Annotated in this window: 67 protein-coding genes, 2 tRNA genes, 1 pseudogene and 1 riboswitch; of the genes and pseudogenes, 31 read left to right on the top strand and 39 right to left on the bottom strand. The window is 71.4% G+C overall.

The window, feature by feature from the left end; genetic code table 11:
- The 8 genes and pseudogenes from BCF74_RS11885 to pepN form a co-directional block, all read right to left on the bottom strand.
- Window positions 1–430 (bottom strand): annotated as a pseudogene (locus BCF74_RS11885) (hypothetical protein); the annotation flags it as partial.
- Between the two features lie 217 nt (window positions 431–647).
- The gene (locus tag BCF74_RS11880) at window positions 648–2,051 is read right to left on the bottom strand and encodes an MFS transporter (RefSeq protein ID WP_106298169.1); all 1,404 of its coding nucleotides are present in this window, start codon (window positions 2,049–2,051) and stop codon (window positions 648–650) included.
- Window positions 2,048–2,854, bottom strand: a complete 807-nt coding sequence (locus tag BCF74_RS11875) for an enoyl-CoA hydratase family protein (RefSeq protein WP_106298168.1) — start codon at window positions 2,852–2,854, stop codon at window positions 2,048–2,050. Before BCF74_RS11875 ends, BCF74_RS11880 begins: the two co-directional genes overlap by 4 nt.
- Before the next feature lie 10 nt (window positions 2,855–2,864).
- Window positions 2,865–3,677 (bottom strand): glycerophosphodiester phosphodiesterase family protein, encoded by an 813-nt coding sequence (locus BCF74_RS11870; protein ID WP_106298167.1) that lies wholly within the window; start codon window positions 3,675–3,677, stop codon window positions 2,865–2,867.
- Between the two features lie 19 nt (window positions 3,678–3,696).
- A complete protein-coding gene (locus BCF74_RS11865) occupies window positions 3,697–5,535 on the bottom strand; it encodes a glycoside hydrolase family 13 protein (protein ID WP_106298166.1) in 1,839 nt (612 codons plus the stop codon).
- Between the two features lie 202 nt (window positions 5,536–5,737).
- Window positions 5,738–6,109 (bottom strand): globin, encoded by a 372-nt coding sequence (locus BCF74_RS11855; protein ID WP_106298165.1) that lies wholly within the window; start codon window positions 6,107–6,109, stop codon window positions 5,738–5,740.
- A complete protein-coding gene (locus BCF74_RS11850; RefSeq protein WP_106298164.1) occupies window positions 6,106–7,104 on the bottom strand; it encodes a mechanosensitive ion channel family protein in 999 nt (332 codons plus the stop codon). Before BCF74_RS11850 ends, BCF74_RS11855 begins: the two co-directional genes overlap by 4 nt.
- Window positions 7,101–9,686 (bottom strand): aminopeptidase N, encoded by a 2,586-nt coding sequence (gene pepN, locus BCF74_RS11845; protein ID WP_106298163.1) that lies wholly within the window; start codon window positions 9,684–9,686, stop codon window positions 7,101–7,103. Before pepN ends, BCF74_RS11850 begins: the two co-directional genes overlap by 4 nt.
- Window positions 9,687–9,837: 151 nt before the next feature.
- Here pepN and BCF74_RS11840 point away from each other — a divergent pair, with 151 nt between their 5' ends.
- The 3 genes from BCF74_RS11840 (at window position 9,838) to BCF74_RS11830 (ending at window position 12,206) form a co-directional block, all read left to right on the top strand.
- The gene (locus tag BCF74_RS11840; protein ID WP_106298162.1) at window positions 9,838–10,449 is read left to right on the top strand and encodes a mycothiol-dependent nitroreductase Rv2466c family protein; all 612 of its coding nucleotides are present in this window, start codon (window positions 9,838–9,840) and stop codon (window positions 10,447–10,449) included.
- 60 nt (window positions 10,450–10,509) lie between these two features.
- Entirely contained in the window at window positions 10,510–10,977 is a 468-nt protein-coding gene (locus BCF74_RS11835) for a ribose-5-phosphate isomerase (protein ID WP_106298161.1), read from the top strand.
- Window positions 10,978–11,093: 116 nt separating this feature from the next.
- Complete coding sequence (locus tag BCF74_RS11830) at window positions 11,094–12,206, top strand: PP2C family protein-serine/threonine phosphatase (protein ID WP_106298160.1); 1,113 nt, start codon at window positions 11,094–11,096, stop codon at window positions 12,204–12,206.
- A 235-nt stretch (window positions 12,207–12,441) separates the two neighbouring features.
- Here the strand turns inward: BCF74_RS11830 and BCF74_RS11825 are convergent, their stop codons facing one another.
- From BCF74_RS11825 to BCF74_RS11810, 4 genes are read right to left on the bottom strand one after another with little or no spacing between them, the layout of a single operon-like run.
- Window positions 12,442–13,050, bottom strand: coding sequence for a GTP-binding protein (locus tag BCF74_RS11825; RefSeq protein WP_106298159.1), 609 nt, complete (start codon window positions 13,048–13,050; stop codon window positions 12,442–12,444).
- Entirely contained in the window at window positions 13,031–13,477 is a 447-nt protein-coding gene (locus BCF74_RS11820; RefSeq protein ID WP_106298158.1) for a DUF742 domain-containing protein, read from the bottom strand. The genes BCF74_RS11825 and BCF74_RS11820 overlap by 20 nt, the downstream gene beginning before the upstream one ends.
- Before the next feature lie 11 nt (window positions 13,478–13,488).
- Complete coding sequence (locus BCF74_RS11815; protein ID WP_106298157.1) at window positions 13,489–13,932, bottom strand: roadblock/LC7 domain-containing protein; 444 nt, start codon at window positions 13,930–13,932, stop codon at window positions 13,489–13,491.
- The gene (locus tag BCF74_RS11810; protein ID WP_106298156.1) at window positions 13,929–17,006 is read right to left on the bottom strand and encodes a sensor histidine kinase; all 3,078 of its coding nucleotides are present in this window, start codon (window positions 17,004–17,006) and stop codon (window positions 13,929–13,931) included. The genes BCF74_RS11815 and BCF74_RS11810 overlap by 4 nt, the downstream gene beginning before the upstream one ends.
- Before the next feature lie 237 nt (window positions 17,007–17,243).
- On the opposite strand from BCF74_RS11810, the gene trmB reads away from it, so the two are divergent.
- Complete coding sequence (gene trmB, locus BCF74_RS11805; RefSeq protein WP_245889323.1) at window positions 17,244–17,930, top strand: tRNA (guanosine(46)-N7)-methyltransferase TrmB; 687 nt, start codon at window positions 17,244–17,246, stop codon at window positions 17,928–17,930.
- A 14-nt stretch (window positions 17,931–17,944) separates the two neighbouring features.
- On the opposite strand, the gene BCF74_RS11800 is transcribed toward trmB, so the two are convergent.
- Window positions 17,945–18,018: transfer RNA gene (locus BCF74_RS11800), tRNA-Gly, on the bottom strand.
- A gap of 138 nt (window positions 18,019–18,156) precedes the next feature.
- Between BCF74_RS11800 and BCF74_RS11795 the strand changes: the two genes are divergently transcribed.
- A tRNA-Pro gene (locus BCF74_RS11795) sits at window positions 18,157–18,230 on the top strand.
- Window positions 18,231–18,475: 245 nt separating this feature from the next.
- On the opposite strand, the gene BCF74_RS17930 is transcribed toward BCF74_RS11795, so the two are convergent.
- On the bottom strand, window positions 18,476–18,928 hold the full coding sequence (locus tag BCF74_RS17930; RefSeq protein ID WP_342747573.1) for a hypothetical protein: 453 nt from the start codon (window positions 18,926–18,928) through the stop codon (window positions 18,476–18,478).
- On the opposite strand from BCF74_RS17930, the gene BCF74_RS11790 reads away from it, so the two are divergent.
- Window positions 18,885–19,856: a TrkH family potassium uptake protein gene (locus BCF74_RS11790; protein WP_342747572.1), complete on the top strand. Its 972-nt coding sequence runs from the start codon at window positions 18,885–18,887 to the stop codon at window positions 19,854–19,856. The two genes, BCF74_RS17930 and BCF74_RS11790, sit on opposite strands and share 44 nt — an antisense overlap.
- Window positions 19,849–20,514 (top strand): potassium channel family protein, encoded by a 666-nt coding sequence (locus tag BCF74_RS11785; RefSeq protein ID WP_218279259.1) that lies wholly within the window; start codon window positions 19,849–19,851, stop codon window positions 20,512–20,514. Before BCF74_RS11790 ends, BCF74_RS11785 begins: the two co-directional genes overlap by 8 nt.
- Window positions 20,515–20,611: 97 nt before the next feature.
- On the opposite strand, the gene BCF74_RS11780 is transcribed toward BCF74_RS11785, so the two are convergent.
- Window positions 20,612–21,559: a zinc metalloprotease gene (locus tag BCF74_RS11780; RefSeq protein ID WP_106298155.1), complete on the bottom strand. Its 948-nt coding sequence runs from the start codon at window positions 21,557–21,559 to the stop codon at window positions 20,612–20,614.
- A gap of 293 nt (window positions 21,560–21,852) precedes the next feature.
- Here BCF74_RS11780 and tig point away from each other — a divergent pair, with 293 nt between their 5' ends.
- The 3 genes from tig (at window position 21,853) to BCF74_RS11765 (ending at window position 25,561) form a co-directional block, all read left to right on the top strand.
- Entirely contained in the window at window positions 21,853–23,226 is a 1,374-nt protein-coding gene (tig, locus tag BCF74_RS11775; RefSeq protein WP_106298154.1) for a trigger factor, read from the top strand.
- A 217-nt stretch (window positions 23,227–23,443) separates the two neighbouring features.
- The gene (locus BCF74_RS11770) at window positions 23,444–23,911 is read left to right on the top strand and encodes an SRPBCC family protein (RefSeq protein ID WP_106298153.1); all 468 of its coding nucleotides are present in this window, start codon (window positions 23,444–23,446) and stop codon (window positions 23,909–23,911) included.
- Window positions 23,912–24,070: 159 nt separating this feature from the next.
- Window positions 24,071–25,561: a Gfo/Idh/MocA family protein gene (locus tag BCF74_RS11765; RefSeq protein WP_106298152.1), complete on the top strand. Its 1,491-nt coding sequence runs from the start codon at window positions 24,071–24,073 to the stop codon at window positions 25,559–25,561.
- 43 nt (window positions 25,562–25,604) lie between these two features.
- On the opposite strand, the gene BCF74_RS11760 is transcribed toward BCF74_RS11765, so the two are convergent.
- Window positions 25,605–26,690: a LacI family DNA-binding transcriptional regulator gene (locus BCF74_RS11760; protein WP_245889322.1), complete on the bottom strand. Its 1,086-nt coding sequence runs from the start codon at window positions 26,688–26,690 to the stop codon at window positions 25,605–25,607.
- A 58-nt stretch (window positions 26,691–26,748) separates the two neighbouring features.
- Here BCF74_RS11760 and BCF74_RS11755 point away from each other — a divergent pair, with 58 nt between their 5' ends.
- The 3 genes from BCF74_RS11755 (at window position 26,749) to BCF74_RS11745 (ending at window position 29,601) form a co-directional block, all read left to right on the top strand.
- Window positions 26,749–28,056: an MFS transporter gene (locus BCF74_RS11755; protein WP_245889321.1), complete on the top strand. Its 1,308-nt coding sequence runs from the start codon at window positions 26,749–26,751 to the stop codon at window positions 28,054–28,056.
- A 232-nt stretch (window positions 28,057–28,288) separates the two neighbouring features.
- Entirely contained in the window at window positions 28,289–28,912 is a 624-nt protein-coding gene (locus BCF74_RS11750; RefSeq protein WP_106298150.1) for an ATP-dependent Clp protease proteolytic subunit, read from the top strand.
- A gap of 29 nt (window positions 28,913–28,941) precedes the next feature.
- Window positions 28,942–29,601: an ATP-dependent Clp protease proteolytic subunit gene (locus BCF74_RS11745; RefSeq protein WP_106298149.1), complete on the top strand. Its 660-nt coding sequence runs from the start codon at window positions 28,942–28,944 to the stop codon at window positions 29,599–29,601.
- 206 nt (window positions 29,602–29,807) lie between these two features.
- Here the strand turns inward: BCF74_RS11745 and BCF74_RS11740 are convergent, their stop codons facing one another.
- A complete protein-coding gene (locus tag BCF74_RS11740) occupies window positions 29,808–30,845 on the bottom strand; it encodes a TerC family protein (RefSeq protein ID WP_170070230.1) in 1,038 nt (345 codons plus the stop codon).
- A 349-nt stretch (window positions 30,846–31,194) separates the two neighbouring features.
- Here BCF74_RS11740 and clpX point away from each other — a divergent pair, with 349 nt between their 5' ends.
- Window positions 31,195–32,469: an ATP-dependent Clp protease ATP-binding subunit ClpX gene (gene clpX / locus BCF74_RS11735; RefSeq protein WP_106298148.1), complete on the top strand. Its 1,275-nt coding sequence runs from the start codon at window positions 31,195–31,197 to the stop codon at window positions 32,467–32,469.
- A 67-nt stretch (window positions 32,470–32,536) separates the two neighbouring features.
- Here the strand turns inward: clpX and BCF74_RS11730 are convergent, their stop codons facing one another.
- From BCF74_RS11730 to BCF74_RS11720, 3 genes are all read right to left on the bottom strand, one after another.
- The gene (locus tag BCF74_RS11730; protein ID WP_106298147.1) at window positions 32,537–32,767 is read right to left on the bottom strand and encodes a helix-turn-helix domain-containing protein; all 231 of its coding nucleotides are present in this window, start codon (window positions 32,765–32,767) and stop codon (window positions 32,537–32,539) included.
- Complete coding sequence (locus BCF74_RS11725) at window positions 32,764–33,507, bottom strand: hypothetical protein (RefSeq protein WP_106298146.1); 744 nt, start codon at window positions 33,505–33,507, stop codon at window positions 32,764–32,766. Before BCF74_RS11725 ends, BCF74_RS11730 begins: the two co-directional genes overlap by 4 nt.
- Window positions 33,508–33,664: 157 nt before the next feature.
- Window positions 33,665–35,005 (bottom strand): ROK family transcriptional regulator, encoded by a 1,341-nt coding sequence (locus BCF74_RS11720; RefSeq protein ID WP_106298145.1) that lies wholly within the window; start codon window positions 35,003–35,005, stop codon window positions 33,665–33,667.
- Window positions 35,006–35,074: 69 nt separating this feature from the next.
- Here BCF74_RS11720 and BCF74_RS11715 point away from each other — a divergent pair, with 69 nt between their 5' ends.
- Complete coding sequence (locus tag BCF74_RS11715) at window positions 35,075–37,414, top strand: alpha-N-acetylglucosaminidase (RefSeq protein ID WP_106298144.1); 2,340 nt, start codon at window positions 35,075–35,077, stop codon at window positions 37,412–37,414.
- A gap of 115 nt (window positions 37,415–37,529) precedes the next feature.
- Here the strand turns inward: BCF74_RS11715 and BCF74_RS11710 are convergent, their stop codons facing one another.
- The 5 genes from BCF74_RS11710 to BCF74_RS11690 are packed head-to-tail and all read right to left on the bottom strand — an operon-like array spanning window position 37,530 to window position 41,819.
- Window positions 37,530–38,078 (bottom strand): hypothetical protein, encoded by a 549-nt coding sequence (locus BCF74_RS11710; protein WP_106298143.1) that lies wholly within the window; start codon window positions 38,076–38,078, stop codon window positions 37,530–37,532.
- A complete protein-coding gene (locus tag BCF74_RS11705; RefSeq protein ID WP_106298142.1) occupies window positions 38,075–39,565 on the bottom strand; it encodes a DUF58 domain-containing protein in 1,491 nt (496 codons plus the stop codon). Before BCF74_RS11705 ends, BCF74_RS11710 begins: the two co-directional genes overlap by 4 nt.
- Entirely contained in the window at window positions 39,562–40,662 is a 1,101-nt protein-coding gene (locus BCF74_RS11700; protein WP_106298141.1) for an AAA family ATPase, read from the bottom strand. The genes BCF74_RS11705 and BCF74_RS11700 overlap by 4 nt, the downstream gene beginning before the upstream one ends.
- Window positions 40,663–41,112, bottom strand: coding sequence for a hypothetical protein (locus tag BCF74_RS11695; protein ID WP_106298140.1), 450 nt, complete (start codon window positions 41,110–41,112; stop codon window positions 40,663–40,665).
- Window positions 41,109–41,819 carry a DUF4129 domain-containing protein gene (locus BCF74_RS11690; RefSeq protein ID WP_106298139.1) on the bottom strand — a complete coding sequence of 237 codons (711 nt, stop codon included), beginning with the start codon at window positions 41,817–41,819 and terminating at the stop codon, window positions 41,109–41,111. The genes BCF74_RS11695 and BCF74_RS11690 overlap by 4 nt, the downstream gene beginning before the upstream one ends.
- Before the next feature lie 76 nt (window positions 41,820–41,895).
- Here BCF74_RS11690 and BCF74_RS11685 point away from each other — a divergent pair, with 76 nt between their 5' ends.
- Window positions 41,896–42,603: a hypothetical protein gene (locus BCF74_RS11685; protein ID WP_245889320.1), complete on the top strand. Its 708-nt coding sequence runs from the start codon at window positions 41,896–41,898 to the stop codon at window positions 42,601–42,603.
- A 6-nt stretch (window positions 42,604–42,609) separates the two neighbouring features.
- Here BCF74_RS11685 and valS read toward each other — a convergent pair whose 3' ends face one another.
- The 4 genes from valS to eccD form a co-directional block, all read right to left on the bottom strand.
- The gene (valS, locus tag BCF74_RS11680) at window positions 42,610–45,309 is read right to left on the bottom strand and encodes a valine--tRNA ligase (RefSeq protein WP_106298138.1); all 2,700 of its coding nucleotides are present in this window, start codon (window positions 45,307–45,309) and stop codon (window positions 42,610–42,612) included.
- A gap of 82 nt (window positions 45,310–45,391) precedes the next feature.
- Window positions 45,392–46,672: a S8 family serine peptidase gene (locus BCF74_RS11675; RefSeq protein ID WP_170070229.1), complete on the bottom strand. Its 1,281-nt coding sequence runs from the start codon at window positions 46,670–46,672 to the stop codon at window positions 45,392–45,394.
- Window positions 46,669–48,009 carry a type VII secretion protein EccB gene (gene eccB / locus BCF74_RS11670; protein ID WP_106298136.1) on the bottom strand — a complete coding sequence of 447 codons (1,341 nt, stop codon included), beginning with the start codon at window positions 48,007–48,009 and terminating at the stop codon, window positions 46,669–46,671. Before eccB ends, BCF74_RS11675 begins: the two co-directional genes overlap by 4 nt.
- A gap of 9 nt (window positions 48,010–48,018) precedes the next feature.
- Window positions 48,019–49,365 carry a type VII secretion integral membrane protein EccD gene (eccD, locus tag BCF74_RS11665; RefSeq protein WP_170070228.1) on the bottom strand — a complete coding sequence of 449 codons (1,347 nt, stop codon included), beginning with the start codon at window positions 49,363–49,365 and terminating at the stop codon, window positions 48,019–48,021.
- 234 nt (window positions 49,366–49,599) lie between these two features.
- Between eccD and BCF74_RS17370 the strand changes: the two genes are divergently transcribed.
- From BCF74_RS17370 to BCF74_RS17895, 5 genes are all read left to right on the top strand, one after another.
- Window positions 49,600–49,920 carry a WXG100 family type VII secretion target gene (locus BCF74_RS17370; protein WP_170070227.1) on the top strand — a complete coding sequence of 107 codons (321 nt, stop codon included), beginning with the start codon at window positions 49,600–49,602 and terminating at the stop codon, window positions 49,918–49,920.
- A complete protein-coding gene (locus BCF74_RS11655) occupies window positions 49,920–50,216 on the top strand; it encodes a WXG100 family type VII secretion target (RefSeq protein WP_106298133.1) in 297 nt (98 codons plus the stop codon). The genes BCF74_RS17370 and BCF74_RS11655 overlap by 1 nt, the downstream gene beginning before the upstream one ends.
- Before the next feature lie 128 nt (window positions 50,217–50,344).
- Entirely contained in the window at window positions 50,345–50,950 is a 606-nt protein-coding gene (locus BCF74_RS11650; RefSeq protein ID WP_106298132.1) for a RodZ family helix-turn-helix domain-containing protein, read from the top strand.
- A complete protein-coding gene (locus BCF74_RS11645; RefSeq protein WP_106298131.1) occupies window positions 50,947–52,410 on the top strand; it encodes a S8 family peptidase in 1,464 nt (487 codons plus the stop codon). The genes BCF74_RS11650 and BCF74_RS11645 overlap by 4 nt, the downstream gene beginning before the upstream one ends.
- A complete protein-coding gene (locus BCF74_RS17895) occupies window positions 52,407–54,029 on the top strand; it encodes a hypothetical protein (RefSeq protein WP_106298130.1) in 1,623 nt (540 codons plus the stop codon). The genes BCF74_RS11645 and BCF74_RS17895 overlap by 4 nt, the downstream gene beginning before the upstream one ends.
- Window positions 54,030–54,222: 193 nt before the next feature.
- Here the strand turns inward: BCF74_RS17895 and BCF74_RS11635 are convergent, their stop codons facing one another.
- Window positions 54,223–55,881 (bottom strand): hypothetical protein, encoded by a 1,659-nt coding sequence (locus BCF74_RS11635; protein ID WP_106298129.1) that lies wholly within the window; start codon window positions 55,879–55,881, stop codon window positions 54,223–54,225.
- A 135-nt stretch (window positions 55,882–56,016) separates the two neighbouring features.
- On the opposite strand from BCF74_RS11635, the gene eccCa reads away from it, so the two are divergent.
- Window positions 56,017–59,985, top strand: coding sequence for a type VII secretion protein EccCa (gene eccCa / locus BCF74_RS11630; RefSeq protein WP_106298128.1), 3,969 nt, complete (start codon window positions 56,017–56,019; stop codon window positions 59,983–59,985).
- A 226-nt stretch (window positions 59,986–60,211) separates the two neighbouring features.
- On the opposite strand, the gene BCF74_RS17100 is transcribed toward eccCa, so the two are convergent.
- A complete protein-coding gene (locus tag BCF74_RS17100; RefSeq protein ID WP_146132947.1) occupies window positions 60,212–60,970 on the bottom strand; it encodes a hypothetical protein in 759 nt (252 codons plus the stop codon).
- A 115-nt stretch (window positions 60,971–61,085) separates the two neighbouring features.
- Here BCF74_RS17100 and BCF74_RS11625 point away from each other — a divergent pair, with 115 nt between their 5' ends.
- On the top strand, window positions 61,086–61,850 hold the full coding sequence (locus BCF74_RS11625; protein ID WP_106298171.1) for a lysophospholipid acyltransferase family protein: 765 nt from the start codon (window positions 61,086–61,088) through the stop codon (window positions 61,848–61,850).
- 217 nt (window positions 61,851–62,067) lie between these two features.
- Here the strand turns inward: BCF74_RS11625 and BCF74_RS11620 are convergent, their stop codons facing one another.
- The 5 genes from BCF74_RS11620 to BCF74_RS17740 are packed head-to-tail and all read right to left on the bottom strand — an operon-like array spanning window position 62,068 to window position 67,368.
- A complete protein-coding gene (locus BCF74_RS11620) occupies window positions 62,068–62,604 on the bottom strand; it encodes an NUDIX hydrolase family protein (RefSeq protein WP_106298127.1) in 537 nt (178 codons plus the stop codon).
- Window positions 62,605–62,634: 30 nt separating this feature from the next.
- Entirely contained in the window at window positions 62,635–63,537 is a 903-nt protein-coding gene (locus BCF74_RS11615; protein ID WP_106298126.1) for an ECF transporter S component, read from the bottom strand.
- The gene (locus tag BCF74_RS11610) at window positions 63,534–65,357 is read right to left on the bottom strand and encodes an ABC transporter ATP-binding protein (RefSeq protein WP_106298125.1); all 1,824 of its coding nucleotides are present in this window, start codon (window positions 65,355–65,357) and stop codon (window positions 63,534–63,536) included. Before BCF74_RS11610 ends, BCF74_RS11615 begins: the two co-directional genes overlap by 4 nt.
- Window positions 65,354–66,709 carry an energy-coupling factor transporter transmembrane component T gene (locus BCF74_RS17745; RefSeq protein ID WP_245889319.1) on the bottom strand — a complete coding sequence of 452 codons (1,356 nt, stop codon included), beginning with the start codon at window positions 66,707–66,709 and terminating at the stop codon, window positions 65,354–65,356. The genes BCF74_RS11610 and BCF74_RS17745 overlap by 4 nt, the downstream gene beginning before the upstream one ends.
- Entirely contained in the window at window positions 66,706–67,368 is a 663-nt protein-coding gene (locus tag BCF74_RS17740; RefSeq protein ID WP_245889318.1) for a hypothetical protein, read from the bottom strand. The genes BCF74_RS17745 and BCF74_RS17740 overlap by 4 nt, the downstream gene beginning before the upstream one ends.
- Window positions 67,369–67,483: 115 nt before the next feature.
- Window positions 67,484–67,556, bottom strand: a riboswitch (cobalamin riboswitch).
- A 369-nt stretch (window positions 67,557–67,925) separates the two neighbouring features.
- Between BCF74_RS17740 and ileS the strand changes: the two genes are divergently transcribed.
- Genes ileS through BCF74_RS11590 form a run of 3 tightly spaced genes read left to right on the top strand, consistent with a single transcriptional unit; the run spans window position 67,926 to window position 73,751 of the window.
- A complete protein-coding gene (ileS, locus tag BCF74_RS11600) occupies window positions 67,926–71,339 on the top strand; it encodes an isoleucine--tRNA ligase (RefSeq protein ID WP_106298123.1) in 3,414 nt (1,137 codons plus the stop codon).
- 46 nt (window positions 71,340–71,385) lie between these two features.
- The gene (locus BCF74_RS11595; protein ID WP_106298122.1) at window positions 71,386–72,300 is read left to right on the top strand and encodes a sterol desaturase family protein; all 915 of its coding nucleotides are present in this window, start codon (window positions 71,386–71,388) and stop codon (window positions 72,298–72,300) included.
- A 59-nt stretch (window positions 72,301–72,359) separates the two neighbouring features.
- Window positions 72,360–73,751: a bifunctional folylpolyglutamate synthase/dihydrofolate synthase gene (locus BCF74_RS11590; RefSeq protein ID WP_170070226.1), complete on the top strand. Its 1,392-nt coding sequence runs from the start codon at window positions 72,360–72,362 to the stop codon at window positions 73,749–73,751.
- Between the two features lie 204 nt (window positions 73,752–73,955).
- Here BCF74_RS11590 and BCF74_RS11585 read toward each other — a convergent pair whose 3' ends face one another.
- Window positions 73,956–75,587 (bottom strand): MFS transporter, encoded by a 1,632-nt coding sequence (locus tag BCF74_RS11585; protein ID WP_106298120.1) that lies wholly within the window; start codon window positions 75,585–75,587, stop codon window positions 73,956–73,958.
- 97 nt (window positions 75,588–75,684) lie between these two features.
- On the opposite strand from BCF74_RS11585, the gene BCF74_RS11580 reads away from it, so the two are divergent.
- The gene (locus BCF74_RS11580; protein ID WP_106298119.1) at window positions 75,685–76,659 is read left to right on the top strand and encodes a helix-turn-helix transcriptional regulator; all 975 of its coding nucleotides are present in this window, start codon (window positions 75,685–75,687) and stop codon (window positions 76,657–76,659) included.
- Window positions 76,660–76,851: 192 nt separating this feature from the next.
- Here the strand turns inward: BCF74_RS11580 and BCF74_RS11575 are convergent, their stop codons facing one another.
- Complete coding sequence (locus BCF74_RS11575; RefSeq protein ID WP_245889317.1) at window positions 76,852–77,430, bottom strand: cation efflux transmembrane domain-containing protein; 579 nt, start codon at window positions 77,428–77,430, stop codon at window positions 76,852–76,854.
- A 261-nt stretch (window positions 77,431–77,691) separates the two neighbouring features.
- On the opposite strand from BCF74_RS11575, the gene BCF74_RS11570 reads away from it, so the two are divergent.
- The 3 genes from BCF74_RS11570 to ndk are packed head-to-tail and all read left to right on the top strand — an operon-like array spanning window position 77,692 to window position 78,902.
- Window positions 77,692–77,958: a hypothetical protein gene (locus BCF74_RS11570; protein ID WP_106298118.1), complete on the top strand. Its 267-nt coding sequence runs from the start codon at window positions 77,692–77,694 to the stop codon at window positions 77,956–77,958.
- Complete coding sequence (locus BCF74_RS11565; RefSeq protein ID WP_106298117.1) at window positions 77,955–78,428, top strand: DUF4233 domain-containing protein; 474 nt, start codon at window positions 77,955–77,957, stop codon at window positions 78,426–78,428. Before BCF74_RS11570 ends, BCF74_RS11565 begins: the two co-directional genes overlap by 4 nt.
- A 51-nt stretch (window positions 78,429–78,479) precedes the next feature.
- On the top strand, window positions 78,480–78,902 hold the full coding sequence (gene ndk, locus BCF74_RS11560; RefSeq protein ID WP_106298116.1) for a nucleoside-diphosphate kinase: 423 nt from the start codon (window positions 78,480–78,482) through the stop codon (window positions 78,900–78,902).
- A gap of 239 nt (window positions 78,903–79,141) precedes the next feature.
- On the opposite strand, the gene BCF74_RS11555 is transcribed toward ndk, so the two are convergent.
- Entirely contained in the window at window positions 79,142–80,056 is a 915-nt protein-coding gene (locus BCF74_RS11555) for an ArsR/SmtB family transcription factor (RefSeq protein WP_106298115.1), read from the bottom strand.
- 58 nt (window positions 80,057–80,114) lie between these two features.
- On the opposite strand from BCF74_RS11555, the gene BCF74_RS11550 reads away from it, so the two are divergent.
- Window positions 80,115–81,305 carry an MFS transporter gene (locus tag BCF74_RS11550; protein ID WP_218279258.1) on the top strand — a complete coding sequence of 397 codons (1,191 nt, stop codon included), beginning with the start codon at window positions 80,115–80,117 and terminating at the stop codon, window positions 81,303–81,305.
- The last annotated feature ends 329 nt before the right edge of the window (window positions 81,306–81,634 follow it).

The raw sequence follows: 81,634 nt of genomic DNA, 5'->3' as shown, positions 1-81,634 counted from the left end.
CCTCGGGGTTGAGGTGCGGCTTCATCAGTCGCATCTCGCCGATGGTGACCTTGGCGGTGCCGATGCTGACCCGTCCGGTGGTGACCGCGTCACGCAGCACGTGGTGGCGAGGGTCGCGGCACGCTTCGGCGACGTCGACGAGGCGGGAGGCGCCGGCGACGGCATACCGGCGGTGGTGGGTGCGGACCCAGTCTCGTGCGGAGAGCGGCGGGGAGCTGGAGGCGGGTTCGCCGCGGTCGAGGGCTTCGACGGTGATGGCGACCTCGGCCGCTTCGCCGTGGGCGGAGAGGTCCCCGAGGGCCTCGAGGGTCTCGCCGAGCTGGTCGCCGGTGGCGTGGAACAGCACCGACGGAAGCACGGTCAACGCCTCGCGGGCAGCACGCAGCCGGTCCACGCACTCGGCGTAGCTCAGCTGCGGCGTTTCGGTCATGACAGCAACGCTAGAACCCGGCACTGACAGTCTCCCCGGACCGGATTCCGCTGTCGCGCAGCGCTATTCGTGCGCCGGTATGCCGCTCGCCTCACGAGTCACAGCCGTCACGTGAGTTGCGCATCGTGCGGGAAAGTTCGCCGAGAAGTGGATGGTCATGCATCGCAACACCGGGATGAACGGGGATGACCGCCCAAGCACGTGCGGCCGGCTGGCGTCAGGAGCGGATGCGGCTTCCGGATGCGATCACGAGCGCCGCCACGGCCGCCGTCCCGAGCCACATCGCGACGAAGACCGGCACATCCTGACCGGCCGCCGTGTGCAGGGCCGCGAAGACCGCGCCTGTTGCCGCGATCCCGATGACCGACCCGAGGACGTCGGACAGCTGCAATGACGACGACGCCGAGCCGTGGTCGCGCGGCGGCGTCAGGGACAACGCGAGCACCGAGAGCGAGGCCGTCCCGAGGCCCATCCCGAGGCCGCAGAACGACAACGGCACGACGACCCACCACGGCCACCAGCCGAACGCAGTCACCGCGACGACCCCGAGAAGCCCGAGCGCGAGTGACAGCCCGCCGAGGACGACGAGCCGGTCCCGCCGACCGGCATACCGGTCACGGCCCTGGATCCACGACCCGACCGACCAGCCGAGCGAACCGACCGCGAGCACCGCACCGGCCTGGGTGAGGGTCATCCCGCGTTCGCCGGTGAGCATGAGTGGGATGTACGTCAGCGTCCCGAAGAACGCGCACGGCAGGAAGAACCGGCTGAGCATCACCGACGGCAGGCCGCGCCGCATGGCGAACGTCCCGGCGGGCAGCAGCATCGGCGCGACGACGGCCACACCGACGAGGCCGACGAGTGCCGTCACGGTCTTGGGGGACCAGGCGATCTCGAGCTCGTGCGTGCCCCACTGCAGCAGTCCCGCCGAGACCGCGATCGCGAGACCGAGCCACGCCGCGCGACGGTGCTCGCGGTGGTCTCGGCTGGACGCCTCGACCCCGGCGTCGGCGGCCGCGATCTGGCCGCGTCGCGTCACGACCGCCACGAGCGCGACCGCGACCGGCAGCACGACCGCCCAGAACACCAGCCGCCACGACACCGCACTTGTCAGCCACCCGGCGATCACGGGACCGAGCAGCGAGGGCAGCACCCACGCCGCCGAGACGACGCTGAACACCTTGGGCCGCAACGCTTCCGGATAGGCGCGCCCCACCACGACGAACGCCGCGACGAACGTCAGACCGGCCCCGAGCCCGGCGACCGCCCGCCCGAACAGGAACGGACCGAAGGACCCGGCCGAGCCGCATACGGCACACCCCACGGCGAACAGCACCTGTCCCACGAAGAGCGACGGCAGCGATCCCGAGCGGTCGGTCCACACCCCCGACAGAACGATCCCGAGCAGCTGGGTCGTGAGCATGACCGAGAACGCCAACCCGTAGGAGCGGACCGCGTCGAGCTCGCGGGCCACCTCGGGCATGGCGGTCGAGACGGCCATGCCCTCGAAGGCGATGACGGTGATGAGCGCGACGAGGCCGAGCGTCAGCGGGCGGAAGGTTGGGCCGAACAGACCTTCCGTATGCCGGCCGGTGGCCTCTGCGGGATCGGTCGCCGTCACTGCGCGTCGGCGGCCCAGCGCGGCGGACGGCGCTGGAGGAACGCGGTCATGCCTTCGAGCGCCTCGTCGGAGGCGAAGAGGCTCGCGGACTGGGCCGCGACCCGCTCGCGCTGGTCGTCGAAGCGGGCGACGAGGTCGTGGTTGACGAGGGCCTTGGACTCGCGCAGCCCCTGCGGCGAGCCCTGCCCGAGCTCGGCGACGAGCGCGGCGAGCGCGCCCGCGACGTCGTCCGGCGCCGACGTCACGAGCCCGATCCGGGCCGCCTCGGCCGCGTCGAACTTCTCCCCGGTGAGGAAGTAGCGCGACGCCGCCCGCGGCTCGACTCGGGGCAGCACCGTGAGCGAGATGACCGACGCCGCCAGCCCCAGCCGCGACTCGGTGAGCGCAAAGGTCGACGACGGCCCGGCGAGGACGATGTCGCACGCCGCGACGAGGCCCATGCCCCCGGCGCGGACGTGCCCGTCGATGCGGCCGATGACCGGCTTGGGGTGGGCGACGATCGACCGGAGCAGGTCCGCGAGCTGCTCCGCTCGCGCGCGCACTGGGTCGTCGCCGGTGCTGCTCGACGCCTCGCTGAGGTCGGCGCCGGCGCAGAACGTGCCGCCGGTGTGGGTGAGCACGACGGCGCGCACGGAGTCGTCCTCCGCCGCCGCGGCCAGGGCCTCCGACAGCTGCGTCACGAGCAGGTCGGAGAGGGCGTTGCGGTTGTGCGGCGAGTCGAGGGTGACGGTCGCGATGCCGCCCTGCGTGCTCGTGGTGACCCGTCGCTCGGGCGTGCTCGTCTCCCCAGTGGTGCCGGTCATGCCCTCGAGACTACCCAGCGGCCAGGGGGTGTCCGCGCTCGGCAAGGACGTCACGCAGCGTCGCGATGTGGTCGGTGACGATGCCGTCGACGCCGAGGTCGAGGAGGCGGTTCATCTCCTCGGCGCTCTCGTCGCTCCATGGGTGGAACCAGACGTGCACCTGCTTGCCGAGCCGGTGGGCGGCGGCGAGCAGTCCCGGTGTCACGAGCCGGATCTCGCGCCCGCGCAGCCGGTGCAGCACCGGGATCTGCAGGACGGGCGCCGGCGTGTGCAGCCACCGCGACACGAGCCCGGGCGCATAGCGCAGCACTCCCGTCCCGACCTGCCCGGCCGCCGTCGCGAGGCGAGGTCCGAGGGCCCGCCGCGCCGCCCGCACCCGACGCTCGCTGAACGACCCGATGCACACCCGCTCGACGGCGTCGTGGGCGCGGATCACCTCGACGGTCGGCTCCAGGGCCGCCCACGCCTTGATGTCGATGTTGAGCCGGGCGTCGGGGAACTCCTCGAGCAGCTCGGTCAGCAACGGCACCGCGTCGGTGCCGTTGATGCGCGCCTCGCGCACCACGGCATACGGCAGCTCGGCGACGGCACCGCGACCGGTGGTGACGCGGTCGAGGCGACTGTCGTGGAAGGCGACGAGCTCACCGTCGGCGGTGGCGTGGACGTCGGTCTCGAGGTACCGGTACCCCATCGCCACCGCGCGCCGGAACGCGCCGAGGGTGTTCTCGAGACCGACGTTCGGACCGTATGCCGCGCCGCCGCGATGTGCCATCGCGATCGGGTCGTCGTGGTCGAAGTAGGCGAAGTCCGCGGCGCGCGCCATGGTGGGTTGCCGCGCCCGCTCAGATGCGCGCCCAGACGGCGGTGTCGGTCGGGACCGCCCCGTCGTCCGTGAGGTCGCCGGAGCGGTGGGTCACCTCGGCACCGGCCGGCAGCTCGACCGGCTCGGAACCGAGGTTGACGACGACGAGCGTCTCTCGGTCGCCGTCCTGCGAGCCGTTGACGAACGCGACGACGTCCGGGGAGGACCCGACGAGGGCATGCCAGCGGAACGAGCCGAGCCCCAGCCGGCCGTCTCGGCGCGCGGCGAGCAAGGACCGGTAGAGCTCGAGCGTGGACCCCTCGACACCCTTCTGCACGTCCACCGCATACCGCGCATAGGACTCCGGCTGCGGCAGCCACGTCGCATCGCCCGGACCGAAGCCCAGCGAGGGCGCGTCGGCCTTCCACGGGATCGGGACGCGGCAGCCGTCGCGACCGATCTCCTTGCCCTGGGTGCGGTGGAACGTCGGGTCCTGGCGGAACTCGTCGGGCATGTCCGTCGACTCCGGCAGCCCGAGCTCCTCGCCCTGGTAGATGTAGGCCGACCCCGGCAGGGCGAGCATCATCATCGTCGCGGCACGGGCGCGGCGCAGGCCGAGCTCGGCGTCCGGCTGCGGGTTGTCCGCGCCGATGCCGTTGGGACGGGGGAGGGACTGGTCGAGGCCGAGGCGCGAGGCGTGCCGGACGACGTCGTGGTTCGAGAGCACCCACGTCGTCGGGGCGCCGACCGCGTCGTTGTTCTTGTACGACTGCTCGATCACCGCGCGCAGGGCGTCGGCGTGCCAGTGCGTGTCGAGGAAGTCGAAGTTGAACGCCTGGTGCATCTCGTCCGGGCGGACGTAGCGGGCGAGGCGCTCGGCGGGCTTGACCCACGCCTCGGCGCAGAGGATGCGCTCCGGCGACGGCTGGTCGTCGAGGATCGAGCGCCAGCGCCGGTAGATCTCGTGCACGCCCTCCTGGTCCCACATCGGCGGGCGGGCGCCGAGGCCGGTGTCGTGGATGCGCTGCGGCTCCTCCTCCTCGTGTGGGACCGGCTCGTGTGCGGGGGCGTCACCACTGGGCCGGTTCTCCCGATCCTCCGGCGGCAGGGCGGCGGCCTCGCTCGAGTCGGTGGCGTCGAGCATCTGCAGTGGGCCGTCCCAGTCGGGCAGGCCCTCCTCCTTGACGAGGCCGTGCGCGACGTCGACGCGGAACCCGTCGACGCCGCGGTCGCACCAGAACTTCAGGATCTCGACGAACTCGTCGCCGACCTCGGGGTTGTTCCAGTCGTAGTCGGGCTGCGTCGTGTCGAAGATGTGGAGGTACCACTCGCCGGGCGACCCGTCGGCTTCTGTGACGCGGGTCCAGCCCTCGCCGCCGAAGACGGACGGCCAGTTGTTCGGCGGCTCCTCGCCGTCCGTGCCCCGACCCTTGCGGAAGATGTAGCGCCCGCGCTCGGGGCTGCCCGGCTCACTGGCCAGCGCGGCCCGGAACCACTCGTGCTCGCTCGAGGAGTGGTTCGGCACGAGGTCGACGAGGACCTTGATCCCCAGGTCGTGCGCCGTGGAGATGAGCGCGTCGGCGTCGCCGAGCGAGCCGAAGACGGGGTCGATGTCGCGGTAGTTCGCGACGTCGTAGCCGGCGTCGTTCATCGGCGAGACGTAGAACGGCGACAGCCAGACCGCGTCGACCCCGAGGTCGCGCAGGTAGGGCAGGCGCGCCGTGATCCCCGGCAGGTCGCCGACGCCGTCGCCGTCGGAGTCCGCCCACGAGCGCGGGTAGATCTGGTAGATCACCGCGTCGCGCCACCAGGGGGCGTCGCTCGCGTCGGCGGGGTGCAGGGTGCTGGTGTCCGGTGTGGTCTGGGTCACCCGCCCCATCGTTCCGTATGCCGTCCGCTCACCCAACCCCCACCCGTCGCCCGAGTGTCCGGCTGGGTCCGTCAGGCGAAGGGGTTGAGCCAGGACACCGCCGAGAACCGGGCGAAGTCGCTGTCAGCGGACACAACGGGCACGCCGTTCTCGAGGGCAAGTGCCGCGACTGGGCGTCGGGGACGAGGTTTCGGGCGCTCGGTCCGGGTCGTCAGTCCGGGGTGTTGACCATCATGAGCGCGGCGCGGGCGAAGTAGTCGCGCATGACCTCGGCGTGCGCCTCGGGCAGGTCGAGTGTCTCCATTGCGGCGAGCATGTGCCGCATCCAGCGGTCGCGCATGTCGAGCGTCACCGGGAAGGGCGCGTGCCGCATCCGCAGCCGCGGGTGACCGCGCTCCTCGCCGTAGGTCTTCGGGCCGCCGAAGTACTGCTCGAGGAACATCCGCAGTCGGCGCTCGGCCGGCTCGAGGTCCTCCTCGGGGTAGAGCGCGCGCAGCGGCGGGTCGCTCTTCACCCCGACGTAGAACTCGTGGACGAGGCGCTCGAAGGTCTCGGCGCCACCGACCTCGTCGTAGAAGCTCACGATCGTCCTCCCGTGCTGCCCCCGCCGGTCCCCGTACCCCCAGCGCCTGGACCGCCACCTGCCGGGCCGTAGGGGCGTGCCCCGAACTCGCCGTAGGGAGCGATCGGCGGTGCCTTGACGCCCGCTGCGTCGAGGGCGGTCTTGATCCGCTGGCGCAGCTCGCGCTGCACCTCGAACTTCGCGCCGGGTGATGCCTCGGCGAAGACGCGGATCGTCATGGCCTGACCGGTGATCGACTCGACGCCGGCGACGGTCGGGGTGTCGAGCAGCCGCCCGTCCCAGTCCTCGTCCTTGGCCATGGCGTCGACGGCCTGCGTGATCACCGAGGTCACGTGGGCGACGTTCTCGTCGTACGCGACGGGGACGTCGACGGTGATCGTCGCGCGGTGCTGGCTGAGGTTGCCGATGCGAATGATCTCGCCGTTGCGGATGTACCAGGTGACGCCGTTGGCGTCGCGCAGCTTGGTCACCCGGAGCGTGACCTCCTCGACGGTGCCGATGGCCTCACCGGTGTCGATGACGTCTCCGACGCCGTACTGGTCCTCGATGATCATGAAGATCCCGGAGAGGAAGTCCTTGACGAGGCTCTGCGCACCGAAGCCCAGCGCGACACCGCCGACACCGGCCGACGCCAGCAGCGGCCCGAGCGGGATGCCGATGAGCGCCATGATCGTCAGCACGGCGATGAGCGTCACGACGAACGTGACGATGCTCTGCAGCAGCGACCCCAGGGTCGCCATCCGCTGCTCCCGGCGCGCGTTCGCCAGCCCCGTCGCCTCCGCGAGGAGCCGGCCGGCGCGTGAGCCGTCGGCACTGCGGGCGTCCGCCGTCTTGTCGGTCATCGTGCGCACGGTGCGCGAGATGAGCCGGTGCAGCAGCCACCGCACGACGACCGCGAGGACGACCGTGAGGAGGATGCGCAGCCCGTCGGTGAGCAGCCAGTCCTGCAGCCGTTCGACGGTCACGATGGTGCGGGCGATGTCGGCGTCGTTCATTCGCAGGCGTCACGCTCCTGGGCCGCGAGGGCGCGGGTGATCGGGTCGCGGTTCTCGGCGACGAGCCGGCGCAGCGCGTCGGGTGCGTCGGGGTTCGTGTCGAGCCAGGCCTGCGTCGCGTCGCGCAGCTCGGCGCTCGCGAGCCCGCGCGGGTAGAACCCGGTGACGATCGACTCGACGAGCGCCATCGAACCTTTCGACTCCTGCAGCGACGCGAGCACGTCGTGGTAGCGACCGACGAACGGCTCGAGCGCTGCGACGTCGCCGAGCCGGCCGAAGCCGAGGGCGTAGGCGTCGACCATCGAGTTCGACAGCCCGCTCTCGGTGACCGCGGCGCTCCACGCCGCCTCCTTGGCCTCCGTGGTCGGCACCGACGCGCGGGCCCGGGCGGCTCGCTCGCGGCCGGTCGCCGTGGGGTCGCGTTCGAGCTCGGCGTCGATCTCGCCGTCCTGCAGGGCGTTCGCGCCGGCGAGCCCGGTGAGCAGGGTCCAGCGCATGTCCGTGTCGAGCGCGAGGCCGTCGAGGGTCTCGGTGCCCTCGAGCAGGCCGCGCAGGTATGCCGTGTCGTCACCGGTCGTCGTGAAGCCGGCCGCCGCGGTGACCGCCTGGAGCTGGGCGTCGCTGCCGGGCTCGGCCGTGCGGGCCACCTCCCACAGTCGCTCGAGGGTCGCGCGGCGCGTCGTGTCGCGGTGCTCCGGTGCGACGTAGAGGTTCACCGCCGTCGCGAGCTGGGCGTAGAGGGTGCGCAGCAGCGTGGAGTCGGACTCGCCGGGCAGCACCTCGAGGACGAGGTCGACGAAGGTCCGCGCTCCCATCTCCGCGTCGCGCGTCATGTCCCACGCGGACGCGAGGACGAGCGACTTCGGCAGTGAGCTCTCGAAGCCCCGCACGTGCTTCAGCGCCGTTGCCAGAGAACGCTGGTCGAGCCGGATCTTGGCGTAGGTGAGGTCGTCGTCGTTGACGAGCAGCAGGTCGGGCTGCTCGCGGCCGAGGAGCTCGGGCACCTCGGTGCGTTCACCGGTGAGGTCGAGCTCGATGCGGTCGGTGCGCTCGAGGCGCGAGGCGCCGTCAGCACCGGAACCCAGGCCCTCCTCGGAACCGGAACGGACGGCATACAGGCCGATCGCGAGACGGTGCGGGCGGATCGTCTCGAAGCCCTCGGCATACGACTGCTCGATCGCCGCGGACGAGATGAGCCCGCGGTCGTCGACCTCGATGACGGGGCGCAGGGTGTTGACGCCGGCGGTCTCGAGCCACGCCGTGCTCCACGCGCGCAGGTCGCGCCCGGACGTCGCCTCGAGCTCGTCGAGGAGGTCGTCGAGGGTGGTGTTGGACCACTGGTGCTTGGCGAAGTACGCCCGCAGCCCGTCACGGAACGGCTCACGCCCGACATACGCGACGAGCTGCTTGAGGACGGAGGCGCCCTTGGCGTAGGTGATGCCGTCGAAGTTGACCTCGACGTCCTCGAGGTCGCGGATCGGCGCGACGATCGGGTGGGTCGAGGACAGCTGGTCCTGGCGGTAGGCCCAGTCCTTCTCGTGCGTGCAGAACGTCGTCCACGCCTCGGTCCACTCGGTGGCCTCGGCCTGGCACGTCGTCGACGCCCACTCGGCGAACGACTCGTTGAGCCACAGGTCGTTCCACCACTTCATCGTCACGAGGTTGCCGAACCACATGTGCGCCAGCTCGTGCAGGACGGTGAGGGCGCGACGCTCGACGATGGCGTCGGTGACCTTGGAGCGGAAGACGTAGACCTCGTTGAAGGTCACGCAGCCGACGTTCTCCATCGCGCCCATGTTGTACTCCGGCGTGAAGACCTGGTCGTACTTCTCGAACGGGTACGGCTGGTCGAACTCGGCCTCGAAGAACTCGAAACCGCGCTTCGTCAGGTCGAAGAGGTTGTCCGCGTCCAAGAACTGCGTCAGCGACTTGCGGCAGAAGATGCCGAGCGGGATCTCGCCCTTGCGGGAGGTGAGGCTGTCGCGGACGACGTCGTAGGGGCCGGCAACGAGCGCGGTGATGTAGCTCGAGATCGGCTCGGTCGCGGTGAACCTCCACGTCGAGACGCCGTCGCGGTCGGTCGGCTGCGGCTGCGGCGTGGGGGAGTTCGACAGCACCTGCCAGTGGCTCGGCGCCGTCACCGTGAAGGTGAACCGGGCCTTGAGGTCGGGCTGCTCGAACACGGGGTACATCCGGCGGCTGTCCGGCACCTCGAACTGGCTGTAGAGGTAGACCTCGTCGTCGACCGGGTCGACGAACCGGTGCAGCCCCTCGCCGGTGTTCATGTACGTCCCGGTGGCCTCGATGCGCAGCTCGTTGGTCTCGGCCAGCCCGTCGATGGCGATCCGGGCTCCGTCGTATGCCGGCTCGCGCGCCTCGCCGTTGAGCGTCACCGACTCGACCGACTCACCGAGGAAGTCGACGAACGTCGCCGACCCGGGGGTGGCGGTGAAGCGGATCGTGCTCGTCGTCGCGAAGGTCTTCTCCGACGTGGTGAGGTCGAGCTCGACGTCGTAGGAGTCGACGGTGACGAGCGCGGCGCGCTCCTCGGCCTCGACACGGGTGAGGTTCTTCCCGGGCACAGGGATCTCCTGATCTGGCGTGTGGTCTGGCGGGGTTCGCCGTGGCCGCGGCGTCGCGAGGCGCGCCCTCGGCCGGCTCCTCGCCATCCTCGCACGCGCCGCCGACGGTGCTGCCCGCCCCGGGGCAGAAGGGGAGTGGCACGATGAGCGCATGAGCGACACGCGCCACTCCGCCGACTTCTGGTTCGACCCGCTGTGCCCGTGGGCGTGGATGACCTCGCGCTGGATGGGTGAGGTCGAGCAGGTCCGCCCCGTCGACGTCACGTGGCACCCGTTCAGCCTCGCCGTCCTCAACGAGGGACGTGACCTGCCCGACGACTACCGCGCGATGCTCGACCGCGGCTGGGGTCCGGCCCGCGTCGTCACGGCCGCCCGCGAGCTGCACGGGCAGGAGGCCGTCAAGCCGCTCTACGACGCCATCGGCACGGCGATCCACCCCGGCGGCACCAAGGACTACGCCGAGGCCATCCGGATCGGGCTCGAGGGGGCCGGGCTGCCTGCCGACCTCGCGCGGTTCGCCGACACCGACGAGTACGACGAGCAGATGCGGGCCTCGACGCAGCAGGCGCTCGACCTCGTCGGTGACGACGTCGGCACGCCCGTCGTCGCCGTCGACGGTGTCGCGTTCTTCGGCCCCGTCGTCACCCCCGCCCCCAAGGGCGAGGCGGCCGGCAAGCTCTGGGACGGCTGCGTCCTCGTCGCGAACACGCCCGGGTTCTACGAGCTCAAGCGCACCCGCGACGCCGACCCGCAGTTCGACTGAGCCCGACCCCTCCGGCGTTCCCGACCCTCGCTTCGACCCACCACGGAAGGCACCCCCACGATGCGCGTCCACATCGGCGGCGACCACGCGGCATACGACCTGCAGCAGGACCTCATCGGCTTCCTCGAGGAGGAGGGGCATGAGGTGACCAACCACGGCCCCTTCGAGCTCGACCCGCAGGACGACTACCCGGTCTTCGTCCTGCGCGCGGCGCGCGCGGTCGCGGAGGAGCCCGGATCGCTCGGCATCGTCCTCGGCGGCTCCGGCAACGGCGAGCAGATGGCCGCGAACAAGGTCGAGGGCGTCCGGGCCGCGCTGTGCTACAACGACGAGCTCGCCCAGCTCGCGCGCGAGCACAACGACGCGCAGGTCATCTCCATCGGCGGCCGGATGAACACCGTGGAGGAGGCGCGCTCGATGGTGCGCATCTTCCTCAGCACCGCGTTCTCCGGCGAGGAGCGCCACCAGCGGCGTATCGACATGGTCAGCGCGTACGAGCGGGACGGCAGCCTGCCCGACCTGCCCTGAGGCCTCCGCACCGGCGCTGACCAGCCCGGATGGCCCAGCGCCGCGGGTCTTCCGCGTGGGCTACTGGTGAGTTACTGTGACCCCGCAGTGCTGCCCAGGAACAGGAGACACAGCTGGTGGCCACGGACCTCAGCGTCCTGTCGCGCAGGGATCCCACGACGCTCACCCGACGGCTCGGCCCGGTGGTGGCCTCCGCCGGACCGCGCCGTGACCGGCTGGTCTTCTCGCTGCTCGTCCTGCTGGCGTTCGTCTTCGTCCTCGCCGTCGTGGCCTGGCCGACACGGGTGCCCCTCGTCGCGCTCGCGCCGTTCATCCTGCTGAGTGGGCTCTACCTGCCGCACCGGCACCTCGTCGCGCTCTACATCATCATCGTCGTCGGCCTGTGCACCGCGGCCCCGCGGCTGCCGATGGGCGTCACCGCCGTCACCCTCACCGCGGCGTCACTGTGCGCGCTCATGGTGATGATGGTCATCGTCGCGTCGTCGCGAGTGCGGGTCGGGTCGACGGGCTTCCACGGCGAGAACCTCTTCGTCGACCTGCGGGACCGCATCGCCCGCGCGGCGACGCTGCCCGGCCTGCCGAGCGGGTGGACCGCGGAGAGCGAGGTGCACTCCGCCTACGGCGAGGGCTTCTCCGGGGACTTCATGGTCGCCGACCGCACCCACGACGGGCGCCACCTCGAGGTCGCCCTCGTCGACGTCAGCGGCAAGGGCCGCGAGGCGGGGACCCGCTCGATGCTCCTGTGCGGTGCCCTCGGCGCCCTCCTCGGCTCGCTGCCGCCGCGCGAGTTCCTCGACGCGGCGAACACCTACCTCGTCCGGCAGGGCTGGGAGGAGGGCTTCGCCACCGCGGTGCACGTCGACATCAACCTCGACACCGGCGAGTTCTCCGTCGGCAACGCCGGGCATCCGTCGGCGGCGCACTACGACGTCGGCAGCGGCACGTGGGAGGTCCTCGAGGGCGGTCGGGGCCCGGTCCTCGGGATCATGCACGGCGTCTCGTTCACGCGCACCCACGGCACTCTCGACATGGGCGACGCGCTGATGATCTACTCCGACGGCATCATCGAGTCCCGCGGGCACGACCTCACCGAGGGCACCGACCGCATGCTGGGTGCCGCCTCCGACGCCATCGTCCGCGCGAGCGGGTCGGTCGCCGAGGCCGTCGTGTCCTCGGCCCGCTCCGGCGAGGACGACGACCGGGCCGTCTTCGTCATCACCCGCCGCTGAGCTGAGCCGGGGGCACCCCGGCATACGGTGGGCACAGAGGTGCGCGGCCGGCACTGGTGAGCGGCGCGGACGGCATACGCCTGCCCGAGCGGTGCGCGGCCGGCATACGGCGGCACAGTGGCGCGCGGCCGGCATACGGCTGCGCAAGACGGCTCGCGAGCCGCGCCGTCGTTCGTCGGCCGGATCGAACCGGCCCACGAAGCACGCGACGGCTCGCGAGCCGGAACGCGTCTTGTCAGCTCGCGCCCATCGACGGCTGACGCTGCCCGCCGACGAGCTGCTCGAGGGCGTACTCGGTGACGCGGATGAGCGCCGCCTTCGCCGACTCGCGCTCGCGGGCGTCGATCGCCATGACGGGCGTGTGCGGCGGCAGGGCGAGAGCGTCCCGCACCTCCTCGAGGGGGTAGCGACGGGCGCCGTCGAACTCGTTGACCGCGACGATGAACGGCAGGCCCTTGGCCTCGAAGTAGTCGACCGCCGCGAAGGCCTCGTCCAGCCGATCGGTGTCGACGAGGATGACTGCCCCGATGGCGCCACGGACGAGGTCGTCCCACATGAACCAGAAGCGGCGCTGACCCGGCGTCCCGAAGAGATAGAGGACGAGGTCGTCACCGAGCGTGATCCTGCCGAAGTCCATCGCGACGGTCGTCGACGACTTGTTCGGAGTGTTCGTGAGGTCGTCGACGCCGACCGACTCCTTGGTGACGAGCGCCTCGGTGCGCAGCGGCAGGATCTCCGAGACCGTCCCGACGAGCGTCGTCTTGCCGACCCCGAAGCCACCGGCGACGACGATCTTCGTCGACGCGGCGCCGGCGGAGGCCGACCTAGATGGCGCGAAGTCCACGGAGGGTCCTTTCGATGAGGCTCCGGCGCTCGCCGACACTCGAGGCGTCGGTGAGGGTGGCGGAGGAGACTGTGACGAAGCCCTGCTCGACGAGGTCGCCGAGGAGCACCCGGACGACGCCGATGGGTAGACCGACCTGCGCCGACACCTCGGCGACGGAGGTGCGCTCGTCGCAGGCGGCGACGATCGCGGCGACCTGGTCCTGCCCGGTCCAGTCGTGGTCGTCGGCACGGGGGAGGCTTTCGACGAGAGCCTCGACGGGCAGGTCGACCGAGCTGTGGGTGCGTCCGGAGGTCAGGGCGTACGGGCGAACGATGCCAGCGAGGGGGGTGTGCTCGTCCTCGTGGTCGTCGGGGCGTCCGGGTCGGACGGGTCGGTCGAGCCCGTCGGATCGGTCGGGTCGCGGTCGGGGAGAGTTGTCGGCCATGGCGGCATCCGTCAGCCGTGGCCGAGGCCGCGTGCCTCGGCCTGGATCATCGGGCCCACCCGCTGGACGAGGAGGGCCATCTCGTAGCCGACCTGTCCGAGGTCGGCGTCAGCGGCGGTGAGGACTGCGAGGTGCGAGCCGTCACCGACGCTCATGAGGAGGAGGTAGCCGCGCTCCATCTCGACGACGGTCTGGAGCACCGCGCCACCATCGAAGAGCTGGGCCGCACCGGTCGCGAGGCTGGCCAGTCCGGACGAGACGGCAGCCATCTGCTCCGCGCGGTCGGCGGGCAGGCGCGAGCTCCCGGCGACGAGGAGTCCGTCGGCGGAGACGAGGATCGCGTGGGTCGCGCCCGCGACGTCGTCGACGAACCGGGAGACGACCCAGTCGAGGTTGCGTCCCGTCGTCGTTCCGGTGGCAGTGGCCCCGTTGTAGGTACCCGAGTACTCGGTCATGAGCGGTCCCGCTCCTCGTCTCTCGTCGGCTGCGTCGTCGGGTCGGCCGGTCCGGTCGCCCCGACGGTGGTGACCATGGCGTCGTCGTCAGGTGCGGCGTCCGTCGCCACACCGGCCCCGTTGCCGGCCGGTTCGCCGGTCGACCCCGAGCTGTCGGTGCTCCCCTCCAGGCGGCCACGGCGGACGCCGGCGAGGTGGCGGTTGAGGTGGGCCCGGATGGCCTCGGGGTCGCGAGCGGTTGCCGCGTGCCGCCCGACACCCGTCTGGCCGGGCACGAGGCTCGAGCCGGGGCGGCGCACGGGGAGCCCGCTGGCGGACGTGCCGGCGGAGCTGTCGACCTCCTTGGCCGCGACCCGCTCGGCCGCGAGCCACCCCTCGTCGATCGACTCGCTCGCCCAGGGCAGCTCGTCGTCGTTCTCGGTGAGCCAGCTCGACTGGAGATCCGTGAAGATGGGGGTCTCGGCGAGCGGGGTCGGCTGGCTGGGGTCGTGAGGATCGGCCGCCGGGAAGTCCGCCTCCGACCAGGTGCGCTCGTCGTCGGCCCCCGTGTCGGGGGCAGGGGCCGGGGCCGGCTGGGTCGACGCCGGAGCGTTCGGCCGCGTCAGTGAGTCCTCGCCGGCCTTGGCGGCCTTGGCGGCCTTGGTGGCCTCGGCGCCCTCGGCCTCACGGGCCCGGAGCGCACCCAGCGCGCCGAACCCATCACGCCGCGGCAGGGCAGGCAGCGAGCCGTCGCCCCGACCGGCGTCGGAGGGGGTCTCCGCGGAGGTGTCGGTGGGCGCGGCCGGCTTGCGGACGGCCCACGCTGGTCGGGCCGGACCCGCTGGGCTCGCGTCGGTGCCGAAGGGCGCGGCCCCCGCGCCGGTGGCCCCGGGGCGCCGCCGGGGCAGGCCGGACTCGGAGCCGGCCGCGACGTCGTCCGTCTGCGTGGACTGCGGCCCGGTGTCGTCGAGTGGTCCCGAGTCGGCGCGGGTCTCAGCCCCGTCGACAGCCGGCGGTGTGCCCACGACCGGGGGCAGCATGGTCGGGGTGATGCGGGGCATGGGCCCGGTGATGGGGTTCACCCGGGTGGCCAGCTCGGAACGGAGGGTGGACAGCTGGCCGGGTACGGCGGTGAGGCGCGGTCGACCTGTCGGGGAGCCGGCGGGCGCCCCGGTTGCCTCGGGCGAGCCGGGGTCGGCCGACGGCTGCAGGACCGTCACGTCGTCGCCGTCGGTCGCCCCGGTCGACGGTTCCGGAGCGGCCTGCGTCGGGTTGAGCAACGCCGACGGCAGCATGACGGACGCGATCGTCCCGCTTCCGTCGGGGTTGGCCCTCAGGTGGACCGTGACGCCGTGGCGGGCGGCGAGCTGGCCCACGACGTAGAGGCCCATCCGGCGCGCTGTCTCGGTGGTGACCTCCCCGCCGGTGACGAGCGAGGCGTTCGTGGCCGACATGTCCTCGGGGGTCATGCCGAGGCCCTGGTCGACGATCTCGACGAGGGTGCCGCCATCGACGCCGCGGAGGGTGAGCACGTTGACCCGGCTCTCCGGCGGCGAGTAGGCGAGCGCGTTGTCGATGAGCTCGGCGAAGAGGTGGACGAGGTCCGGCGCCGCCTCGGCAGGGATGACGAGGTCGGTGACCGAGAGCCGCACGCGCTGGTAGTCCTGCACCTCCGAGATCGCGGCGCGCACGACGTCGCCGAGCGGGAGGTCGGCTCCGGCGATGGTGCGCGACGGCGCGCCGGCGAGGACGAGCAGGCTGTCTCCGTTCCGGCGGATCCGGGCCGCGAGGTGGTCGAGGCGGAAGAGGCTCTCGAGTCGGCGCGGGTCGTCCTCCTCGCGCTCGAGGTTCTCGATGACGCCGAGCTGCTGGTTGACGAGCGAGGTGCTGCGCCGCGAGAGCGTCTCGAACATCGCCCGGACCTGTTCACGCAGCCGGGCCTGCTCGGTGGCGAGGTGGATGGCTTCGCTGTGCAGGGTGTCGACGGCACGGGCGAGCTGACCGGTCTCCTCACCGGTGTGGACCGGGAGTGGCTCGACCGGTGCGGGGACCTTGCCGGCGCGGATGTCGGTGAGCGCCGCCGGCAGCTGGACCTGCGCGATGTCCAGCGCGCCCTCGCGCACACGGCGGATCGGGTCGAGCAGCATCCTCGCGACGGCGAGCGCGAGCCCGACGGCGACGGCGAGCAGGCCGAGGGTGAAGATCGAGTCGCGGATCGCCGTGGCCCGCGCGTCCGCAGCCCGATCCGACATCGTCTCGACGACGTCGCCCGTGACGCGGTCCGCAAGGTTGGTGTAGACGCTGGACGCGTCCTGCGCGCGGGGGAGAGCGGAGGTGCCCGCGGCGACCTCCGGGGCCGCCGTGAGCCGCAGCTCGTTGCCGGACGCGAGGGCGTCGACGAAGCTGTTCGTCGCGCCGAGGCTGCCCTCGAGTGCGGTGATGGCGGTGGCCTCCTCGCCGATGGCGTTGCCGAGGGCGAGGGCATCGACCTTCTGCAGGCCGTCGCGGGACGTTGTGAGGAGCCGCTGCTCGGTGAGCGCCACCTGGCCCGCGAGGATGTCGCGGATCGTCGTCAGCCGGGTGTCCGAGGTCTCACCGGTGAGGTTGCTGAGGACCGGGCCGACGAGCGTCACGAGCTCGCCGAACTGCGACGACACCGTGGCGGCCGGGGCGTCGGCGGGCGAGTCGCGCAGCCCCTGGGCGGCGGCGAGCGCCTGAGTGAGCGCCGTCGTCTGCTCCTCGCCGATGCCGGAGTCGCCGATCGCCGAGCGCAGGTCCACCGCGGCCGCGTCGAATGCCGTGCGGGTGCGTTGCACCGCCCCCGGGTCGGCCCCCCGGCCGGCCACGACCATGGCGGACGTGCTGTCGACGAGGCGGACCGTGGGCTGGAGCACTCCGACCCGGGACTTGAGCTGGGCGAAGTTCGCGGCGTCCTGGGCGGCGCCGACGACGCGCATCCCCCCGAACGTCGCGGCGAGCAGCATGGGGATGGCGAGCGCCAGCGCCAGCTTGCGGCGGAGCGACCACTCACTGATGTCGAACCACGGGACGTCCTCGGACGTCGCGCCGCTCTCGGCGTTCTCCGTGTCGCTCACGTGGGTTCCTCGATTCCGTGTCGTGCTCCCTGCCGCCACCCGAGCCTCGTCACGCCATCCCTTGCGGCCGCGTCGGGGCGAGCCGGACACGGTCGGTGGGTGGGCATGGCGAAGCGCGCGCGGCGTACCACACTCGTCGGGGGACCGTAGCAGGACACGCCGCTGTCCAGTGCAGGGTTGGCGGAACCCCCTCCGAACGGGTCAGGAGGGCACGGCCGGACCCGTTAGCCTCGTGCGGTGTCCGACGCGCACCCGACCCTCGACCACACGCCCCGCGAGGGCGTGCGGACCTTCACCCCCCGGTGGCGCAACTCGCCGCTCACGGCCGAGCGGATGGAGCGGCTGCTCCCGCACCATGCGATCCCGGAGTCGGGTGACCTCGATCCCGAGGCCTGGTTCGGCCGCGCCGCCCCCGTCGTGCTCGAGATCGGCTCCGGTCACGGAGCCGCCGCCCTCGCCTACGCGCTCACGCACCCCGAGCACGACGTCCTCACCGTCGAGGTCCACGTCCCGGGCGTCGCCCGCATGCTCGCCGCCGCCGAGCCGCACGCCGTGACGAACCTCTGGGTCCACCCCGGTGACGCGATGCCGCTGCTCACGAACCGCATCCCGACCGGCTCGCTGCACGCGGTGCACCTCTTCTTCCCCGACCCGTGGCCGAAGGCCCGGCACGCGAAGCGTCGGTTCATACAGCAGCACACGCTCACCCTCCTCGCCGACCGGCTCGAGCGCGGTGGCGTGCTGCGGATCGCGACCGACCACGACGTGTATGCCGCCCACGTGCGCGAGCAGGTCGCGTACCACGGGGGGTGGCGTGTCGTCGAGGGGGAGCGGCCGGCGTGGCGTCCGCAGGACGGCTTCGAGGCGAAGGGTCGGCGCGCGGGTCGCACGGTCACCGAGCTCTTGCTTGTGCGGCAGGACTGACCGCGGCTGCTGCGTGGAGCGGGTGACGAGAATCGAACTCGCGTAATCAGTTTGGAAGACTGAGGCTCTACCATTGAGCTACACCCGCGCGCTCCTGCCTGCCGCAGTCGAGACGGTCGCGGTGGGCGCTGGAGCAGGGGTTAGCCTAGTGGCCGCCTGCGCGGGATCCGAAATCGGTCGGACCGTCCTCGTGTCCCGACCATGTCGTATGCCGCGCGCGGCCGACCGGGGTATGGCGCAGCTTGGTAGCGCGTCCGCTTTGGGAGCGGAAGGTCGCCAGTTCGAATCTGGCTACCCCGACGAACGATGCCCGCGATGCGCGAAGCGCACGCGGGCATCGTCGTGGGGGAGCCGGATGATGGGAGTCCGGGTCCCGGGGGTCAGGGACGGACCCGCGGACCCGGCGGCTCTGGCTACCCCGACCGGTGGGGACCCGGCGGCTCTGACTACCCCGACCGGTGCGGACCCGGCGGCTCTGGCTACCCCATCGAGGGGGAGGTCACCTCGCGAGCCGATGCGCGGCATACCGGATCTGCGTGGCATTCTCATCCGCGATGCCCGCCCTCCCCAGCACGGGCGCGCCCAGCCCGACGCGCGCCGCCAAGCCGGTCCGGATCTTCACTCATCCGGGCCAGGTCGTCGTGGCTGCGTTCGGCGGCGCCATCCTCGTCGGGACCCTCCTGCTCATGCTGCCGATCTCCCGCGCGGGTGCCGGCACCGGCGGCGCGCCCTTCATCACGGCGCTCTTCACCTCGACGAGTGCGGTGTGCGTGACCGGGCTGACGACGGTCGACACCGAGCTCTACTGGAGCGGTTTCGGGCAGGCCGTCATCCTCGGCCTCATCCAGGTCGGCGGCTTCGGGATCATGACGATCGCCTCCCTCCTCGCGCTGCTCGTCTCGCGGCGCATCGGCTTGAAGTCCGGCCGCGGAGACCAAGAGCGGCATCGGCGATGTGCGCGCCGTCCTCGTCGGCGTCTTCACCATCACGCTCACCATCGAGGCGATCGTCGCGACGGCACTGACGCTCCGCTTCTGGCTCGGGCTCGGCGAGGACCTCCCGCGCGCGATCCAGCTCGGTGTCTTCCACGCGGTCTCGAGCTTCAACAACGCCGGCTTCGCGCTCTACAGCGACAACCTCATGGGCTTCCTCACCGACCCGTGGATCGCGCTGCCGATCTGCGTCGCCATCATCACCGGCGGTCTCGGCTTCCCCGTCATCCTCGAGCTGGCCCGGCAGCGCCGCCCGCGCCGCTGGTCCCTGCACACGAAGCTGACGATCTTCATGACCGCCGTCCTCCTGGTCGGTGGCTGGGTCTTCGTGACCGCCGCCGAGTGGGGCAACGACGGGACGATCGGCACCCTCAGCGCGCCGCACAAGCTGCTCGCCGGGTTCTTCCACGCGGTCCAGCCGCGCACCGCCGGCTTCAACGCCTGGGACTACGGCGAGGCGACGGACGAGACGCTGCTCGGCACGATCATGCTCATGTTCGTCGGTGGCGGTTCGGCCGGAACCGCCGGTGGACTCAAGGTCACGACGTTCGTCGTCCTCTTCTTCGTCATCGTTGCCGAGGTCCGTGGCGAGCGTGAGGTCGTGGCGTTCGGCCGCCGCATCGGGGAGCGCACGATCCGCCAGGCCATCACCGTGGCCCTGCTCGGCGTCGCGGCGGTGGTCGGCTCGACGATGGTCCTCACCCTCGTCACCGACTTCGTCTTCCGGGACGTCCTGTTCGAGACGACGAGCGCCTTCGCGACCGTCGGCCTCTCCACCGGGATCACGCCGGACATGCCGCCGGCGGGGCAGGTCGTCCTCGTCTTCCTCATGTTCCTCGGACGCCTCGGTCCGGTCACGCTCGTCTCGGCCCTCGCGCTGCGCGAACGCCAGCGCCGCTACTCGCACGCGGAAGGATGGCCCCTCATTGGCTAAGAACATCGGCGACGACGCCGTCGTCGTCATCGGCCTCGGTCGGTTCGGCAAGTCTCTCGCCCTCGAGCTCGAGGGCGACGGCATCGAGGTTCTCGGCATCGACACCGACCCTCGCGTCGTCCAAGGGCTGGCGGGACGGCTCACCCATGTCGTCGAGGCCGACTCGACCGACGCGGAGGCCCTCAAGCAGCTCTCGATCCAGGACTTCGACCGCGCCGTCATCGCCATCGGGTCCTCGCTCGAGGCGAGCGTGCTCACGGCGTTCGTCCTGCGCAGCCTCGACGTCTCGCACATCTGGGCCAAGGCGACGTCGGAGTCGCAGGCCAAGACCCTCGAGCAGATCGGCGTCGAGCACGTCGTGCGCCCCGAGCACGAGATGGGCCGGCGCACCGCCCACCTCGTCCGCGGCAAGATGCTCGACTACATCGAGTTCGACGACGGCTACGCCATCGTCAAGACCCGCCCGCCGCGCGGCATCCTCGGCAAGACCCTCGCGGAGGCCGGGGTGCGCTCGCGCTGGGGAGTCACCATCGTCGGCGTGAAGTCGCGCGACGAGGACTTCACCTACGCCACCCCCGAGACCGTCGTCGAGGACGGCCAGCTGCTCATCGTCTCCGGCGACCGGCGCAGGGTCGAGACCTTCAGCAACCAGGACTGACACGGCATACGCCGCGAAAAGCCCACTGCCACAACGGGTATGCCGTTCGCTCACCAGAGCGAACGGCATACCCGTTGTCGTGTTCGTGCAGTGAGCGTCAGGCTCTGAAGGCGAGCCAGGCGTCGTTCATGCGCTGCACCTGGCCCGGCGTGAACATGTTCATGCAGGAGTCCTGGGTGTAGTCCATGAAGTTGTGGATCGGGTCGAGCCCGGGCGCGGCACACGTGTCGGCGCCGACGGGGCAGTTGAACTGCGGGACGGCCTCGCGCGGGGTGTCCGCGACCCAGTCGCCGCGCGCCGAGCAGCCACCGGCGAAGGTGTGTTCGAGCATCATCCAGTGGCCGACCTCGTGGACGAGGGTGTCGCCGAGGGAGTACTTGCCGGCGGTGCCGCCCGGCATCGACTCGTCGAGCATGACGACGCCGTCGATGTAGTCGCGACCGTTGTTGTAGCCCTTGGGGAAGTACGCCCAGCCGAGGAGGCCGTCACCGATGTCGGCGACGTAGACGTTGAGCGTCGTCGAGTCACCGGTGTAGAGCGCCTTCTTCATGTCGCGCTCGGCCTTGCCCGGCGTCACGGTGTTCCACGTCTCGTTGACCGTCCACGTCGTGTCGGTGAGCTCGAAGCGGAACGGCGAGTCCGCGGCGTCCGGCGCCGTCGCCCCGGAGAAGGAGTCGTTGAGGACGTCCATCTGCGCGTCGATCATCGTCTGCATGCGCGTCTTCGCGGCCGCGTCAAGCGTCGACTTCGAGACGACGTGGAAGACGGTCGGGATCGTCACCGACCCGGCGGCCATGAGCGGCGAGCTGGGCAGGACGCCGTAGGCGTTGGCCTCGTTCTTGCTGTAGAGCTCGGGCTCCTTGGCGTTCTTGGCGTCGTCGCGGACGCGGGCGGCGGAGCCCGCGGCACCGGACCCGTCGGCGCACTCGGCGACGGCGGGGGAGGGCGTGGGTGCGGCGCTCACGGTCGCGGGCGCGGACACGGTGAGCGTCGACGCGGCGAGCGCGATGGCGCCCAGCGCGGGACGGAAGAGGCGTCGTGACATGGAGTACTCCTCGGGAGCGGGCGGTCGGCCCGGTCGGGCCGCCTTCTCGGACCGTAGCGCCGAACGCCCCGGCCGTGGGGTGGATCGGGCCAAGGATTCGGTGGGCCGCGCCCGGTTCGTTAGCATGGGCCGCGTTGATTTCCTCGGTATGCCGTGCGCGCGCCCCGCGCGTCCATCTCAGCCTTCCGGCCGGCCCACCGATCCGTGATCTTCGCGGGACAGACGCCCGCAGCAACCCGTGATCGAATCCGCGATCCCGAACCAGTGATCCCAACACGTGTGGAGTGCCTGAAGTGAAGAGTGCCGTCGAGACCCTCAGCCCGACCCGGGTCAAGCTCATCGTCGAGGTCCCCTTCGACGAGCTCAAGCCCGAACTCGACAAGGCCTACGCGACGATCGGCTCCCAGGTCCAGATCCCCGGCTTCCGCAAGGGCAAGGTCCCGGCGCGGATCATCGACCAGCGCGTCGGTCGCGGCGCCGTCGTCCAGGAGGCCGTCAACGAGGCGCTCCCGCGCTTCTACTCGGAGGCGCTCGACGCCGAGGGCGTCAAGGCCATCGGCCAGCCCGAGGTCGACGTCACCGCCGTGCCCCTCGAGGATGGCCAGGACTTCGAGTTCACCGTCGAGACCGACGTGCGTCCCGAGATCGAGCTGCCCGAGCTCGAGGGCATCGAGGTCCAGGTCGACACGGTCGCCGCGACCGACGAGGACATCGACGAGCGCCTCACGACGCTGCGCCAGCGCTTCGGCACTCTCGCAGCCGTCGACCGCGCCGTCGAGGACGGCGACGTCCTCTCCATCGACCTCTCCGCCAAGATCGGTGACGAGGACATCGACGCCGTCGAGGGCGTCACCTACGAGGTCGGCTCCGGCAACATGCTCGAGGGTCTCGACGACGCCGTCCTCGGCGCGAAGGCCGGCGACACCAAGACGTTCACCGCCCCGCTCGCCGGCGGCGACCGCGAGGGCCAGGACGCGGAGTGCACCGTCACCGTCCAGTCCGTCAAGGTCCGTGAGCTCCCCGAGCTCGACGACGAGTTCGCCCAGCTCGCCTCGGAGTTCGACACCCTCGAGGAGCTGCGCGCCGACGTCGCGAAGCAGGCCGAGCAGGCCAAGAAGTTCGAGCAGGGCGTCCAGGCCCGCGACAAGGTCCTCGAGCACCTCCTCGACCAGACCGACGTCCCCGTGCCCGACGGCATCGTCGAGGCCGAGGTCACCAGCCACCTCGAGGGCGAGGGCCGGCTCGAGGACGACGAGCACCGTGCCGAGGTCGACGAGAGCACCCGCAAGGCGCTCAAGGGCCAGTTCGTCCTCGACGCGCTCGCCGAGAAGCTCGAGATCTCCGTCGAGCAGCCCGAGCTCATCGAGTACCTCATCATGAGCGCCCAGCAGTACGGCATGGACCCGAACCAGTTCGCCCAGGCCATCGACCAGCAGGGCCAGGTCCCCGCGATGGTCCAGGAGGTGGCTCGCCGCAAGGCGCTCGCCGCCGTCCTCGAGAAGGCCAAGGTCACCGACACCGACGGCACCGTCATCGACCTCAACGAGCTCGTGCCGCAGGCCGAGACGGTCGACCCGGCGCTCGAGGAGGGTGACGAGGTCGGAGCCGAGCTCGACGCCGACGAGCAGACCGAGGCGGCCGCGTCGGAGGAGCCGACCAAGGCCTGACCCACGGTCCTCCGCCGTTCCGGACCACCACGTATGCCGGGTGCGCACCTCGCGAGGTGCGCACCCGGCATACGTGTGTCTGCTCCCATCCCGGGCCGGCTTCCCCGACTGATTGCCGATTCCGTTCGCTGGGTCGGCCACTGATTGCCGATTCCGTTGGGTGATGCCGCAGGTCGCGGGGGTTGCGGCGGCCCGCAAACCGTGGTGAGGATCGAGCATGAGCGACAACACCAAGATCACCGTTTCGCGCACCATCGACGCCTCGGCCGACGCCGTCTTCGACGTCCTGAGCAACCCGCAGCGGCACGCCGAGATCGACGGCTCCGGCTTCGTGCGCAGCGACGAGAAGTCCAACCGCATCCAGGCCGTCGGCGACGTCTTCACGATGAACATGACCGGCGACCACATGGGCGGCGACTACCAGACCGACAACCACGTCACCGGCTACTCCAAGAACGCCCTGCTCGCGTGGCAGACCGCGCCCGCCGGCACCGACCCCAAGGGCTGGGAGTGGGTCTGGGAGCTCGAGGCGCAGGGGCCGGACCAGACCCTCGCGACCCTGACCTACGACTGGAGCAAGGTCACCGACCCTGAGCTGCTCAAGAAGGTGAAGTTCCCGCTCGTCAAGGAGGAGCAGCTCGAGGACTCCCTCGCCAAGCTCGCGGAGGCCGCCAGCGGGTCGTGACTGGCGGCCGTTCGCTCACCCGACTCGCGCAAGTTGAGCGGATCTGATCACTTCTCCTGCTTTTCGCGCACAAATGTTGCGACGCCCGGCGAGGTGCGGGAGGTTCGTGGGTACCGGGTCACCCAATGGCGGGTGAGCCCCCGACGAAGGTGGTCAGTGATGTCCGAACACTTCCAACCCACACGTCGTGCGCTCCTCGGCGGCACGCTCGCGGCCGGAGCCGTGGGCCTGGCGGGCTCGCCCGCAGCCGCCGCCGAAGCCGTGGTCGACACCTCGACGGGCCGCGCCCCGGCGGCCGCCAAGGGCCGGCGCACCATGATCGGCGTCCCCTACGAGGTCCACGAGACGGTGCGGATCGCCGTCGTCGGGCTCGGCAACCGGGGCACGGGCATGACGAGCGGCTGGGCCGCCGTTCCCGGGGCCCGCGTCACCGCGGTCTGCGACATCCGGGGCGAGCGCGCGGAGCGGGTCGCAGACCGGGTCGCCGCGGCCGGGCGTCCGCGCCCCGCCACGTTGAGCGGTGCGAACGGCTACAGCCAGATGCTGGAGCGCGACGACATCGACTTCGTCTATGTCGCGACGCCGTGGGAGTTCCACTACAGCCAGGGTCGGGCCGCCCTGCTCTCCGGCCGTCACGTCGGCATCGAGCTGCCGATCGCGACCGAGCTCAAGCAGCTGTGGGACCTCGTCGACACGTCCGAGAAGACCCGCAAGCACCTCTTCCTCATGGAGAACTGCAGCTACGGCCGTAACGAGCTGGCCATGCTCAAGATGGCCCACGACGGCGTCTTCGGCGAGGTGACGAACGGGCACGGCGGCTACCTGCACGACCTGCGGGCGCTGCTCTTCTCGGACACGTACTACACCGACGCGTGGCGGCGGCTCTGGCACACCCGCAGCATCGCGAGCTTCTACCCGATGCACGGTCTCGCGCCGATCGCGGCCGCGATGGACGTCAACCGCGGCGACCGGTTCGCGACCCTGCGGGCGACCTCGACCGAGGCGAAGGGCCTCGCGGACTACCGTGAGCGGTTCGTCCCGCGCAGCCACCCGTCGTGGAGGGAGACGTACATCAACGGCGACCTCGTCACCTGCCTCATCGAGACCGAGCGGGGGCGCATCATCCGCGCCGAGCACGACGTCTCCTCGCCGCGTCCGTACAGCCGGATCAACAGCCTCGCCGGCGACCGCGGGATCATGGAGGACTACGTCGGCGGCGACCCGACGGGCGCGCGGATCTACGTCGAGCCGGACCACACGAACCACGCGTGGCGCGGCTTCAAGCCTTACCGGGACGAGTACGACCACTGGCTCTGGAAGAAGGTCGGCGACGACGCCGCGGCCAACGGTGGGCACGGCGGCATGGACTACGTCCTGCAGTGGCGGGTCGTCCAGCAGATGCGGACCGGGCAGGTGCCCGACATCGACGTCTACGACTCGGCCGCCTGGTGTTCGCCCGTGCCGCTCAGCGTCGCATCGCTGGAGAAGGGTGGCCGCCCGGTCGCGGTGCCCGACTTCACCCGTGGTGCGTGGTCGCGGCCGCGCGCGGGCCTGGACTCGGAGGAGACCGACATGCCGCCCACGCCGGACGCGCCCGTGGCCGCGACGAAGCTCGACAGCACTCCCACGTCGCAGCGGCTCGCCTCCTGATCGCAGCAGTGCCTGACCCGGGTTCGCAGCCCGGGTGAGGCGCTCAGGGCGGTGGCGCAGTCGTCGAGCCGACCCGCAGCGTGACCTCGAGGGGCACGTCGCGGGTCGGCTCGCCCGCGAGGGCGTCACGGGCGAGCTGGCCGAGCAGCCGGCCCTTGGGTTCACCGGGCTGGACGATGGTCGTCAGACGGTGGTCGAGCCACGGCAGCTCCACGCCGTCGAAGCCGACGACCGACACGTCGTCCGGGACGTCGAGCCTGAGAGCCTCCGCGGCGCGAATCACCCCTGCTGCCAACAGATCCGACTGTGCGACGATCCCCGTGGGTCGCTGCCCTGGGGGGACGTCGAGGAGCAGTCGCCCGGCGCGCTCGCCCTCGGCGACGTCGGCCTCGGCCGTCTCGACGAGCCGCCCGTCGGGCGCTGCGTCGAGGAACCCGAGTGTGCGGTCGCGAGCGTCGGGGTATGCCGCCCGCTCCAGCTCCACGGTCGCGTCGCCCGGTGCGACCGCGCGCGTGGAGTGGCGTGGGCCGAGCGGCATGAGGACGTGCGCGACGCGCGTGTGGCCGAGGTCGAGCAGGTGCTCGGTCGCGGCTCGTGAGGCCCCGCGCTCGTCGACGAGGACATGGCTCACCCGGTCGTCCCGCGGAGAGCCGGCGCCGACCATCGGGATGTCCCGGGCGAGCAGGTGCTCGACGAAGGGGGAGTCGGTCCGGCCGCACAGCGGGAAGACGGCCGCGTCGAGGGCGTGCCCGGCAAGCGGGTTGGCCTGCTCCTCGCCCCCCGGGTCGGCGATGAGCAGCATGCTCTGGCCCATCGCGTCGAGCTCCTGTGCCAGCCCGTCGAGCACGGTGAGGGCGAACGGGTCACGGAAGGCGTGCAGCAGGCGATCCTCGACGATGACCGCAACGGTGCCCGAACGGCCCTGCCGCAGCGAGCTCGCGAGCGGGTCCGGGCCGGCATACCCCAGCGACTGCGCGGCCGTGCGGACCTTGTCCGCCGTCGCCGCGGCGACGGGACCGCGGCCGCTGAAGACGAGCGAGGCGGTGCTGATCGAGACGCCCGCGGTGTCGGCGACGTCGCGCAGCGTCACCTTGCGGCTCCGACCCGGCGGGCGACTGGACTTCGGCATGGGGAAGAGATTACAGTCGAATCGATTCGATTCGTCACCCGGCCCGACAAGGAACACCGTGAGCACCACCGTCCTGCCCCGAGAGCGTGTCGTCACCGCGCGCACGGCCGTCTTCGTCGTCTTCGCCCTCGCGGGAGTCGCCTTCGCGACGTGGGCGTCGCGGATCGCCGACGCCAAGGCCGGTCTCGACCTCTCCGCCGGCCAGCTCGGTGCCACCCTCTTCGCCATGTCGGCCGGGTCGATGCTGGCCATGCCGCTGACCGGCCGCATCGCCGACCGCTTCGGCGCGGTCGCGACGATCAGAGCCGGCATGCTCGCCGGCATCGTCGGGTTCACCACCGTCGGGTTCGGCGTCGACATCGCACAGTCGCGGCTCGTCCTGGGCCTGGGCCTCTTCCTCATCGGGACGGGCATCGGCATCTGGGATGTCGCGATGAACCTCGAGGGCGCGACGGTCGAGCGCCTCCTGGGCCAGACGGTGATGCCCCAGTTCCACGCCGCCTTCAGCGGTGGCACGGTCGCGTCGGCGCTCATCGGCTCCGGGATGTCGTGGGCGAAGGTGCCGCTGCTGCCGCACCTGCTGGGGTCGGCTCTGCTCGTGACCGCCGCGGGCTTCTGGGCCATGCGCTCGTTCCTGCCGCGTTCGGTCGAGGAGGCGGCGCACGCCCAGGAGCAGGCGGAGCAGGACGCCGCCGAGGGGACCGGGGGAGCGCGCGGCGCCGCGCCGCGCTCGGCCTGGCTCGAGCCGCGCACGCTGCTCATCGGCCTCGTCACCCTCGTCGCGGCCTTCACCGAGGGCACCGCCAACGACTGGCTCGCCGTCGCCTTCGTCGAGGGTCACGAGCTGCCCGCGTGGGCCGGCGTCCTCGCCTTCGCCACCTTCCTCACCTTCATGACGGTCGGGCGGCTCCTCGGAACCCGCTGGCTCGACACCTACGGACGGGTGCCCGTCCTGCGGGTCACCTTCGCGGCCGCCGTCGTCGGCTCCCTGCTCGTCATCTTCGGTACCGCGTGGATGGCCTTCCTCGGTGCGGCGATCTGGGGTGTCGGCGTCTCGCTCGGCTTCCCGGTCGGCATGAGCGCCAGTGCCGACGACCCGAAGCGCGCCGGCGCCCGGATGTCCGTCGTCGCGACGATCGGCTACTTCGCCTTCATCGCCGGGCCTCCGGCGCTCGGGTTCCTCGGCGACCACGTCGGCGTGCTGCGCAGCCTGCTCGCCGTCGGCACGATGGCGCTGCTCGTCCAGCTCATCCTCGAGAGCGTGCGCGAGTCGGGGGACCGGCCGGCGCCGGACGTCCCCCAGGGTCCGCAGAGCCCCGCGGTCCCGGCCACCCGCGACGGTGCCGAAGCCCACGAAGCCCGCTGACCGGCATACCCCCACTCCCGATGGCTTACGTCTGCGTGGATGGTCGAGAACCTCACCATCCACGCAGACGCACGCCCGGGGGACAGGTGGGACGCCTTGCCGATCGGCATACCGGAAACCTGAGCCGGTTGTGCTCAGGGCGAACACGGACCCCCGGTGGGAGTGCCGCACCGACCCTGCGCGTTAGGGTCAGCGAAAGGCACGACCACCATCACGGCAGGAGCGAACCAGCGTGAGCAGCAACGAGATCGTCGCGGCCGGTCAGGGCGAGAAGCTCGGGCTCGACGACAGCATCTACAACCGCCTCCTCAAGGAGCGGATCATCTTCCTCGGCTCGGACGTGCGTGACGACAACGCCAACGCCATCTGCGCCCAGATGCTCCTGCTCGCCGCGGAGGACTCCGAGAAGGACATCTGGCTCTACATCAACAGCCCCGGTGGCTCCGTGACCGCCGGCATGGCGATCTTCGACACCATGCAGTGGGTGCCCAACGACGTCGCGACGGTTGCGATGGGCATGGCCGCGTCGATGGGGCAGTTCCTGCTCTCCGCCGGCACCAAGGGCAAGCGCTACGCCACGCCGCACGCGCGCGTCATGATGCACCAGCCGTCCGGCGGGATCGGCGGCACCGCGTCCGACATCAAGATCCAGGCCGAGCAGCTGCTGCACATCAAGAAGCAGATGGCCGACCTCATCGCCGAGCACACCGGCCAGAGCGTCGAGCAGATCGAGAAGGACTCCGACCGCGACCGCTGGTTCACGGCCGAGGAGGCCAAGGAGTACGGCTTCGTCGACCACGTGTTCTCGCGCGCCGAGCAGGCCGGCAAGAGCACCGACAACCCGGTCACCGACTGACCCGCCGACGAGACGAGCGAAAGAGACTCATGAACGCGAACTACCCCACTCGCCCCAGCGGCCTCGCCGTGCCCGGCCCGTCCAGCCGCTACATCCTGCCGCAGTTCGAGGAGCGCACCTCCTACGGCATGAAGCGGACCGACCCCTACACCAAGCTCTTCGAGGACCGGATCATCTTCCTCGGCGTGCAGGTCGACGACGCGTCCGCCGACGACGTCATCGCCCAGCTCATCGTGCTCGAGTCCCAGGACCCGGACCGCGACATCCTCATGTACATCAACAGCCCCGGTGGCTCGTTCACGGCGATGACCGCGATCTACGACACGATGCAGTACATCCGCCCCGACGTGCAGACGTTCGTCGTCGGCCAGGCCGCGTCGGCGGCGGCGGTGCTCCTCGGCGCCGGCGCCGAGGGCAAGCGCTACGCCCTGCCGAACTCGCGGGTGCTCATCCACCAGCCCGCGATCGAGGGCACGGGTGGCATGGCTTCCGACCTCGAGATCCACGCCAACGAGGTGCTGCGCATGCGCGAGTGGCTCGAGGAGACCCTCTCGAAGCACTCCGGCCGCTCCGTGGAGCAGGTCCGCAAGGACATCGAGCGCGACAAGATCCTCTCGGCCGAGGAGGCCAAGGAGTACGGCCTCATCGACGAGGTGCTCTCCTCGCGCAAGGCCGCTCTCGAGAGCTGACCGCTCGCCCGTCCACGACGCCGGTATGCCGGCCGCTCACCGTGAGCGGCCGGCATACCTGCGTTTGGGCTTGCTCGGTGGGCATCCCGGAGCTCGTCTCGCCACGGAGGTCTCGATTCGCGGGACGTCCGGCGAATCGAGACGCCGCCGGCGAGGCGAGCCACGCCGACCCGAGCCGAGCCGACCCGGCGTGACCCTCGCGGGGCTCAGTGCTCGTCGGCGCCGACGAGGGAGTCCTCGGCGGCCTCGAGCTCAGCCTTCTTGCTGGCCCGCAGGCTCGTCACGGTGACGATGGCGAGGATGCCGACGATGACGACGAGCGAGGCGACGATCGGCACGGTGGGCACCCACGCCCAGATGCCGTGCGCCCAGTGCAGGACGAGCTTGACGCCGATGAAGCCGAGGATCGCGGCGAGGCCGTAGCCGAGGTGCACGAGCTTGGACAGGGCGCCCTCGAGGACGAAGTAGAGGGCGCGCAGGCCGAGCAGCGCGAACGCGTTCGTCGCGAAGACGAGGTACGGGTCGCCGGTGATGCCGTAGACGGCGGGCACCGAGTCGACGGCGAAGACGATGTCGGTGCCGAGGATCGCGATGGTCACGAGCGCGAGCGGGGTGAGAGCCCGCCGACCGGCCTCGCGCACCGAGAACGCCGTGCCGCGGTAGTCGTCGGTCACCGGCATGAACCGGCGGACGAGGCGGGTCGTGCGCATCGTGTTCGGGTCGACGTTGTGCTCGGTGTCCTTGATCGCGTCCCGGAGCAGCTTGACGCCGGTGACGAGCAGGATGAGCCCGAAGAGCAGGAAGGTCCAGTCGAAGTTCGCGAGCATCTGTGCGCCGAGGGCGATGAAGATGCCGCGCAGGACGAGGGCGCCGACGACGCCGATGAGGAGGACGCGCTGCTGCAGCTCGCGCGGCACGGCGAACGCCGCGAGCACGAGCATGAAGACGAAGAGGTTGTCGACGGAGAGCGACTTCTCGACGAGGTAGCCGGTGTAGTACTCGAGCCCGATCTGGCCGCCGAAGCGGCTCCAGATGAAGACACCGAACGCCACGGGCAGGGCCACGTAGAACGAGGACCAGCCGATGGCCTCGCGCATCGAGACCTCGTGCGGCTTGCGGGTGAGCAGGAAGTCGAGCACGACGAGCACGAGCACGGCGGCGATCGTCGCGCCCCAGAGCATCGGCGTGCCGATGGAGTCGACGGCGCCGGTGGCGCCCTCGGCAGCGAGCAGGGATGACTGCATGGATGAAACCTCAGATCACTGGTGGGTCTGAGGTCTCCTTCACCGCGGCTGCGGCGTCGACCCGGGAGCGCTGCTGAGCGCTCGAACTGACCGAGTCGAACTTGGGAAGTACTCCCCTCGTGGCTCCATCCTACGAAGCCGAGCGGGCCGCGCCAAATCCGCGGACGGCATACCGAGATGCCGTATGCCGTGTCCGCCCTGAGCGGACAAGCGCGACGCGCGCGCCCTTCGGGGCGTTCAATGGGAGGAGACGACGCCCCCGCGAGGTAGCGTCGGTCGCGTCGAAGGCCCCGGCTCCCCGCCGTGGCGTCGGCGGCCCCACTGTCTTGGAGGAAGGGACCGGAAGCCCGTGGCACGAGTCGGAGAGACCAGCGACCTGCTGAAGTGCTCCTTCTGCGGCAAGTCCCAGAAGCAGGTCAAGAAGCTCATCGCCGGACCGGCGGTGTACATCTGCGACGAGTGCATCGAGCTCTGCAACGAGATCATCGAGGAGGAGCTGGCCGAGACCAGCGACCTCGGCGGCCTCGACGAGCTGCCCAAGCCGCGCGAGATCTTCGACTTCCTCCAGCAGTACATCATCGGCCAGGACGTCGCCAAGAAGGCGCTCGCCGTCGCCGTCTACAACCACTACAAGCGGATCCAGGCCGGCGACGCCATCGGCAAGAAGGACGCCGACCACGTCGACATCGCCAAGTCGAACATCCTGCTCATCGGCCCGACCGGCTGCGGCAAGACCTACCTCGCGCAGACGCTGGCCAAGATGCTCAACGTCCCGTTCGCCATCGCCGACGCGACGGCCCTGACCGAGGCCGGCTACGTCGGCGAGGACGTCGAGAACATCCTCCTCAAGCTCATCCAGGCCGCCGACTACGACGTCAAGAAGGCCGAGACGGGGATCATCTACATCGACGAGGTCGACAAGATCGCCCGCAAGTCCGAGAACCCGTCGATCACGCGCGACGTCTCCGGTGAGGGCGTGCAGCAGGCGCTGCTCAAGATCCTCGAGGGCACGACCGCGAGCGTGCCGCCGCAGGGTGGCCGCAAGCACCCGCACCAGGAGTTCATCCAGATCGACACGACGAACGTGCTCTTCATCGTCGGCGGCGCGTTCGCCGGCCTCGAGAAGCTCATCGAGTCGCGCAACGGCAAGAAGGGCCTCGGCTTCGGCTCCGAGCTGCACACGCCCAAGGACCTCGCCGAGTCGATCCACGAGGTCATGCCCGAGGACCTGATGAAGTTCGGGCTCATCCCCGAGTTCATCGGCCGCCTGCCCGTCATCACGACGGTCGCGCCGCTCGACACGAGCGCCCTCGTCCAGATCCTCACCGAGCCGCGCAACGCCCTGGTGAAGCAGTACCAGAAGATGTTCCGCATCGACGGTGTCGAGCTCGAGTTCACCGACGAGGCGATCGAGGCCGTCGCCGAGCAGGCGCTCGCGCGCGGCACCGGCGCCCGCGGCCTGCGCGCGATCATGGAGGAGGTCCTCCTCCCGGTGATGTTCGACGTGCCGAGCGACGACGAGATCACCAAGGTCGTCGTCACCGACGAGGTCGTCCGCAAGAACGTCCTGCCGACGATCGTGCGCCGCGACGAGGGTCCCAAGCGCCGCAAGCGCACCGCCTGACCCTCACCGTGGCGACCGCGGCCTTGCGCGGGGGCGGTATGCCGTCCGTTGTGGTTGTGCGTGCCCCTCACCGGGCCATGCTGAGCACGTCGCCCGGTTGACAGTCGAGAACGTCGCAGATCGCGGTGAGCGTGGAGAACCGCACGGCCTTGGCCCGGTTGTTCTTGAGGATGGACAGGTTGACGATGCTCACGCCGACGCGCTCGGCGAGTTCGGTGAGAGTCATACCCCGAGCCTCGAGCAGCTCGTCGAGGTGACAGACGATGCGATGGCCGTCCTCGAGATCGGCGGGGCTCACACCAGTCCCTCCACGTCCTCCTCGAGCTGGCTCCCACGGCGCCAGACCACGGCGAGTGCCAGGAGGACGAGGCCGAGCGTGATCGTCGTGTAGTTGGGCACCTCGACCCAGCTCTCGGCGAGCTCGAACTTCCCCGCGGCGCGGGACTCGGCGAGCAGACGGCCGTCGATGACCCGGTTCGCGACGACCCACCCCGTCGGCCCGACGATGAGGCCCCCGCGCATGACGACGAGGCGCTGGACGCCGCGACGAGTGAACACGGCCCCGCGTCGAGCCTCGCGGATGATCCCGGCGAGCATCCACCAGAACGCGGCGAAGCCGATCGCGCCCAGGGCCCCGAGGCTGGCGATGGCGACCCGGGCCCCCCACCCGACGTCGAAGGATGCCGTGAAACGGTAGCCGTTGCGCACATTGACGCCCTCGGCGCCCTGGTAGCTGTCGGCCCCGGGGTCCTGCTCGACCCCGGGATCGAGCATCGACGTGGCGACGGCCTTGTCGAGCGCGAAGACCAGGTCGCTCACCTGCCTGTCGGCGGGGACCACGGAGGCCGTCGGCTCGAAGAGGTCCTCGACGAGTGGTGCCCGGCCCAGCCCCTGCCACACCCAGTTCGGTGTCCCATTCGGGAGGCCTGTGCCGGCGCCCGCTCCGAAGACGGCATAGCCGCACAGTGTCACCAGTCCGGCGAGTGCGACGACGCGCGACGCGAGCTCGGCAAGTCGCAGAATCGGTTCCGAACGCATGTCAGCTCCTGCCCCCGGGCGACGGAGCGTCTCGATCCGTCAGCCGTGTTTAGCGATAAACGTTATTATTGATCATCGTTAACACAGGGGTTGATGTCAAGGTCCTGCTCCCGGTTCCGGATTGGCGTCGCGGTGGTCGCGTCTGGGCTACGGGGGGTCATGTCGACGCCTTGGGGGCGAGGAGCGGGTCGTCCAGCACTGGCTCGAGCGCGAAGTGCGCCCCGCCGGTGGCGCTGGACAGTGCTCCGAGCCGTGAGACGGCGAGGTCCACGACGGAGCCGAAGTCGCGCTGCCGCTGCTCGAGTGCCCGCGCCACGGGTGTGGCGATGAGGTCACCGACCGCTGCGAACCAGCCGCCGAGCACGACGACCTGGGGGTTGAGCAGGTCGATGCCGACGGAGAGCCCGGTCGTGAGGTCGACGACCAACTGCTCGATGGCGGCGTGGGCGTCCTCATCGGCAGCAGCAAGGCGGGAACGCAGCTCGTCGATCCGGCGGGGGAGCGGGACGGAGTGGTCGCGGAGCGGGTCCCCCGGGCTGGTGGCCCGCTCGACGACCGCGCCGAACCCCACGAGGGTCTCCCAGCAGCCGGTGCGCCCGCACCGGCACGTCGTCCCGGCGGGGTTGAGGGGGAGGTGGCCGACCTCGCCCGAGAATCCCGAGGCGCCGGTGATGATCCGTCCGTGAGCGATGATGCCGGCCCCGACGCCCTCGTCACCGGAGACGTAGAGCAGCTCGGTCAGCGCGGGGTCGCCGTATGCCGCGTGCTCGGCGACCGCGGCGAGCTGGTTCGCGCTTTCGACCGAGACCCAGATGTCGTCGGCGAGCCCGAGTCGTCGGCGCACCTCCGAGACGACGGGCACGTCACGCCAGCCGAGGTTGGCGGCGAAGGTGACGACTCCGGCGGCGTGGTCGATGACACCGCTGGTCGAGAGGGCGAGGCCCATCGGCGTCACCCCGTCGGCCCGCAGCTCCTTGAGCAGCGGCCCGACCAAGTCGGCTGCTGCGTCGAGTGCCGCCGCTGGGCGGAGGTCGGCGATGTCGAGGTGGCGCACGGTCTCGGCGAGACGACGTCCGCGCAGGTCCACCGCGACAGCGGCGAGATAGTCGGTGTTGAGCTCGAGCCCGACCCCGGCGACATGCCGGCCGTCCGGGTCGACCGTGAGGCCGGGTCGACCGGCGCCGCCCGTGCGATGCAGCTCGCTCTCGCGCACGAGCCCGCGCTGGCCGAGCTCGCCGACGAGTGCTGACGCCGTGGCCTTGGACACCCCGAGGTCCTGGGCGAGCTGCGCGCGAGAGCGGCCGCCGTTCGTGCGGAGGTGACGCAGGGCGAGCGAGAGGTTCGTGCGCCGCATCCCCTGCGGCGCGAGCGGGCGCGCCGCAGGGGATGCGGGCGGCAGTCCGGTGCCGCGCGGGCTCGCCGGTCGCTGACCGTTCTCGACGCCATGGGTGCTCAGCTCGGACCTCCTCTTGACACGGTGGACAGTAGCCGAGAGCATCGGGGAAACCAATTCGTTCGGAATCTCCACTAATTCCGATCGCTGGTCAACGAAGCCCAGGAGGAAGTCGTGCGCCGGTTCCGTCTCGTCGGTCTGGTCCTGTCCGTCATTGCCGCTCTGATCGCGGCGCTGTCCGTCGCGGCTCCGGCCACGGCGCGGCCGGCGAAGGGATCAGCAACCGCAGCGACTGCGCCGTCGGCAACTGCGCCGGCGGGCGTGACCGGCACTGCGCAGACCGAAGCGACCGAGGCACTCAAGCGTGCCTTGGAAAAGCGGAAGACGGCGTGGGGCAAGCCGGCGTTCGACTCGCGGGCGGCGAAGGCGGCGATCGAGCGGCTCGTCGGGGGTGAGATCGCGCGCAAGCTCACCCTTCGTGCGAGTGAGAAGGTGAACGGTGAGGAGTTCTTCCGGGTGTCGGCGGACCCGCAGCGGCGTCTCGTCATCGAGGGCACCTCGAACGCGGTGCTGCTCACCGGGTTCAACTGGTACCTCAAGTACGTCGCGAAGTCCGACATCTCCTGGGATGCCGGGCAGGTGAGCTTCGACAAGAAGACCATGCCTTTGCCTTCGAAGGCGATCGTGCAGCGCGCCAACGTCGGCGTGCGGCTCTACGGCAACGACATCTGGACCGACTACACGTCGGCGAACTGGACGTGGAAGGAGTGGGAGCGCGAGCTCGACGTCCTCGCGCTCCAGGGCTACAACACGGTCTTCATGCCGATCGGCCTCGAGGACGTGGCCCACCGCACGCTGGAGGAGTTCGGCTACTCGCGGGCCGAGACGCTGAAGTGGACGGCTCCCTTGGCGCACAATGCGGCCGGCATGTGGCAGGGCGGATGGACCCTCGCCGACGGTGGCATCAGCGAGCAGGTCCAGCAGGCGCGAGTCGAGCTCGGCCAGAAGATCGTCACCCGGATGCGCGAGCTCGGGATGACACCGCTCATGCCCGGCTTCGTCGGGTTCGTTCCCGAGGACTTCGCCCAGCGCAACCCCGGCGCGAACGTCGTCGACCGCGGCTACTGGTTCAGCCAGCGCATGCTCTCGTGGCTCGACCCCCGGACCCCCAAGTACGCCGAGGTGGCCGCACGGTTCTACGCGATCCAGAAGGAGATGTTCGGCACCACGACCATGTACGCGATGAACCCCTTCACCGAGGGCGGCAAGATCACCTTCCCCCTCGAGGACGCGGGCGTCGGCATCCAAGCGGCACTGCAGAAGGCCAACCCGGGCGCGATCTGGCAGATGCACGCCTGGCAGGACAACCCCCGCGGCTCGCTCATCTCCGGCCTCGACCCGAAGACGACCTTCGTCGTCGACTTCAACTCCGACCGCTACGCCGGACTCGACCGCGAAAAGCAGTGGGGCGGAACGCCGTACGCCTACGGCGGGGTCTGGAACTTCGGTGGCCACACGACGATGGGCGGCAACCTCGGCGTCTGGAACACGGACTACTACGCGTGGCTGAACAAGCCCAACTCGGCCGTGCGCGGCATCGCCCTCTCACCCGAGGGCGGCCATGGCGACGTGCTGCCGCTGGAGTTCTTCGCCGAGCTCGCCTGGCGCGACGGCCCGGCCGACCTCACGCAGTGGTACCGCGACTACGGAACCCGGCGCTACGGCGGTGAGGACGAGCACGCGTCGAAGGCGTGGGAGATCATGGGCCGGACGGCATACGCCCTGCCGAAGGACGGCTGGGACGAGGCGCAGGACGGACTGTTCGCCGGACGCCCGTCGTTCACGAGGAAGTCCGCCGCTGCGTGGTCGCCCGAGTACTCCCGCTACGACATGCAGGCGTTCGCGCAGGCACTCCAAGAGCTGCTGAAGGTGGCTCCCGAGCTGCGTGACACCGACACCTACCGCCTCGACCTCATGATGGTGGCCCGGCAGGTACTCGACAACAACAGTCGGATCATGCTGCCGAGGATCAAGGCCGCCTACGACGCCAAGGACCTCGAGCGCTTCCGTGCCCTCAGCGAGGAGTGGCTCGAGCAGATCCGACTCCAGGACGCCGTCGCGCGCACCCAGGTCAGTTCACTGCTCGGACCGTGGGTCGAGCAGGCCCGCGCCGCCGGTGCCACGCCGGAGGAGAAGGCGAAGCTCGTCATCGACGCCAAGGAGGTCCTCACCACGTGGGGTGGCCGCGAGCTCTCCGAGGCCGGCCTGCGCGACTACTGCAACCGGTCGTGGAACGGCCTCATCGGCACGCTCTACCTGCCGCGCTGGGAGAAGTACCTCGGCGACCTCGAGAAGGCTCTCGTCACGGGCACCGAGCCGGTGAAGACCGACTGGTTCGCGGTGGACCGGGCCTGGGTCGAGGACGTCGACGCCACGTTCCCGACGACCGCCGCCGGTGACATCCACGCCCTCGCCACCGAGGTGTGGAACCGCTACGAGGCGCTCACCCGCTGAGGTTCGCGGGCGGCATACCGGAACCACGCCGACGCGCCGTATGCCGGCCCACACAGAGCGTGGGACCCGCGCGCACCTCCCGTATGCCGGCCCATGCCTAGCGTGGGACCCGCGCTCACCCGTCCGTCCCGGCTCGCTTGGGCGGACGGGTGCTCAGCGCGAGGGCGGCGCCGACGCCGACGAGGCCGGCAAGGGCGGCATACATGAGGAAGGCGTCGCCGGGTGCAGCGGCGCGCGTCGCGACGATCATGACCGACCACACCGGCACGCACGCGAGAACGACACCGACACCACGGCGCAGCCACCGCCGGAGTGTCGCGGCAGGAACGGGCGCGGCCGGGGGCAGCACCGTCGCCAGTGCACCCGCGAGGTGCACGACGAGCAGGGCGAGCGCCACGAGGAACGTGAGGGCCCAGTGGCGCAGGCTCGACGGGGCCGGGGCGCTCCACAACCAGACCGCGGCGAGAAGGGCCATGAGCAGCGTGGTGCGGCGCGAGCCCGGGTCGAGGACGACGAACGCGGTGAGGACGACCAGCCCGAGGGCGGCGATGAGGGAGCCGCCGGGCGTGGCGAGCCACGACGCGAGGGCCACGGCGGTGGCGGCGGCGCCCATGAGCGCGCGCAGGACCCGCTGCGACGTCGACAGCGACGACAGGAGTGTCATCGCGTCATCACCCGCGGCGAGCGCCGCTGCCGACCGAGGTCACGCAGGACGGCATCGAGCGTGCCCGGCCCGACCCAGGGCACGATCGGCACACCGCTGAGCCGGGTGCGCTGCAGCTCGCGCTGCCGCTCGAGCAGGCGGATGCGCCAGGCGAGGCGGGCGCTGTCGCCGACCTCGTCCTCGTCGGGCACGAGGTCGCGCAGCAGGTCGTCGGGGAGCTCGCCGGTGGTCATCGAGACGGGCAGCGTGTCGACCACGACGACCGGCTGTCCGCGGCGGGCCAGCTGGGCGGCATGGGCGAGGACGTCGACGGACACGGCCGGCGTGAGGACGACGACGAGGGTGCCGAACGGCACCGGGTGACGCAGCTGTGCGCGCAGCCGCCGCTTGTCGACGACGCCACCGTCGGCGACGCGTACCCGTGCGAGGACGTCGAGGATGCGCCGCAGCTGGTTGCTGCCCAGCTCGGCCGGGATGCGCGGGCTCGCCTGGGCACCGAGGACCTGCAGGCCCACATGGTCTCCGACGCGCAGGTAGTGCTCGGCGACCGCCGCCGCGGCGCGCACACCGCTGTCGAGGCTGCTGCTCTCGCCGTCGTACCCCGTGCTCGTGCCGAGGTCGTGCATCGCGTCGACGAGGAGGAGCACCTCGGCGTCCTCGTCGGAGAAGGTCGTCGTGACGTTCAGCTCACCGGTCCGCACGGACACGGGCCAGTGGATCCGCCGGAGCCGGTCACCGAACCGGAAGGCGCGCACGTCGGCGAGCTCCGCGCCGTCGCCGGCCCGACGCGAGCGGCTGCGCCCGACGAGCCCGTCCGGGTCGGGTGTCGCGGTGCGCGCACTGAAGACCTCGGGCAGCGGCACCGTCGGCAGCGGCTCTGCCGAGACCGGTTCCGGTGCCCAGGTCCACGCCCCGAAGGCCGCGCTCACCGCGCACGTTGCCGCGCCGGGGGAACGCACACCCCACCGGATGCTCTGGCACTCGACGTCGAGCAACACGAGCCCCCCGACCGGCTCGGCCGGCCCGGCCTGCTCGGCCGGCCCGGCCGGCTCGTCGGTCGTGCCCGAACCGTCCGACCCGTCCCGCCCATCCGGTCCGGCGACCTGCGTCGGGGTCGCCGCGGCCCCGATGTCGCCGCGGGCGACGCTCTGGCTCGGCGGCGTGTAGCGCGTGAACGGCGCCTCGCTCACCGCGAGCCCGACGTCCTCGACGCCGGCTCCGGGTGCCACCGCCATCGTCCACGCCGTGGTCTGCCCCTCCCGCAGCACCGGGTGCCGCAGCCACACGTGCACGCGGGGCAACGCCGTGGGCCGCCGCAGCACCGACCACGCGGCGACGGCGACCAACGGTGCGCCGATGACGACCGCATCCGGACGGCGCATGAAGACGCCGATCGCGACGAAGCAGACACCCAGCACCGAGGCGCGCAGGTGGGCTGCCGTCGGCCGCCAGCGTGCCGACAGCGGCGTGGTCGGGGGCGTGGTCACGGACGTTCGAACCCGGTCCGTATGCCGTCCGCGGACCGCGCGGGTGCCGCGCCCGGCGCACCCGGCGCACCGGCCTTGGCGGCTGTGAGGCCCGGAGCGCCGGCCGTGGCGGCCGCGCCACGGTGGGCCCCGGCGCTCGTCGGCGAGGGAACCGGCACCGAGTCGAGGACCGACGTGACGACGCTGGACGCGCTGACGTCGTTGATCCACAGCTCCGGGCGGACCGTGACGCGGTGGTCGAGCGCAGCATGCGCGACGGCCTTGACGTCCTCAGGGGTGACGTAGTCACGGCCGCGGATCACGGCATACGCACGGCTGGCGAGGAGCAGCGCGAGCGACCCACGCGGCGAAGGCCCCATGACGAGGCTCGGGTGCTCGCGTGTCGCCGCGACGAGGCGCACGCAGTAGCGCCCGACCCCCTCGTCGACCGTGACGGTCTCGACGGCCTGCTGCATGGCGATGAGCCCCGTGGCGTCGGTGACCGCGGGCACCGTCTGGGCCTCCTGTCGGCGCTCGACGCGACGCCGCAGCACCTCCCACTCCTCACCGGCGCCCGGGTAGCCGAAGGTCACGCGCAGCAGGAAGCGGTCGAGCTGTGCTTCCGGCAGCGGGTAGGTGCCCTCGTACTCGACCGGGTTCGCGGTGGCGAGGACGTGGAACGGCCGGGCGAGCGGGAAGGTCTCGCCCTCGACGGTGACCTGGCCCTCCTGCATCGCCTCGAGGAGGGCCGCCTGGGTCTTCGGCGGGGTGCGGTTGATCTCGTCGGCGAGCAACAGCTGGGTGAAGATCGGCCCCTGCCGGAAGGTGAACTCGTGGCTGCGCTGGTCATAGATGAACGCGCCGGTGAGGTCGCTCGGCAGCAGGTCGGGGGTGAACTGGGCCCGGGCGAAGTCGAGTCCGAGGGCCTGCGCGAACGAGCGGGCGGCGAGCGTCTTGCCGAGGCCGGGGAAGTCCTCCATGAGGACGTGACCGCCGGAGAGGATGCCGGCGAGGACGAGCTCGAGGTGGGCGCGCTTGCCGACGACGGCTCCCTCGACGGCGTCGAGCACGGCGGCGGCGCGGTCGGAGACCTCGGCGAGGGTGGGTAGGTCGGTCACTCAGTGCTCCTCGAGCTCGGTGAGGTGGGCGTCGAGCCGGGCGGCGTCGACATCGGGTGGGTTCGTGGCGTTGAGGTATGCCGTGAGGTCGGGACCGAGGTCCGTGCGGTCGCGGGCGAGCGAGCGGAGCGTGTCCTGCACCGTGGCGCGCGCCACGAGGTCACCCCGTCGGGACGCCTCGATGGCGCGGGTGAGTGCCGTGATGCGCCGGTCGTGCCCCCGGACACGCGCCGGGGTGCCCGAGCTGGTCGTCCACGTCAGCTCGGGTTCGCCGTGGACGAACCGCTCGATGAGCAGGACGGCGAGGACGAGGACGCTCGCTGCGCCCACGAGGAGGACGAGCCGCTCGACCCGGGGCACGGCGAGCAGGATCAGGCCGAGCGCGACCGCGACGAGCAGGCCGGCAACCACCTCATGCCCGCGGACCGCTGCCCGGATGCGCTGCGTCATCGAGGTCCGGGCCCGGTCGGGGCGGTCGTCGCGAGCGGCTCGAGGAGATCGGCACGAACCTGCCGGACGGCGTCCCGGGCGGCCTCGCGGTGGGTCTCCTCCATCGGGTGGACCGAGAACCGGGCCTCGCGGTACAGCGCCGCGAGGCGCTCGATGGCGTCGCGGTCCACGTCGTGGTTGGCGAGCACCACGGCGACGAGCTCGGTCGGTGTCCGCGAGCGGTCGTCGTCGAGGCCGCTTGCCAGGGCGGCCTCCTCGAGCGCGAGCCAGGCGTTGATCACGGCCTCGGACGACGTGCCGCTGTCGAGCTCGGCCTCGCTGCGGTCGAGTGCCGCGACGAGCACGTCCGGCAGGACCCCTGCACGCACATCCTGCTTCGGCGTCGGCACATCGCGCCGCAGCCGCCGGACCAGCGCCCTGACGACGAGCCCGAGGACGACGAGGACGATGAGCGCAATGAGGAGCCGCAGCGTCCACGCGACGAGGTTCGCGACGCCGTCGGCGACCTCCTTCTCCGCGGCGGTCGCCGGTCGCTCACTCCTCGGGTCAACCTCGTCGGACGGGACGGTCTCGATGTAGGCCTTCGAGGGTGAGGCGTTCGGCTCCGGGGTCGTGAAGGCCGTCACCGTGCCCGAGGCGGAGACCCACCCCGCAAGCAGCAGAGCCACCAGCACCCCCGCTCCCGCCAGCCACCGCCTCGTCCGCATGACGTGGAGCCTAACCGCGGGACCGATCCGCCACTGGAGAACCGAAGGCTGGCGGTCCGCGACGCGAGAGGCAAGGATGGCGGGCGTGGCGACGGCATACCGACTCCGGGCCGGAGACACGGGCCCGGTGCAGCAGTCACCCGTGACGTGCGGGTCGGCATGCCTCACCGTCGCCCGAATGCTCGTCGACCCGGTCTTCGCGAGCTGGGTCCGCACGGGGGCACCGCATCCCCCTGGGTCCCCGGCGGGCGGGACCCAAAGCGAGCGCTTCGCGGCATACGAACGCATTGTCATGCGCCGCACCAACAGCGCCCTGACCGGATCGCGCCACCCGCAGCCGCCGTGGCCGCGCGCGCTCGGGACACCCCCGTGGGGTGCGCGCCGCGAGCTCGAGCTCGGCGCGTCGACACAGGGGACCCGCTACGAGGTGCAGGCGGTACGACAGCTGTCGCGTGAGCCGCTGCAGGCGGCTTTCGAGCGGCTGGTCGACGTCGTGGCCGAGGGGGAGCCGGGGTTGCTCTACGTCGGGAACCGTCGGCTGCCGAGGCACGTCGTCCTCGTCCTCCCCGGTGACGGCGACCGGGTGCTCGACGTCTACGACCCGGGGACGGGACGTGTCGACCACCTGCGCCGTGACACCGTCATCGAGCACCGGTTGGGCCTGAGCGGGTGGCAGGTGCCGTGGTTCGTCGTGCAGCCGACGGGGGAGCGGCGGGTGCGGCTGCGCGACCGGTTGCCAGCCCTCGGCACGGCCCGACGCGCCGGCGCGGCCGTGCAGGCCTGAGGAACCTCAGGCCTGGGTCTTGGGCTTCTCGACGGGGATGAGCTCGACGTCGCGCGCCTGCCACGTCTCGGCCGGTGTCAGGTCGAGGGTGCCGGTGATCTTGCCTGCGGCCCGCAGGTCGGCCTCGCCGGCCCGGACGTGCTCGAGCAGGGCCTCGGGTCCGGCGAGGGTCACCCGCGCCACCTCGGCGCGCATCGACAGCTTGGCCTCGGACTTGCTCTTGCGCACCGTCGCGAGCGCGGCGCCGACGGCACCGAGCATGGCCGGGTCGACGGCCTCGCCACCGACCTCGACGTCGGCCACCGTCGGCCACGAGGTGCGGTGCACCGAACCCTCGTGCCACCAGGACCACACCTCCTCCGTGACGTAGGGGAGGAAGGGTGCGAGCAGACGCAGCACGACATCGAGTGCGATGCGCAGCGTGGCGCGCGCGGAGGCCGCCTCGGCGTCCCCCTGCGAGCCGTAGGCCCGGTCCTTGACGAGCTCGAGGTAGTCGTCGCAGAAGGTCCAGAAGAACGTCTCGGTCACTTCGAGCGAGCGGGTGTAGTCCCACGCCTCGAAGCCGGCGGTGGCCTTCTCGACGACGGCGCGCAGCTCGGCGAGCACGGCCAGGTCGAGCGGGTTGGTCACCTGGGCCGCGAGGTCGCCCGCCCCGGCGATGACCCGGCCCTCCGGGCCATCGCCGGGGGCCCGGACCTCGCCGAACGACAGCGCGAACTTCGACGCGTTGAGCACCTTGATCGCGAGCCGGCGGCCGACCTTCATCTGGCCGACGTCGTAGGCCGCGTCGGTCCCGAGCCGTCCGCTCGCCGCCCAGTAGCGGACCGCGTCGGCGGAGTGCTCGCGCAGCACGTCCTCGGGCGTGACGACGTTGCCCTTGGACTTGCTCATCTTCTTGCGGTCGGGGTCGAGGATCCAGCCGCTGATCGCGGCATTGGTCCATGGCACCGTGCCGAACTCGAGGTGCGAGCGCACGATCGTCGCGAAGAGCCAGGTGCGGATGATGTCGTGAGCCTGAGGTCGCACGTCCATCGGAAAGACCTTGCCGAAGAGTGGATCCGTTGTCACCGAACCGGACTCGTCGATGCGGCGCCACCCGCCGGCGATCTGGGGAGTCAGCGACGACGTCGCCCAGGTGTCGAAGACGTCCGGGTCCCCGACGAACCCGCCGGCCTGCCCACGCTGCGACTCGTCGTAGCCCTCGGGAGCCTGCGACGCGGGGTCGACGGGCAGCTGCTCCTCGGACGGCACGATCGCCTTGTCCCACACCGGGTCACCGTCGGCGTCGAGCGGGTACCAGACCGGGATCGGCACACCGAAGAAGCGCTGCCGCGACACGAGCCAGTCGCCGTTGAGGCCAGCGACCCAGTTCTTGTAGCGCGCGCGCATGAAGTCGGGGTGAAACGCGATCTCGTCGCCGCGCGCCTGGAGCGCCGCGTTGACGTCGGCGTCGCGCCCGCCGTTGCGGATGTACCACTGGCGGGACGTGACGATCTCGAGCGGCTTCTCGCCGCGCTCGTAGAAGTTCGCCTTGCGCTGCGTCGCCTTGGGCTCGCCGTCGAGGTCGCCGGACTCGCGCAGCGCCGCGACGACCGCCTCGCGCGCCGAGTGCACCGTCTTGCCGGCGAGCTCGCCGAAGAGCGCGGCGCCCGGGCCGCCCGCGATCCACTCCGGCGTCTCGGCCTGGACGCGGCCCTGCCGGGTGATGACCGAGCGGGTCGGCAGCTGCAGCTCGCGCCACCACATGACGTCGGTGAGGTCACCGAAGGTGCAGCACATCGCGATGCCCGCGCCCTTGTCCATCTCGGCGGCCGCGTGCGCGAGCACCGGCACCTCGACCCCGAACAACGGCGAGCGGACCGTGGAACCGAATAGGCCGGCATACCGCTCGTCGTCGGGGTGGGCGATGAGCGCGACGACCGAGGGGATGAGCTCGGGACGCGTCGTCTCGATGAAGATCGGCTCGTCGCCTTGGGTCGGGTGGAAGGCCACGCGGTGGTAGGCGCCCGGGTAGTCGCGCGCCTCGAGCTCGGCCTGCGCGACCGCCGTCTGGAAGGTCACGTCCCACAGGCCCGGCGCCTCGGCCTGGTAGGCCTGCCCGGCGGCGAGCTCGCGCAGGAAGGCCTGCTGCGCCGTGGCGCGCGAGTGGTCGTCGATGGTGCGGTAGGAGATGGACCAGTCGAAGGACTGCCCGAGCCGGCGGAAGAGCGACTCGAACGCCTTCTCGTCCTCGACGGTCAGCTCGTCACAGAGGTCGATGAAGTTCTGCCGCGACACCGGCGTCGCGTCGCCCGCCTTGAGGGACTTCGCGTCACCACGGTGCGGCGGCACGAAGTCGGGGTCGAACGGCAGCGACGCGTCGCCCCGGACGCCGTAGAAGTTCTGGACGCGCTTCTCGGTCGGCAGGCCGTTGTCGTCCCAGCCGATCGGGTAGAAGACGTTGAACCCGGCCATCCGCTTGTAGCGGGCCATGCAGTCGGTGTGGGTGTAGGAGAAGACGTGACCCATGTGCAGGCTGCCGGACGCGGTCGGCGGCGGGGTGTCGATGGAGAACACCTGCGCGCGGTCCCCGGCGAGAGCGGCGTCACGGTCGAACGCGTAGGTACCCTGCTCCGCCCATACCTGCCCCCACTTGTCCTCGAGACCGTCCATGGACGGCCGCTCGGGGATGGAGGCGGCGCGAGGCGGAGTGAGGGAGGCAGACATGGGTCCGATTCTCCCAGAACCTCACCCGCGCTCGTGCCCCAGGTGCGCAGCGTCGTTGTGTATGCCGTTCGCCCGCCAGGCGTCAGGACTTCGAGGTGGCACGCAGCATCCGCAGGAGCCCCAGCCCGATGACCGCGGCGACCGAGCCGAGGAGGAGCCAGAGCACGGCGTTGCGGTCGGGGGCGCGCGGATCCGGTGCGGGGGTGAGGTCGACCTGCGACACCTGCGGCGGGGGAGTGGCGCGTGGTGTGCCGCCGGGGGGCACGGGCCCGGCGACGCTGTCGTCGAGGACGGCCGTCATCGCCTCGTAGGGCTGGACGATGCCCCAGCCGGAGGCGTCGTCACGGCTCGTGCGCGACCCGCGGGACGCCGTCGTCTCGAGGCGATAGGAGATCTCCGCCGGGCTCGCGCTCGGGAAGCGCTGTTTGAGGAGTGCGGCTGCGCCGCTCACGTATGCCGTGGCGTAGCTCGTCGACTGACCCTGCTGCGAGAAGACACAGTCGCCCCACGAGCGGAACGTCGTCGCGATGTTGTCGCCGGGTGCGGCGAGGTCGACGTGGCTGCCCCTGATGGAGTCCTGGGTCACGATGTCGGCGGAGTTCGCGGCCGAGACGCCGATGACCCCGGGGTTGGCGGCGGGGAAGCGCGGCCCGTCGCGGGTCTCGGCGGCTTGGTCCCGGTTGCCGGCGGAGGCGACGACGACGACGCCCGCCCGGGTCGCCGAGGCGACCGCTGCGCGCACGTCCGGCCGGTTCGCCGAGGTCGACAGCGAGAGGTTGATGACGTCGGCACCGGCCGAGACGGCATACGCGATGCCCTTGGCGAGGTTCGCCGACCGCTGGGCGGCTTCGTCTCCGCCATTCTCGCCGCCGGTGATCTTGACCGGGAGGATCGTGGCGTCGCGGGCGATCCCGACGACGCCCGAGCGGTCCCCGATCGAGCGAGCGGCGATGATGCCGGCGATGGCGGTGCCGTGGCCGGACTCGTCGGTCGTCGCCGGTCCACCGACGAAGCTGCGGCCCGGCAGGACGCTGCCTTTGGGGAAATGGACGTTGTTCGCGGCCACCCCCGAGTCGACGACCGCGACGACGACGCCCTTGCCGGTCGCGAGCTCCCACGCCTTGCGGGCGCCGAGCCGGGAGAGGGCCGCCGGTGCCTCGGCGACATAGCGCGTCTGCCCCTCAGTGCAGGGCCTGGCCTCCGCGGTGAGCGAGGTCGCTGAGGTGGTCACCGTCGGCGCGACGGCGGCGTTCGCGACCGGTGCCGGCACGCCGCACGTCGCCGCGCCAGTGAGGAGCGCGGCGGCGACGACGGCCCGTCGGGACGCCGTGCGGGTGCGAGCCCTGCCGGTGCGGGTCGTCACGACGTGGCGGCCACGGTCGTCTGGGCGGCCCGAACGCTCAGCTCCGGCCCCTCGCGGAAGAGCTCGGCCCACGACTGCGGGATTGGCGCGACGTCCCGCGGCTGGTAGCCGAGGCGCTGGAGGATGTCCGGCGTCGAGGCGTCGATGGCATAGGACGTGCCGGTCTGGTCGATGGCGAGCAACGGCCCCGCCGAGAGGGACCCGGCCCCGACGGCGCGCACGAGTGCGCCGGTGCCGAGACCCACCTGGGCCGTGGTCTTGCCGGGTTCGGGCGTGACGGTGTCCGAGGTCGAGAGGGCGACCTTTGGGGCCTGGCCGCGAGCGGTCGTCAGGGTTGCGCACGGCTGGTCGGTGAGCAGCGTCGGCATCTCCGACGGCCAGGCCTGGGGCGCGAAGCGCTGCTGCTGGACGGTGAGCTGCGCGACCTGTGCCGGCGTGGCCTCGATGTCCTCGGTGTTGCTGCCCGAACCGAGCCGGTAGAGGGCGTAGGCGAAGTCGGGCAGCGGCTCGAGCTGGCCGGCCTCGTTGACGAGGTAGCGACGCGTATCGGCCGCGGTGTTGCCGACGGCGAGCACCGAGCCGACGCTCGCGCCCGGCGGCAGGCCCGGTGCGGGCTTGCCGAGGTTGGGGAGGCGCAGGGGGGCGAGCTCGGGGCCGAGCTCGAAGAGGTTGGTCCACACCGCCGGTGCCTGCCGCGCGGGTGCGGCGTCGAGGCCGAGGGCGATGCTGACCGGGCCGAGGTTCGCGGCCGCGACGGGGTAGCGCATGCCTCCGGCGATGACGAACGCCTGGTTGCCGGTCTTCACGACACTGGCTGCAGGGGCGGCCGGTGTGCTGCGCACGGTACCGCCGAGGCCGGTGGCGACGCCGTTGTCGGCGCCGAGGCAGGAGACCCACCCGCTGTTCGAGAGCGAGTCCGCAGGGGTGAGCGAGTCCGGTGCGCCCGCGATGCCGACGGTCGACCCGCGCTTCTGCGGGGCGAGCTTGTCGTCGGCTACGGTGATGACCTTGAACTGGTCGGCCGGGATGAGCAGTCGGGCGCTCGTGGTGTTGAGCACGGGGTGGAGCGTCTTCTTGATGGTGACGTAGCGGGCCCCGCTCGTCTTGGCGATGACGAGCTTGTTGTTCTCCCAGCCGTCCGGCAGGGACCCCCTCAACCAGCCGAACGCCATGCTGCCGATGACGAGGACCACCGTGAGGGCGAGTCCACCGATGACGGCCTTCATGGGCCGGTGTGGCTCGACCTCGCGGCCGCCGGGTGCCCCGCTGACGAAGGCCGTCGTCAGGCGACGCTTGCTGAACGACTGGGCTTCGACGAGGTCCTTCTTGGTCGCCATCGCGGGCCCTCAGAGGAGCCCGACCGCGAGCGCGGCCAGGGGGACGAGAGCGACGAGGGCGACACCTTCGATGCCGTCGGCCACCCGGCCGAGCTGCACCCGGGTGCGCGGGAGGACGAGGGCGAGACCGACGACGACCGCAGCGGCGATCGACAACCCGAGGGCCAGCACCGGCCGCCACCCGGGGTGGGTCTGGGCGGCGGTCACGGCGGCGACGGCAGTGCCGGTGATGCCGGCGATCATGGCGATGAGGACGGTCGTGCGCGTCCGGCTGTGCCGGGTGCGCAGGAGTGTCGCGACGAACCCGACGGCGACGAGCAGCGTGCCCCACAGCCCCGAGGCCACGAGCTGTGGCGTGCAGAGGACCATGACGGCGGCGCTGGCGACGCCGAGCCCGATCATGAGCTCGTGCCCGGCGGCGACCTGTCGGCGCACGGCGTCCCGCTCGACCTCGGGGACGTCGGCGAAGATCTCGACGTCGGACTTCGGCGGGTGGGTCGTGAGCCGGCTGGAGGACAGGCCGACCCACGGGAGCACGTTGCCGACGAGTGCGGCGACGAGGAAGACGCAGGCCGCGACCGTCGTCATGTCCCAACCGACGAAGTGCGTCAGGGCACCGAGCAGGAGCATCGCGACGCCGACGACCGCCACGGCGGCGACGAGCAGCCGCTGGCGCGTCACGGCGAGTGCCCCGAGGGTGCCCACGACGGCGACCGCGCCTCCGGCATACGTCAGGCCCTCACCCCAGAGCGCGGCGTCCGGGAAGGCGGCAAAGCCGGCCACCGCGGCATACGGGACAGCGGTGAGCGCCAGGGCGACGGCCGCCGACGGCAGCTTGCGCACGTGGGCGAGGACCGCGGCGGCACCGACGAGCAGGACGGCGCACACACCGGCGAGGGCGGCGACGAGGAGCCCGCTGTCGCGGGCGGTGAAGAGTGCGTATGCCGCGGCGACGAAGAGGACTCCGGCCGCACCCACCGCCGTGCCGGAGCTGTTGGCCGCGGTCCAGGGGGTGAACTGGGTCTCGACGAGGTCGGCGACGGCCTCGACGACGTCGTCGTAGACCTTCTCGCCATCGGGGCGACCGGGCTCGAGGACGAGCACAGCGCCGTCCTCGATGCTCTGCGCGGCGAGGCTGCGGTCGTTGTCGACGACGCCGCCGTCGGGACGGACGAGCCGGTAGCCCAGGCTCGCGGACCGCGCGTCGAGGACGCCGAGCTCGCGCGCGAGGTCGGGGATGACCTCGGCGACGGGGATCGAGCCGGGGATGCCGAGGTCGGCACGGCGGGTGCCCGAGGAGACGGACAGGCGCACGAGCGACGCCGTGCCCTGCGCGCCTGGGCTGCTCTGACTCACGTGTGGTCCTCCCCGATCGTGCTGTGGTCCTGCGTGCGCGAGATGCCCCCGCCGCCGTGGGGGAGCGACACGAGCATAGACCGGGGAGTTCTCCCCATTGGCCTCCGCATCACTCGCCCGTATGGTCTTCCATGTCAGGACTTCGGGGGATCGACATCAGCCGGGGTCCACCACCAAGAGTGGTCGAAGGGCCACCAGGTCCGGTCGGACCAAGATGAGTTGAAAGGAAGCGAGATGGGCAACCAGAACTTCAGCGTTGGCGCTGGCGCCATCACCAAGAGCGCTGAGATCGTCGACACTGCTCGTACGGACCTCAAGAGCAAGCTCAAGGACCTGCAGGGGCAGATGGAGCAGGTGAAGGCGCACTGGGAGGGTGCCGGCGCCGGCGCCTTCCAGAACGTGCAGGTCGCGTGGACGACGCAGGCGCAGGACCTGGTCGACATCCTCGACCGGTTCCGCGAGAACCTCGTCGCGAACGACAAGCAGTACACGGCCGACGACCAGGCGTCGTCCGACCTCCTCAGCAAGTACACGAGCCAGATGGGTGGTAAGTGATGTCCGGTCAGAACATCAAGGTTGGTAGCGGCGGTCTCGACATCCTCATCGCCGACATGCAGCGCGGCGTCAACGACCTTCGGGGCAAGGTCGAGGACATGGAGGGCAACCTCAAGCCGCACATGGGCGCGTGGGAGGCGGGCGCGAAGCTGGCGTTCGAGGACACCAAGCGCAAGTGGAACACCGAGGTCAACGACCTCAACGAGCTGCTCCTCGACATCAAGAAGGCCGTCGAGCAGTCCAAGGAGGCCTACCTCGCCGGTGAGCTCCGCAACAAGAACAGCTGGGGCTCCTGACCGTCAGGTCATGACCAGCGACGCCGTGCCGGCACCTCGATCGGGGTGCCGGCACGCGGCGCGTCGCACCGTCGCCGCGGAGCATGGCGACGCCACGGACGAACCACCACCAGGGGAAAGAACGCGCGATGGGCGACAACACCAACTACCCGACCGGGTACATGACGCAGCTGGCACAGACGAAGCAGTCCAAGTGGGAGACGGAGGCGACGCTGGGCGTGGAGAAGGTGCGCGACGGCATCGCGACCCAGGAATCCTTCGGCCAGATCCCGTCGCTCGCGAAGTACGCCGCCACCTTCGAGCAGGCGAGACGTGAGTACACCGGGCTGATGCGGGGCGCGAAGCTGGATCTCGAGGCGGTGGCGGACGGAATCAAGAAGTCCGCCAAGCAGATGCAGGACAACGACGACCGGGCCGGCGAGGCTTTCCTCGCGCTGTGGTCGCGCTGGGAGAACGGTCCCCTGCAGAGCACGCAGAACCGGCAGGAGGCCGGGTCCACGCCCGAGGCGCAGGAGGCCGCGCAGACCGTCAATGACGCGCAGGCGCCGGCCGACGGTGACAGCCCGCAGGAGGTCCCGACCGGCGGCGACGAGGTCCCGACCGGCGGCGACGAGGTCCCGACCGGCGGCGACGAGGTCCCGACCGAGCCCGCATCGGCCGATCCCGCAAACCTGGCATCAGGCCCCGAGACCGGCAGTCCTTCCACCGGCCCGGCGGACCCGTCGTACTCATGAGCCGTCGCCGTACCACACGGAGCCGCGCCGCCACGATGGTGGCGGGTGTCACGGCCGCGCTCGCCGCGAGCGTGCTGAGCGCTCCCGCGGCCAGTGCGGACCGTCTCGACGATGGACAGTGGTGGCGCACCGCCATGGGCGTCGACGAGCTCGCGGCAGCGGGTGCGACCGGCAAGGGGATTACCGTCGCGGTCATCGACGGGCCGATCAACCCTGACGTGCCGGAGCTCAAGGGCCGGGTCGCGTCCACGACCACGTCGTGCTTCTCGCCGCAGGGGGAGAAGGAGAAGTCCACGGGAGTCGGTGCCGAGGCGTCCCATGCCACCAGCATGGCTGCGCTGATCGTCGGCTCTGGCAAGGGCACCGCGAGTGGGGGCCGGGGCATCACGGGCATCGCACCCGAGGCCACGTTGCGCCACTACGCAGCGCTCTACCGTGACCAGTCGAATCCCGATGGTGGACTCACCTGCGCAGCCTCTGCCGAGGTGGGGACAAACATCAGTGACGAGGCCGTGGCCCGGGCCATCGAGCAGGCAGCGGCAGACGGGGCAAAGGTCATCAGCGTCAGCCTTGCTGTCGGCTACGACGAGAGCTTCGTGCCGGCGCTCTTGGCGGCCTACAAGGCAGGTGCCATCGTCGTGTCATCCAGCGACAACCGGACGGGGAGGGTGGCTTGGCCGGCCGCGGGCAACGGGGTGGTGACAGTCAGTCCGGTCGGACCGGACCGGAAGCTGCCCTCGTTCGCCCCCAAGGACAACGCACTCGTCGACTTCGCAGCGCCGGGAGTCCAGATCGCCAGCGGCATCCTCGAGTCGGGCAAGTGGCAGAGTGACGTCCTGCGGGATGGCAGCTCGCAGGCCACGGCCATCACCGCCGGTGGTCTCGCGGCGGTCTGGTCGGCGCACCCAACGGCGACGGCCAACCAGGTCCTGAGCGCGGCCCGCGAGGCCATTGGCATGCGCCAGCAGGACGGCAAGTACGTCACAGACTTCCGACGCGTCGGCGGCGATCTACCGCGGGCGACCGGCAAGACCACGTCCTACGGCTTCGGCATCTTCGCCCCGGCGGACGCGGTCAAGCTCGACGTGGCGTCGCTGCCGAACGTGAGCCCGATGGTTGCCACCACCGGCGTGGGGAACGAGCCGACCGCCGAGCAGATCGCTGCCGCGACGGGGACGCCCGTGTCGGAGAGCCCCACACCAACCGACGCGTCATCGCCATCAAAGACGCGCCCCACGGTCGAACGACCGGGCGACGCAGCCGACCGGGACGACGGCACGGCGATCCCGTGGCTCGTGGCGGGGGCTCTCGCCCTGCTCGTGGCCGGTGGTGCGCTCGCCCTGTGGACGAGAGGGCGAGGCAGGTCGAACTCGACCCGGATCCCGGATACCACGGAACACAACGACTCAGCAGCGGCGGAAGGGGCCGCCAACACCACGACGAAGGAGCACATTCGATGATTCCCGAGGGACAAGGCACACCTCCGCCCACGCTGAGCCCCAAGGCTCTGCCGAACGAGCGACGGCTGCACCAGATCTTCGCGGCGTCGCCCGGGCAGGTCTTCAGCACCCAGCTCGACTGGCAGGACGCCAAGGAGCAGCTGGACCTGCTCGCCAAGGACGTGCGCAAGGTGCGTTCCGAACTGCAGTCGCCGGAGGACGGCTCGAAGGGCTGGTCGGGCCCCGCAGCGGAGGCGGCACTCGAAAGCCTCAACAAGCTCAGCGAAACCCTCGAGCGTCACGCCGGAGATGTCGGTGATGTCGATGGGAGTCTCGGCGTGGTTTACGACGCGATGTGGGCGGCACGCAACGGGTACTTGACCGAGGTCGACTCGATCTCAACCTACGTCAACCCAGAGAGCTACAAGAAGCTGCCCGACAACGCACCCAAACCGAACATCGACCTCTACGGTGTGACCGACACGGCGGCCGTTCAGGCAGCCGAGGACGAGCAGTGGCGCAAGCGCGACGAGGCTGCCAAGAAGGTCCTCGACCAGCTCGACACGGACATGAAGACCGCGACCGCCAAGATGCCGATCACGTCCACCGAGGCGAGCACTCCGTACACCGGCTCGGGTCAGGCTCCCGGCGGCAGCTACGGGTCGGGCACGACGCAGTCGGGAACCGGCGTCCAGGACTACGACGGTGGCGGCCGAGAGACGAACGTCGAGCCGAAGGGGCCACGCCCGCTACCCCCGATCGACCCGTGGGAGCCTCCGATCACGCAGCCTCCCCACGAGCACTACCCGAACCCCACGCCGAACCCGCTCCCGGGCGTCGACCCGGAGCCGTTCGACCCGACGCCGAACTCGCCCCTGCCGGGCGGATACGACCCCGACCCGATCAGCTCCGACGGTGACACCGGCGGATCGATTCCGGGTGGCTCCATGCCCGGCGGTCCCGGTGTTCCCGCTGGTCCCGGCGGCACCGGCGGAGGCGGCGGCATCGGCACCGGCGGGCTCGCTGCTGGCGGCATCGGTGGCGCGGCCGGTGTCGGCGGCCTGCTCGGCGGGCTCCGCGGTGGCGGTGGCGCCTTCGGTGGTCGTGGCGGTTCGCCGACGGCCGGGGTGCGCGGCTCCTCCGGGGTCGTGTCCTCCGGTGGCGCCGGCAGCCGTGGCGGCGCGGCGGGCCGCGCCGGAGCCACCGGACGAGGCACCACGGCGGTTCCCGGCGGCGGTCAGGCCCGCGCGGGCGGCGGTGCCCGCGGGGGAGGCGGTGCCCGCGGTGGCAGCAGCGTCAAGGGAGCAACCGGGTCAGGCCGTTACGGCGTACCCAAGGTCGGCGGCAACAGCGCCGTCGCCGGGGGTCAGGCAGCGGGCCGCGGTGGCGCCCAGGCCGGTGGCCGCGGCGCGGCGAAGGCCGGCGGTCGTGGCGGCGCGGTCGGGACCGGGTCGGCCGCGAGGTCCGGCGCGGCCGGTCGTGGCGCGCAGGGCCGCACCGGTGCTGTTGCCGCTGGCGCCGCTGGGTCCCGCAAGGGCAAGGACGAGGACCAGACGCAGGACGTCGAGCTGCTCACGACCGAGGACGAGGAGACCTGGTTCGACGGTTCCGAGGAGTCCAGCCCGCAGGTCTGGGAGTGACGCGCACACGGGCCTGAGGGCCCACGCGCACTCTCGGTCCCGCGCGGTACCTCGGTGCCACCCGGCATACGGGAGCGGTCCGAGCGGTCGGTGCGGGTGGGCGCCTCGGTGCCCACCCGGCAGACGGGGAGCGGTCCGAGCGGTCGGCGCGGGTGGGCACGCCGGTACCCACCCGGCATACCGGCGGATGGCCTCAGCCCGAGGTCATCCGCCGGATCGCTTCCACGCCGCCCGCGGCGACGATGCCGAGGGGGAGCGACAGGGCGACGGTGAGGGTCTCGATGCCGTCGGCGAAGCGGGACATGCGGGTCGAGCGGTAGCCCTTGGCGATGGCCGCCGAGCTCGCCACCGCGACCCACGCGATGCCGAACGCCACGAGGAAGAGGGTGACCAGCGCCCCCGACCATCCGGTCGCCAGCAGGGCCTGAGCCGCAGCGAGCAGCAGGACGCCGCAGGCGGCGAGCATGCTGTACCGCGGCAGGCGGTCACGCACCGACCGCGACTGGTAGCCACACGCGAGTGCCGCGGCGACGAGGAGGGCGAGGGTCCCCCACGTCGACGTCCGGTCGGGCGCCGGTGTGGTCACCGTGAGCCAGCCGCTCACCGCGGTGGTGAGTGAGAGGTATGCCGTGCCGATCGCCACGATCTCGCGCGCCGCCTCGAACCGCTGGCGCATGTCGCCGCGTGTCACCCGGCGACGCCTGCCGGCGCCGCGCTCGCGCACCGACCAGATCGTCGTGGAGAGCCGTTCGGTGTCGACGAGCTGGTTCGCATCGACGGTCAGGCTCGTCGTCGGGAGCAGGCGCATGAGCAGGGGGCCGAGACCCGTCGCGACGGCTGCGATCGCGTGACCGGGCCAGTCGAGGACGGTGCCCAGCCCGACGAGCAGCCCGAGACCGCCGATGGCGGACATGACGGTGCGGTCACCGGGGGAGTCGACCTCGACGCGGGTCCGGGTGATGGCGAGCGCGAGCACCGCCACCGCGCAGCCGGCGACCACGGCGACGGACTCGCGCCCGGGTGTGGCGCCGAAGGGAAGGGTGAGACCGGCCGCGAGGCCCATCGCCGGGGCGGTGGCCGCGGCCGCGAAACGGTGCGCGACGGACGTCCCGAGCGCCGCCAGCCCGAGGGCCCCGAGGGTGAGGAGTGCTGCAGCGGCGGCGGGCAGCCATCCGGTCGGCACCCCGAGGACAGAGGCGCGAGCCGCGGCGCCGGCGTCGTCGGCGAGGCTGCGGGCCGCGACGAGACTGATGATCGCGCCGATCGCGGCCGACAGCCAGATGAGCTGGGACGCGAGCGACGGGGGAGCGGCGGGGAGCCCACGGGCCGTGGTCTCTCTCCGGGATCGCCGCGCCGGGGTCGCGGGGCCGCCGAGGGTGCTGCGGGGTGCCGTGATGTCGAGGGCATCGACGTCGTGGGCAGTGCTCACGTTCACGGGCGCGGCCGCGCTGCCCCGGCGGCGGGTCGAGTCGTCGACGTCGGGCAGCGGCGCGGGTTCCTCGACCTCGCGGTGGCGACCGCCGGAACCGCCCGGCGCACTCGCCGCGCTCGCGCGGGACCCGCCGGCGCTCCGGCCGCGGTCAAGGTTGAGGATGTCGCGCGTCACGGCATGTGTCGTCACGGGGACGACGCTGAGGACGGAGCCCGTCGGCACCGAGTCGTCGAAGGTGTCGTGTGGGCCGAGGACGCGACCGCTCGGGGTGGCGATGGCGTGCGGGTTGGCACGCGAGGCGATGCCGAGCACGGAGAGCACCTCGGTCACCTGCGCTCCGAACGGGACCACGAGGTCGTAGCGACGACCGCCGGCGACGAGGCTGATCTGGAGCCCCGTGCCCACGTCCGAACCCGGCATACCGTCCCTCCCTCGTCGACGCGGCACCGGCCACTTGGAAGGATAGGCCGCGATGCGGGCCGATGGTGCGCCACCCTCCGCCGTGTGGGGCGCTCGGGATAGGTTGGCCCACGAACGAGCACTCGGGAGGGAAGCGTGACCGCGACAGTCGGAGGGACGCGACAGGACGCACCGTCGGTCCCCACCGGACGGATCGTCCTGCAGCCACCGCCGGAGATCACGCCGGCCGAGGGTGTGAGCAACATCCTCATGCAGGCGGTGCCGATGCTGGGCTCGGTCGGCTCCATGGGCTTCGTCGCCCTGTCACAGCCCGGCCCCCGGGGCATCATCGGCGCGGGGATGTTCCTCGTCGCCTCCCTCGGGTTCGTCTTCTCCAGCGGTCTGCGCCAGCGCCAGCAGCACACCAGCGAGGTCATCTCGAACCGGCGCGAGTACCTCGCCTACCTCGCGGAGGTGCGCGAGACGGTCCGGGACGCCGCCGCGAAACAGCGGGAAGCGGGACTGTGGAACTATCCCGCCCCGACGTCGCTGCCGCTCCTCGCCGAGGAGAAGAGCCGCGTGTGGGAGCGGCTCCCGGCCGACGACGACTTCCTCCACGTGCGCATGGGCACGACGGCGCAGCCACTGTGCCTCACCCTCGAACCGGCCGAGACGCCGCCGCTCGCCCAGCTCGACCCCGTCGCGGCGTCGGCGCTGCACCGGCTGCTGACCACGCACCGCGTGCAGCAGGGGCTGCCCGCGTCGGTGTCGCTGCCGGCCTGGGCGCGAGTCCAGATCACCGGTGAGGCGGCGCCGGCCCGGGCGCTCGCGCGCTCGCTCGTCGTCAACGCCGCGGTCATGCACTCACCGGACACGCTCATCGTCGCGGCGCTCACCGGACCGGACTCTCGCGAGGAGTGGGACTGGCTCAAGTGGCTGCCGCACGCGCTCAGCCCCACAGAACGCGACGCCGTCGGTCCGATGCGCCTCGTCGCCGAGTCGGTCGACGAGCTGCTCGAGCTGCTCCCCGACGACGTCACCGACCGGCCTCGCTTCGGTCCGACGAGCCAGCCTCCGGCTCCGCACGTCGTCGTCGTCGTCGACGGCGCCCGCCTGCCGCGGCACAACCCGCTCGTGACCGAGGAGGGGGTCCTCGGTGTCACGGTCATCGACCTGCCCGAGCAGTGGGGTGAGCTCGACTCGACGACGACCCTGCGGCTCGCGGTCGAGAGCGAGCGACACGGAACGACGACCGGGCAGGTGCCCTTCGAGATCCTCAGCCTCAGCCGTGGCGGCGCGAAGGGGCTCGCCGACCAGATGACGGTGACCGAGGCCGAGGCCGCGGCACGCCGCCTCGCGCCGATGTTCGTCAGTGGCGAGGTCGAGGTGCGCGATGCCCTCACGACGAGCACCGAGCTCGTCGACCTCCTCGGCCTGGGCGACGTCCGCGACTTCGACCCCGCGACGGCGTGGCGGCCCCGCCTCCAGCGCGACCGGCTGCGGGTGCCCATCGGTGTCGGCGGCAGCGGCCAGGTCGTCGCGCTCGACATCAAGGAGTCCGCCCAGCAGGGCATGGGGCCGCACGGCCTCGTCATCGGCGCCACCGGTTCCGGCAAGTCCGAGCTGTTGCGCACGCTCGTGCTCGCGCTCGCGATGACGCACTCGTCCGAGCAGCTCAACTTCGTCCTCGTCGACTTCAAGGGTGGCGCGACGTTCGCAGGGATGGCGGACATGCCGCACGTCTCCGCGGTCATCACCAACCTCGGCCAGGAGCTCACCCTCGTCGAGCGCATGCAGGACGCGCTCCAGGGCGAGATGACCCGCCGACAGGAGCTGCTCCGCTCCGCCGGCAACTTCGCCAACGTCACCGACTACGAGAAGGCGCGTGCGGCCGGGGCCGACCTCGAGCCGCTGCCGGCGCTGCTCATCGTGGCCGACGAGTTCTCCGAGCTGTTGTCCGCCAAGCCGGAGTTCGCCGACCTCTTCGTCGCCATCGGGCGACTCGGGCGGTCGCTGTCCATGCACCTGCTGCTCTCCTCGCAGCGCCTCGAAGAGGGACGGCTGCGCGGGCTCGAGTCGCACCTGTCCTACCGGATCGGTCTGCGCACCTTCTCCGCCGGTGAGTCCCGCACCGTCATCGGGGTCCCGGACGCCTACGAGCTGCCGCCGGTGCCGGGTCTGGGCTACCTCAAGCCGGACCAGACGACGCTCCTGAAGTTCAAGGCGGCATACGTCTCCGGTCCGCCGAAGGGCCGACGGCGGGCGGCCACCGGCGGCGGCGCGGGCGCGGCGATGCAGGTCCTGCCGTTCACCACGGCCAAGGCGATCTCGGCTGCCCCCCGTGTCGAGGAGGAGGCCCAGCCCACCGGTGAGCCCGAGGAGACCCGCGCCGTCTTCGACATCGCGGTGTCGCGCATGAAGGGCAAGGGCCGCCCGGCGCACCAGGTGTGGCTCCCGCCGCTCGACGTGCCGAACTCGCTCGACCAGCTCCTCGGTGACCTCGCCCCCGACCCCCAGCTCGGTCTCGTGAGCAAGCGCTGGCGCGCCCAGGGCAGCTACGTCTTCCCCATGGGCATCGTCGACCGCCCGCTCGAGCAGCGCCGCGAGCTCTTCGTCATGCAGCTCGGCGGTGCGGCCGGCCACGTCGCGGTCGTCGGCGGTCCGCGTACCGGGCGCTCGACGTTCGTCCGCACCCTCGTCTCGTCGATCGCGCTGACGACGACCCCGTTGGAGACCCAGTTCTACATCCTCGACTTCGGTGGCGGCACCTTCACGCCGTTCTCGCGGCTGGCTCACGTCGCCGGCGTGGCGAACCGCAACGAGCCCGACGTGGTCCGCCGCACCATCGCCGAGATCTCCGGGATCATCGACAAGCGCGAGGCCTACTTCCGGGCCCAGGGCATCGACTCCATCGAGACCTACCGCCGCCGCCGCGCCGAGGGCCGGGCCGACGACGGCTACGGCGACGTCTTCCTCGTCGTCGACGGGTGGCCGACGATCCGCGCCGAGTTCGACGAGCTCGAGGCGACGATCAGCGGGCTCGCCGGTCGCGGTCTCACCTTCGGCATCCACGTCGTCATCACGACCTCGCGCTGGATGGACTTCCGCATGTCGATCCGCGACATGCTCGGGACCCGGGTCGAGCTCGGTCTCGGTGACCCCGGAGACTCCGAGATCGACCGCAAGGTTGCCGCCAACGTCCCCAAGGGCCGGCCCGGCCGCGGTATCACGATGACCAAGCACCACTTCCTCTCCGGCATCCCGCGCATCGACGACAGCGGCAGCGTCGACGACCTCGGCGAAGGTGTCGAGGACCTCATCGCCAAGGTCGACGCCGCGTGGCAGGGCCCCACGCCGCCGAAGCTGCGGCTGCTGCCCGAGATGATCACGCTCGACCAGCTGCGGTCCCAGGCCGGAGCGGGCGACAAGCGCGTCCTGCTCGGGATCAACGAGAGCAACCTCGAGCCGGTCGGTGTCAACGTCGAGGAGGACTCCCACCTCTACCTCTTCGGCGACTCGGACTCCGGCAAGTCGGCGATGCTGCGCGCCTATGCCAGCGAGGTGGCCCGGCTCTACACACCGGACCAGGCGAAGCTCTTCGTCGTCGACTACCGCCGATCGCTGCTCGGCGAGCTGCCGCAGGAGCACGTCGCCGAGTACATGACGACCGAGGAGCAGGTCACCGCCGAGATGGAGGGCCTCACCGCCTTCCTGCGGACGCGCCTGCCCGGGCCGGACATCACCCCCGAGCAGCTGCGTGCCCGCAGCTGGTGGTCCGGGTCGGAGGCGTTCATCCTCGTCGACGACTACGACCTCGTCGTGACCTCGTCCGGCTCGCCGCTGCGTCCGCTCGTGCCCCTCCTCGCCCAGGCTGCCGACGTGGGTCTGCACCTCGTGCTCACCCGCCGCTCCGGAGGTGCGTCGCGGTCGAGCTACGAACCGGTCCTGCAGGCGCTGCGCGACCTCGCCGCGCCCGGGATCATGCTCTCGACGCCGCCTGACGAGGGTGCCCTCGTCGGCAACATCAAGGGCTCGATCCAGCCGCCCGGCCGTGGTCGCCTGGTCACCCGCGACCTCGGCAACCAGTTCGTCCAGTTCGGCTGGCTGCCGGCCAAGCACAGCTGACCGCTGCTGAGCCGTGCCGGTCTGCGGGGGCATTTCTCCCCTATTGAGACAAGTCTTGAGCGAGTCCTTTCCGGCGACGACGACAGCTCCGAGGCAGAGTTCGTCCGTTCGGTCGCAGAGGAGAAGGCGGACAAACTCCCGGAACTCCAGCAAGAACCGGAATCGGACGAGGACTACCGCCTCAACTACTCCACCTTCAGTGCGGTGCGTGAAGAGCAGGCCGAGGTCATGAAGATGGTCCGGGAGCTGAGGGAGCGTCCCCTGCCGCCGCTGGACTGACGCCGGGTCGCGACGAGTCGGTGATGAAGCTGCGCCGCCGGGTCAGCACCGATGCGATGACCGCCGAGAGGACCACTGTCCCCAGTAGCGCGGGCGTGGCGTACAACAGGGCCGACGTGGTGCCTTCCGGCGTTCCTTCGGTGCGACTTGCCGTGCGCGGAGGCAACACGCCTCGTGGATCGCGCATCACCGTGACCTCCGTGCCCACGCTGGGTGCGGTGTAGTTCGCATCGCCGCGGCTGCCATAAGGGGAGACGTACTCCCAGGTTCCTCGCTCGGTGCTGCCGTCGACGAACCTGTATGTGACCACGTAGGGGCCGCGTCCGGGAGCAGCGCCTACTGCTGAGACTTCCGCGGGTACTCGGTCCATTACGAACTGACCGTACAAGGCAGTTGCACCGACCGCGCCGTACAGCGGCATGGGAAATGCGAGGATGAAGGCGATGCCTATTGTAAACGGGCGAATCTTTGCGCTGACCTGGAATAGGAGTAGCACAAGCAAGATCACCCACGAGATCGCCGCAACGGGGTTTGGGAACCTAGCGCTGAGAAAAATACTGTTCAGATTCGGTCGGGTTGCGGTCCACACCGAGATCGTCAACGCCAACAGGGCCAGTGCTACAAGGACGAGTCTTCGCGAAAGGCGCATCCCCTTACCCTCAGGATCGAGGTATGCGTCTGCGGGGTCAGCCATGGGATCCGTCACAAGGCGACCCTACGAAGAGGTGCGCCGGCGGCATACCGCGGGCGACGGCGCACCGACGCAACCTAGGGAGCACGGACGCAACCTACGGCACCGTAGGCTGTCCGCCATGGCGCCCATCGAACCGCTCTACACCTCGATCATCGGCACGGCCCGCGTTGTCTTCTTCGGGCAGGGGCTGAAGTTCGTCATGGAGGGCGAGGACAACGTGCCTCGCAGCGGCGGCGCCGTCATGGCGATCAACCACACCGGCTACTTCGATTTCACGTATGCCGGGCTGGTCGCCCGCCGCTCGAAGCGTCTCGTGCGCTTCATGGCGAAGAAGTCGATCTTCTCGCACCGCGTCGCCGGCCCGCTCATGCGCGGCATGAAGCACATCCCGGTCGACCGACGCGACGGCCGCGAGTCGTTCAACCGGGCGGTGCAGGCCCTCAAGCACGGCGAGATCGTCGGTGTCTTCCCAGAGGCGACGATGTCGCGCTCGTTCGAGCTCAAGGAGTTCAAGCCGGGAGCGGTCCGGATGGCGCAGGAGGCCGGCGTGCCGATCCTGCCGACGACGATCTGGGGCTCGCAGCGGGTGTGGAGCAAGAACCTGCCCAAGCACCTCGGCCGGAGCAACATTCCCGTCTTCATCACGGTCGGTGAGCCGATCACTGTCGCGCCGGAGGAGGACCGTGCGGCTGCCACGTTGCGGCTGCGCGACGTCATGCAGGCGCAGCTCGACGCGCAGCAGGCGGCGTACCCGGCGATGACCGGCGACGACCTCGTCTACCAGCCGGCCCGGCTCGGTGGGACGGCACCCACGCCCGAGGACGCGGCGGCGCTCGACAAAGCCGACATGACGCGCACCGTCGACAAGTTCAACAAGGGCCGCGAGCGCTGACCGGTGGAGCAGGTGCTCTCCACGAGAGGTGCCTTTGCTCCGACATACGGGAGCAAATAACCACACTTGCTTCGGCCCGCTGGAGCAAATAACCACACTTGCTCCGGCCCGCTGGAGCAAACAACCACATCTGCTGCAGCGGGCGGAAGCAAAGGCACGTCGCGAGCAGGGGATGGCCGGGCGCCGGCCGTCGTCCCGTCCGCTGCGCTCAGGTCCGTCAGACGGGGTGCCCGAGGTGGGCGAGCGCCTGTCGCAGCAGCACACCGTGGCCGCGGTCCATCTCGGCGAGCACGGCGGGGGCGAGCGCGTCCTCGGGACTGAGCCAGGCGAGGTCGAGCGCGTCCTGCTGGGGCGCGCAGTCGCCGGCGACGGGCACGACGAACGCAAGCGACACGGCATGCTGGCGCGGGTCGTGGAACGGCGTCACGCCCGGCGTCGGGAAGTACTCGGCCACGGTGAACGGCACCGGTGACGGTGGCACGGCCGGCAGCGCCATCGGGCCGAGGTCCTTCTCGAGGTGCCGCAGCAGGGCGTCCCGCACCCGCTCGTGGTACATCACCCGCCCCGACACGAGCTCGCGCTGGATCTCACCGTCGGAGGCCCGCAACAACAGCCCGACCGACGTCACCGCGCCGCGCTCGTCGACCCGCACCGGCACCGCGTCGACATAGAGAATCGGCAGGCGCTCGCGGGCGTTGTCGAGCTCCTCCCGGCTCAGCCAGGCGGTCGTGTCGTCGAGCTCGAGAGGACTCATGGCGGCGATTGTGCCAAAGCCCGTCGTGGGTCAACCGGACGTGGTCTGCGTGTGGGCGGTGGTGGGCGCGGTCGATGTCGCCGATGGCGGCCCGGGCTCGAACGTGACGGGCGCTGCGAACGTGACGGGCGCTGCGAACGCCGCCCTGCGAGCCGCCCGCCGCAGAGTGCGTAGCACGATGCTGCCGGTCAGCGAGATGAGGGCGGCATTGGTCAGGGCGCGGCCCACGTCCCAGCCCAGTGAGCTCGCCAGGCTGAAGACGACGAACCGCTGCAGGTTCTCGACCACCGGTGCCCCTGCGACGAACGACAGTTCGGTGTCCAGACCCGTCGTGAAGGGCCAGAACATGAGGTTGAGCGCCACGCCGTAGAGCAGTCCGGCCACTGCGCCGTATGCCGCGAGCATCGCGATCTCGGCCTTGCCGCGCAGTGGGGGCAGCAGCCCTGCGCCGAGCCCCACCCACGCCGCCCCGAGCATCTGGAACGGCAGCCACGGCCCGACACCGCCGGTGATGAGGGCCGACGCGAACAGGGTCGTCGCGCCAAGGACGAAGCCGAATCCCGCACCGAACACCCGGCCACCGAGGATGAGAAGGAAGAAGACGGTCTCTAGACCTGCAGTGCCCGCGCCGACGGGGCGGAGGGCGGCGCCCACGGCGGAGAGGACGCCGAGCATCGCGACCGCCTTGACGTCGAGGCCACCCTCGGAGATCTCCGCGAGGACGACGGCGAGGAGGAGCGGCATGAGGAGGGAGAACAGCAACGGGGCGTTCGTGGAGTCCGCGAGGGCCGTGCCCGGGTCGACGAGCAGGGGCCATGCGAAGGCGACGACACCCGCGAGGCTCACGGCAGCGATCGCCGCGGCCGACCGGGGCCGCAAGGTGATGGCCCGGGTACGGCGCGGTTCGACTCGTAGGGCGCGCGCACCGGTCATGGCCGGTCCTCCCCAGCGTCGACCCCGTCTCGGCCGGCAGTACCCACGAGCCCGTCACGGCCGGCGGTCGCCACGACCGTGTCGGTATCGGTGGTCCCCACAACCCCGTCGGTGTCGGCGACGGCCGCACGCACGTCGTCGAGGGTGAGCCACGGTTGAGGGGAGGTGATCTTGGAGATCTGGGGCGCGAAAGCCGGGGAGGCGACGACGACCTCGCGGGTCGTGCCGTCGGCCACGACGTCACCGGCGGCCATGACGACGACGCGGTCGGCGGTCTCGGCGACGAACTCCACGTCGTGCGTGGACACGACGACGCAGCGGCCGTCATCGCTGAGAGCGCGCAGCGCCTGCCGCAACGCAGCCTTGCCCGCATAGTCGAGGCCCCGCGTCGGCTCATCGAGGAGCAGCACCGGTGGGTCCGCGGTGAGCTGCACGGCGAGGACGAGCGCGAGACGCTGTCCCTCGGACAGGTCCCGGGGGTGACGGTCGTCCGGTATGCCGGGTGCGAGCCTGTCGAGGAGCGCGCGGCTGGTGCCCGCCGGGCGACCGCTCTCGCGGTCTGCCTGTCGACATTCGGCCACGACCGAGTCGAGATAGAGCAGGTCGGCGGCGGACTGCGGCACGAGGCCGACGTGGCGGCGTCGCTGCCCCGCGTCGAGACGCCGGGGGTCGATGTCACCGGTGACGCGCACCGACCCGGAGCGCATCGGACCCGAGCCCTGGAGTGCCCAGAGGAGCGAGGACTTACCGGCGCCGTTGCGGCCCATGAGTGCGGTGATCTCGCCGGGGTGCAGGGTGAGGTCGACGCCGGCGACTGCGACGACGTGGCCGTGGGTCACCGCGACGTCGGTGGCCACGAGAGCCGACTGCTCGGTGGCGTTCCTGGCCGTGCGCCATGCGGGCCGCGCTGCTTCGGACCGTGTTGCCCGGGGCCGGGCTGCTTCGGACCGCGCAGCATCCAGCCGGTCGAGGTGGTTGTGCGGCAAGGATTCCGAGGTGTGGGGGAGGCCGCGGAGCGAGGCGGCCCGGCGGCGCGCGTCGCGCACGGACAGCGGCAGTGGTGACCAGCCGGCCCAGCGGCCGAGCTGGACGACCGGCGGAGCGACGGTCGAGGTGGCCATCGCGGTCGCCGGATCTGCTTGCGAGACAAGACCATCGGTGCCGACGTGGATGACCGTGTCGGCGTACTGCAGGACACGCTCCATGCGGTGCTCGGCGACGACGACGGTGACGGCGAGGTCGTGCACGAGACGGGTGATCGTCGCGAGCACGTCCTCCGCGCCGGTGGGGTCGAGGGCCGACGTGGGCTCGTCGAGGACGATGACCTTGGGATGGGTGGTGAGGACCGAACCGATCGCGACCCGTTGCTGCTGGCCGCCGGAGAGCTCACGCAGCGCCGCCCCGCGCAGGTCGGCGATGCCGAGGAGGTCGAGTGTCTCCTCGACACGCTTGCGCATCGTCGCAGCGGACAGGCCCAGCTGCTCCATCCCGTAGGCGAGCTCCTCCTCGACGGTGTCGGTGACGAAGCCCGCGAGCGGGTCCTGCCCGACGACCCCGACGAGATCCGCGAGGTCGCGCGGCCGGTGCTCACGGGTGTCGCGTCCGTGGACGAGGACGCGGCCCGAGAGCGTCCCACCGGTGAAGTGCGGGACGATGCCGGTCATGGTGCCCAGCAGGGTCGACTTCCCCGAGCCGGTGCGTCCGACGACGAGCGCGAGCTCGCCCTCCTCCACGTGGACGGACACGTCGCGCAGGACCGGCGCGTCGGCGTCGTCAAAGTGGACGCTGACGCGGTCGAGGACGACCGCGGGCCCGGTCATGACTCGCCCTCCACTGCCCAGGCCTGGGACTTATTGCGCATACTTCGCACGCGTCGGTGCGAACTCTGGGCAATCAGTCGGGGAGACGTGCGGGAGGAGGGGGCGTTCGGATGCGAAGTCTGCGCAATCAGTCGGGGAGACGTACGGAAGGAGGGGGCGTTCGGATGCGAAGTTTGCGCAATCAGTGGGGTTCTGGGGGTGTCGGGGCGCACGGAATCGGCAATCAGTGGGGAGGCGGGGCCCCGGGGTGCGGGGCGCGGCGGCTCGGGCGTCACGAATGCGGGGAGCCCGGCCACCAGGAGCCCACCGAGCGCGAGCAACGGCAGCGCGGGGACGGCGAGGGGCGCGACCGGCATACCCAATGACGCGGCGTCGCCGCGCAACGTCAGCTGCACCCCCACGACGGCAGCGGTGCCGCAGGCGACGGTGACCCACTCCGGAGCGCCCCAAGGGTCGCGGCGGTAGGTCGTGCGCGCGTTGGCGCGGCCACCGAGCCAGATGCCGAGGAGGGACATGCCGACCCCCGCGGTGAGGGCCGGTGCGCCCAGCCAGCCCGGGGTCGTCGCGTCGAGGACGCCGTAGATGCCGATGGCGCTGAGGAGCAGGCCGCCGAGGGTGCAGACCGCCGTGAGCACGCGCACCGCCGGCGAGAGGACCCGGCGCCGCCCGTAGCCGCGCGAGTCCATCGCCGCTGCCAGCATGATCGAGCGGTCGAGGGTGTCCTCGAGGACGGGCAGCGCGACCCGGGGCAGTGCCCGTATGCCGCGTGCGGACTCCCCGCGCAGCGCGCGGGCGCGCATGACGCGCTGCACGCTGTCGGCGAGCTGCGGTGCGACGGTGATCGTCACGACGATCGCCGATCCGACCTCCGACAGCGCGCCGGGAAGGCTGCGCAGGAGACGCTTCGGGTTGGCGAGGGCGTTGGCCGCGCCGATGCAGGCGATCATCACGGCGAGACGGAGGCCTTCGCAGACGGCCGCGACGAAGCCCTCGAGCCGGACGTCGCCGAGGAGGTTGATCCCGGAGGCCCACGACGGCAGCGCGACCTCGGGCAGGGGCAGGATCACCGTCTCGCCGGTCTTCAGCCCGGCGACGATGTGCAGGACGGCCCGGACGGCGACGATGAAGGCGCCGAGCCACAGGTAGAGCCGGAAGGACCGGGCCCACGGCGACGACCCGCGACGGGCCACGACGACCAGCGCGGCGACGCCGAGTGCAGTGAGCAGCACGAAGGGGTTCGTCACGCGGCTCACCGCGACGGCCAGCGCGATGGCCCACAGCCACCACGCGGCAGGATGCACCGAACGCGGCACGGCCCCGCCGAGGCCGTTCACCCCGCCGAGGCCGTTCACCCCACCGTCTCGCCCCGGCGTCGGCGCGCGGCGACGAGAGCGACGGCCGCGACGAGGGCCGCGAGCAGGACGAGCCCCGCGACGAGGGCCCAGCTGCCCGACCCGTCGTCCGCGGTCTCGTCGGCGGCGTCTGCCGCGTCGGTCGATGCGTCGCTCGACGGGGACGCCGCGGCCGACGGGCTCGCCGACGCCACCGCTGCCTCCGGAGAGGTCTGCGGCAGCGCGCCGTCGCCGAGCCGGAAGCCGATGGCGGTCCCCGGCGCCGGGTCGACGTCGCTGACGCCCGCGGTGGCGAAGGCCCACGCGGCACCGGGCTTCTGCGGGTCGGCCTGGAAGAAGCCCCAGAACGCCGTCGCCGGCGGCATCGCCGCGCAGGTGTCCGACTCCGGGACGCCGTCGATGCGGCAGATGACCTTGCCGTCGTAGGCCTTGGTCCAGGTGATCTCGTGCCCGGCGGCCTCGAGCGCCTCCGTGGCGGTGGCCGGGTCGCCCGGCGCGCACCTCGTCGTCGTGCCCTCGGAGGACTCGACGACGACGGTGACCCCGGAGCAGGCCGACGCGCCGGGTGAGGTCTCGGCGACGGCCGCGGCCGGCATACCGACGAGCGCAGCGAGCGCGAGAGGCGTGATGACGCGAAGGCGACGAGCGATGCGAATCATGGTGGGCGAGAGCCTTCCTCAGCGGTTCGTGACGACCGCCCGAACCCGGCTCCTGCCGACCGTCCGGGCTCCGTCCCGTGACCTCGACGGTGATGTGGAGCCGCTCGCGACGACGGGGCATTCCGGCTCGCCACCCTCGCGGGCGGCCTACGGCTGCGGGTCAGCGCCGGACTTCGACCGGCTTCCCCCCGCGTCGCGGTGGGTGCTCGCCGATGTCCGGCGAACCCACCGAGTGTAACGCGGTTGGGTGGCGCCCGGCGGCCTGCGTAGACTGCCCTCACAGGCGTTCGAGCCGTCATCAGCGGCGAGCCTTCGGAAGAACGGCGGGGCCCTTGCTCCGCTCACTAGAACCGAACGTCGGGGTCACGTCACGACCTGGTGCAAGAGCGGCCGTATGCCGTCCGCCCGCCTCGGGCGAGCGGCTGCGGCAAGCGAGGTGGTACCGCGGAGGCGACCGGACGGCATACGCCGGACGGGACGGCCCTTCGTCCTCGTCAGCAGACCGACACCCGTCGAGCCACACCCTGACGACCGACGACCCGCAGGAGCCACCCGACATGACCTACCCCAAGGTCTCCAGCCACCCCGGCGCCGCACTCGGCGTGCCCGCCTCCCCGTCGTTCCCGCAGATCGAGGAGGGGGTGCTCGCGTACTGGGCCGACGACGACACCTTCCGGGCCTCCGTCGAGCAGCGCGACGCGGGCGAGAACGGCGAGAACGAGTTCGTCTTCTACGACGGCCCGCCGTTCGCCAACGGGCTGCCGCACTACGGGCACCTGCTCACCGGCTACGTCAAGGACCTCGTGCCGCGCTACCAGACGATGCGCGGGCACCGGGTCGAGCGCCGGTTCGGGTGGGACACCCACGGCCTGCCGGCCGAGCTGGAGGCGATGAGCCAGCTCGACATCAAGACCAAGGACGAGATCCTCGAGCTCGGCATCGAGAAGTTCAACGACGCCTGTCGTGCCTCGGTGCTCAAGTACACCGACGAGTGGCAGGCCTACGTCACCCGCCAGGCGCGGTGGGTCGACTTCGACAACGACTACAAGACGCTCAATGCGCCGTACATGGAGTCGGTGATGTGGGCGTTCAAGGCGCTCCACGACAAGGGGCTGATCTACGAGGGCTTCCGCGTCCTGCCCTACTGCTGGAACGACCAGACGCCGCTGTCGAACCACGAGCTGCGGATGGACGACGAGGTCTACCAGATGCGCCAGGACCCGGCGGTCACCGTCGGCATGGTCCTCGACTCCACCGGTGAGGACGCCGTCCTCGACGGCGCGCACCTGCTCGTGTGGACGACGACGCCGTGGACGCTGCCGAGCAACCTGGCGGCCATGGTCGGCTCCGACATCGACTACGTCGTCGTCGAGGCGCCGGTGCCGGGGCGCGAGGCCGGTGGGGACGGCGCGGACGGCGCGGACGGCGCAGACGGCGCGACGGCGCGGTACCTGCTCGCCGAGGCGCGGCTCGGGCACTACGCGCGCGAGCTCGGGGAGGAGCCGACGGTGCTCGGCCGCTACAAGGGCTCCGAGCTCGTGGGGCGCACCTACACCCCGCCGTTCTCCTACTACGCGGGGCACGAGAACGCGTTCCGCATCGTCGCCGCCGACGACGCCGTGACGACGACCGACGGTACCGGTGTCGTCCACACCGCCGGCGCCTTCGGTGAGGTCGACAAGGAGGTCACCGACCGCGAGGGCATCGAGCCGGTCATGCCGGTCGGCGCCGACGGCGCCTTCACCGCGCCGGTGAACGAGTACGCCGGCATGCTCGTCTTCGACGCCAACGTGCCGATCATCGAGCACCTCAAGGCGGCGACGCGCGGCGCGGGCGCCGGCGACATCGGCTCGGTGACGCCGGGCACGGTGCTGCTGCGCCGCGAGTCCTACATGCACTCCTACCCGCACTGCTGGCGCTGCCGCGAGCCGCTCATCTACAAGGGTGTCTCGTCGTGGTTCGTCGAGGTGACGAAGTTCAAGGACCGCATGGTCGAGCTCAACCAGCAGATCGAGTGGGTGCCCGAGCACGTCAAGGACGGCCAGTTCGGCCGCTGGCTCGAGAACGCCCGCGACTGGTCGATCACGCGAAACCGCTTCTGGGGCAGCCCTGTTCCGGTCTGGCGCTCGGACAACCCCGAGTACCCGCGCATCGACGTCTACGGCTCGTTCGAGGAGCTCGAGCGCGACTTCGGGCGGCTGCCGCGCGACCGTGACGGCGAGCCGAACCTGCACCGCCCGTTCGTCGACGAGCTGACCCGGCCCAACCCCGACGACCCGACGGGCCAGTCCACGATGCGCCGCGTCGAGGACGTCCTCGACGTGTGGTTCGACTCGGGCTCGATGTCGTTCGCGCAGGTGCACTACCCCTTCGAGAACCGCGACTGGTTCGAGCACCACTTCCCGGGCGACTTCATCGTCGAGTACATCGGGCAGACGCGCGGCTGGTTCTACACGCTGCACGTGCTCGCGACGGCGCTGTTCGACCGGCCCGCGTTCACGTCGGTCATCTGCCACGGCATCGTCCTCGGCAACGACGGCCAGAAGATGAGCAAGTCGCTGCGCAACTACCCCGACGTCACCGAGGTGTTCGACCGCGACGGCGCCGACGCGATGCGCTGGTTCCTCATGAGCTCGCCGATCCTGCGCGGCGGCAACCTCATCGTCACCGAGGAGGCCATCCGCGAGGGCGTGCGCCAGGTGCTCATCCCGCTGTGGAACAGCTGGTACTTCTTCTCGCTCTACGCCAACGCCTTCGGCGGTGGCGACAGCGGTGGCGGCGCCGATGGCGACGGCGACGGCGAGAGCAAGGGGTATGACGCCCAGCGCTCCACCGAGTCCACCGCACCTCTCGACCGCTACCTGCTCGCGAAGCTGCGCCAGCTCGTCGAGACGACGACCGCCCAGCTCGACGGTCTCGACGTCGCCGGGGCCTGCGACTCGGTGCGCGGCTTCGTCGACGTGCTGACGAACTGGTACATCCGCCGGTCGCGAGAACGCTTCTGGGACAGCGGAACCGGTGCCGAGACCACCGAGAGCGCGGCCGACGCGCGTGCCGCGTTCGACACGCTCTACACGACGCTCGAGGTACTGACCCGGGTCACGGCTCCGCTCCTGCCGCTCGTCTCGGAGGAGATCTGGCGCGGCCTCACCGGCGGCCGCTCGGTGCACCTCACCGACTGGCCCTCGCCGGACGAGCTGCCGGCCGATGACGAGCTCGTCGCCCGGATGGACCAGGTGCGGGCGATCTGCTCGGTCGCCTCGTCGCTGCGCAAGGCCGAGAAGCTGCGGGTGCGCCTGCCGCTGCGTGACCTCACCGTCGCGGTGCCGGACGCCGCCGCGCTGCGCGACTTCGCGCCGATCATCGCCGACGAGGTCAACGTCCGCCAGGTGTCGCTGCTCGACCTCGACGCGGTGGGCGAGAGCGACTTCGGCGTGACGCAGCGGCTCACCGTCAACGCCCGCGCGGCTGGCCCGCGCCTGGGCCGTGACGTCCAGCAGGCCATCAAGGGCAGCAAGTCCGGTGACTGGTCGGTCGCCGAGGACGGCACCGTCACCAGTGGCGGGCTCGAGCTCGTCGAGGGCGAGTACGTCCTCGAGACGGTCGTGGAGGGCGGGGGCGAGCAGTCGCGTGCCACGGCGGTCCTGCCGGGCGGCGGTTTCGTCGTCCTCGACACGGAGGTCACGCCCGAGCTCGCCGCGGAGGGCCTCGCCCGCGACGTCATCCGCGCGGTGCAGCAGGCCCGTCGCGAGGCCGGGCTCGACGTGAGCGACCGGATCTCGCTGACCATCACGGGCTCGCAGCCGGTGTGGGAGGCGACGGTCGCGCACCAGGGCCTCATCGTCGACGAGACGCTCGCGACCCAGTTCGGCTCGGCTCCGCAGCTCGAGGCCCTGCCGCTGGAGAACGGGACCGTCGAGGTCGACCTCAGCGACGGCGAGAAGGCGCGCATCCGCGTCGCCAGGCTCTGACGCGGGAGCCGGCCCACCGGCATACCCGTTGGTAACCTTCGGGGTCATGGACAGCCCCTGGGCGATCATGAGCGACCCGACGCACGACCCGGTGCTCTTCGCGCTGCCGTTCTTCGCGCTGTTCATCGGTCTCGAGCTGCTGTCGCTGAAGTACCTCGACGACCACGACGAGCCGGGCGACCCCGGCCGGATGGGGTATGCCGCGAAGGACACCGCGTCGAACCTCGCCAGCGGCTTCGGCTCCGTCGTCATCAACCTCGGGGCCCGGTTCGCGGCACTGTTCCTCTACTTCGCGCTGTGGTCGGTCGCGCCGTGGCACCTCGATGCGAGCAGCCCGTGGACGTGGGTGTTCACGCTGCTCGCCGTCGACCTGCTCTGGTACGCCTACCACCGCGCGAGCCACCGCATCCGCATCCTCTGGGCGGCCCACCAGGCGCACCACTCGTCGGTGTACTTCAACTACTCCGTCGCGTTGCGGCAGAAGTGGAACCCATGGGGTGAGCTGCTCTTCTGGACGCCGCTGCCGCTGCTCGGGGTGCCGCCGTGGATGATCTTCTTCGCCTTCTCGCTCAACCTCATCTACCAGTTCTGGGTGCACACCGAGACGATCCCGAAGCTGTGGGCGCCGGTCGAGTTCGTCCTCAACACCCCGAGCCACCACCGGGTCCACCACGCGAGCCAGAAGCAGTACCTCGACCGCAACTACGGCGGGATCCTCATCGTCTGGGACCGGCTGTTCGGCACGTATGCCGAGGAGGAGGACGTGCCGGTCTACGGGCTCACCGTGCCGGTGACGACGCACAACCCGTTCCGGCTCCAGTACGTCGAGTTCGCTGCGGTGTTCCGTGACGTATGCCGCGCGCGCACCTGGCGCGAGCGCGCCGGCTACCTCTTCGGGCCGCCGGGCTGGGCGCCCGGTCACCCGACGCTGCCCCCGGGGTCCGAGACGGTCACCCGCTGAGGCGAGCCGGTCCACGGTGCGGCACGGGACGGCATACGACGCCTGAGACAATGGGCGGCATGTCACCGGCCCCCGACTCCGCCCAGCGCGAGGCAGCGCGCACCCTCGAGATCACCAAGCGGATGCGCGAGGTCGAGGAGTCGATCCTCGCGCGCGCCCCGGAGCACGACCTCGAGCCGTCGATCGACCGGATCCAGGCCGTCATGGAGCTCGCCGGAGACCCGCAGCACACGTTCCCCGTCATCCACCTCACCGGCACGAACGGCAAGACCACGACGGCCCGGGTCATCGAGACGGTCCTCGACGAGATGGGGCTGAAGACTGGGCGGTTCACGTCGCCGCACCTGCACTCGATGCTCGAGCGCATCGTCATCGGGGGGCGACCGATCACGGCCGAGCGGTTCCTCGCGGCCTACGACGACGTCGCGCCGCTCATCGGGGTCGTCGACGCGCGCTTCACCGCTGAGGGTGGTCCGCGGATGACGTACTTCGAGGTGCTCGTCGCCGTCGCGTATGCCGCGTTCGCCGACGCGCCCGTCGACGTCGCCGTCGTCGAGGTCGGCATGGGCGGGGCGTGGGATGCGACGAACGTCGCCGACGGTTCGGTCGCGGTCATCACGCCCATCGCGCTCGACCACCGGCACTTCCTCGGTGACACCGAGACCGACATCGCGCTGGAGAAGTCGGGGATCATCAAGGCCGACGGCATCGCCGTCTCCGCCGTGCAGAACGACCCGGCCGTCACCGCGATCCTCGACGAGCGCGCCGAGGAGGTCGGAGCGCAGATCGCGCACGAGGGTGAGCAGTTCGGCATCGAGTCGGCCGACGTCGCGGTGGGCGGTCAGGCGCTGACGATCCGCGGGCTGGCGGCCACGTATCCCGACCTCTTCGTGCCGCTGCACGGTGCGCACATGGCCCAGAACGTCACGCTGGCCGTCGCGGCCGTGGAGGCGTTCGTCGGCGGCGGAGAGCAGGCCCTCGACGTCGACGTGCTGCGCGCCGGACTGGCGCGGGTGACCTCCCCGGGCCGGCTCGAGGTCGTGCGCCGCAGCCCCACAGTGCTCGTCGACGCGGCGCACAACCCCGCCGGTGGGCTTGCCCTGCGCGACGCGCTGAACGAGGCGTTCACCTTCACCAAGCTCGTCGGGGTCATCGCGATCCTCAAGGACAAGGACGCCACCGAGATGCTCGAGATCCTCGAGCCGGTCCTCGACGAGGTCGTCATCTCGCGGACGACCTCACCTCGCGCGATGCGCCCGCACGACCTCGGCGAGATCGCCCGGGGTGTCTTCGGGGATGCGCGGGTGACGGTTGTCGAGGACCTGCCCGACGCGCTCGACCGGGCCGCGGCCCTTGCGGACGAGGGTGGCGTCGGTGGCGGCGTGCTGGCCACGGGCTCGGTCATCACCGCCGCCGAGGTGCGCATGCTCTTGGGCGTCACCGACGCCTGACCCGCGGGGCCGGCCGGCCCGGGAGTGCCCTCCTCTCGGCGCGGGTCGGCCGGCCCGGGAGCGCCCTCCTCTCGGGCGCCGCCCCGAGGTTGGGGCGTCGCAAGTCGGGCCACCCGAGCTCGCGCCGCCACATGCTCTGATCTTGCGTCGTCCTTTGGACCACCCCGAGTGGCCCAAAGGACGACGCAAGATCGGAGTGTTCGATCAGGAAACAGACGATCCGTCCCGCTCAGCCTCCAACGGTCGTTCAGCCCCACCCGGCGCGTCCTCACGCGGCGCGCCCTCACGCGTCGCGCCTCCCTGTGGCGCCGTGGCGGGCAGCGCCCGGGCGACCGCAGCGGCGACGAGCAGCAGCCCGACGAGGACGAGCAGCACGACCTGGAACGCCGGGCCGAACATCTGCGACGGCACGGCCGACGCGTGCGCTTCGAGCACCGAGAAGAACAGCGACCCGATCACCGCCACGCCAGCAGCACCGGCGAGCTGGCCCGTCGTGCTGAAGAGCCCCGACGCCGAGCCCGCCTTCTCCACCGGCACCCCGGCCAGCGTGAACACGCCGATCGGCGAGACCATGAGCCCGAACCCGACACCCGACACGACGAGCGCCGGCACGAACGCCCACCACGACGTCGTCGCGTCGGCGCCGTGCACGGTCAACGCCAGCAGTCCGGCACCCGCGGCCCAGACCAGGGCCCCGAGCTGGAGCACGCGCCGTCCGATCCGCGGCACGAGCACCGTGACCGCGAGCCCCGCGCAGACCGTCGTCGCCACCGCGAACGGCACCCCCACGAGCCCGGCCTTGAGCACCGACCAGCCGAGCCCCGCCTGGAGGTAGATCGTCTGGCAGAGGAAGTACGCCGCCATCGCCATGAACAGCACCGCGTTGAGCACCGACCCCGCAGCGAACCCGCGCTCGCCGTAGAGGCTCAGCGCCACCAGCGGCTCACGCCCGGCACGCTCCGCACGCACCTGACCGCGGGCGAACCACGCGAGCACGACCACGCCGCCGGCCATCGCGGCATACACCCACGCGGGCCAGCCGAGCTCGCGACCGAGGGTCAGCGGGTAGAGCACGGCGAACAGCCCGACCGCCAGCACGGTGACCCCGCGCACATCGAGCCGAGGCGCCACTGCCGCAACGGATTCCGGCACCCAGCGCAGCGCCGCGACGATCGCGAGCACCCCGAAGGGGACGTTGACGAGGAAGATCGAGCGCCACCCCAGACCACCGAGGTCGGCCTCGGTGAGCACGGCACCGACCACTGGCCCAAGGATCGCCGACAGCCCGGCGAGGCCGGTGAACAGCCCCATCGCCTTCGCCCGCTCCTCGGGGCGGTACATCACCTGCAGGCTCGAGAGCACCTGCGGGATCATCGCGGCGGCCGCGAGCCCCTGGAGGGCGCGGGCCGCGACGAGCAGCTCGGGGTTCGGTGCCAGCCCGCAGGCCGCCGACATCGCCGTGAACCCGGCGAGCCCCACGATGAAGACGCGCTTGCGGCCGAGCAGGTCGCCCAGTCGCGACCCGGTGATGAGCCCGAGCGCGAATGCCAACGGATACGCCGCCACCATCCACTGCAGCTGGGTCGCGCTCGCACCGAGGGCCGCCTCGATCGTCGGGAGCGCGACGTTGACGATCGTCGTGTCGAGCAGCTCCATCGTCGAGGCGAGGAAGAGGCTGAGCAGCGCGATGGTGCGCGCCCTCCCTGTCGGAAGCAGCCCGTGCCGAGCGTCGTCTTGCGTCGCGAAATCCGTTGTCCCGTATGCCGTTCCGTCGCCTGTCGGGTCTGCCTCCGGTGTCGCATCGGCCGGGGGAGTGGCGGTGGTCGCCGTCGTCATCACTGCTCCTGTCGTCGTGCTCTCCTGCTTCGGTCGATCTCGACGCTAGGGAGCATTCAGGCCACTTCCTGACCGCATTGCGAGCGATGATGGATTCATGGCGAACACGAGCTCCCGCACCCTGCGACTCCTCTCGCTCCTCCAGACGCACCGCTTCTGGCCGGGCAGCGAGCTCGCCGGTCGCCTCGAGGTCTCCGAGCGCACGCTGCGGCGCGACATCGAGCGGCTCCGCGAGCTCGGCTACCCCGTCGATGCGACGCGCGGCGTCGACGGCGGCTACCAGCTCGCCGCCGGAGCCGCGATGCCGCCGCTCACCGTCGAGGAGGACGAGGCCATCGCGATGGCGGTCGCCCTCGGCAGCGCCGCGCACCAGGGCAGCGGCCCACTCGCGGAGGCCTCCCTCTCCGCGCTGTCCAAGGTCGTCCAGGTCCTCCCGGCGAAGCTCAAGCGACGCGCCGAGGCGCTGCGCGCCGCAACCGTCGACTCACCGTTCGCCCCGGCTCCCGAGGTGTCGGCCGAGGTCCTCGCCACGCTGTCGCAGTGCATTCGCGACGGCGAGCGGCTGCGCTTCCGCTACACCGCGGCCGGTGGCGCGGCGGCCGGCGAGGACCGCGGGCGCCACGTCGAGCCACACCAGCTCGTCACCGTCGGGCGGCGCTGGTACCTCGCGGCCTACGACCTTGAACGCTTCGACTGGCGGTCGTTCCGGCTCGACCGGCTCTCGGCGCCGATGGGGACCCGGGCCCGGTTCCGGCGGCGCGAGATTCCCGGCGGCGACGCGGCATCCTTTGTCCGACAAGGACTCTCGCAACGCGACCGTGGCCAGCAGGTGACCGCACTGGTCCATGCACCGGCCACGGAGGTCGAGGAACGCATCGGCCGGTGGGCCCAGGTCACACCGGTCGGCCGGGCAACCTGTCGCGTCGAGATGGACGCGAGCCAGCCCCAGTGGGCCCTGCTCGGGCTCGGTGTCGTGGGTGCGCCGTTCGAGGTCGAGGACGCACCCGAGGATCTGGTCCGCGCCCTTGACGACTGGGCCACCCGCTTCACCGCAGCGGCGACCGCGCGCTGACAGGCAGACCACGTACGCCACGTGAGCCCCAGCCCGCCCTCGCCCCGATTGCTTGCGTCTGCGTGGGTGGTCAGTTTCTTGACCATCCACGCAGACGTTGCCGTATGCCGTCCTGTTGCGTCTTCGTGTGCGCTGACTCGCGGAGTGGGTCGGCTCATGCTTCGCACTCGCGCTCAGCCTTCGCGCTGACGCTCAGCCGATCTCCTCGCCAGCGAGGGCCTTGGCCGCCAGCCGCTCCTCACCGGCGGCTTCCCACACCTCCGCCGCCGAGTGCAGTGCCAGCGCGATGATCCCGAGGCCGAGTAGGAGGTCCGGCCAACCGGACCGTGTCACCGCCGTGACGAGGCCCATCACGATGATCGCGACGTTGACGAGGACGTCGTTGCGCGCAGAGAGATAGGCCGCCCGCGACAGGCTGCCGCCGGAGGTCCGGATCCGGACGAGCAGCCACGCGCAGAACCCGTTGACGACCGCCGCCCCGCCGGCCGTCGCGACGAGCCAGCGCACATCGGGCGCCTCCGGTGCGCCCCACTTCGACACCGCCTGCCAGAGCGCCGCCCCCGCGGGTAGCAGCATGAGCCCGGCCATGACACGTCCCGCGACCGCCCGGTGCCGCAGGCCCCAGCCCAGCGCGAAAGCGATGAGCAGGTTGATCGAGGTGTCCTCGAGGAAGTCGACACTGTCGGCGAAGAGCGCCACCGACCCGATCGCGAGCGCCACTGCCGCCTCGACCCAGAACGCGGCGAAGTTCAGGCCGGCGACGACGAGCACGACCCGGCGCAGTCGTCCCGGGTCGACGGTGTCCCCGGGCGCATCCGGTCGTGAAAGTGAGGACGCTGCGTCGGGCCGTGAGGGTGAGGACGCTGCCTTGGGCCGTGAGGGTGAGGACGCTGCCTTGGGCCGTGAGGGTGAGGACGCTGCCTTGGGCCGGGAGGGTGAGGACGCTCCCTCGGGCGCAGGCGAGCGCGAGGCGCGCGGCTCGGTAGGGGACACGGCTCCATCCAACCAGCGCACGCGGCATACCCTCGTGGCATGCACCCGATCACCAAGCTGCTGCTCATCGTCGTCATCGCGGTGCTCGTCTTCTGGCTCGTGACCAAGGTGCGCGAGAGCACCCGTGGCGACCGGGTCAGCTTCCGGCCGGTCGAGGACCTGCCGCTCGACGTGCAGCAGTCCATCGACCACGCCCTCGCCAAGGGCAAACGGGGTGCAGCGGTGCGCCTCTACCGCAAGGCGACCAAGGCGCCGCAGGACGCGGCCCAGGCGGCGATCGACGTGCGGGAGTGGAAGCGCGGATGAGCCGGCGCACCTCTCTCCAGCTCACCGGCCCGGTCGGGACGTTCACCTGGCGGATGCTCGCGACCGTCCTCGGTGGCCAGGGGATCGTCATCCTCCTCGGCGCGCTCGTCGCGCGCGCGACCGCATCCGCCGCCGGGTCCCCGCATGCGTCGACCTACCTCTGGGGAGGGGTCGCCCTCGGAGTGTTCGCGTTCGTCGTCGCCGGCCTCATGCGGACCCCGCTCGGGCTGCCGCTCGGCTGGGTTGTGCAGCTCCTCACCTGGGCGAGCGCGCTCGTCGTCCCCGCGATGATCGGCGTCGGCCTCGTCTTCACCGGGCTGTGGGTCTACTGCCTTCTCAAGGGCCGACAGGTCGACGTGATGATGGCGCAGCGGGCGCGGGCCGCCGACTCCGGCGACGCGGACGAGTGGCCCGACGTGCGGCCCGACGCGAGGCCCGGCGAGCGGCCCGACGCGAGGCCCGGCCAATGACCGCCGAGGACACTGCGCGAGGCCGCGGGCCCGCTCGCTAGGCTGGCGCGCGTGACCACCGAACGCTCACTCGTCCTCGTCAAGCCAGACGGCTACGCCCGCGGTCTCACCGGGGAGGTGCTGCGCCGCATCGAGGCGAAGGGGTACACCCTCGTCGCGCTCGCGGTGACGACCCCGACCCGCGAGATGCTCGCCGCCCACTACGCCGAGCACGAGGGGAAGCCGTTCTACGAGCCGCTCGTCGAGTTCATGTCCTCGGGCCCGGTGACGGCCGCCGTCATCGAGGGCCAGGGCTGCATCCCGGGCTTCCGCTCGCTTGCCGGCGCGACGAACCCGACGGAGGCCGCGCCCGGCTCGATCCGCGGCGACCTCGGCCGCGACTGGGGCGAGAAGGTGCAGAAGAACATCGTCCACGGCTCCGACTCGCCCGAGTCCGCTGCACGCGAGATCGGCATCTGGTTCCCCGACCTCTGAGCCACCGGCTCCTCGAACACGCCTCTGAGCCACCGGCTCCTCGAACACGCCTCTGAGCCACCGGCTCCTCGAACACGCCTCTGAGCCAGTGGCTCCTCGCTCATGATGTCCCCGTATGCCGGCCGCGCAGCAGCGCGGCCGGCATACGTCTCCCACCCGCCACGGTGAGCCCACCCTCGCGGGTGGGCTGCGCTGGTGGCGATGGGCAGCCGCCGGCGTCCTCCGGGTGGAGCCGCGCGTCAGCCCGCGAGCTCGTCGCCGAGCGGGGTACGCCAGTAGAGCACCTCGCGCCCGGACCGGCGTCGGGTCACCAGCCCGGACTCGCGCAGCACGGTGAGGTGGTTGCCGACCGAGCCGAGGGTCAGCCCTGAGCGGGCGACGAGCTGCGTCGTGGACGCGGGCGCGTCGAGCAGTCGGAGCAGTCTGGCGCGGTTGCCACCGATGAGTCCGGCCAGCGCCGTTGCCGGCGGGGTCGACTCGCGCAGGCCGGTGCCGGTGGCCGGGTAGGTCAGGGCGAAGCGGCGCGCCGGAAGGTCCCACATGACGTAGCCGCGCCCGGCCTGCACCGGGTGGAAGGTCAGGTCCGCGTCGGTGAGGTCCTTGGGCGGCAGGTCATGTGAGCTGATGCGCATCACCCCTTCGCCGAGGTATGCCGTCCCCGGCCGCAGGTCGGTCAGCGCGGCCGCCCAGCCACCACGGCTCAGCGACGTCGTGCGCGAGACGATGTCGGACTCGAGAACCCGGCGCAGCCGCGGCCAGTCGTCGGCGACCTCGAGGCCCCACGCGAGGGTGTGCAGCTCGGCGATGGCATCGCCGAGACGGCGGGCTCGACGCAGGGTGGATGACGGCATCACGCCGCGTACCTGCTCGATGTCCTGTCGCACCTGGCGGTCGGGGGTCCGCCGGACCGCGTCGAGCTCGTCGTGGAGGGAGTCGGCAGGCTCGGTCGCGGGCGTGAAGCAGTCGGCGATCCAACGCCGAGCGATCCCCTCGTCGAGCAGCGCCCGATGAACGGGTCGGTCGGCCAGCGTCGCGGCGAACTCGGGTGAGGGTCGCGCGTGCAGACGGCCGAGTGCGGTCATAGCGACGGCCAGATGCGACACGGCGAAGCGGGCACGCGCGAGCACGTCCGGACCCAGCACCCAGTCGCTCATCTTTCGCCTCCACACGAAAGTCTATGTGCGGGTGCCGGCTCGCGATGGGCTGGTGCGCGTGACCTCGTACTCGACCCTGTTGCGGCACAGGGAGTTCCGCGCGCTCTTCGTGAGCTTCGCCGCCCTCATTGCCGCGACGTCGCTGGGCGGGCTGGCCCTGGCCACCCTCGTCAACGACGAGACGAGCTCTCCGCTGCTCACCGCGCTCAGCCTGTTCGGTCCGGCGCTCGCGACGGTCGTCGGCGCGTCCACGGCCATGTCGGCTGCCGACACCGGGAGACCGCGACGCGCCCTGCTCGCGCTCACGCTCCTCGCCGCGGCGATCATGCTCGTCCAGACCGTGCCCGGTCTGCCCGTGCTCGTCCGGCTCGCGCTGGCCATGGTGTTGGGGCTCGTCCTGTCTGTGGCCGGCGGGATCCGCCTCGGGCTGCTGGCCGAGGTCGTCCCCGAGCAGGCCTACGCCCTGGCGCGATCCCTCATGAACGTCGCGACGGGCGCGATGCAGATCGCTGGTCTCGGGGGTGCGGCGCTCCTGCTCGCGGTCATGACGCCGCGGCAGTTGTTCTTCCTCACGGTGCTGCTTCTCATCGTGTCCGCCGTCCCGGTGCTGGGTGTCCGCCGGTCCTCGGCCCGCCCCGTCGACCGGCCGAGCCTGCGCCAGACGCTGAGGGTCAATGCGTGGCTCATCCGACAGCGGCGGCTGCGCCCGGTCCTGCTCAACCTGTGGGTGCCCAACGGCCTCATCGTCGGGTGCGAGGCGCTCTTCGTCCCGTATGCCGGTCAGGGCGCCGGGGTGCTGTTCGCGGCCGGGGCGCTCGGCATGCTCGCGGGCGACCTCACGATGGGCCGCCTCGTCACGCGCGAGCAGCGGCGCCGGCTCACGTCGTGGATGCGGGTCGTGCTCGCCGTGCCGTTCCTCGCCTTCGCGCTCGATCCCGCGTTGCCCGTCGCGGCGGGACTCGTGCTCGTGGCAACGGTCGGCTACTCCGGCACGCTCGCGCTCCAGGAGCGGCTGCTCGCGCTCACGCCGGCGGCCGTCCGAGGTCAGGTTCAGGGAGTGGAGAGCTCGGGCCGGATGACCATGCAGGGCGTGGGCGCGATCGTCGCCGGCTCGCTCGCCGAGGTCGTCCCGGTGTCGATCGCCATGGCGATCTGCGCCGCCGCTTCTCTCCTGCTCACGCTCTCGACCCTGCGCCCGCTCGCCCGGGAGCTGCGTTCACCGGTACCCATGCCGGGCGCGTTTCGGTGACCTGCCGCGTCCCGGGCTCGTCGGTCGTGGCGCAGCGGGTCGGCACAGCGGGACGAGGCGCGGCGGGTGCAGCACAGTGGACGCGACACATCGCTCGACTGGGCGAGGCACAGTGGTCGTTTCGGGGATGGAGGTGGCGGGGGCGGGGCGGTCAACCCGTGGCTTGTCGTTGTCGGAAGTGGATGGTGATGCGGCCGTCGGCATCACGTTCGATCCAGTGTTCGGTGTCGGCGCGGTCGATGGCGTGGTGGTGGGTGCCGCAGAGGGGGACGGCGTCGTCGATGCGGGTGTGGCCGCCGTCGCGCCAGGCGGTGAGGTGGTGGGTTTCG

This window comes from Knoellia remsis (assembly GCF_003002895.1).
In the GTDB taxonomy this organism is placed as follows: Bacteria; Actinomycetota; Actinomycetes; order Actinomycetales; family Dermatophilaceae; genus Knoellia; species Knoellia remsis.
Note: the sequence above shows the minus strand (reverse complement) of the source record. Positions and strands in the feature narration are given on the sequence as shown.

What these genes read in the sequence shown, in the direction of transcription:
- BCF74_RS11590 (WP_170070226.1), top strand. Translation starts at nt 72,360, where the DNA reads ATGTCACCGGCCCCCGACTCCGCCCAGCGCGAGGCAGCGCGCACCCTC.
- BCF74_RS17370 (WP_170070227.1), top strand. Translation starts at nt 49,600, where the DNA reads ATGGGCAACCAGAACTTCAGCGTTGGCGCTGGCGCCATCACCAAGAGC.
- BCF74_RS11740 (WP_170070230.1), bottom strand. Translation starts at nt 30,845, where the DNA reads ATGCAGTCATCCCTGCTCGCTGCCGAGGGCGCCACCGGCGCCGTCGAC.
- eccB (WP_106298136.1), bottom strand. Translation starts at nt 48,009, where the DNA reads ATGGCGACCAAGAAGGACCTCGTCGAAGCCCAGTCGTTCAGCAAGCGT.
- BCF74_RS11585 (WP_106298120.1), bottom strand. Translation starts at nt 75,587, where the DNA reads ATGACGACGGCGACCACCGCCACTCCCCCGGCCGATGCGACACCGGAG.
- BCF74_RS11690 (WP_106298139.1), bottom strand. Translation starts at nt 41,819, where the DNA reads ATGCGGACGAGGCGGTGGCTGGCGGGAGCGGGGGTGCTGGTGGCTCTG.
- BCF74_RS11725 (WP_106298146.1), bottom strand. Translation starts at nt 33,507, where the DNA reads ATGCGTTCGGAACCGATTCTGCGACTTGCCGAGCTCGCGTCGCGCGTC.
- BCF74_RS11565 (WP_106298117.1), top strand. Translation starts at nt 77,955, where the DNA reads ATGAGCCGGCGCACCTCTCTCCAGCTCACCGGCCCGGTCGGGACGTTC.
- ileS (WP_106298123.1), top strand. Translation starts at nt 67,926, where the DNA reads ATGACCTACCCCAAGGTCTCCAGCCACCCCGGCGCCGCACTCGGCGTG.
- BCF74_RS11865 (WP_106298166.1), bottom strand. Translation starts at nt 5,535, where the DNA reads ATGGGGCGGGTGACCCAGACCACACCGGACACCAGCACCCTGCACCCC.
- BCF74_RS11820 (WP_106298158.1), bottom strand. Translation starts at nt 13,477, where the DNA reads ATGGCCGACAACTCTCCCCGACCGCGACCCGACCGATCCGACGGGCTC.
- BCF74_RS11570 (WP_106298118.1), top strand. Translation starts at nt 77,692, where the DNA reads ATGCACCCGATCACCAAGCTGCTGCTCATCGTCGTCATCGCGGTGCTC.
- BCF74_RS11580 (WP_106298119.1), top strand. Translation starts at nt 75,685, where the DNA reads ATGGCGAACACGAGCTCCCGCACCCTGCGACTCCTCTCGCTCCTCCAG.
- BCF74_RS11780 (WP_106298155.1), bottom strand. Translation starts at nt 21,559, where the DNA reads ATGTCACGACGCCTCTTCCGTCCCGCGCTGGGCGCCATCGCGCTCGCC.
- BCF74_RS11595 (WP_106298122.1), top strand. Translation starts at nt 71,386, where the DNA reads ATGGACAGCCCCTGGGCGATCATGAGCGACCCGACGCACGACCCGGTG.
- BCF74_RS11840 (WP_106298162.1), top strand. Translation starts at nt 9,838, where the DNA reads ATGAGCGACACGCGCCACTCCGCCGACTTCTGGTTCGACCCGCTGTGC.
- BCF74_RS11765 (WP_106298152.1), top strand. Translation starts at nt 24,071, where the DNA reads ATGTCCGAACACTTCCAACCCACACGTCGTGCGCTCCTCGGCGGCACG.
- BCF74_RS11650 (WP_106298132.1), top strand. Translation starts at nt 50,345, where the DNA reads ATGGGCGACAACACCAACTACCCGACCGGGTACATGACGCAGCTGGCA.
- BCF74_RS11695 (WP_106298140.1), bottom strand. Translation starts at nt 41,112, where the DNA reads ATGACGCAGCGCATCCGGGCAGCGGTCCGCGGGCATGAGGTGGTTGCC.
- BCF74_RS11555 (WP_106298115.1), bottom strand. Translation starts at nt 80,056, where the DNA reads ATGAGCGACTGGGTGCTGGGTCCGGACGTGCTCGCGCGTGCCCGCTTC.
- BCF74_RS11760 (WP_245889322.1), bottom strand. Translation starts at nt 26,690, where the DNA reads ATGCCGAAGTCCAGTCGCCCGCCGGGTCGGAGCCGCAAGGTGACGCTG.
- BCF74_RS11720 (WP_106298145.1), bottom strand. Translation starts at nt 35,005, where the DNA reads ATGCTCTCGGCTACTGTCCACCGTGTCAAGAGGAGGTCCGAGCTGAGC.
- BCF74_RS11615 (WP_106298126.1), bottom strand. Translation starts at nt 63,537, where the DNA reads ATGACCGGTGCGCGCGCCCTACGAGTCGAACCGCGCCGTACCCGGGCC.
- BCF74_RS11875 (WP_106298168.1), bottom strand. Translation starts at nt 2,854, where the DNA reads ATGACCGGCACCACTGGGGAGACGAGCACGCCCGAGCGACGGGTCACC.
- BCF74_RS11710 (WP_106298143.1), bottom strand. Translation starts at nt 38,078, where the DNA reads ATGACACTCCTGTCGTCGCTGTCGACGTCGCAGCGGGTCCTGCGCGCG.
- BCF74_RS11815 (WP_106298157.1), bottom strand. Translation starts at nt 13,932, where the DNA reads ATGACCGAGTACTCGGGTACCTACAACGGGGCCACTGCCACCGGAACG.
- BCF74_RS11635 (WP_106298129.1), bottom strand. Translation starts at nt 55,881, where the DNA reads ATGCCGGGTTCGGACGTGGGCACGGGGCTCCAGATCAGCCTCGTCGCC.
- BCF74_RS11770 (WP_106298153.1), top strand. Translation starts at nt 23,444, where the DNA reads ATGAGCGACAACACCAAGATCACCGTTTCGCGCACCATCGACGCCTCG.
- BCF74_RS11655 (WP_106298133.1), top strand. Translation starts at nt 49,920, where the DNA reads ATGTCCGGTCAGAACATCAAGGTTGGTAGCGGCGGTCTCGACATCCTC.
- BCF74_RS17895 (WP_106298130.1), top strand. Translation starts at nt 52,407, where the DNA reads ATGATTCCCGAGGGACAAGGCACACCTCCGCCCACGCTGAGCCCCAAG.
- valS (WP_106298138.1), bottom strand. Translation starts at nt 45,309, where the DNA reads ATGTCTGCCTCCCTCACTCCGCCTCGCGCCGCCTCCATCCCCGAGCGG.
- BCF74_RS11835 (WP_106298161.1), top strand. Translation starts at nt 10,510, where the DNA reads ATGCGCGTCCACATCGGCGGCGACCACGCGGCATACGACCTGCAGCAG.
- BCF74_RS11645 (WP_106298131.1), top strand. Translation starts at nt 50,947, where the DNA reads ATGAGCCGTCGCCGTACCACACGGAGCCGCGCCGCCACGATGGTGGCG.
- BCF74_RS11610 (WP_106298125.1), bottom strand. Translation starts at nt 65,357, where the DNA reads ATGACCGGGCCCGCGGTCGTCCTCGACCGCGTCAGCGTCCACTTTGAC.
- BCF74_RS11850 (WP_106298164.1), bottom strand. Translation starts at nt 7,104, where the DNA reads ATGAACGACGCCGACATCGCCCGCACCATCGTGACCGTCGAACGGCTG.
- BCF74_RS17930 (WP_342747573.1), bottom strand. Translation starts at nt 18,928, where the DNA reads ATGGTGAGCGTGATGGTGAAGACGCCGACGAGGACGGCGCGCACATCG.
- BCF74_RS11870 (WP_106298167.1), bottom strand. Translation starts at nt 3,677, where the DNA reads ATGGCGCGCGCCGCGGACTTCGCCTACTTCGACCACGACGACCCGATC.
- BCF74_RS11685 (WP_245889320.1), top strand. Translation starts at nt 41,896, where the DNA reads ATGGCGGGCGTGGCGACGGCATACCGACTCCGGGCCGGAGACACGGGC.
- BCF74_RS11620 (WP_106298127.1), bottom strand. Translation starts at nt 62,604, where the DNA reads ATGAGTCCTCTCGAGCTCGACGACACGACCGCCTGGCTGAGCCGGGAG.
- BCF74_RS11745 (WP_106298149.1), top strand. Translation starts at nt 28,942, where the DNA reads ATGAACGCGAACTACCCCACTCGCCCCAGCGGCCTCGCCGTGCCCGGC.
- BCF74_RS17740 (WP_245889318.1), bottom strand. Translation starts at nt 67,368, where the DNA reads ATGATTCGCATCGCTCGTCGCCTTCGCGTCATCACGCCTCTCGCGCTC.